This is a genomic window from Enterobacter sp. AC1, assembly GCF_050434705.1.
Taxonomy (GTDB): domain Bacteria; phylum Pseudomonadota; class Gammaproteobacteria; order Enterobacterales; family Enterobacteriaceae; genus Enterobacter; species Enterobacter cloacae_L.
Genome location: NZ_JBNDIZ010000001.1, coordinates 747,714 through 861,411 on the forward strand (window position 1 = coordinate 747,714; position 113,698 = coordinate 861,411).

General features: G+C 55.7%; 109 protein-coding genes and 7 pseudogenes (2 of these 116 only partly in view). 61 read left to right on the forward strand and 55 right to left on the reverse strand.

Features of this window, described 5'->3' with window-relative positions; translation table 11 throughout:
* A protein-coding gene (gene feaR, locus M2433_RS03510; RefSeq protein WP_429053107.1) for a transcriptional regulator FeaR crosses the window boundary here: on the forward strand, nt 1–559 show its 3' portion. It extends 350 nt beyond the left edge of the window; the window shows 559 of its 909 coding nt (coding positions 351–909); the start codon falls outside the window, past its left edge; it ends in the stop codon at nt 557–559.
* Here feaR and M2433_RS03515 read toward each other — a convergent pair whose 3' ends face one another.
* From M2433_RS03515 to M2433_RS03525, 3 genes are read right to left on the reverse strand one after another with little or no spacing between them, the layout of a single operon-like run.
* Complete coding sequence (locus M2433_RS03515) at nt 560–877, reverse strand: YdbL family protein (protein ID WP_429052891.1); 318 nt, start codon at nt 875–877, stop codon at nt 560–562.
* Between the two features lie 7 nt (nt 878–884).
* Nucleotides 885–1,076, reverse strand: coding sequence for a YnbE family lipoprotein (locus tag M2433_RS03520; RefSeq protein WP_014169918.1), 192 nt, complete (start codon nt 1,074–1,076; stop codon nt 885–887).
* Nucleotides 1,073–3,712: a YdbH family protein gene (locus M2433_RS03525; protein WP_429052893.1), complete on the reverse strand. Its 2,640-nt coding sequence runs from the start codon at nt 3,710–3,712 to the stop codon at nt 1,073–1,075. The genes M2433_RS03520 and M2433_RS03525 overlap by 4 nt, the downstream gene beginning before the upstream one ends.
* A gap of 210 nt (nt 3,713–3,922) precedes the next feature.
* On the opposite strand from M2433_RS03525, the gene M2433_RS03530 reads away from it, so the two are divergent.
* Entirely contained in the window at nt 3,923–4,912 is a 990-nt protein-coding gene (locus M2433_RS03530; protein ID WP_429052895.1) for a 2-hydroxyacid dehydrogenase, read from the forward strand.
* A 19-nt stretch (nt 4,913–4,931) separates the two neighbouring features.
* On the opposite strand, the gene M2433_RS03535 is transcribed toward M2433_RS03530, so the two are convergent.
* The 3 genes from M2433_RS03535 to dcp all read right to left on the reverse strand — a co-directional run bounded on the left by M2433_RS03535 (nt 4,932) and on the right by dcp (nt 10,555).
* Complete coding sequence (locus M2433_RS03535; protein WP_429052897.1) at nt 4,932–6,137, reverse strand: MFS transporter; 1,206 nt, start codon at nt 6,135–6,137, stop codon at nt 4,932–4,934.
* A 425-nt stretch (nt 6,138–6,562) separates the two neighbouring features.
* The gene (locus tag M2433_RS03540) at nt 6,563–8,110 is read right to left on the reverse strand and encodes a methyl-accepting chemotaxis protein (RefSeq protein ID WP_429052899.1); all 1,548 of its coding nucleotides are present in this window, start codon (nt 8,108–8,110) and stop codon (nt 6,563–6,565) included.
* Between the two features lie 411 nt (nt 8,111–8,521).
* Nucleotides 8,522–10,555: a peptidyl-dipeptidase Dcp gene (gene dcp, locus M2433_RS03545; RefSeq protein WP_429052901.1), complete on the reverse strand. Its 2,034-nt coding sequence runs from the start codon at nt 10,553–10,555 to the stop codon at nt 8,522–8,524.
* 142 nt (nt 10,556–10,697) lie between these two features.
* Here dcp and ydfG point away from each other — a divergent pair, with 142 nt between their 5' ends.
* Nucleotides 10,698–11,444 carry a bifunctional NADP-dependent 3-hydroxy acid dehydrogenase/3-hydroxypropionate dehydrogenase YdfG gene (ydfG, locus tag M2433_RS03550; RefSeq protein ID WP_429052902.1) on the forward strand — a complete coding sequence of 249 codons (747 nt, stop codon included), beginning with the start codon at nt 10,698–10,700 and terminating at the stop codon, nt 11,442–11,444.
* A gap of 91 nt (nt 11,445–11,535) precedes the next feature.
* Nucleotides 11,536–12,222: a GntR family transcriptional regulator gene (locus M2433_RS03555; protein WP_047348670.1), complete on the forward strand. Its 687-nt coding sequence runs from the start codon at nt 11,536–11,538 to the stop codon at nt 12,220–12,222.
* Between the two features lie 35 nt (nt 12,223–12,257).
* Here the strand turns inward: M2433_RS03555 and M2433_RS03560 are convergent, their stop codons facing one another.
* Nucleotides 12,258–12,689: a universal stress protein gene (locus M2433_RS03560; RefSeq protein WP_059311321.1), complete on the reverse strand. Its 432-nt coding sequence runs from the start codon at nt 12,687–12,689 to the stop codon at nt 12,258–12,260.
* Nucleotides 12,690–12,975: 286 nt separating this feature from the next.
* On the opposite strand from M2433_RS03560, the gene ydfZ reads away from it, so the two are divergent.
* Nucleotides 12,976–13,179 carry a putative selenium delivery protein YdfZ gene (ydfZ, locus tag M2433_RS03565; protein ID WP_025757991.1) on the forward strand — a complete coding sequence of 68 codons (204 nt, stop codon included), beginning with the start codon at nt 12,976–12,978 and terminating at the stop codon, nt 13,177–13,179.
* 42 nt (nt 13,180–13,221) lie between these two features.
* Here ydfZ and M2433_RS03570 read toward each other — a convergent pair whose 3' ends face one another.
* The 6 genes from M2433_RS03570 to M2433_RS03595 all read right to left on the reverse strand — a co-directional run bounded on the left by M2433_RS03570 (nt 13,222) and on the right by M2433_RS03595 (nt 20,405).
* Nucleotides 13,222–14,685 (reverse strand): mannitol dehydrogenase family protein, encoded by a 1,464-nt coding sequence (locus tag M2433_RS03570; RefSeq protein ID WP_429052903.1) that lies wholly within the window; start codon nt 14,683–14,685, stop codon nt 13,222–13,224.
* 236 nt (nt 14,686–14,921) lie between these two features.
* Entirely contained in the window at nt 14,922–16,256 is a 1,335-nt protein-coding gene (locus M2433_RS03575; RefSeq protein WP_059311319.1) for an MFS transporter, read from the reverse strand.
* 24 nt (nt 16,257–16,280) lie between these two features.
* Nucleotides 16,281–17,645: an MFS transporter gene (locus M2433_RS03580; protein ID WP_429052904.1), complete on the reverse strand. Its 1,365-nt coding sequence runs from the start codon at nt 17,643–17,645 to the stop codon at nt 16,281–16,283.
* Between the two features lie 73 nt (nt 17,646–17,718).
* Complete coding sequence (locus M2433_RS03585; protein ID WP_429052905.1) at nt 17,719–18,738, reverse strand: Zn-dependent oxidoreductase; 1,020 nt, start codon at nt 18,736–18,738, stop codon at nt 17,719–17,721.
* A 14-nt stretch (nt 18,739–18,752) separates the two neighbouring features.
* Nucleotides 18,753–19,967: a D-mannonate dehydratase ManD gene (gene manD / locus M2433_RS03590; protein ID WP_429052906.1), complete on the reverse strand. Its 1,215-nt coding sequence runs from the start codon at nt 19,965–19,967 to the stop codon at nt 18,753–18,755.
* A 111-nt stretch (nt 19,968–20,078) separates the two neighbouring features.
* Nucleotides 20,079–20,405 (reverse strand): YnfA family protein, encoded by a 327-nt coding sequence (locus M2433_RS03595; protein WP_429052907.1) that lies wholly within the window; start codon nt 20,403–20,405, stop codon nt 20,079–20,081.
* Between the two features lie 152 nt (nt 20,406–20,557).
* On the opposite strand from M2433_RS03595, the gene M2433_RS03600 reads away from it, so the two are divergent.
* Nucleotides 20,558–20,896, forward strand: a complete 339-nt coding sequence (locus tag M2433_RS03600) for a DUF1283 family protein (protein WP_047348677.1) — start codon at nt 20,558–20,560, stop codon at nt 20,894–20,896.
* The gene (gene speG, locus M2433_RS03605; RefSeq protein WP_047348678.1) at nt 20,896–21,456 is read left to right on the forward strand and encodes a spermidine N1-acetyltransferase; all 561 of its coding nucleotides are present in this window, start codon (nt 20,896–20,898) and stop codon (nt 21,454–21,456) included. The genes M2433_RS03600 and speG overlap by 1 nt, the downstream gene beginning before the upstream one ends.
* A gap of 17 nt (nt 21,457–21,473) precedes the next feature.
* On the opposite strand, the gene M2433_RS03610 is transcribed toward speG, so the two are convergent.
* Nucleotides 21,474–22,190 carry a YnfC family lipoprotein gene (locus tag M2433_RS03610; RefSeq protein ID WP_429052908.1) on the reverse strand — a complete coding sequence of 239 codons (717 nt, stop codon included), beginning with the start codon at nt 22,188–22,190 and terminating at the stop codon, nt 21,474–21,476.
* A gap of 98 nt (nt 22,191–22,288) precedes the next feature.
* On the opposite strand from M2433_RS03610, the gene M2433_RS03615 reads away from it, so the two are divergent.
* The 3 genes from M2433_RS03615 to dmsD all read left to right on the forward strand — a co-directional run bounded on the left by M2433_RS03615 (nt 22,289) and on the right by dmsD (nt 25,958).
* Nucleotides 22,289–22,555: a DUF1161 domain-containing protein gene (locus M2433_RS03615; RefSeq protein ID WP_059311314.1), complete on the forward strand. Its 267-nt coding sequence runs from the start codon at nt 22,289–22,291 to the stop codon at nt 22,553–22,555.
* 256 nt (nt 22,556–22,811) lie between these two features.
* Complete coding sequence (gene ynfE, locus M2433_RS03620; protein ID WP_429052909.1) at nt 22,812–25,250, forward strand: selenate/tellurate reductase subunit YnfE; 2,439 nt, start codon at nt 22,812–22,814, stop codon at nt 25,248–25,250.
* A 93-nt stretch (nt 25,251–25,343) separates the two neighbouring features.
* Complete coding sequence (gene dmsD / locus M2433_RS03625) at nt 25,344–25,958, forward strand: Tat proofreading chaperone DmsD (RefSeq protein WP_429052910.1); 615 nt, start codon at nt 25,344–25,346, stop codon at nt 25,956–25,958.
* Nucleotides 25,959–26,009: 51 nt separating this feature from the next.
* Here dmsD and M2433_RS03630 read toward each other — a convergent pair whose 3' ends face one another.
* On the reverse strand, nt 26,010–27,725 hold the full coding sequence (locus tag M2433_RS03630; RefSeq protein WP_429052911.1) for a SulP family inorganic anion transporter: 1,716 nt from the start codon (nt 27,723–27,725) through the stop codon (nt 26,010–26,012).
* A gap of 284 nt (nt 27,726–28,009) precedes the next feature.
* Here M2433_RS03630 and M2433_RS03635 point away from each other — a divergent pair, with 284 nt between their 5' ends.
* The gene (locus M2433_RS03635) at nt 28,010–28,417 is read left to right on the forward strand and encodes a cell envelope integrity TolA C-terminal domain-containing protein (RefSeq protein ID WP_429052912.1); all 408 of its coding nucleotides are present in this window, start codon (nt 28,010–28,012) and stop codon (nt 28,415–28,417) included.
* A gap of 126 nt (nt 28,418–28,543) precedes the next feature.
* Nucleotides 28,544–29,029: a GNAT family N-acetyltransferase gene (locus M2433_RS03640; protein ID WP_429052913.1), complete on the forward strand. Its 486-nt coding sequence runs from the start codon at nt 28,544–28,546 to the stop codon at nt 29,027–29,029.
* Nucleotides 29,030–29,045: 16 nt separating this feature from the next.
* Here M2433_RS03640 and M2433_RS03645 read toward each other — a convergent pair whose 3' ends face one another.
* The gene (locus tag M2433_RS03645) at nt 29,046–29,456 is read right to left on the reverse strand and encodes a VOC family protein (RefSeq protein WP_429052914.1); all 411 of its coding nucleotides are present in this window, start codon (nt 29,454–29,456) and stop codon (nt 29,046–29,048) included.
* Between the two features lie 246 nt (nt 29,457–29,702).
* Between M2433_RS03645 and M2433_RS03650 the strand changes: the two genes are divergently transcribed.
* Complete coding sequence (locus M2433_RS03650; RefSeq protein ID WP_429052915.1) at nt 29,703–30,251, forward strand: hypothetical protein; 549 nt, start codon at nt 29,703–29,705, stop codon at nt 30,249–30,251.
* Between the two features lie 167 nt (nt 30,252–30,418).
* On the opposite strand, the gene M2433_RS03655 is transcribed toward M2433_RS03650, so the two are convergent.
* Nucleotides 30,419–31,255, reverse strand: a complete 837-nt coding sequence (locus M2433_RS03655; protein ID WP_429052916.1) for a MipA/OmpV family protein — start codon at nt 31,253–31,255, stop codon at nt 30,419–30,421.
* Nucleotides 31,256–31,458: 203 nt separating this feature from the next.
* On the opposite strand from M2433_RS03655, the gene M2433_RS03660 reads away from it, so the two are divergent.
* The 3 genes from M2433_RS03660 to M2433_RS03670 all read left to right on the forward strand — a co-directional run bounded on the left by M2433_RS03660 (nt 31,459) and on the right by M2433_RS03670 (nt 34,141).
* Nucleotides 31,459–32,136, forward strand: a complete 678-nt coding sequence (locus tag M2433_RS03660) for a response regulator (protein WP_429052917.1) — start codon at nt 31,459–31,461, stop codon at nt 32,134–32,136.
* Nucleotides 32,136–33,524, forward strand: coding sequence for a sensor histidine kinase (locus tag M2433_RS03665; RefSeq protein WP_429052918.1), 1,389 nt, complete (start codon nt 32,136–32,138; stop codon nt 33,522–33,524). Before M2433_RS03660 ends, M2433_RS03665 begins: the two co-directional genes overlap by 1 nt.
* A 137-nt stretch (nt 33,525–33,661) precedes the next feature.
* Nucleotides 33,662–34,141 (forward strand): RrF2 family transcriptional regulator, encoded by a 480-nt coding sequence (locus tag M2433_RS03670; RefSeq protein ID WP_047348690.1) that lies wholly within the window; start codon nt 33,662–33,664, stop codon nt 34,139–34,141.
* A gap of 64 nt (nt 34,142–34,205) precedes the next feature.
* On the opposite strand, the gene oqxB is transcribed toward M2433_RS03670, so the two are convergent.
* Nucleotides 34,206–37,361: a multidrug efflux RND transporter permease subunit OqxB gene (oqxB, locus tag M2433_RS03675; protein WP_429052919.1), complete on the reverse strand. Its 3,156-nt coding sequence runs from the start codon at nt 37,359–37,361 to the stop codon at nt 34,206–34,208.
* 24 nt (nt 37,362–37,385) lie between these two features.
* A complete protein-coding gene (locus M2433_RS03680; protein WP_429052920.1) occupies nt 37,386–38,561 on the reverse strand; it encodes an efflux RND transporter periplasmic adaptor subunit in 1,176 nt (391 codons plus the stop codon).
* A gap of 336 nt (nt 38,562–38,897) precedes the next feature.
* Here M2433_RS03680 and M2433_RS03685 point away from each other — a divergent pair, with 336 nt between their 5' ends.
* From M2433_RS03685 to M2433_RS03705, 5 genes are all read left to right on the forward strand, one after another.
* The gene (locus tag M2433_RS03685) at nt 38,898–39,251 is read left to right on the forward strand and encodes a helix-turn-helix domain-containing protein (protein WP_047348693.1); all 354 of its coding nucleotides are present in this window, start codon (nt 38,898–38,900) and stop codon (nt 39,249–39,251) included.
* A gap of 70 nt (nt 39,252–39,321) precedes the next feature.
* On the forward strand, nt 39,322–39,639 hold the full coding sequence (locus M2433_RS03690; protein ID WP_429052921.1) for a YebG family protein: 318 nt from the start codon (nt 39,322–39,324) through the stop codon (nt 39,637–39,639).
* 208 nt (nt 39,640–39,847) lie between these two features.
* Entirely contained in the window at nt 39,848–40,672 is an 825-nt protein-coding gene (locus tag M2433_RS03695) for an aminoglycoside phosphotransferase family protein (RefSeq protein ID WP_429052922.1), read from the forward strand.
* A gap of 174 nt (nt 40,673–40,846) precedes the next feature.
* A complete protein-coding gene (locus M2433_RS03700) occupies nt 40,847–41,233 on the forward strand; it encodes a VOC family protein (RefSeq protein ID WP_429052923.1) in 387 nt (128 codons plus the stop codon).
* Between the two features lie 174 nt (nt 41,234–41,407).
* Complete coding sequence (locus M2433_RS03705; protein ID WP_429052924.1) at nt 41,408–41,818, forward strand: YybH family protein; 411 nt, start codon at nt 41,408–41,410, stop codon at nt 41,816–41,818.
* A gap of 44 nt (nt 41,819–41,862) precedes the next feature.
* On the opposite strand, the pseudogene M2433_RS03710 reads toward M2433_RS03705, so the two are convergent.
* A pseudogene (locus M2433_RS03710) lies at nt 41,863–42,099 on the reverse strand (hypothetical protein); the annotation flags it as partial.
* Nucleotides 42,100–42,482: 383 nt separating this feature from the next.
* Here M2433_RS03710 and asd point away from each other — a divergent pair.
* Nucleotides 42,483–43,601: an aspartate-semialdehyde dehydrogenase gene (gene asd / locus M2433_RS03715; protein WP_429052925.1), complete on the forward strand. Its 1,119-nt coding sequence runs from the start codon at nt 42,483–42,485 to the stop codon at nt 43,599–43,601.
* Nucleotides 43,602–43,654: 53 nt separating this feature from the next.
* Here asd and M2433_RS03720 read toward each other — a convergent pair whose 3' ends face one another.
* Nucleotides 43,655–44,215 (reverse strand): TetR/AcrR family transcriptional regulator, encoded by a 561-nt coding sequence (locus M2433_RS03720; RefSeq protein ID WP_429052926.1) that lies wholly within the window; start codon nt 44,213–44,215, stop codon nt 43,655–43,657.
* Nucleotides 44,216–44,332: 117 nt separating this feature from the next.
* On the opposite strand from M2433_RS03720, the gene M2433_RS03725 reads away from it, so the two are divergent.
* From M2433_RS03725 to M2433_RS03735, 3 genes are all read left to right on the forward strand, one after another.
* The gene (locus M2433_RS03725) at nt 44,333–44,779 is read left to right on the forward strand and encodes a VOC family protein (protein WP_429052927.1); all 447 of its coding nucleotides are present in this window, start codon (nt 44,333–44,335) and stop codon (nt 44,777–44,779) included.
* Nucleotides 44,780–44,923: 144 nt separating this feature from the next.
* On the forward strand, nt 44,924–45,547 hold the full coding sequence (locus tag M2433_RS03730) for a glutathione S-transferase family protein (protein WP_429052929.1): 624 nt from the start codon (nt 44,924–44,926) through the stop codon (nt 45,545–45,547).
* Between the two features lie 152 nt (nt 45,548–45,699).
* Entirely contained in the window at nt 45,700–46,437 is a 738-nt protein-coding gene (locus tag M2433_RS03735) for a YoaK family protein (RefSeq protein ID WP_429052930.1), read from the forward strand.
* Here the strand turns inward: M2433_RS03735 and M2433_RS03740 are convergent.
* Nucleotides 46,387–46,836 carry a MerR family transcriptional regulator gene (locus M2433_RS03740; RefSeq protein ID WP_047748309.1) on the reverse strand — a complete coding sequence of 150 codons (450 nt, stop codon included), beginning with the start codon at nt 46,834–46,836 and terminating at the stop codon, nt 46,387–46,389. The two genes, M2433_RS03735 and M2433_RS03740, sit on opposite strands and share 51 nt — an antisense overlap.
* Nucleotides 46,837–46,928: 92 nt before the next feature.
* Between M2433_RS03740 and M2433_RS03745 the strand changes: the two genes are divergently transcribed.
* From M2433_RS03745 to clcB, 6 genes are all read left to right on the forward strand, one after another.
* A complete protein-coding gene (locus M2433_RS03745; protein WP_429052931.1) occupies nt 46,929–47,876 on the forward strand; it encodes an NAD-dependent epimerase/dehydratase family protein in 948 nt (315 codons plus the stop codon).
* Between the two features lie 275 nt (nt 47,877–48,151).
* Nucleotides 48,152–48,862, forward strand: coding sequence for an osmoprotectant ABC transporter permease OsmY (osmY, locus tag M2433_RS03750; protein ID WP_429052932.1), 711 nt, complete (start codon nt 48,152–48,154; stop codon nt 48,860–48,862).
* Nucleotides 48,863–48,880: 18 nt separating this feature from the next.
* On the forward strand, nt 48,881–49,780 hold the full coding sequence (gene osmX / locus M2433_RS03755) for an osmoprotectant ABC transporter substrate-binding protein OsmX (RefSeq protein WP_429052933.1): 900 nt from the start codon (nt 48,881–48,883) through the stop codon (nt 49,778–49,780).
* Nucleotides 49,781–49,788: 8 nt separating this feature from the next.
* A complete protein-coding gene (osmW, locus tag M2433_RS03760) occupies nt 49,789–50,436 on the forward strand; it encodes an osmoprotectant ABC transporter permease OsmW (protein WP_014169860.1) in 648 nt (215 codons plus the stop codon).
* Entirely contained in the window at nt 50,436–51,584 is a 1,149-nt protein-coding gene (gene osmV / locus M2433_RS03765) for an osmoprotectant ABC transporter ATP-binding protein OsmV (RefSeq protein WP_429052934.1), read from the forward strand. Before osmW ends, osmV begins: the two co-directional genes overlap by 1 nt.
* A gap of 102 nt (nt 51,585–51,686) precedes the next feature.
* Nucleotides 51,687–52,997 carry a voltage-gated ClC-type chloride channel ClcB gene (clcB, locus tag M2433_RS03770; protein ID WP_429052935.1) on the forward strand — a complete coding sequence of 437 codons (1,311 nt, stop codon included), beginning with the start codon at nt 51,687–51,689 and terminating at the stop codon, nt 52,995–52,997.
* Here the strand turns inward: clcB and bioD are convergent.
* The 3 genes from bioD to M2433_RS03785 all read right to left on the reverse strand — a co-directional run bounded on the left by bioD (nt 52,932) and on the right by M2433_RS03785 (nt 56,004).
* Complete coding sequence (gene bioD, locus M2433_RS03775; RefSeq protein ID WP_429052936.1) at nt 52,932–53,627, reverse strand: dethiobiotin synthase; 696 nt, start codon at nt 53,625–53,627, stop codon at nt 52,932–52,934. The genes clcB and bioD overlap by 66 nt on opposite strands.
* A 129-nt stretch (nt 53,628–53,756) precedes the next feature.
* Entirely contained in the window at nt 53,757–54,977 is a 1,221-nt protein-coding gene (gene mlc, locus M2433_RS03780; RefSeq protein ID WP_429052937.1) for a sugar metabolism global transcriptional regulator Mlc, read from the reverse strand.
* 130 nt (nt 54,978–55,107) lie between these two features.
* Nucleotides 55,108–56,004, reverse strand: coding sequence for a LysR family transcriptional regulator (locus tag M2433_RS03785; protein ID WP_429052938.1), 897 nt, complete (start codon nt 56,002–56,004; stop codon nt 55,108–55,110).
* Nucleotides 56,005–56,125: 121 nt separating this feature from the next.
* Here M2433_RS03785 and M2433_RS03790 point away from each other — a divergent pair, with 121 nt between their 5' ends.
* Complete coding sequence (locus M2433_RS03790) at nt 56,126–57,379, forward strand: MFS transporter (protein WP_429052939.1); 1,254 nt, start codon at nt 56,126–56,128, stop codon at nt 57,377–57,379.
* A gap of 62 nt (nt 57,380–57,441) precedes the next feature.
* Here the strand turns inward: M2433_RS03790 and M2433_RS03795 are convergent, their stop codons facing one another.
* The 3 genes from M2433_RS03795 to M2433_RS03805 form a co-directional block, all read right to left on the reverse strand.
* Nucleotides 57,442–58,833 carry an APC family permease gene (locus M2433_RS03795; RefSeq protein ID WP_429052940.1) on the reverse strand — a complete coding sequence of 464 codons (1,392 nt, stop codon included), beginning with the start codon at nt 58,831–58,833 and terminating at the stop codon, nt 57,442–57,444.
* Entirely contained in the window at nt 58,823–59,017 is a 195-nt protein-coding gene (locus M2433_RS03800) for a hypothetical protein (RefSeq protein ID WP_059311275.1), read from the reverse strand. The genes M2433_RS03795 and M2433_RS03800 overlap by 11 nt, the downstream gene beginning before the upstream one ends.
* Nucleotides 59,018–59,189: 172 nt before the next feature.
* Nucleotides 59,190–60,608, reverse strand: coding sequence for a glutamine synthetase family protein (locus M2433_RS03805; protein ID WP_047348720.1), 1,419 nt, complete (start codon nt 60,606–60,608; stop codon nt 59,190–59,192).
* A gap of 213 nt (nt 60,609–60,821) precedes the next feature.
* Here M2433_RS03805 and puuD point away from each other — a divergent pair, with 213 nt between their 5' ends.
* From puuD to M2433_RS03845, 8 genes are all read left to right on the forward strand, one after another.
* A complete protein-coding gene (gene puuD, locus M2433_RS03810; RefSeq protein ID WP_429052941.1) occupies nt 60,822–61,586 on the forward strand; it encodes a gamma-glutamyl-gamma-aminobutyrate hydrolase in 765 nt (254 codons plus the stop codon).
* Nucleotides 61,587–61,611: 25 nt separating this feature from the next.
* Entirely contained in the window at nt 61,612–62,169 is a 558-nt protein-coding gene (puuR, locus tag M2433_RS03815; protein ID WP_047348722.1) for an HTH-type transcriptional regulator PuuR, read from the forward strand.
* A 157-nt stretch (nt 62,170–62,326) separates the two neighbouring features.
* A complete protein-coding gene (puuC, locus tag M2433_RS03820; protein ID WP_429052942.1) occupies nt 62,327–63,820 on the forward strand; it encodes an aldehyde dehydrogenase PuuC in 1,494 nt (497 codons plus the stop codon).
* On the forward strand, nt 63,817–65,097 hold the full coding sequence (locus M2433_RS03825; RefSeq protein ID WP_429052943.1) for an NAD(P)/FAD-dependent oxidoreductase: 1,281 nt from the start codon (nt 63,817–63,819) through the stop codon (nt 65,095–65,097). The genes puuC and M2433_RS03825 overlap by 4 nt, the downstream gene beginning before the upstream one ends.
* Nucleotides 65,098–65,122: 25 nt before the next feature.
* On the forward strand, nt 65,123–66,394 hold the full coding sequence (puuE, locus tag M2433_RS03830) for a 4-aminobutyrate transaminase (protein WP_429052944.1): 1,272 nt from the start codon (nt 65,123–65,125) through the stop codon (nt 66,392–66,394).
* A gap of 150 nt (nt 66,395–66,544) precedes the next feature.
* Nucleotides 66,545–68,032 carry a carboxypeptidase M32 gene (locus M2433_RS03835; RefSeq protein ID WP_429052945.1) on the forward strand — a complete coding sequence of 496 codons (1,488 nt, stop codon included), beginning with the start codon at nt 66,545–66,547 and terminating at the stop codon, nt 68,030–68,032.
* 227 nt (nt 68,033–68,259) lie between these two features.
* Entirely contained in the window at nt 68,260–68,673 is a 414-nt protein-coding gene (gene asr, locus M2433_RS03840) for an acid resistance repetitive basic protein Asr (protein WP_059311270.1), read from the forward strand.
* A 279-nt stretch (nt 68,674–68,952) separates the two neighbouring features.
* Nucleotides 68,953–69,774 (forward strand): trypsin-like serine peptidase, encoded by an 822-nt coding sequence (locus M2433_RS03845; RefSeq protein WP_429052946.1) that lies wholly within the window; start codon nt 68,953–68,955, stop codon nt 69,772–69,774.
* Between the two features lies 1 nt (nt 69,775).
* On the opposite strand, the gene M2433_RS03850 is transcribed toward M2433_RS03845, so the two are convergent.
* From M2433_RS03850 to M2433_RS03865, 4 genes are all read right to left on the reverse strand, one after another.
* Nucleotides 69,776–71,938 carry a bifunctional diguanylate cyclase/phosphodiesterase gene (locus M2433_RS03850; RefSeq protein WP_429052947.1) on the reverse strand — a complete coding sequence of 721 codons (2,163 nt, stop codon included), beginning with the start codon at nt 71,936–71,938 and terminating at the stop codon, nt 69,776–69,778.
* Between the two features lie 84 nt (nt 71,939–72,022).
* Complete coding sequence (mdtI, locus tag M2433_RS03855) at nt 72,023–72,352, reverse strand: multidrug/spermidine efflux SMR transporter subunit MdtI (protein WP_025758607.1); 330 nt, start codon at nt 72,350–72,352, stop codon at nt 72,023–72,025.
* On the reverse strand, nt 72,339–72,701 hold the full coding sequence (gene mdtJ, locus M2433_RS03860; protein WP_429052948.1) for a multidrug/spermidine efflux SMR transporter subunit MdtJ: 363 nt from the start codon (nt 72,699–72,701) through the stop codon (nt 72,339–72,341). The genes mdtI and mdtJ overlap by 14 nt, the downstream gene beginning before the upstream one ends.
* A 117-nt stretch (nt 72,702–72,818) precedes the next feature.
* Nucleotides 72,819–72,989 (reverse strand): hypothetical protein, encoded by a 171-nt coding sequence (locus M2433_RS03865; protein ID WP_429052949.1) that lies wholly within the window; start codon nt 72,987–72,989, stop codon nt 72,819–72,821.
* A 133-nt stretch (nt 72,990–73,122) separates the two neighbouring features.
* Here M2433_RS03865 and M2433_RS03870 point away from each other — a divergent pair, with 133 nt between their 5' ends.
* A complete protein-coding gene (locus M2433_RS03870) occupies nt 73,123–74,157 on the forward strand; it encodes an AI-2E family transporter (RefSeq protein ID WP_429052950.1) in 1,035 nt (344 codons plus the stop codon).
* A 3-nt stretch (nt 74,158–74,160) separates the two neighbouring features.
* Here M2433_RS03870 and M2433_RS03875 read toward each other — a convergent pair whose 3' ends face one another.
* Nucleotides 74,161–75,108 (reverse strand): zinc-dependent alcohol dehydrogenase family protein, encoded by a 948-nt coding sequence (locus tag M2433_RS03875; protein WP_429052951.1) that lies wholly within the window; start codon nt 75,106–75,108, stop codon nt 74,161–74,163.
* 28 nt (nt 75,109–75,136) lie between these two features.
* A complete protein-coding gene (locus tag M2433_RS03880) occupies nt 75,137–76,162 on the reverse strand; it encodes an LLM class flavin-dependent oxidoreductase (RefSeq protein WP_047349067.1) in 1,026 nt (341 codons plus the stop codon).
* A 178-nt stretch (nt 76,163–76,340) separates the two neighbouring features.
* Between M2433_RS03880 and yajD the strand changes: the two genes are divergently transcribed.
* Together yajD and M2433_RS03890 are read left to right on the forward strand one after the other, a co-directional pair.
* Complete coding sequence (gene yajD, locus M2433_RS03885; RefSeq protein ID WP_006808895.1) at nt 76,341–76,688, forward strand: HNH nuclease YajD; 348 nt, start codon at nt 76,341–76,343, stop codon at nt 76,686–76,688.
* A 52-nt stretch (nt 76,689–76,740) separates the two neighbouring features.
* On the forward strand, nt 76,741–77,019 hold the full coding sequence (locus tag M2433_RS03890; protein ID WP_429052952.1) for a hypothetical protein: 279 nt from the start codon (nt 76,741–76,743) through the stop codon (nt 77,017–77,019).
* Nucleotides 77,020–77,031: 12 nt separating this feature from the next.
* On the opposite strand, the gene M2433_RS03895 is transcribed toward M2433_RS03890, so the two are convergent.
* On the reverse strand, nt 77,032–77,817 hold the full coding sequence (locus M2433_RS03895) for a MipA/OmpV family protein (RefSeq protein ID WP_429052953.1): 786 nt from the start codon (nt 77,815–77,817) through the stop codon (nt 77,032–77,034).
* A 124-nt stretch (nt 77,818–77,941) separates the two neighbouring features.
* Between M2433_RS03895 and M2433_RS03900 the strand changes: the two genes are divergently transcribed.
* The 4 genes and pseudogenes from M2433_RS03900 (at nt 77,942) to M2433_RS03915 (ending at nt 84,131) form a co-directional block, all read left to right on the forward strand.
* Nucleotides 77,942–78,637 carry a response regulator gene (locus M2433_RS03900; RefSeq protein WP_429052954.1) on the forward strand — a complete coding sequence of 232 codons (696 nt, stop codon included), beginning with the start codon at nt 77,942–77,944 and terminating at the stop codon, nt 78,635–78,637.
* On the forward strand, nt 78,634–79,830 hold the full coding sequence (locus M2433_RS03905; RefSeq protein ID WP_429052955.1) for a sensor histidine kinase: 1,197 nt from the start codon (nt 78,634–78,636) through the stop codon (nt 79,828–79,830). The genes M2433_RS03900 and M2433_RS03905 overlap by 4 nt, the downstream gene beginning before the upstream one ends.
* A 78-nt stretch (nt 79,831–79,908) precedes the next feature.
* A complete protein-coding gene (locus tag M2433_RS03910; protein ID WP_429052956.1) occupies nt 79,909–81,057 on the forward strand; it encodes an efflux RND transporter periplasmic adaptor subunit in 1,149 nt (382 codons plus the stop codon).
* Nucleotides 81,054–84,131: pseudogene (locus M2433_RS03915) on the forward strand (efflux RND transporter permease subunit). Before M2433_RS03910 ends, M2433_RS03915 begins: the two are co-directional and overlap by 4 nt.
* Nucleotides 84,132–84,197: 66 nt before the next feature.
* Here M2433_RS03915 and M2433_RS03920 read toward each other — a convergent pair.
* On the reverse strand, nt 84,198–85,082 hold the full coding sequence (locus M2433_RS03920; protein ID WP_429052957.1) for a LysR family transcriptional regulator: 885 nt from the start codon (nt 85,080–85,082) through the stop codon (nt 84,198–84,200).
* A gap of 135 nt (nt 85,083–85,217) precedes the next feature.
* On the opposite strand from M2433_RS03920, the gene M2433_RS03925 reads away from it, so the two are divergent.
* Nucleotides 85,218–86,198, forward strand: a complete 981-nt coding sequence (locus M2433_RS03925) for an NAD(P)H-dependent flavin oxidoreductase (protein ID WP_429052958.1) — start codon at nt 85,218–85,220, stop codon at nt 86,196–86,198.
* Between the two features lie 66 nt (nt 86,199–86,264).
* Here M2433_RS03925 and M2433_RS03930 read toward each other — a convergent pair whose 3' ends face one another.
* Together M2433_RS03930 and M2433_RS03935 are read right to left on the reverse strand one after the other, a co-directional pair.
* Nucleotides 86,265–86,711 carry a hypothetical protein gene (locus M2433_RS03930; protein WP_429052959.1) on the reverse strand — a complete coding sequence of 149 codons (447 nt, stop codon included), beginning with the start codon at nt 86,709–86,711 and terminating at the stop codon, nt 86,265–86,267.
* Nucleotides 86,712–86,785: 74 nt separating this feature from the next.
* Nucleotides 86,786–87,841, reverse strand: a complete 1,056-nt coding sequence (locus M2433_RS03935) for an SDR family oxidoreductase (protein ID WP_429052960.1) — start codon at nt 87,839–87,841, stop codon at nt 86,786–86,788.
* A 97-nt stretch (nt 87,842–87,938) separates the two neighbouring features.
* Here M2433_RS03935 and M2433_RS03940 point away from each other — a divergent pair, with 97 nt between their 5' ends.
* Nucleotides 87,939–88,826, forward strand: coding sequence for a LysR family transcriptional regulator (locus M2433_RS03940; RefSeq protein ID WP_429052961.1), 888 nt, complete (start codon nt 87,939–87,941; stop codon nt 88,824–88,826).
* Between the two features lie 83 nt (nt 88,827–88,909).
* On the forward strand, nt 88,910–89,179 hold the full coding sequence (locus M2433_RS03945; protein WP_429052962.1) for a hypothetical protein: 270 nt from the start codon (nt 88,910–88,912) through the stop codon (nt 89,177–89,179).
* A 12-nt stretch (nt 89,180–89,191) separates the two neighbouring features.
* On the opposite strand, the gene umuC is transcribed toward M2433_RS03945, so the two are convergent.
* Both umuC and umuD read right to left on the reverse strand, forming a co-directional pair.
* Nucleotides 89,192–90,454: a translesion error-prone DNA polymerase V subunit UmuC gene (umuC, locus tag M2433_RS03950; RefSeq protein WP_429052963.1), complete on the reverse strand. Its 1,263-nt coding sequence runs from the start codon at nt 90,452–90,454 to the stop codon at nt 89,192–89,194.
* The gene (umuD, locus tag M2433_RS03955) at nt 90,438–90,872 is read right to left on the reverse strand and encodes a translesion error-prone DNA polymerase V autoproteolytic subunit (RefSeq protein ID WP_429052964.1); all 435 of its coding nucleotides are present in this window, start codon (nt 90,870–90,872) and stop codon (nt 90,438–90,440) included. Before umuD ends, umuC begins: the two co-directional genes overlap by 17 nt.
* A 344-nt stretch (nt 90,873–91,216) precedes the next feature.
* Here umuD and M2433_RS03960 point away from each other — a divergent pair, with 344 nt between their 5' ends.
* Nucleotides 91,217–91,417 carry a hypothetical protein gene (locus tag M2433_RS03960; RefSeq protein WP_429052965.1) on the forward strand — a complete coding sequence of 67 codons (201 nt, stop codon included), beginning with the start codon at nt 91,217–91,219 and terminating at the stop codon, nt 91,415–91,417.
* Nucleotides 91,418–91,453: 36 nt separating this feature from the next.
* On the opposite strand, the gene M2433_RS03965 is transcribed toward M2433_RS03960, so the two are convergent.
* On the reverse strand, nt 91,454–92,320 hold the full coding sequence (locus tag M2433_RS03965; protein WP_429052966.1) for an aldo/keto reductase family oxidoreductase: 867 nt from the start codon (nt 92,318–92,320) through the stop codon (nt 91,454–91,456).
* A gap of 143 nt (nt 92,321–92,463) precedes the next feature.
* Between M2433_RS03965 and tcp the strand changes: the two genes are divergently transcribed.
* Nucleotides 92,464–94,125 (forward strand): methyl-accepting chemotaxis citrate transducer, encoded by a 1,662-nt coding sequence (tcp, locus tag M2433_RS03970; protein WP_429052967.1) that lies wholly within the window; start codon nt 92,464–92,466, stop codon nt 94,123–94,125.
* Nucleotides 94,126–94,152: 27 nt separating this feature from the next.
* Here the strand turns inward: tcp and smrA are convergent, their stop codons facing one another.
* Nucleotides 94,153–94,716: a DNA endonuclease SmrA gene (gene smrA / locus M2433_RS03975; RefSeq protein WP_429052968.1), complete on the reverse strand. Its 564-nt coding sequence runs from the start codon at nt 94,714–94,716 to the stop codon at nt 94,153–94,155.
* Between the two features lie 356 nt (nt 94,717–95,072).
* Nucleotides 95,073–95,984: a LysR family transcriptional regulator gene (locus M2433_RS03980; RefSeq protein WP_429052969.1), complete on the reverse strand. Its 912-nt coding sequence runs from the start codon at nt 95,982–95,984 to the stop codon at nt 95,073–95,075.
* 175 nt (nt 95,985–96,159) lie between these two features.
* Here M2433_RS03980 and M2433_RS03985 point away from each other — a divergent pair, with 175 nt between their 5' ends.
* The 7 genes and pseudogenes from M2433_RS03985 to M2433_RS04015 all read left to right on the forward strand — a co-directional run bounded on the left by M2433_RS03985 (nt 96,160) and on the right by M2433_RS04015 (nt 103,260).
* Nucleotides 96,160–97,470, forward strand: a complete 1,311-nt coding sequence (locus tag M2433_RS03985; protein WP_429052970.1) for a M20 family metallo-hydrolase — start codon at nt 96,160–96,162, stop codon at nt 97,468–97,470.
* Nucleotides 97,470–98,915, forward strand: a complete 1,446-nt coding sequence (locus tag M2433_RS03990) for a M20 family metallopeptidase (RefSeq protein ID WP_429052971.1) — start codon at nt 97,470–97,472, stop codon at nt 98,913–98,915. The genes M2433_RS03985 and M2433_RS03990 overlap by 1 nt, the downstream gene beginning before the upstream one ends.
* Before the next feature lie 41 nt (nt 98,916–98,956).
* Complete coding sequence (gene abgT, locus M2433_RS03995; RefSeq protein WP_429052972.1) at nt 98,957–100,483, forward strand: p-aminobenzoyl-glutamate transporter; 1,527 nt, start codon at nt 98,957–98,959, stop codon at nt 100,481–100,483.
* A 10-nt stretch (nt 100,484–100,493) separates the two neighbouring features.
* Nucleotides 100,494–101,009 carry a methylated-DNA--[protein]-cysteine S-methyltransferase gene (gene ogt, locus M2433_RS04000; protein WP_429052973.1) on the forward strand — a complete coding sequence of 172 codons (516 nt, stop codon included), beginning with the start codon at nt 100,494–100,496 and terminating at the stop codon, nt 101,007–101,009.
* A 183-nt stretch (nt 101,010–101,192) separates the two neighbouring features.
* Nucleotides 101,193–101,945, forward strand: a complete 753-nt coding sequence (gene fnr, locus M2433_RS04005; protein WP_006174991.1) for a fumarate/nitrate reduction transcriptional regulator Fnr — start codon at nt 101,193–101,195, stop codon at nt 101,943–101,945.
* A 136-nt stretch (nt 101,946–102,081) separates the two neighbouring features.
* Nucleotides 102,082–102,276 (forward strand): hypothetical protein, encoded by a 195-nt coding sequence (locus tag M2433_RS04010; protein WP_429052974.1) that lies wholly within the window; start codon nt 102,082–102,084, stop codon nt 102,274–102,276.
* Between the two features lie 324 nt (nt 102,277–102,600).
* Nucleotides 102,601–103,260, forward strand: a pseudogene (locus M2433_RS04015) (SOS response-associated peptidase).
* A gap of 14 nt (nt 103,261–103,274) precedes the next feature.
* Here M2433_RS04015 and M2433_RS04020 read toward each other — a convergent pair.
* From M2433_RS04020 to M2433_RS04030, 3 genes and pseudogenes are all read right to left on the reverse strand, one after another.
* On the reverse strand, nt 103,275–103,682 hold the full coding sequence (locus M2433_RS04020; RefSeq protein WP_429052975.1) for a hypothetical protein: 408 nt from the start codon (nt 103,680–103,682) through the stop codon (nt 103,275–103,277).
* A gap of 68 nt (nt 103,683–103,750) precedes the next feature.
* Nucleotides 103,751–105,018: pseudogene (locus M2433_RS04025) on the reverse strand (Y-family DNA polymerase).
* Between the two features lie 2 nt (nt 105,019–105,020).
* Nucleotides 105,021–105,439 (reverse strand): annotated as a pseudogene (locus M2433_RS04030) (translesion error-prone DNA polymerase V autoproteolytic subunit).
* Between the two features lie 135 nt (nt 105,440–105,574).
* Between M2433_RS04030 and M2433_RS04035 the strand changes: the two are divergent.
* Entirely contained in the window at nt 105,575–106,588 is a 1,014-nt protein-coding gene (locus M2433_RS04035; protein ID WP_429052976.1) for an acyltransferase, read from the forward strand.
* A gap of 29 nt (nt 106,589–106,617) precedes the next feature.
* On the opposite strand, the gene M2433_RS04040 is transcribed toward M2433_RS04035, so the two are convergent.
* The 7 genes and pseudogenes from M2433_RS04040 to M2433_RS04070 all read right to left on the reverse strand — a co-directional run bounded on the left by M2433_RS04040 (nt 106,618) and on the right by M2433_RS04070 (nt 109,981).
* On the reverse strand, nt 106,618–107,313 hold the full coding sequence (locus M2433_RS04040; RefSeq protein WP_429052977.1) for a hypothetical protein: 696 nt from the start codon (nt 107,311–107,313) through the stop codon (nt 106,618–106,620).
* 434 nt (nt 107,314–107,747) lie between these two features.
* On the reverse strand, nt 107,748–107,972 hold the full coding sequence (locus M2433_RS04045; RefSeq protein ID WP_429052978.1) for a phage tail termination protein: 225 nt from the start codon (nt 107,970–107,972) through the stop codon (nt 107,748–107,750).
* Entirely contained in the window at nt 107,896–108,069 is a 174-nt protein-coding gene (locus M2433_RS04050; protein ID WP_429052979.1) for a phage tail termination protein, read from the reverse strand. Before M2433_RS04050 ends, M2433_RS04045 begins: the two co-directional genes overlap by 77 nt.
* A 38-nt stretch (nt 108,070–108,107) precedes the next feature.
* Nucleotides 108,108–108,326: pseudogene (locus M2433_RS04055) on the reverse strand (HK97 gp10 family phage protein); the annotation flags it as partial.
* A gap of 7 nt (nt 108,327–108,333) precedes the next feature.
* A pseudogene (locus M2433_RS04060) lies at nt 108,334–108,447 on the reverse strand (DNA polymerase III subunit theta); the annotation flags it as partial.
* Between the two features lie 437 nt (nt 108,448–108,884).
* Nucleotides 108,885–109,586 carry an acyltransferase family protein gene (locus tag M2433_RS04065; protein WP_429052980.1) on the reverse strand — a complete coding sequence of 234 codons (702 nt, stop codon included), beginning with the start codon at nt 109,584–109,586 and terminating at the stop codon, nt 108,885–108,887.
* Nucleotides 109,487–109,981 carry an acyltransferase family protein gene (locus tag M2433_RS04070; protein WP_429052981.1) on the reverse strand — a complete coding sequence of 165 codons (495 nt, stop codon included), beginning with the start codon at nt 109,979–109,981 and terminating at the stop codon, nt 109,487–109,489. The genes M2433_RS04065 and M2433_RS04070 overlap by 100 nt, the downstream gene beginning before the upstream one ends.
* A gap of 920 nt (nt 109,982–110,901) precedes the next feature.
* Here M2433_RS04070 and uspE point away from each other — a divergent pair.
* On the forward strand, nt 110,902–111,852 hold the full coding sequence (gene uspE / locus M2433_RS04075; protein WP_047348757.1) for a universal stress protein UspE: 951 nt from the start codon (nt 110,902–110,904) through the stop codon (nt 111,850–111,852).
* A 119-nt stretch (nt 111,853–111,971) separates the two neighbouring features.
* On the opposite strand, the gene pntB is transcribed toward uspE, so the two are convergent.
* Both pntB and pntA read right to left on the reverse strand, forming a co-directional pair.
* On the reverse strand, nt 111,972–113,360 hold the full coding sequence (pntB, locus tag M2433_RS04080; protein WP_429052982.1) for a Re/Si-specific NAD(P)(+) transhydrogenase subunit beta: 1,389 nt from the start codon (nt 113,358–113,360) through the stop codon (nt 111,972–111,974).
* A gap of 10 nt (nt 113,361–113,370) precedes the next feature.
* Nucleotides 113,371–113,698, reverse strand: the 3' end of a protein-coding gene (pntA, locus tag M2433_RS04085) for a Re/Si-specific NAD(P)(+) transhydrogenase subunit alpha (RefSeq protein WP_429052983.1). The gene runs 1,202 nt beyond the window's last position; only the last 328 of its 1,530 coding nucleotides appear in the window; its start codon lies off the right edge, out of view; its stop codon occupies nt 113,371–113,373.

Consider the following 113,698-nt stretch of genomic DNA (forward strand, 5'->3'; position numbering starts at 1 on the left):
GATTTCTCTGCTGGTCCCCCGCCAGATTATTGAGCAGCAGTGTCGGTTTCAGGAGATAAGCTGCGCGCTCCCCCTTTCCCGCTCGTTGCCGACGGTCCAGCTGAGCCATCGCCTGTTGATGGACAGCATGAGCAACGCCGACCTGAGTGACCGGGAGAGTGAAGCGGCGCTCGAGGCGATGGTCTGCCTGCTGCGCCCCGCTTTCCAGCAGCGCGAGCTGATTCAGCCGCGTAAGGAACGCCAGTTCCAGCACGTGGTGGCGATGATTGACGACCATATTCAGTCTGAATCTCTGCGCCCGGAATGGATTGCCGCCGAGAGCGGAATGTCCGTGCGCAGCCTCTACCGCATGTTTGCCGAGAAGGGGCTGGTGGTGGCGCAGTACATCAAAAACCGTCGTCTGGATCTCTGCGCGCAGGTGCTGCGCTCGGCCGGGGATGATGAAAAGCTGGCGGGGATTGGCTACAGCTGGGGGTTCACCGACCATAGCCATTTTTCAACGGCGTTTAAGCAGCGTTTTGGCGTCTCGCCGGGCGAATACCGCAGGCGCTACCGCTAGCTACTTCCTGAGCCATTTTCCGTTAATGCCCTTCACGTACTCGCCCGGCTGCGCGCGAGCAACCAGTTTTTGACCCGCCATTTTCGCCACTTCATCGACAGGCAAATTATTGCTGTCGGCCAGCTTCTGGTAGTTTTCCGCGCGCGCCGCGTTAATACGGCTGACCAGCGCCAGCGTTTCCGCGTCCTGTTGAATCGGGGCAATATACCCGCTGAGGGTTTCCCCCACGCGCCCCTGCGACCGCGCATCGTTTAAGGTCAGCGCAGCCGCCTGCACGTTCATCCCTAATGCCAGTAAAATCAGAGCTAATCGTTTCATGACGTCCTCAGAACAGATCGCTGCGCGATTTCAGCAGGGTTTCAACGTCTTTATCGACCTTAATATGGATCTCATGTTCGATTTTGACATTCATATTGATGGTAATCGGCTCCTTCGGTGCAGCGACTTCTATGCGCGGCGTACAGCCCGTCAGTAGCGCGGCAACGGCAACGGTGAGCACACCAGCCATCTTTTTCATTGTTGTTCCTCACTTTCCTTGCCAGTCGAACTGCGGGGAGCAGGTATCGCCGCATGTTGCTCAAACCAGGTTTGCAGGTTGTCTCCAAAACGCAGGCTGCGCCAGAGGGTAAAGACATTCTCGTCGTGGGTATAGTTCAGGTTGACGGAGCTGCTTTTGCCATCCACGCGGCTGGTACCCTTGATGGTTGCCTGCATGGTTAATTCACCCAGGTTATCTAAATTGATTCTCGTCCACGAGCGCGAAATTTCCATATAGCGGAGCCAGTTAATCGCGGCACCCGCCACCATATTATCCTTCACGATGGCGTCTGCCGTGTCTTTGTCGATACGCAGCGTCATGGGGCCCGGGTTGGTCAGCCAGCCATCTTTAACGATCCATTTTTCATTGTCCAGCCAGAACGGCAACGCCCCGCTGACCGGGCCCGACATGGCAAACTGTTTCGGATTCACGGCGCTGATCAGTTCGCTCGAGGAGATATTATCCACGCGCAGCAGGGCCGGATCGTGCTGCGGCATCCTCAGCTGCTGCATGGTGATCTTCCCGCCGAGGGTTTCTACCTTTACGTTGGTGAGCAGAAGCGGATTGTCCTCCGTCCAGGGATAATCCCCCTGTAAGTCGGCGGTGATGTTGCGCGCGGTCACCAGGTTTACCACTTCGCCAATGCGTAACGTGACCGGGCCACGCGTGCCCAGGGACCAGGTCCCCTCGCTAAAGCGGAACGGCAGCACAAAATCGACGCCGTTGATCTGGTTATCAGGCATCCAGGCGCTGCCGGACTTCAGCACCCCGTGCCCACCCGCTTCAAAGCCCTGGTCGGCCGCCGCCGAGAAGGCGACCTGCGCATAGAGTTCCCCGGCGCGCAGCGTCATTTTCCAGTCCGGCGGGATCAGCGGCTGGAAGACGGTGAGCGACTGTTTCGGCCACCAGGCCTGCCCGCGAAGACGTACGCCATCCCAGCGACCGTTGACCTGTACCGGGCCGATTTTGTCCGCATGCAGGTCGCCCTTAAACTGAAATATCGTCGGGTCGGTGCCGTCGACGCTGAAGGTCAGGACCGACGGCGGCAAAAAGCTGCCGCCGGAGAAACGGGTTTGCCCGGCGTTGAGCGACAGCGCGCCGCTGAAGCTCGGCTTTTCAGGGTCGCGGAACCAGCGCACCGGCCGATCCAGCACCAGACGCGGCTTGCTGACGTCCATCGTACCGTACTGAAGCTTGTCAAAGCCGGTGGAGAGCGCCGTCAGCTCGATAAGCTTGTCGCGCCACTCGCCTTTTCCGGCGACGTCCCAGCGGGCATTCATCGGCGTAAAGCCGCCTTTCCCCCAGTAGCGCCACTGCCACAGGCCGTTGTCGGGTAAAAAGTCGCTGGCCTGCCCGTCCAGGTGGAGCTCAAAATCGCCCATCTCGTTTTCATGGGCGCGCAGAATGGCCTGTAGACGTCCGTCCACGCCCTTCTGCGTGAGCTTCACGCCCGCCAGCGGCCAGCGGATTTCATCGATGTCGAGTGAGTTGATGATGCGCCCGCGCGAGCGGAGCAGCGCGCCCGGCTCAAAGTCGAGCTGCGGTTCATACAGGCTGCCGGTCAGTTTTGCCGGCAGCCGGGCGTAAAGAATGAGATCGTTTTGCTTCGCCTCGCCGCTCAGGTGCAGCGGCATGTCGCTGTTTTCCATGCTGAGCCTGCCGGGGCCAATATTCAGTACCGCGTTGCCTTTCCCGGCATCGCCGTGCGTCAGCACGTTCAGTCTGCCGGTCAGGGTGGTTTTCTCCAGCCCCTGCTGCCAGTTGTCGGCGCGAAGCGAAACGCGCCCGCTCAGCGGCATACCGGAAAGATCCCAGTTCCAGCGCCCGTCGCTGATGTTCAGCTGTTCTGCGGTAACCTGCCACGGCAGGTCGAGCAGCGGATCGGGGTTGTCTCGCGCCATCACCACCAGCTGCCCCTGATTATCTTCCCAGTCGAGATCGGCATCGACCAGGGACGTTAACTGTGGCACGTTAAAGGTCGCGACCGCGTGGCCCTTCACCGGCACGCCGTCCGGAACCAGCGGCAGGGTGAACTCGCCCACCAGCTTAATAGGCTGCGGTTGATCCGGAAGCTGAATATCGAACTGGCTGACGGAGAGCGTCTGGCCGCGAAGCGTTCCTTTAATGCTGACCTGCTCGCCTTTGTAGGCGATCTCCTGGCTTGAAGGGGTCAGCGACGCGTTCAGCTCACCCTGCCACTGCTGCCAGGGCGAAAGCGTCAGACGATGAACGGTGAGCCAGGTGTTGGGCAATACCGCCTGCCACTGGGCCAGCGTTTTGGGGGCAACCGTTGACGGCGCGGACTGGGGAATTTTGCTGAGGCAGACCGAGTTTAAATCCAGCGCGCCAATATCCAGCTTCCAGCGGCTGGGATGTGACAGCGTCACGTTATTGATACGGGCAATCTCGCAGTCTTCAACCAGATAGCGGAGATCGGGGATGACCAGCGCGTGACGAGTGAGCTTCGGGCTCTCTTCGAAAGCAATGCGCGTCCCGACGGGCAGCCAGATCCCGGCGAGCGTCGGTACCCACTGGGCGAGCGTCATCAGCAGCGTCAGCGGCACCAATATGAACAGCAGTAAAAGCGCAAGTGCGGCTTTGTATTTACCCTTCATGGGCAGTTAATATCCTGATTTAGCGAAAGAATTAAGCCGGCAGTGCCGATCATTGTCGCATGTTTAGCCAGTTAGTTGAAGGGAATGCCATTTTTAAGGATAGATGCTCTAGAATAATTGATAGAACTTATTGAATTCAATAATATTTTAGAAATTGTAAGATAATTTTAATCATGCTAACGTGAATGTAAAATCACTGGAGAAAGTCTTATGAAACTCGCGGTATATAGCACAAAGCAGTACGACAAAAAGTATCTGCAACATGTTAACGAGGCTTACGGGTTTGAGCTTGAATTTTTCGACTTTCTGCTGTCCGAAAAAACCGCCAAAACGGCGCACGGCTGTGAAGGCGTCTGCATCTTTGTTAACGATGACGGCAGTCGTCCGGTGCTGGAGGAGTTGAAAAAACACGGGGTGAAGTACATCGCCCTGCGCTGTGCGGGCTTTAATAACGTGGACCTCGACGCGGCGAAAGAGCTGGGTCTGAAGGTGGTTCGTGTCCCGGCCTACTCCCCGGAAGCGGTCGCGGAACATGCGATTGGCATGATGATGTCGCTCAACCGTCGTATTCACCGCGCTTACCAGCGTACCCGTGACGCCAACTTCTCGCTGGAAGGGTTAACCGGCTTTACCATGTACGGCAAAACCGCCGGCGTGATCGGGACCGGTAAAATCGGCGTGGCTGCCCTGCGCATTTTAAAAGGCTTCGGCATGCGTCTGCTGGCGTTCGATCCGTACCCAAGCGCGGCGGCGCTGGATCTGGGCGTGGAGTACGTCGACCTGCCGACCCTGTTCTCGCAGTCTGACGTGATCTCCCTGCACTGCCCGCTGACGCCGGAAAACTACCACCTGCTTAACCAGGCGGCGTTTGACCAGATGAAAGACGGCGTGATGATCATCAACACCAGCCGCGGCGGGCTGGTTGACTCCCAGGCCGCTATCGAAGCGCTGAAAACCCAGAAGATTGGCGCGCTGGGGATGGACGTGTATGAGAACGAACGCGATCTGTTCTTTGAAGACAAGTCTAATGATGTGATCCAGGACGACGTGTTCCGTCGCCTCTCTGCCTGCCATAACGTGCTCTTTACCGGGCACCAGGCGTTTCTGACCGCCGAAGCGCTGATCAGCATTTCAGAAACGACGCTGGGTAATTTACAGCAGCTGGAAAAGGGTGAAGCCTGCCCTAACGAACTGGCTTAAGCCCAACGCCGGGTGGCGTCTATACCTCACCCGGCACGTTTGTTTCCCAGTTACGGTGGGCAACGCGCCACCAGAGCAGGACGGCCAGCAGGGCAATCGCGCTCAGTACGCTGAATGCCGTCGCAAATGAGTAGTGCCCCGCGATCGTGCCGGTTAACGCCGGACTCATGGATGCCCCAACCCCCTGCATCAGCATCACCACGCTCTGCCCGGCATTGACGTGCCCGCTCCCGCGCAACAGCACCACAATAAACGACGGAACCACGACCCCCAGGATCCCGGCGGCCAGCCCGTCGAGAATTTGTACCGGAATCATCATTACGGGCGCGTCCGTGGACGCCGCCAGCGCCGCGCGCAGAGGCATCACCAGCAGCGCCAGCATAATTAAGCGCCAGTAGCCGTATCGCTCTATGCGATGTGCCACCCAGATGGCGACGGGGATCATCACGGCCTGAGAGATGATGACGGTGCCCGCCGCATACAGGCCGGGGTTAATCGAGGCAGGTGCCGCTGCAACCCTCATGCTCAGCATCGGCAGCAGCGCGGCGTTTGCCAGGTGGAACAGCATCAGCGTCAGGCCGGTCACAAACAGCGCGCGGTTTTTCATCAGCACCGCAAAGCCGGGAACCGGCAGGCTCTCTGAGGATGACAGCCCTCGCGCGGCATTGTTATCGATATCGTCGCTGCGAATGGCCAGCAGCGCGCACAGCGTTAGCAGCGTCGTGCAGGTCATCAGCAGGAATATCCCGCCGACGCCCCAGTACCAGGCAATGCCGCCCGCAATCAGCGCGGTAGCAAAGTTGCCGCCGTGATTGAACGCCTCATTTCTGCCCATCTGCGCGCTGAACCCGCTCTGGCCGGTCAGCCCCAGCGTAATCCCGGCGATTAGCGGCCCGACAAATGCCGCACTGATACCGGTGACAATTTGCGAGACGGCGACAACAGCGCTCTGCTGGCTAAACCAGAGCAGAAGCGTACTGAGGGTAATGAGCAAGCACACCAGCGCCAGCACGGTCCGCTTGCTGCGTGAGGTGTCGGTGATGAATCCCGCCGGAAGCGTGGCCAGCAATCCCGCCAGCCCTCCTGCCGTCATCAGTATGCCGATATCATCGGGGGTCCAGTGACGTTCGGTCAGAAAAATACCGAGAAAAGGACCGAGGCCATCGCGAACATCCGCAATGAAAAAACTGGTCAGGCATAACGCCCGCAGCGAACGAAGAGACATACTTCCTGCCTGTAAGGTATCCGGCTCGCGTTCTGCGATGACCCGCAGCGAGACGATCGCACAATAAAATTAAAGAGGTAGTGTAGCGGTGCTTTTTGAAAAACATATGACGACCCGAAGAGGGGACTCACGTTGGAAGCTACGTGTCACACCAGCCTTCCATAAGCTGCAGCAAAATGTGAATAGCCGCCGGAATCATCAGCAGAACGAGTAAAACCGTTATTGCGGCAATCGCCATTGGAAACTCCTTTTTAAATTTTTCATCCTACGAAATCGTAGACCGTATTTTTTAATTGTCACTGGCGTTTGGCTACTTTTCTCAATATTCACGGGGACCTCCTTTTAATAAGGCGTCCCCGGTAAGGTTTGATTAACAGACGCGTTTAAAACGCTGGAGTTTTACCGTTACGCTGTGCTTTTGCTGATCAAATCGCAAAGTTTTCCGTCATCTGCTTCAGGGTCCTTGACTGCTCGGTCAGAGCCTGTGATGCCGCAGCGGACTGCTCGACAAGCGCCGCATTCCCCTGCGTCACTCCATCCATCTGGGTGACGGCCGTGCTGATTTGCATGATGCCCTGCATTTGCTCAACCGAGGCCATTGAAAGGCTATCCATCGTTTCTGCAAGCGTAGCCACGTTGCTGGCGGCGCGTAAAATCGTCTCTGCGGTTCTGGATGCGACCGACACACCGTTGTCGACATCCTCAACGGCATGCTCAATCAGGGCCCCAATTTCCTTTGACGCCGTTGCGCTGCGCTGAGCCAGATTCCTGACTTCTGTCGCCACCACGGCGAAGCCGCGGCCATGCTCACCGGCACGAGCAGCCTCGACTGCTGCGTTAAGCGCCAGGATATTCGTCTGGAAAGCAATCCCTTCAATAACGCTGGTGATTTCCTTAATCTTCAGGGCATTAGCCGAGATATTTTGCATCGTTTCGCTCATCTCGCCCACGGCAGACTCACCTTCGCGTGCCAGAGCCTCCGTCTTTCTCGCGGACGTGGCCGTGTGCTCTGCAACCTCGGTGTTATTGCGAACGGTCATCGTCAGCTGTTCCATGCTGGCGGCGGTCTGTTGCAACGCTGCCGCCTGTTCCTCGGTACGAGACGATAGCTCCATATTTCCCTGCTCAATCTCCCCGGCAGCGAGATCGACCGAGGCCGCAGCCTCTTTGATTTCAGCGACAAGCGTTTTCAACTGGGTCTGCATGTTGTCCAGAGCGGCAAGCAGCGTGCCGGTTTCGTCCATACGGGTAATACGTATGGTTGAGGTGAGATTGCCCGCAGCGATAGTATTCGCCATATTTACGGCCTGCTTGAGCGGTCGGAGAATACTGCGCGACAGCAGTATGCCCGTCAGCAGCGCGGTGATAACCGCAGCAATCATTCCCAGGACAATCATCATTCGCGTCCGGAAGCGTTCTTCAGCCAGTCGGGTCTGGCGTTCAGCCATAATGCCGTACTCATCACTCAGCGCTTGCTGAATAACGCCCCGCATGGCGTCCATTTGGGCTTTTCCGGTATTCCGCTCAACGTTATTGATAAACGAATCCATATTTTCGCCTCCGCGGGATACGCTCTCCCTGCGCTGGATTAACGGCAGTGCAAATGACCTTTTCCATTCCTCTTCAAGTCTGGAAAGTGATGTTAATTTCTGCTGCTGCGACGGATTATCACGCGTAAGCCCCGCAATCTCTTCTACTTTACTTTTAAACCTCTCATCACCCTGCGTGAAAGGCTCAAGAACATCCTGGCTTCCGGTGAGCGCAAAACCACGAATACCTGTTTCCATGTTGATCAGGCTTTCGGTCAGGGAGCGAAGATTATCGACCACTTTGTAGCTATGAACGTTGAGCTTGCTTACGGCCGTCACTCTGTCAAAACTCAAATAGAGCAATCCGCAGACGACGGACATTAAAACCACAATTGCGCCAAATGCTATGGTAAGCCGGGTGCCGATGTTGAGATTTTTAAACATTACTCTTCCTTAATAATTAGCATAGGTTCATCTTCTGGAGATGAATTTTAATAACGGCTTATTTTTGTGGTTAATGGAATCAGGAATCCATCATGCCCACACCCATGCTAATCGGCAGAGAAAATTAATACTTTAGGTTGTGTTAAAATTATATTTACCCACTAATTAGGAGGATTCTTATATGTTATCAGCGGGTGTATTTACGGAAAAATAAATAATTAAATAAACTTGCAGGAATATGAAATTTGAGATTCGAGAAAAAGGGCGAAATTGGACATATTTAATTTAAAAATATTGCGAAATATTAACAAATGTAAGTTATAGTGTTTTTTTTCGACCGTTTTCGGCGTTAACGGTCTTTGTAAATAACCGGGCCGCGCGGCCCGGTTGTACTTCCTGCCTGAACGCTTGCTATTCGCTCAACCCGCGATTCTCCAGCATCGGTTCAATCTTCGGATCGTGCCCGCGCCAGTTCCGGTAGAGTTCAGCTAAATCCGTGCTGTTTCCGCGCGACAAAATCGCCTCGCGGAATTTCTGTCCATTTTCGCGAGTCAAACCACCCTGCTCCACAAACCACTGATAGCCATCGTCCGCCAGCATTTGCGTCCACAGGTAGGCGTAATACCCTGCCGCGTAGCCCCCGCCGAAAATATGGGCAAAATAGCTGCTGCGGTAGCGCGGCGGCACGGCGGGCAGATCCAGCCCCTCTTTTTTCAACGCTGCCGCTTCAAAATCCTCTACGCTCGACACGGCCTCACCGATGCCGTGCCAGTTCATATCCAGCAGCGCGGCCCCCAGCAGCTCCGTCATATCATAGCCCTTGTTGAAATGCGTCGCGTTGAGCATGCTTTCCCGAAGCGCGTCCGGCATCGGTTCGCCGGTTTCGTAATGGCGGGCATAGTGGGTAAACACCAGCGGGTGGCTGGCCCAGTGCTCGTTGATTTGCGACGGGAATTCAACGAAGTCACGCGGGGTATTGGTACCGGACAGCGTGGCGAAACGCTGGCTGGCAAACAGGCCGTGCAGCGTATGGCCAAACTCGTGGAAAAGGGTTATCACATCGTCCCAGGAGAGAAGCGCGACGCCGCCGTTAGCCGGTTTTTGGTAATTACAGACGTTGTAGATCACCGGACGGGCAGCAAACTCGAAGGATTGCTCGACGAAATTCCCCATCCACGCCCCGCCCTGCTTGGAATCGCGTGCAAAGAAGTCGCCGTAAAACAGCGCCATGCCTTCTCCCGTATGGTCGAAAATCTCCCATACGCGGACGTCCGGGTGATAAACCGGAATATCGAAGCGCTCGACGAAGCGGATGCCAAACAGCTGGCTGGCCGCCCAGAATACGCCATCCTGCAGCACGGTGTTGAGCGCAAAATAGGGCCGGATTTGCGACTCATCGAGGGCATATTTTGCCTGGCGCACGCGCTCCGCGTAAAAAGCCCAGTCCCAGGCCTGCACGGTGAAACCACCCTGCTCGTCATTAATGACCTTCTGAATATCGGCCTGCTCGCGTTCCGCACGGGTGCGGGCGGCAGGCACAATGCCGCGCATAAATTCCAGCGCGGCCTCCGGGGTTTTCGCCATCTGGTCGGCGGTACTCCAGCTGGCGTAATCCGCAAAGCCCAGCAGGCGGGCCTGTCGCGCGCGCAGCGCCGTCAGACGAAGGATCAGCGCGCGGGTGTCGTTTTCATCCCCTTTCTGGGTACGCGTCCAGCCTGCGTTGAACAGGTTTTCGCGCGTCTGACGATTGCGCAGCGCTGAAAGCGCGGGCTGCTGGGTGGTGTTCAGAAGCGGGATAAGCCAGCGATCCTTTAGCCCTCGCTCCGCGGCAGCCTGCGCCGCGTCAGCGATCTCAGCGGCGCTCAGCCCATCAAGCTGGTGCGCATAATCCACCACCAGCCCGCCCGTCTTATCGGCAGCCAGCAGACGCTGATTAAACTGGCTGGTCAGGGAGGCCGCCTCGGTATTCAGCGCCTTCAGCTCGGCTTTTTCTGCCTCATTCAGACGCGCGCCGGCCAGAATAAACCGCTGATACATCTCCTCAACCAGCCGGTGTGATTCGGCATCCAGCGCGGCGCGGTCCTGCCAGACGCTCTCCACGCGGGCGAAAAGCACGTCATTCAGCCAGATATCGTTCGCCAGTTCGGCAAGCTCGGTAGAGAACTGTTCCTCCAGCTCCTGCAGGTACGCATTGGTGTGCGCGGAGGTCATGGCGAAGAAAACGCTGCTGACGCGCGAGAGCAAAGCGCCGCTTTTCTCCAGCGCCAGCACGGTATTATTGAAATCTGGGGCAGCCGTTTGAGAGGTAATGGCGTCAACGTCCGCCCGCTTCTGGCGCAGGGCTTCATCGAAAGCCGGACGATAGTGGCTGTCATTGATTTCATCAAAATGGGGAGCCTGGTATGGCAACAGGCTGATTTCAAAAAAGGGATTGGTGGCCGTCATCTTTCACTCCTGGGTACGGGTATCCTCCCAGAGTAGGCCAGGCCGCTATCCCCTGCAACGCTGTCATACAAATGTTGCCTTAACGCACCCTCTGCGGCCGTGCTATGTTAGTACAACACAAAAAGCGTTGAGGAACAGTGAGATGATTATTTTAGTTACCGGGGCAACGGCAGGTTTTGGTGAAAGCATCACGCGTCGCTTCGTCGCCAACGGGCATAAGGTTATTGCGACCGGTCGCCGTCAGGAGCGACTGCAGGAGCTGAAAGACGAATTAGGCGACAGCATCCTGACCGCGCAGCTGGACGTACGCAACCGCGCGGCCATTGAAGAGATGATTGCCAACCTGCCCGCCGAGTGGCGCGCCATCGACGTGCTGGTCAACAATGCCGGTCTGGCGCTGGGCATGGAGCCCGCCCATAAAGCCAGAGTGGAAGACTGGGAAAACATGATCGACACCAACAATAAAGGGCTGGTCTATATGACCCGCGCGGTTCTGCCGGGCATGGTCGAGCGCAACCGCGGCCACATTATCAATATTGGCTCCACCGCCGGGAGCTGGCCTTATGCGGGCGGCAACGTCTATGGCGCGACGAAAGCGTTTGTGCGCCAGTTCAGCCTTAACCTGCGTACCGATCTGCACGGCACCGCCATTCGCGTCACCGATATCGAACCGGGTCTGGTAGGTGGCACCGAGTTTTCCAACGTCCGATTCAAAGGCGATGACGCGAAAGCGGGCAAGACCTACGAAAATGCTAACGCGCTCACGCCGGAAGATGTCACCGAAACGGTCTGGTGGGTGGCGACGCTGCCAAAACACGTCAACATCAATACCGTAGAAATGATGCCAGTCAGCCAGAGTTTTGGCGGACTTAGCGTCCATCGAGGCTAAATGTGCCCTTCCCGGCCTGCGGGCCGGGTCTGTTTCGGGTTATAAAAGAATGGTAGTATGTTCAGGCTAACTCTCTGAGAAATGACAACTCATGGCCGCTGAATCGCAACTTAATCCCACCCAGCCTGTAAACCAGCAAATCTATCGCATTTTGCGACGTGATATTGTCCACTGCCTGATCCCGCCGGGAACGCCGCTTTCTGAAAAAGAGGTGTCCGTGCGTTTTGACGTATCCCGCCAGCCGGTGCGAGAAGCGTTTATTAAGCTTGCGGAAAACGGCCTGATTCAAATCCGCCCGCAGCGCGGCAGCTACGTGAATAAAATTTCACTTTCTCAGGTTCGTAACGGGTGTTTCGTTCGCCAGGCCATTGAATGCGCGGTGGCGCGCCGTGCCGCGGCGCTCATCAACGACAACCAGTGTTACCTGCTGGAGCAGAACCTGCATCAGCAGCGTATTGCCATTGACCGGAAGCAGCTCAATGACTTCTTCCAGCTTGATGATGAATTCCACCAGAAACTGGCGCAAATTGCGGATTGCCAGCTGGCCTGGGACACCATCGAGAACATCAAGGCCACCATTGACCGCGTGCGTTACATGAGTCTCGATCACGTCTCTCCGCCGGAAATGTTGCTCCGACAGCATCATGATATTTTCAGCGCGCTTGAAAAGCGCGACCAGGACGGCGTGGAAAAAGCGATGACGCTGCACCTGCAGGAAATTAGCGAGTCCGTGCAGCTTATTCGTCAGGAAAATAGCGAGTGGTTTAGCGAAGAGTAATATTACGCCGCCCCCTTTCGGGCGCGGCGACAGGGTTAGCGAACGACTAATACCGGAATAGTGGCGTAGCGCAGGATTGTTTCGGCATTCGAGCCCAGCAAATGCGTAGTGATGCTCGGATTTTTCGACCCGATGACGATGACGTCATATTCTCCCTCTTTGCTGAGCTTGATGATCTCATCGCGGACGTTGCCAAAGCGAACCATGCTGTGAATATTCTCAGGGGAGATATCGAACAGTCTTTTAAGCTCGTTCATTTTCTTCCCGGATTCTGCGGTCATATACTCTTCAAACTTTTTAATATCGGCATTGAATCCCCGCAGCAGAGACCGACTGCTGGCAGGCAGAATGTTGACCAGGGTAATCGAGGCACCCTCAGCCTTCGCAAGGTTAGCCGCGTGGCGCACCGCTTTGTCGCTCAAATCCATTTCAAACACATCAACAGGCATCAAAATCTTCTTATACATAAGCCTGACTCCTTATTCCGATGAAGGGTTATTTCCTGAACCCAGCATGACACCGGGAATATAAACCAACCCTCAACGCTTCCCTGTCGAAACTATCAGTAAAAGAAAATAACTGTCTGGTTTGTAAATTACCGTCTTGAACGGTCAGCACCCGGCACAATAAAGAAAAAAGTGTGAGTTTGATCAAAAACAAAAAAATGAAACGCGGACAGGCGTATTTATATGCCCCGTGAACGGCAAACCTGAAATAGCGCCGTAACGAACAGGTTAGAGAGGAGAAAATACCATGATGACATACGACCGTAACCGTAATGCAATCACCACTGGCAGCCGCGTCATGATTAGCGGCACAAACCAGTTCGGCGTGATTAAAGCGATCCACAGCGACGGCCTCAATGCCGAGCAGGTGCGTCGTAGTAAAACGGTGGAAGTGGAAGGATGCGAAGGTAAGTTCGAACCGATCGAGCTGATTCGCCTGGGCATGCACTAACCGCGTGCAGACATGCCGCCGCGCACGGCGGCATGTGCTGAATTACCGTTGGGACACGTACTGGGCCACGGTCGCTTTCGCGCCCTTTTGCAGTAACGTCTGGTATGCCTTCATCACCGCATCAACAAAGACTGATTCCTGCGGTAACTCTTTCCCGAAGATGGCCTCAATGCCGAGCAGCGCGTTGACCCGACTCTCCCCATCCGTACTTCCCTTCACTGCCGCCTGAATCACCGCCAGCTGCGGGTCGCTCACGTCGATGGCGTTACCCTGCTCATCCACGCCGCCGACATAGCGCATCCAGCCGGCCACGCCCAGCGCCAGCAGCGGGAAAGGTTTCTGGTGCACAAGGTGCCAGCGCACCGAATCCAGCATACGCTGCGGGAGCTTCTGGCTGCCGTCCATCGCGATTTGCCAGGTGCGGTGGCGCAGGGCTGGGTTGCTGTAGCGGGCAATCAGCAGATCGGCATAGCGCGCTAAATCAACGCCTTGCACTTTTAAGGTTGGTGCCTGCTCGTTAAGCATCAGCGCGTGGGCGGCGACGCGGTAGTTCTCATCTTCCATACACTCGTTGATATGCTGATAACCCGCCAGATAGCCCAGGTACGCCAGGAACGAGTGGCTGCCGTTGAGCATGCGCAGCTTCATCTCTTCAAACGGAATGACGTCTGACACCAGCTCGGCTCCGGCCTTTTCCCATTCGGGACGGCCTGCGACAAAGTTATCTTCAATCACCCACTGGCGGAACGGTTCACAGGCCACCGCGGCGGGATCGCGGACGCCGGTCAGCCGTTCGATTTTATCCAGCGTATCGGGCGTAACCGCGGGCACGATGCGATCCACCATGGTGGACGGGAAGGTAACGTGGGCTTCGATCCAGTCCGCCAGCTCGCCGTCTACCGCACGGGCGTAAGCGCACGTGACGTTGCGCATCACGTGGCCGTTCTCCGGCATGTTGTCGCAGGACATCACGCTGAACGCAGGCAGGCCCGCCGCCTTGCGCCGCGCCAGCGCTTCCACGACCACGCCCGGTGCGGATTTTGGCTGGTGCGGGTTTTGCAGGTCGGCAACAATAAACGGGTGATCGAGCATCAGTTGCCCGGTCGCCGGGGAATGGCAGTACCCTTTCTCGGTGATGGTTAGCGAGACAATCGCCACCTGCGGTTCGCACATCGCGGCCAGCACGGTCTCAAGCCCGTCAACCTGCGCATGCAGCGCCTTTTTGACGACGCCAACCACGCGGGATGTCCACGCATCGGCGGACATTTCCGCCACGGTATAGAGCTTATCCTGCGCGTTCAGATCGGCAATCTGCTGCTCGCCGCCAATCAGGTTAACCTCACAGTAGCCCCAGTCGCTTCTGTGCTCAGCCGCGAGAATATCGGCATACACCGCCTGATGCGCGCGGTGAAAAGCGCCAAACCCTAAATGAACAATGCGTGCTTTAAGGCTGTTGCGATCGTACTGAGGCAGCGTCGCCCTGGCCTGTAATAACGTGTTTTCCATGATTAAGACTCGTTAATTAGAAAGCTGTGGATCGCTGCCGCTTTTTGTGAAGCGGCAGCGCCTGCTGACTACACCAACTAGAATGGCAGTCGGGGTAAAAGATTACTGCCATCCACCATACTGATACTGCCGTTTGTGATTTTGATTTATATTAACTTTTGGTCAGGTGGTGTGACATAAACATCAAGCTGTGTGATAGATTTCAAAAGATATAAACCATCACCTCTCTTATGAACTTAATGTTTTCCCCACTCCTGATACTCGCTCTCGCGCCGACGAGGCGCAGTTTCAGGCAGGGTCAACAGGCCCACCACCGAGATCGCGCCAAGGACAATCACGTAGGCCGCCATGCCATAGTAGTGGCCGTGCGTCATTTGCAATATTTTAACCGCCACCAGGCCGAGAACGCCGCTGCCAATCAGCGAGCCCACCTGCCAGATCAGCGCAATGCCGCTACAGCGGATATGGGTCGGGAACAGTTCCGGAAAATAGGATGCCTGTGGGGCATAGCACATGCTGTGGCCGAAGGTAATCACGGCAATCATCGCTATTTGCGTCAGCCAGTAGCTGTCCTGATTGATAGCCATAAAGAACGGCACGATAGCCACTACCTGCAGAAGTGCCCCCATAATGTAAACCGGCTTGCGGCCAATCCTGTCGCTGAGCGCACCCATGAGCGGGATCGCAAAAATCTCCAGCAGAACAGCGACGATCATCGTTTCCATCAGGATCGTGGCGCTGAGACCGTTGGCTTTCCCGTAGGCCAGCACGATAACCGTAAACATCGCGAACGTGCAGGCTTCGATTAGCTTGGCACAAACGCCTTTTGCCACAATGCCCGGATAATCTCGTACCACTTCTATCACCGGGCGAGACTCTACGGCTTTGGTCTCACGGATTTTGGCAAACACCGGTGACTCATCGATGCGCAGACGAATAAACAAACCAACCAGCACCAGCACCGCGCTGAGCAGGAAAGGAATGCGCCAGCCGTAGCTCATCATCTCTTCAGGCGTCAGGACGATGTTGAGCAAGGCAAACAAGGCCATCGGCAGCAGAAAACCCGCCGGCGCCCCCACCTGTACCCAGCTGGCAAAGAATCCGCGTCGTTTGGGCGTGGAGTATTCTGCCGTCATCAGGACCGCGCCCGCCTGTTCGCCGCCCACGCCAAACCCCTGCAGTATGCGGATCAAAATCAGTAACACCGGCGCCCAGATGCCAATTTTTTCATACGTAGGCAGAAGGCCGATACAAAATGTCCCTAGCCCGACGATCAGGATAGTCATTACCAGCGCTTTTTTACGTCCGACTTTGTCGCCGATATGACCGAACACAATGCCGCCGACAGGACGAGCCAGGAAGCCCACCGCATAGGTTGCGAAGGCGGCAAGCGTGCTAATCAGCGGGTCGCTGCTCGGGAAAAAAAGATGACCGAAAAACAGCACCGCGGCCGTGCCATAGGCAAAGAAGTCGTAATACTCGGCCGCGGTACCAATCGCCGAAGCGGTCGCCACGCGCTTGATAACAGGGGTGTTATCCACTTCATTGTTTACATCAACTGAACTCACCATGTGTTTGTTCCTGCTAAAAAGATGTTAAATGAATCGCGTGCTGCGTTGGGATACCCCCTGCTGCGCCGTGTGTTCCGCAGCGTCTTCTGCAAGACTCAAATCACGGTCCCGCACCTCTGGCATCAGGAGCGCCGAGATTAGCCCAATCACGGAATAGGCCACCAGCATGGCAACAATTGGCCACCAGGAGCCGGTCATATTGCAGAAGATCCCCGCCAGAACCGGACCAAAGCCCACTGCCACCAGACCGCCCGCCTCTTTTGAGATAGCCATGCGGGTAAAGCGATTCCGTGAACCAAACATCTCCGCCATGGTGATATTTTCCAGCGCAAACAGCCCCAGTACGGCGAAGTTATGGATAACGATGATAGAGAGCATGATCGTTCCCGGTGCATAGCTCTTATCAACGATAATCGACAGCATCGGGTAGGCCAGGATAATGGCCGAGATATTGAGGATAATGTACGGCAGACGGCGACCCACTTTATCGGAAAGCCAGCCCAGCAGCGGGATGGAGATGAACCCGAGAATGGAGCTGATCATCAGCGCGTCGGTAGGGATGGCTTTATCGAACAGCAGCGTCTGGACCAGATACCCGGCGAGGAAAGTCTGGATCAGCCCCGAGTTACCGGCCTGACCAAACCGCAGGCCGGTTGCCAGCCAGAAGGATTTACTTTTCACCATGGCGCCCAGCGAGGTGTCCTGCACCGCGCGTTCTTCGTCGTTCACTTTCTCAAAGACCGGGCTCTCCTTGAGGTTCATTCGCAGCCAGATGGCAAAAATCATCACCACGACGCTTGCCAGGAACGGCACGCGCCAGCCCCAGGCGAGCAGCTGTTCGCGGTCGAGGACAAAGAACATAATGGCCCAGATAGCCGTTGCGCTCAGCGTCCCGCAGTTGGTGCCCATCGCCACCAGCGAGGAGATGATGCCGCGTTTTCCTTTTGGCGCATACTCCGCCAGCATGGTCCCGGCCCCGGAGATCTCGGCCCCGGCACCCAGCCCCTGAATAATACGCAGCGTAACCAGCAGTACCGGAGCGAAAATACCGATCTGCGCGTAGGTCGGCAGGACGCCAATCAGCGTGGTGCAGATCCCCATCATGGTGATGGTGATAAATAGCACCTTCTTACGGCCGATGCTGTCGCCCATTCGGCCGAAAATAAAGGCCCCGACGATACGCGCAATATAGCCTGCGCCGTAGGTTCCCATTGCCAGGATCAGCGCCATCGCGGCAGACTGTTCCGGGAAGAAGATCTCATGGAAGACCAGGGCCGCCCCCAGCGAGTAAAGCTGAAAGTCCATAAACTCCAGGGCGGTGCCCAGCCAGCCGGAAACGGCGGCTTTCACCAGATCGGAAGTGGTTCTTTGAGGTTGTGCTTGCGTCATAATGGCTATCTCTGAAAGGTAAGATGCGTACCACTTAGAGCCTGTCTGCGCAGGCTCTTAACCGCTTACAGGATTATTGGCCGAACGTGAGTAACACTTTGCAGCACTGCCGCTGGTCTTTCTCAAACAGTTCGATGGCGTCCGTAACGTGTTGGTAGTCAAAGGTATGGGTAACCAGTTTTTCAGGGTCGATCAGCCCCTTTTCCAGCCAGTCGATGACGACCGGGAATTTGTTGGCATTCAGGCGCGAGGAGAATATCGCCAGCTCTTTGCCGGTGATGCCCTGCTGAACGACCTGGCTCGGCTCGCTGGAGAAGCCCATCAGCACGATGCGCGCCGCCGGAGAAGCCAGGGTTACCGCCTCCTGCAAAATCGTCGGATGGCAGGCGGCATCAATGATTAGCGTCGGTTTAATGCCTTTTTCGTCCAGCGCGGCCTGCAGCGACTGCTCGCCGTTATTCAAGACCCAGTCTGCGCCGCTGCGCTGTGCCATCGCCAGCCGTTCGCCTATGCGGTCAACCACGATAACCTGCTTCACCCTGTAGACGCCCTTCAGCGCCTGCACGGTGACCAGCCCCATTGGGCCCGCACCATAAATCAGCGCAACGTCCTGTTCAGTGGGACTGGCCTGCCCCGTCACGTTGGCGGCAATGGTGAAAGGCTCAACCATGACGGCGTGTTTATCCGGGATCGCATCCGGGATGGGCCAGGCATTTTTAGCGGGCACTGCCGCATATTCGCTGAACCCGCCGTCGCGGTGAACGCCCAGCACCACCAGCGAGGTGCAGACGTTAGGCTTACCCACGGAGCACGGGTAGCAGTGCCCGCAGCTGATCACCGGATCGACCGAGACGCGCTGGCCCAGGCGCGCGCTGTCAACGCCCTCGCCCACGGCGTCAATCACGCCAAAAAACTCATGGCCGATGACGCGCGGATACTTCGCAAACGGATTATGCCCGCGGTAGATGTGGCTGTCTGAACCGCAAATCCCGGCCAGTTTAACCTTAACGCGCACTTCACCTGCGCCCGGCAGCGGGAGTGGACGCTCTTCAATGACCAGCTGGTCCGGCTGTTGAATTACTACGCTTTTCATCGTTCGCTCCTCGTTTACCAGTTCCACAGCGTGCCGTCTTCAAGGCGGGCGACCGGCAGATAGGCAGGATCGTACGGATACTTCGCTGCCAGTTTTTCATCAAATTCGATGCCCAGGCCCGGCTTATCGCCCGGATGCATATAGCCGTTATCAAACCGCCAGCTGTGCGGGAAGACCTCCAGCATCTGTTCGGAATAGCCCATATATTCCTGCACGCCAAAGTTCGGCACCCACAGGTCGAAATGCAGCGCGGCCGCGTGGCACACGGGCGACAGATCCGACGGGCCGTGTGAACCGGTACGCACCTGGTAGAGCGAAGCGAAGTCCGCGATGCGACGCATCCCGGTGATCCCGCCCGCGTGGGTAATGGTGGTGCGGATATAGTCGATAAGCTGCTCTTCTATCAGCTGCTTGCAGTCCCAGATGCTGTTGAACACTTCGCCCACCGCAATCGGCGTGACGGTGTGCTGGCGGATTAGACGGAAGCAGGCCTGGTTTTCCGCAGGGGTCGGGTCTTCCATCCAGAACATGCGGAACGCTTCGATGCTCTTGCCGAAGCGCGCCGCTTCGATCGGCGTCAGGCGGTGGTGCATGTCGTGCAAAAGATGCTCATTGAAGCCGAATTGGCTGCGCACCGCGTCGAACAGCTTCGGTGTGAAATCGAGGTATTTTTCGGTAGACCAGAGCTGCTCTTCCGGCCAGTCGCCTTTGGTCGCAGGCTCGTAGGCCAGCCCTTTTCCTTTGGCCATGCCGTAGGTGGTTTTCATGCCCGGCACGCCGCACTGAACGCGGATCGCCTTAAAGCCCATTTCTTTATGGCGGGCGTAATCTTCCAGCACGTCGTCAATGGTGTGACCGGTAGTGTGGCAATACACCATCACCCCTTCCCGGGAGGCGCCGCCCAGCAGCTGGTAAAGCGGCATGTTGGCGGCTTTGGCTTTGATGTCCCACAGCGCCATATCCACGGCGGAGATAGCCGACATGGTGACCGGGCCGCGGCGCCAGTAGGCGCCTTTATAGAAAAACTGCCAGATATCTTCAATGCGGTGCGCATCGCGGCCAATCAGCTGGGGGCAAAGGTGATCCTTCAGATAAGAGGCCACGGAGAGCTCGCGCCCGTTCAGCGTAGCGTCACCGAGGCCGACAATCCCCTCATCGGTGGTGATTTTTAGGGTGACAAAGTTCCGCCCCGGGCAGGTAACAAACACGTCAGCCGCGACAATCTTCATAATTCCTTTCCTTACATCGTTCGTTGTGATGCCGGAAATTTACCCACCAACCCTACTACCATACAAGTATAATGATCATAAAATCAGCTGACGATCACAAAATCCGGAGGCTCAGGCCCGCCCCCATCCCGCCACAATAATCAGCATACCGCACAGGGCAATCAGCGCGCCGGCCCAGTCGTACGCGCTGAGCTTGACGCCGTCCACCACGCGTAACCAGAGCAGCGCCGTGCAGACATAGACGCCGCCGTAAGCCGCGTAAACGCGGCCGCCGGCCGCCGGATGCAGCGTTAACAGCCAGACGAACAGGGCCAGCGCAACGCCCGCCGGGATCAGTAAAAATGCGCTTCCTCCCTTTTTCAGCCAGAGCCAGGGCAGAAAACAGCCGACGATTTCACAGAGCGCGGTGGCAAAAAAAAGCAGCGTCGTTTTAAGCATATTTCATATCAGGTGAGGATTTATTTAGACATCATACCTGATGATGTCCTTTACTTTTCCATACCCGCTCCGCGGGTATGCCGTGATTTCGCTTTGGTGTAGAATCTGTACGGGGTAACTTGATTATCTGCACCCATTTAAAAGGAAACGCTATGACCACATTAAGCAAACGCCTTTGTCTGACAGCCGTGCTGGCGCTGTCATCGTTCGCCTTTGCCGCCTCTGCGACGGCGGAAACCAGCAAGCTCATTATTGAGTCTGGTGACAGCGCGCAGAGCCGTCAGAACGCCGCCATGGACAAAGAACAATGGAATGACACCCGTAACCTTCGTCAGAAGGTTAACAAACGTGCTGAAAAAGAGTGGGACAAAGAAGATGTCGCTTTTGACGCGCGCGATAAGTGTCAGCAAAGCGCTAACGTCAACGCTTACTGGGAGCCTAACACTCTGCGCTGCCTGGATCGCCGCACTGGCCGTACGGTAGCTCCATAATGTCGGCTCCCTGCGACATTAAGCTCCGCCCGCTGGAGCGTGAAGACCTGCGCTTTGTCCACCAGCTCGACAACAATGCCAGCGTGATGCGCTACTGGTTCGAAGAGCCTTACGAGGCCTTTGTCGAGCTGTCCGATCTCTACGATAAGCACATTCACGATCAGAGCGAACGTCGTTTTGTGGTGGAGTGCGAAGGTGAAAAAGCCGGTCTTGTGGAGCTGGTTGAAATCAACCACGTTCACCGCCGGGCGGAGTTCCAGATCATCATCTCCCCTGAGCATCAGGGAAAGGGCCTTGCCTCACGGGCGGCGAAGCTGGCAATGGATTACGGATTCAACGTTCTGAATCTCTACAAGCTTTACCTGATTGTGGACAAAGAGAACGAGAAAGCGATCCATATCTACCGCAAGCTGGGCTTTATGGTGGAAGGTGAGCTGATACACGAGTTCTTTATCAACGGTGAATACCGCAATACCATTCGCATGTGCATCTTCCAGCATCAGCACCTGGCCGGACACAAACCGTCAGGCGCCAGCCTGCTGAAACCTACCGCGCAGTAACCTGCGCGGCTTTACTCTCAGTAGTATTCAATCGTGTTTTTGATGGTGTACTTGCGCTCAACGGCGGGTTTGACGCTATCGTCCGTGATGGTCAGGTCGCAGCTCACCGGATTATTGTGGCGATCGTAGTCGCAGCTCTGCGTTACGTTGCCCAGCGGCTTATCGTTCAGCATACTCACGGCAGAGTAATCCATTCTTTTGCGCACGTCTTTTGACGGCGTGGCCTGGACGGACAGATGCTGATCCCCGGAGACGGTGGTTTTGCCCAGCGGGTAGCCGTCCGAATCGTAGCGATACTTCACTTCCATCTCTTTGCCGTGCGCCGCCACCACAAAACCGTTGTCGTCGGTATCCCACGTCACCCCGGCTGATGGCAGTTCGGCCAGCTGGCATTTCCCCTGCAGCTTCACTTTTCGCTGCTGGGTTTCCGCATCAAGGTAGTAATTGGCATCCAGCACCAGCGCCACGCCGGTGTTGGCCTCAAGGTCGTGCAGCTCCAGCGTATCAAAACACCCTTCCGCCGACACGGTGCCGGCGATCCGTTTGGACACTTCACCCTTCTCGTTGAACAGCGTCTGGGTAAAGTCTTTGACCGGGCCGCGCAGAGGATCAAAATCAAATTCGTTCGAAAAGCTCGCCATCTCGGGCGTAAACGACAGCGGCGCGGAGCTGTTGTCGCACCCCACCAGTGCTGCTGCCAGTAGCGTTATCGCTGCGTATTTCTTCACATTCATTACCGTACAGGGAGATTATTCCCAATCATATTAGCAAATACAGTTGTTTACACGAAGCCTGCTAAAATTAATCTACACACAGAGAAAAGGAGCTACAAATGAAACGGTTACCCTGGATTACCGCCCTGCTGTTAATGAGTGCCTCAACGGCCGCGCTGGCGGCGCCGGATTCCTGCGAGCGCGTGAAAAGCGACATTCAGCAGAAAATCATCAACAACGGCGTGCCGGAATCAGGCTTCACGCTGAGCATTGTGCCGAACGACCAGGCCGACCAGCCGGGCACGCAGGTGGTGGGCCATTGTGCTAACGACACCTTTAAAATTTTGTACACCCGAACCGGCAGCGGGGCTGCGGACGCTCAGTAATTTACCCACAATCCCCGTTGATTTGATGAGGATTAAGATCTCATACCCCCAAATAAGTAACACTCACCCCATCATTAGCCCGGTTGTAATTACGGGAAAAATAATACGCAACTTTCTACCCTAAATAATTCGAGTTGCAGGAAGGCGGCAAGGGAACGAATCCCCAGGAGCGTACATAAGTACGTGACTGGGGTGAGTGAGTGCAGCCAACGCACCTGCAACTTGAAGTATGACGGGTATAATGATGGGGTGAGCCATGTCCGATATTGAACATCACGGCGGAATTAGTCGTCGAACACTCGTGAAATCTACAGCCATAGGTTCTCTGGCGCTTGCCGCCGGCGGTTTATCATTACCCTTTGGCGTGAAACGCGCTGCCGCCGCGGTGCAAAACGCCATGAACGTAGCCGATGATAAAGTGGTCTGGGGCGCCTGCTCGGTCAACTGCGGCAGCCGCTGCGCATTGCGTCTGCACGTTCGGGACGACGAAGTATACTGGGTCGAAACGGACAACACCGGCGAGGATATTTACGGTAACCATCAGGTGCGCGCCTGCCTGCGCGGACGCTCTATTCGCCGTCGCATTAACCATCCTGACCGTCTGAACTACCCGATGAAACGCGTGGGCAAACGCGGTGAAGGCAAGTTCGAGCGCATCACATGGGATGAAGCGCTGAACATTATCACCGCCAGCCTGAAAGACGTGGTGGCCAAATACGGCAACGAAGCGGTTTACATCAACTACTCCTCCGGCATTGTCGGCGGCAATATCACCCGCTCCTCTCCTTATGCTTCACTGGTGGCGCGCCTGATGAACTGCTACGGCGGTTTCCTGAGCCACTACGGCACCTACAGCACGGCGCAAATCGCCTGCGCGATGCCCTACACCTACGGCAGCAACGACGGCAACAGTACGTCCGACATCGAAAACACCAAACTGGTGGTCATGTTCGGCAATAACCCGGCGGAAACGCGCATGAGCGGCGGCGGGATTACGTACTATCTGGAGCAGGCCCGCGAGCGCTCTAACGCCCGCATGATCGTTATCGACCCGCGCTACACCGACACCGCCGCCGGACGCGAAGATGAATGGATCCCGATCCGCCCGGGCACCGATGCTGCGCTGGTGGCGGGTATCGCCTGGGTCTTGATCGACGAAAACCTGGTTGACCAGCCGTTCCTGGATAAATACTGCGTTGGCTACGACGAAAAAACGCTGCCGGAAGGTGCGCCCGCTAACGGTCACTACAAAGCGTATATTCTCGGTCAGGGCGAGGACAATACGGCGAAAACCCCTGAGTGGGCCTCCCGCATTACGGGCATCCCCGCCGATCGCATCATTAAGCTTGCGCGCGAAATTGGCTCCGCAAAACCGGCCTATATCTGCCAGGGCTGGGGGCCACAGCGTCAGGCAAACGGGGAGCTGACCTCCCGCGCGATCGCGATGCTGCCAATCCTGACCGGAAACGTAGGCATCAACGGCGGTAACAGCGGCGCGCGTGAGTCGACGTACACCATTACCATCGAGCGTATGCCGCTACCGGATAACCCGGTCAAAACGCAAATTTCCTGCTTTAGCTGGACGGACGCCATCGCTCGCGGGCCGGAGATGACCGCCCTGCGCGACGGCGTGCGCGGCAAGGATAAGCTGGATGTGCCAATTAAGTTCATCTGGAACTACGCGGGCAACACCATCATCAACCAGCACTCCGATATCAATAAAACCCACGATATTCTGCAGGATGAAAGCAAGTGCGAAACCATCGTGGTGATCGACAACTTTATGACCTCATCGGCAAAATATGCCGATATCCTGCTGCCGGATTTAATGACCGTCGAGCAGGAAGACATCATTCCTAACGATTACGCCGGGAACATGGGCTACCTGATTTTCCTCCAGCCCGTGACCGCGCCGAAGTTTGAGCGCAAGCCCATCTACTGGATCATGAGCGAAGTGGCGAAACGCCTCGGCCCGGATGTCCATCAGAAATTCACCGAAGGACGCACGCAGGAGCAGTGGCTGCAGTACCTGTATGCCAAAATGCTCGAAAAAGACCCTAAGCTGCCGTCCTATGACGAACTGAAAAAAATGGGCATTTATAAGCGCAAAGATCCGAACGGACACTTTGTGGCCTATAAAAAATTCCGCGAGAACCCGGAAGCCAATCCGCTGAAAACGCCGTCGGGCAAGATTGAAATTTACTCCAGCAAGCTGGCGGAGATTGCGGCCACCTGGGAGCTGGCAAAGGATGAAACCATCAGCCCGCTGCCCGTCTACGCCTCGACCTTTGACGGCTGGGATGCGCCCGAACGCGCGCAGTTCCCGCTGCAGCTGTTTGGCTTCCACTTCAAAGCCCGTACCCACTCAAGCTACGGCAACGTCGACGTGCTGAAAGCGGCCTGCCGTCAGGAGGTCTGGCTTAATCCTGTGGATGCCGAAAAACGCGGCATTAAGAACGGCGATCCGGTGCGCGTCTTTAACGACCGCGGTGAGGTGCGAATTGCAGCGAAAGTCACGCCGCGCATCATGCCCGGCGTGAGCGCCATGGGCCAGGGTGCCTGGCACGACGCCAATATGAACGGTGACCGCATCGACCACGGGTCATGCATCAATACCCTGACCACGCACCGCCCGTCGCCGCTGGCAAAAGGCAACTCGCAGCACACCAATCTGGTGCAGATCGAGAAGATCTAGAAAGAGAAGCGAGTGACCGTGGTTTATTCTATGGTCTATCAATTGGTTTAACACCGTCGCGCGGGCGAAATCCGCGCGAACAAGGAAGATGTAATGAAAGACGTCTCACAGCGTGAATCGTTCGCGTTTAGCGCCCGCGTACTGGGCGCGCTGTTTTATTTCTCACCCGACAGCGAACAGGCAGCGCCGCTGGTGCAGGCTCTCACCGCTGGCGACTGGGTTCAGGACTGGCCCCTACCGCCGGAAATGCTGCAGTCCGTTGCCGAATCCTTTACCGCGCCTGCCGATGAGCCGCTGACGGACGCCTGGCAACGGCTGTTTATCGGTCCTTATGCCCTGCCCGCTCCGCCGTGGGGCTCCGTCTGGCTCGACCGCGAATCCGTGCTGTTTGGCGACTCGACCCTCGCGCTGCGCCAGTGGATGCGGGAAAACAGCATTGCTTTTGAGATGCAGCAGAATGAGCCGGAAGATCATTTCGGTACCCTGCTGCTGCTGGCGGCATGGCTGGCCGAGAATGGCCGCGACGCGGAGTGCGCTCAGCTTCTTGCGTGGCATCTGCTGCCGTGGAGCACCCGCTTCCTCTCGGTGTTTGTCGATAAGGCCGGGCACCCGTTTTATACCGCGCTGGGCAGGCTGGCGCAGCTGACGCTGGCGGACTGGCGATCCGGGTTGGTTATTCCGGTTACGGAAAAGACGCTGTATCGCTAGGGGGTGTGGCTTGCGTGCGGGTGGCGAGCAAGCCTTTTACCCGGGTTTGGTTTACACCTCAGCACCCGATTCGCTCGCGCTCTCTTTGCTTTGAATGAACCGGAGTGCCAGATAAAGGTCTGGCGCCAGAATCATGTCATCATCATTCATTGTTGGCCGACTATCTTTAAACCAGCGCGTTAATTCCGTTTTCCTGCCCGCCAGGATTAACGTAACCTGCCGAGCTTTCAGGTCGCGCTTTAACTCATTTATGGTTGCCAGAACGCTGATGTCTGAATAAGTGAAGCAAGCCACGGCATCAATAATCACCCATTTAGGCTGTAACGCTGCACCATCAACCAGGTTCAACACCCGGCGCTTAAAATAAGCCACATTGAAATAGGTCAACGGCGAGTTAAATCGATACATCAGCACGCCGGGGACCATTTTTATATCGGTTGTATTGCCTAATGAGTGAATCATTCCATTTTCGTCAGTGCCCAGTAAGTGCTCAGAGGGACGAAAGACTGTACGCAGGAACTGTAACAGCCCAAGCAACACCGCAAGGCCGATCCCCTGGATAACGCCGATAATTAAAACACAGCCAAACGTGAAGAAGGCCAGGCGAAATGCCTGTTTATTTCTTCGCCTCAGGTTCCATATCCCACGTAAATCAATTAATGACCACGATGCGTACATCAGAACGATACCCAATGCAGATACCGGAATAAACTGCAGTGGCTGAGTGAAAAATACCACCACGATACCGATGAGTAATGCTGCGACTACGGAAACCAGCTGGCTTTTCCCACCGGAGGAATCATTAACCGCGGTCCGGGAATCGGCGCCACTGATAGCAAACCCCTGAGATAACCCAGACATCAGGTTCGCAATACCCAGCGCTCTGAACTCAGCATCGGCATCAATTTCATAGCCATTTTTCGCGGCGAAGCTGCGCGCGGTCAGCATCAGGCTGACAAAGCTGACCAAAGCCAGGTTCAGCGCCGGGATCACTAAATCACGCATGGGACCGGGCTGGAACGCCCCCCAGTGAACGACGGGTAAACCAGACTGGAAGCCGTCTCCCCCAATGGTGGCAATACCGTACTGTTGCGCAGAGGTTCCCCATACCAGTGCCGTTGTTATCACTATGGCAATCAAAGGTGCCGGCCAGTGGCGACGATACGTTTTGATAACCATTAAAATAATTAACGTTAAAAGCGATATCCCTATCGTTAATAAATGGCTGTCTGAAATTCGGCCTGGCAAAGCCATTATTTTCTCAATAACCTGCGCTTCATCTAGCTTTATCCCCAAAACCTTGCCTAATTGCCCGACAATAATCGTCACGGCTACGCCATTAAGTAAACCAGTTAGAATGGGATGAGAAAGCAGATCGGCAAGCGCGCCCAGGCGAAATTTACTGGCAAGCAGGCACCATCCGCCCATCATCAATGTCATGACGATCGTCAGCTGCCAGTGCAGTTCGGGATTTCCCGCAGAAAGAGGAAACACGACGGCCGCAATCACCGCGCAGGTTGTGGCATCAGGGCCCACAATAAGCTGACGTGAAGAGCCAAACAGTGCGTAAGCTATCATCGGTAAAACGCAGGAATACAGCCCGACTATCGCCCCAACCCCCGCCAGCTCAGCATAAGCAATCGCAACGGGTAGCGCGACAGCCGCAACGGATAACCCGGCTTTAACATCATCTTTTAGCCAGCTTTTATCGTAGGCCAACAAATTTTGTAACCCTGGCATGTAGTTCAACAATAGCTTTCCGAACACGTTATTCTCCGGACATGAATATTACCCGCGAAATGTTGGCACACTTTTAAGTGAGGTTCTGGCTTTCAAATGCTCCGGACGGAGGCCCCGCCGCTAGGGTCCTGTAAATACTTAACTACTTTGATTGGTGTTAAACATAGTTCAAAAACGACCGGTTAGCCGGAGGTGGAACCGGCGGCCAGGACGCCGACGCTGTGAACCGTTATTGGTAGTTGAAAAGAGGTCAGGAATTACGGAACAATATTTAAACGTTACTGAAGCTTAAATGGATTGCAGGGTAAGAAATGGAAATGTCTCAGGCAGTAAAGAAAATCGCTATGGTGGCTCTACTGGTGAACCTGGCCGCGGGATGCACACCGCTACACCCTTCCGGTTGCCATAAGACCACGGCAACGGGTAATTGCGGTTCAGGACGCTGGGACGATCGGGATGAATGGGGCGCTCAGGCGCGGGCAATCAGGGCGGCAATCAATGCCGAAATTCAAGAGCCGCAAAACTGGAAAGGGAAAAAATGCAGGTTGCATATTGAATTTGCTCCGGATGGCACGCCTTTAAATATCTCAACCAGCAACGGCAATAGAGCCTATTGCGAAGCGTTAACATCGGCCGCCCAAAAAGCCAAATTCCCGGCCTTCAGCAATTCGGAAGTTTATAGAGATTTTCAAAAATCCCGCTTCGACATGCGCGGATAGCTTCATGTCAGAAGCGGCCATCGGCTGAATTGAAAGTAGCCATGATCTGTTTTCATTATTGCCGGTCACGTTAGAATGACCTCGTTTCGCAGGATGGAAATCCGGTCTTCGCTCATAGAGGTATACATGCACATCACCATCTGTAAACCATACGAATATGATGATTTAACGGATATTTTTATTGAGATGGAAACTTACTATAACCCGAAGCTTTGCTTGACCAGGCGTGAAATGTCCTTATATCTGAAGGAAAAGGTCTTTGCTGCCGACTCCAGTACAGAGGTTCACAAAGTGGTTTGTGATGGAGTCATCGCTGCGTTTTCATGTATATCTGTGCTGTACCCCTCACCGCGTTTCAGTGGGCAAATGTTTATCAAAGAGCTTTTTGTTTCTGCTCCTTTCAGAAGAAAAGGAATGGGGAGAAAGCTTATGGGGTTTATAGCCAGCCGCGCCAAGGAGCGCGGCTGTTTGCAACTCGACTGGTTATCGGTGGCGGCAGATCCGTTGGCACAGAAGTTTTATGAATCTCTCGGTGCGCAGATTATCAAGAGCGTTAACTATCACAGGGTTTATGATCAAACATTAAATGAGCTTGCCCGCAGCGCCGACTAAAGTATTATTGAGATGATTACGTCTCTGCTTCAGGAGAATAATGCTGACAAACGCATGCCAGCTTATTCCCATCGGGATCGCGCAGATAGGCAACATAAAAATCGGGTCCGTACGCGGTTCGTGTACCCGGCGCGCCTTCATTCTTCCCACCCGCAAGAAGGCCTGCCGCATGGAACCGTCTGACAAGGTCCGCGTTATCTGCTCTGAATGCGATCATTGTCCCGTTTCCCGCCGTTGCGGGATGCCCGTCAAAAGGAGGACAAATACAGAAGCTGAACCCCTCATCCGGATTATTTTCATCTCCCCATATTGCCCACTCCTCTGTCCAGGCGGGCAGACGTGAGTAGCCAAGCACGTTAAAAACAGCGTCATAAAACGCCACGGCGCGCTGAAGGTCATTTGTACCTATAGTGATATAGGTCAGCATCTTTTCACATCCTCTTTGCCGTTTATCTGAGCGGACATTATACCAGGAGGTGATGAATCAAGTGGCATAGAACAGGCAAATTTTAAGCATGACGAAATGGTTTGTAGAACATGCTCTGTAAGAGTATCTCAGCCCCCTAACCCGTGACGTGAGTATCTCAAGCTTCCTTATGTGTGCTAAAATTTGTACAACTTCAGGCTGGAAATCCCTCCCATAATTTCAGTACGTTAGCTAAAGTGAGTGAATATGGATCATATTCCGAATAAGCAGATGCATCGGAAAAGATACCCCGCATGGCTGTGGTGTGGAGGTTTTTATCTGGTTACATTGCATTGCTCTGCAGATGAAATAGATCTGTACTCAATTAACACTGGCTCATACGTTTATCATCTGACACATAATCGCGGACAATACACGGAGAACTTTGAAAATAAGTTTATATCCGTAGAGAGGAAATTCTCGGACACGTCGAAATACAGCGTTTTGCTGGGCACAATGAAAAACAGCTTTAATGACAGATGCCTGGCTGCCGGCGTCAGAAGAGATTGGGCCGGATGGGATAACGGTTGGGTTTTTAAGGGAATCTATGGATATGTAGGTGAATTTTTCTTTGATACTTTCGATGATTGTGGCGACCATGGCTCATACCATGATTTTAAAAAAGCGACAGGAATAGGATTTTCACCCTACATTTATCATGGATTTCAGTATAATTTTACGTCTTATTTTGGAATGGATGTGGGTATTATCATACCCTCCGTATTTGTCATTACAGCGCAATGGAGTTTTAGATAAATCTTTCATCCGCGAGTGCAGTGCTGTTACTGCATAATTAAAGCACAAGGTTTGAGATGGTCCATGATGGCCGCTGCCAGCAATGCGGACCGCCCCGTTCTCGATACCGGAGCGGCTCAGATTAACGTACGTGCGCGCTCAAAATGTTAAGCAGCCGCAACCAAGAATCAAAAACTGTACGTCACCTTCAAACTTCCCGTAGGCGACGTCTTGCGTTGCACAATGGGGCTATCGGCAGCATCCCCCGCCAGCTGCGTCACGCCCGCTGCGGCAAGCACGCTCCAGCGCGTGGTGAGCCTGTGGGTCCAGTCAAGATTCAGCGAATACGCATAAATTCCGGCACCGGCGTCATGTCGGGCAAACCCCGATGCGGCCGACTGGGCGGCGCTGACCCCGTAGTACGTTTGCATATACTTGTCGGAGCCCCAGCTGCCGGTCAGCGCCAGCGTGACCGCATTTTTCGGTGAAGTATAGAGCGGACTGGAAATGCCGAAGTGTACCGCCTCGCCGTTGTCTCTCTCAGAAACTGGAACCTCAGCCTGCAGTTGAAGATTAAGCCAGTCGGTCACCCTGTATCCCAGCCCCGGCACCACGATAGCCGAGCCTTTTATTTCACCCATGCCTCGCAGCTCGTCGCTGCCGGAGCTGATCGAATCGCTGCTCACGTCTTTGTCTTTACGGCCTATGCGATAGCTCAGCGCCGCGCTGTAATCCAGGTTGCCGATGCTGTTGCCGTAACCGATCCCCCGCGTGGTGCCGATAAAAAAACCATTGGCCATGGAGTAATCCACCACCTGCGCCGCGCTGACGCGGGTTTTATCTGAACCCGAGTAGCGTGGCGCGACGTCCACGCCGCCCCCCAGGGTTAACACATTGCCCTGGCCCTGCTCTGCCGCCAGCGTTGGGGAGGCCATTAGGGCCAGCACGATGCCCGGTACGATGTTTTTCAGGCGGCGGCCCGGGAATAAATGGGGGAACGTATGACGCAGTTCGATGTTTCTCATTAAGGACGTCCTTATGGATTCAAATGATGACGATGCAGGCGGTTAAACGCCAGAACGCCCATTTTGAATACTGACCCTAAGGTTCTTATGAGCCGAAAATGAAGAAAGACTGAAGCGCGCGCGGGTGCTGTATCCCGGACAGATTACCTGATACCGTTTTTTTCTTAAGATGTTCTTCATTCACTGCCGATACAGTAACTAATGTGAAAATTCTACTTATTGAAGACGACCTGGATCTCGGCAACGGCGTACGTATCGCCCTCTCAGATCAGGGATTTGACGTTATATGGGTTCGCCGGAAGGAGGATGCGCTGCATCAGCTTGACGTCTGCGTGCCCGAACTTATTTTGCTCGACCTGGGGCTTCCTGATGGCGATGGCATGAGCCTGATGACGCGCTTGCGCCATCAGCTTAAGGGGATCCCCGTTATCATCCTGACGGCGCGAGGTACGCTGCAGGATCGCCTGTGCGGGCTGGATGCGGGCGCAGACGACTATCTCGTCAAACCCTTTGTTCTTGCCGAGCTGCTCGCGAGAGTGAGAGCCCTTGCGCGACGCAGCTACGGTTTTGAAAATGAGGCAATTGAAATTCGCGGACTGTCTCTGCACGTGCCGACGCGTCGCGTGACGGTGAGCGCACGCCACGTTGACCTGACGGCCAGCGAATACGCCCTGCTTGAAACGCTGATGCTGCGCGCTGACCGCGTGCTTACGCGACGGTTCCTGGAAGAGAGGATATTCGGCAACAAAGAAAACCTCAGCAACGCGCTCGACGTGCATATGGGTAATTTGCGGCGAAAAATCGGCGACGGCTATGTGCGAACGGTACGTGGGGTTGGCTATGTCATTGATACCGTCTCTGTCCAGAAGGTGACCGGTTAATGCGAAGCTTTTGGTATCACCTGAGCCGCCCGACGCTGGTGCGGCGAATTATCATCGCCCAGATGCTGCTGCTTACCCTGCTGTGGTGTCTTTTTTTAACCTTTATTCTGTGGGAGGACCTGCGCAGTCCTCCCATTCTCACGGGCAGCAAGACGTACGAAACCCTTTTTACCCTCGTTGAGCGGATGGACGAACGCCCGCAGGATCGTACCGCCGTGCTGGCAGCGTTCAGCAAAGCGTTGCGGGAGGGCTATGGCGGCGGTGAAGATCCCGCGCTGTCAATCAACTTCATCGTGCGCAAAAATAACGCGATTGTTTTTTCATCGCCTGGTGCCCCAACGGGGGTAACCAATACCCGGCTGGGGGAAATGCAGCGGGTTCAGAGCGACGGTCGTACCTGGACCAGCCGAACCCTTAAATCCGCTCATTCCGACGTTGAGGTCACCCTTTTCACCCCGGCCGGCGGCTGGAACTTCTTCATCTATCTGAACTCGCGTGGCTACTACATCATGCCGCTGCTGGTCTGTATTCCTTTTCTTCTGTTCCCCGCGTGGATGTCGATCCGCATTGCGATGCGCCCCTGGAACAGGGTGGTCAATGAAATTACGTTACGCACGCCAGACGATCTCTCCCCCTTAAAAGCTGTACCAAAACACAGGGAGCTTCGCCAGATGGTGGACGCAACCAATGACTTCCTTGCCAGAGTGCGTGAAAGCGCTGAAAGGGAGCGGGTTTTCATTGGTGATGCCGCGCACGAGCTGCGGACTCCCCTCGCGGCAATGCGCATCAACGTGGAGGCGCTGCAGTCCTGGGTCATCAGCGAGAGCCAGCAGGAGCTGCTGGCGGGGGTTATTCGCAGCAACAGCCGCGCGGCGCGCCTCGTCAATCAGCTGCTGCTGATGATGCACAGCGAAGCGCGCATTGACACGGACATGGTGCCCGTGCCCCTGACGACGCTCATCCAGGAGCGAATGGCCGAGCTGGAACCGTTAGCCTCTGCACGCAGGATCGAGCTGGAATTCTTCGCTGAGGATGAAATCTGGATCGCAGGCGTCAGGGAACGCCTGATGTCGCTGGTTGATAACCTCATTGAGAACGCCGTGAAGTACAGCCCCGAGGGCGGTCGGGTTCAGGTCGACGTGCGTGCGCTCGATCGCTGCACGCAGCTGCGCGTTTCCGACGCGGGCCCCGGTATTCCGGTTGACCTGCGGGAGCGCGTGTTCGACAGGTTTTTCCGCGACCCGAATCAGATCCAAAGCGGAAGCGGCCTGGGACTTGCCATCGTCAAAGCGGTGGCGCAGCAGCACAACAGCAGCGTAAACCTGAGCACTTCAGCAGAAGGCGGTCTCATGGTGACGGTCGACTTCCCAAACCGCACGTTTAGCTAAACCGAAACGGGGTGTTCGATCGCAAATGCCGCAGATTGCTTCAAAATAATTACCGTATTTGTTATATTGTTGTTTATTGCTTATTCACCTCTGCGGTGCCAAAAAGAACAAGATTCACCGCAACCCAGGATACAAAAATGCTAGATTACCGCTTCCCGACAGCTTTGCAGATGGTTCTCAGCGTAGCGATGGCGGAGCAATTGGGTGAACGTTCGACGAGTGCGATTCTGGCCTACGGCCTGGAAGCGAACCCGAGCTTCATCCGCAAACTGATGGTTCCGCTCACGCGCGACGGCATTATCGTCTCGACGCTTGGCCGCAATGGTTCTATTCATCTTGGCCGCCCGCCGGAAGAGATCACCCTGCGCGATATCTACCTTTCGGTCATCGAAGATAAAAAGCTGTGGGCGTCGCGCCCTGACGTGCCGGCCCGCTGCGTGGTCAGCGCTAACGCGTGCTGGTACTTCAAGTCGATTTCCGAAGAGGCCGAGGAGGCTTCGCTGGCGGTACTGGCCCGCCATACCGTGGCAAGCGCCCTGGAAGAGGTCAAAAAGGCCGATACCAGCGGCTGCGATCCGGTGCCTGAACTTATCGCCAAGTATAAAGAAGCGCTTTAATTTTTCTTGAATGCAAAAAAACCGCCTTCACTGTGAAGGCGGTTTTTTATTATCTGCAACGTCCTTACGCTGGCAGAACGTCCCTTTCCTCTTTTTTCCCGCGCGTCACGAATTTACGCAGCGTCACGTAAAACACCGGCGTCAGGAATAGACCAAACAGCGTCACGCCCAGCATCCCGGAGAACACCGTGATCCCGGTGACGCCGCGCACTTCGGCACCCGCGCCGTGGCCGAGGATCAGCGGAATGGTTCCGGCAATAAAGGCGATGGAGGTCATCACAATCGGGCGTAAACGCAGGCGGCACGCCTCCAGCGCGGCCTCCATGATCCCTTTGCCCTGAATTTCCAGCTCGCGGGCAAACTCCACGATAAGAATGGCGTTTTTACAGGCCAGCCCCATCAGGACCACCAGCCCCACCTGCACGAACACGTTGTTATCACCGCCGGTCAGCCAGACGCCAAACAGCGCGGAGAGCATCGTCATCGGCACGATGAGGATCACCGCCAGCGGCAGCGTCCAGCTTTCGTACAGCGCTGCCAGCACCAGGAACGCCAGCAGCACCGCGACCGGGAAGACGATCAGCGCCGTGTTGCCCTGCGTGGCCTGCTGGAAGCTCAGGTCCGTCCATTCAATGTTCATCCCGTTCGGCAGGATCTGCTTAGACATGCCTTCCAGCTGCGTCATCGCCTGCGTGGACGAGAGCACGCGCGGGTCGGCATCGCCAATCAGATCCGCCGCCGGGTAGCCATTATAGCGAATCACCGGATCCGGCCCGTAGGTGGTGCTGATTTTCACCATACTGCCAATCGGCACCATTTCGCCCTGATTATTGCGGGTGCGCAGATTCGCAATATCCTCCACGCTGTCGCGGAACTGCCCGTCGGCCTGGGCCATCACGCGCCAGGTACGCCCGAACTGGTTGAAGTCATTCACGTACGACGAGCCCAGATAGGTTTGCAGCGTACCGAAGAGATCGGTCAGCGACACGCCCTGCGCTTTCGCCTTATCGCGGTCAACCTGCACGTCCAGCTGCGGAACGTTAGCCTGGTAGGTCGAGATCGGGAAATGCATCCCCGGCGTCTGCATAATCGCACCGGACATGGTGTTCACCGCGTTTTGCAGCGCGCCATAGCCCAGACCGGCGCGATCCTGGATGTACAGGGAATAGCCCGACCCCTGGCCCAGCCCTAAAATCGGCGGCGGCAGGATGGAGAAGCCAAAGCCCTCCTGGATTTGCGCGATTTTCGCGTTGATCTCCGCGTTAATTTCCGCAGCAGAGTGTTTACGCTGGTCGAACGGCTTCAGGCCAAAGAAGACCGTCCCGGTATTCGGCGTGTTGGTGAACTGCAGCGCATTCAGCCCCGGAAACGCGACCGCATAGTCCACGCCTTCGGTATTCATCCCGATTTCGCTCATTTTGCGGATCACCGCGTCGGTGCGCGCCAGCGAGGAGCCTTCCGGCATCTTCACGCCACCAATCAGGTACAGCTTGTCCTGCGTCGGAATAAACCCGCCGGGCACCGCTTTGAACATCACGCCCGCCGCGCAGAGCAGCAGCAGATAAACGACAAACACCGAGCCGCGACGTCCGAGCGTTTTGCCCACCAGCCCCTGATAGCCGTTCGAGCTGCGGTGGAAAAAGCGGTTAAACGGACGGAAAAGCCAGCCAAACAGGCGGTCGATAAGCCGGGTCGGAAAATCTTTCGGCGCGCCGTGCGGCTTTAACAGCAGAGCCGCCAGCGCCGGCGAAAGCGTCAGCGAGTTGATGGCGGAGATCACCGTGGATATAGCGATTGTCACCGCAAACTGCTTGTAGAACTGACCGGTAACCCCCGAGAGAAACGCCATCGGGACAAATACCGCACACAGCACCAGCGCAATCGCGATAATCGGGCCGGACACCTCACGCATCGCCTGATGTGCCGCCGCGAGCGGCGCCAGCCCCTCTTCGATATTTCGCTCGACGTTTTCCACCACCACGATGGCGTCATCCACCACGATCCCGATGGCCAACACCAGCCCGAAGAGGCTCAGGGTATTCAGCGAGAAGCCCAGCAGGTAGAGAATGCTGAAGGTACCCACCACCGAAACCGGCACCGCGATCAGCGGAATAATCGACGCGCGCCAGGTTTGCAGGAACAGAATCACCACCAGCACGACCAGCACTACCGCTTCCAGCAGCGTTTGCACCACCGCACGGATAGAGTCGCGAACAAATACCGTCGGATCGTAAGGTGCCGCCCACTTCATATCCGCCGGGAAACGCGTGGACAGTTCGTCCATTTTGGCGCGCACCGCGTTAGACAGGTCGATGGCGTTCGCCCCCGGCGACTGGAAGATACCAATCCCGACCGCGTCTTTATTGTTGAGCTGGGAACGCAGCGCGTAGCTGCCGGAGCCCATTTCGATACGCGCCACGTCGCGCAGGCGAACGACCGAACCGTCCTGCGCCGTTTTCAGCACAATATTGCCAAACTCTTCTTCGGTGTGCAGACGGCCCTGAGCGTTAATGGAGATCAGGAAATCGCTCTCTTTCGGCAGCGGCTCGGCGCCAAGCTGTCCGGCAGAAACCTGTACGTTCTGCTCCTGCATCGCCGTCACCACGTCCGAAGCGGTCAACCCGCGGGACGCCACCTTGTTGGGGTCCAGCCAGACGCGCATCGCGTATTCGCCGGAGCCGAAGATTTGAATCTGGCCGACGCCGGGCAGGCGCGCCAGCTCGTCCTTCACCTTCAGCGTGGCGTAGTTACGCATGTACAGGGAGTCGTACTTACCGTTTGGTGAAAACAGATGCACCACCAGCGTCAGCGTCGGCGACTGTTTCTGGGTGGTTATACCCAGACGCCGCACGTCTTCCGGCAGACGCGCCTCGGCCTGCGCAACGCGGTTTTGCACCTGAACCTGCGCCTGATCGGGGTCAGTCCCCGGACGGAAGGTCACGGTGGTCACCAGCACGCCGTCCGAGCCCGCGACGGATTTCATGTACATCATGTTTTCAACGCCGTTGATGGCTTCTTCCAGCGGCGTCGCCACGGTCTCGGCAATCACTTTCGGGTTGGCGCCCGGGTACTCCGCGCGCACCTGCACGCTTGGCGGCACGACGTCAGGATATTCGCTTACCGGCAGCAGCGGGATGGCGATTAACCCTGTGATAAAAATCAGAATCGACAGGACGGCGGCAAAAATCGGCCTGTCGATGAAAAAGCGGGAAAAGTCCATGGGTTGGATTCTCAGGTCAAAGGATCAGTTGAGGGCGGTGCTGGCGGTCATGGCGACGGTTTTGGCGTTCACCGGCATACCCGGCATAAACACTTTTTGTAAACCCTCGATGATGACTTTATCGCCAGGGTTCAGCCCCTGCCGCACGATGCGTAAACCGTCAGCCAGACGTCCCGGCGTAATGTCGCGACGCTGCGCTTTCCCCTCTTTATCCACGATATAGACGTATTTGCGATCCTGATCGGTCAGCACCGCTTTGTCGTCGACAAGCGTGGCTTTGAATTCCGCGCTGCCCGGCAGGCGTACGCGGGCAAACAGTCCCGGCGTGAACTGACGCTGCGCGTTATCCAGCAGCGCGCGCATGCGGATGGTGCCGGTGCTCGGCGTCAGCTGATTATCCAGGAAGTCGACTTTGCCCTGATGGGGATACCCCTCCTCGCCCGTCAGGCCAATCTCCACCGGCAGCGCCATGTGGTTGCTGGACGCCCCCTGCCCGCTGCGGGCCAGGTTTTGATAGTGAAGGTAGGTTGACTCGTCCACGTCAAAATAGACGTAAACCGTCTTCTGCGAGACCAGCGTGGTGAGGACGCTGGCGGTGTCGCCCGCGGTGACCAGGTTACCGCTGGTGATCAACGCCCGGCTGGCGCGGCCGTCGATAGGCGCGGTCACTTTGGTGAAGTCCAGGTTGAGCTGCGCCGCGTCAACCGCCGCCTGCGCGGCGCGAATGTCGGCCTGCGCCTGAACGGCGGCCGAGCGTCGTTGCTCCCACTCCTCCCGAGAGACCAGGTGAGTATTGATCAGCTTATCGGTACGGTTAGCCTCGCTTTGCGCCAGGCTGGCCTGCGTTTTGGCTCTCGCCAGGTTCGCCTGCGCCTGCTCCAGCGCGGCGCGATAGGTTCTGTCATCAATGGTGAACAGCACCTCGCCCTTCTTCACTTCCTGGCCGTCGGTGTAATTCACCTTATCAATGTAGCCGGAGACGCGCGGGCGCAGCTGAACGCTCTCCACCGCTTCTATCCGGCCGTTAAAACTATCCCACTGGCTAATGGATTTCACGACCACGTCAGCGGCGCTGACGGCGGGCGCGGGTGGCGCGGCGTTTTGCGCGACGCTGTTATCACACCCGACGAGCAGCACGGAGAGGAACATCACCCCCAGCGCGCTCGGATAAACGTTACCCCAGGTTTTTTGCAGGCTCATTATTTTTATTCCGGTATTGGTAGCCGCCGGGCAAGACGCTGCGGGAGACGCCGCGCCACTTCCTTTGTCCGGTAGCTGGCTTAAGGCCATTTGTGTCGTTCATCGCCACAAAACTGTAACAGTTGCGAATACACTATCGCGGCGATTGTAGGAAGGCGCTTAATTAAGTGCAAGAATAATTGTTGCACTTTATGTGCTATTTGAGCCGATGTGAAAAGACCCGTTTCGGTCAGGGATTTAAATGCAACAATAAAACTTGCAATTAATACAAAAACGCGCCACCTTTAAATGCAACAGACAAAGTTACTTTTAGATATTCTGCGTGGGGGTACCCAGATGAACACTGGCGCATTTATGCATGATTTACTCGACTGGATCGACAATAACCTCGACAGCCGTCTGGACATTGAGTCCGTCGCCAGGCGATCCGGCTATTCCAAATGGCACCTCCAGCGCCTGTTTAAAGAACATACGGGCTATCCCCTCGCCGGGTACATTCGCGCGCAAAAGCTGAAAAAATCGGTTGAGCGGTTATCCCACAGCGACGAACCGATTCTGAACGTGGCGATCGCGCTGGGCTTTGACTCCCAGCAGTCCTTCAACCGTAGCTTTAAGCGTCAGTATGGTCAGGCGCCTGGGGCATGGCGACGGAGCATGGGTGGCCCGGAAACGCAGCAGCTACGCCAGTAATGCATATTTTGCTGCAACTTCGATCTGCAGCTGCTATACTGTATGTAATTACAGTATAGCGAGGTGCACGATGGCTGTTGAAACAAAATTTGTTGTCGTAAGAAAAGGTGAAGAGAAAATGACATTTGCCAGTAAGAAAGAGGCTGACGCTCACGACAAGCTGCTCGATATGGCAGACGCGTTCACCGACTGGCTGTTGCAAAGCGGAATGCAGATGGACGAAACGCAGGCTGAAAATCTTGGCCTGTATCTCGCCGAGCAGAAAGAGACCGTGCAGCATATTCTGCGTACCAGCAAGCTTCCCGATGTCACTGCCCCAGCTGCAACCGATAAAACAGAATCTGATGCGGCTGAAACGAAAAAAATCAGGGCCGTGAAAGCGGCCTGATTGTCGGAAAATCATCACCGATCCGAAAGCCGTAAGCTGATAATTGCTTACGGCTTTTTTAGTCAGAAAATGAAAAGAGTCAAGGAGATGGGGTGCGACAAGGAATGAAGGAAAAAATCATCAGGAACTGTGATGCAAAAATCGCCTCTAAGGTAAGAATGCATGCCTGTTTTCCGCTTTGATTATAAGGATATTAAAAGTAATCTATATGGATACGTTCAAGTTTAAACCCTGGCTAAATCGCTGGAACCTCATTCCTGACGGCACTCCATTTATAACTCATACGTCACAGTTATATCCCGTCAAAACAGTACATGGCATTAAAGCCATGTTAAAAGTTACGGATGATCCTGATGAACAAGCCGGCAATACCCTCATGGCATGGTGGGAAGGGAATGGTGCCGCACAGGTGATTGCACAGGAAAATGAAGCCATCCTTCTCTCAAGAGCCACAGGTTCCGGGTCTTTATCAGCAATGTCCCGTGGAGATAAGGATGATGTTGCCTGTCGTATTTTGTGTATGACTGCGAACCGACTTCATTCATTCGCAAAAAAACCATTACCCCAGCTTACGCCTTTACATGAATGGTTTAGTCCTCTAAAACCAGCAGCCTTGAAATATGGCGGTATCCTGAAACGTTGCGCAGAAATTTCAGACGAATTGCTTTCTTCGCCTCGAGATGTGATTGTATTGCATGGTGATTTGCATCACGGAAATGTGCTTGATTTTGAAACGTCTGGCTGGTTGGCCATTGACCCCAAAGGGCTAATAGGTGAACGGGGATTCGACTTTGCTAATATCTTTACTAATCCTGATCTTGGTAATCCAGGGCATCCTGTTGCGACTGCACCAGAAACATTTAAACAGCGTCTTAGTATCGTCACCAGAATAGCTTACCTGGAAAGAGAACGCCTGCTCAAATGGATAATTGCATGGTGTGGTCTTTCAACCGCCTGGTCCCACTCAAGTAACGAAACTTCTTCAACAACACAAAAAGTTGCCGAATTGGCGATGACTGAACTGGATCAGTGAGCGGGATACCAACAATGGGTGTAATTGTTATCAAATCTTAGCAGGAAATTGCAGGGGCTCTTATGGACAAAAGAAAAGCGTAATCACATGTATGGACAAAAGAAAAGCGTAATCACATGTAGACTCAGCCAGGATTTCAACGTTAAAGCAGTATTTACCCCTGGAGAATCTCAGATGTTTACCCATATGCGTATTGCCAAACCCGTTACAAATCTCGAACGGTCTTTTCAGATGTACAGCCAGGGACTGGGCCTGCATAAAATTGCTGAATTCAACGATCATGACGGTTTCAATGGAATAATGTTAGGACGGGGAGACTTACAATGGCATATAGAGTTCACCTTTTGCCATAACCATCCCGTTCAACCCTTGCACACTAAAGAGGATTTACTCGTTCTTTATTATTCGGATGAAAATGAATGGATGCGTGCCTGCAAAAGAATGCTCGAGGCTGGTTTCAGAGTATCAACGTCGTTCAACCCCTATTGGGATGTTAACGGAAAGACATTTGTTGACCGCGACGGATATAGAGTGGTCATGCAAAACAAGGCATGGGCATAGCCTCAATAAATATTTCTTTGTTGCCATCACTTGCTACAAGCTTAACGTCCGCTCCTCGCTCACAGCGGACCTAACATTACCTCTACCGCCACCACCCGCCATAAAACCTGGTAGCTTTACAAACGCGCCACGTTATTTCGTTAATACATGTTTATCTTTAAAGAGGAAACGAGCATGACCCCACATCCGCTACGCCAAATAATCGAATCCTGTGACCACGCCATCACCACTAAAAACTATGACGCCCTGATGGAACACTACGCTGAAGACGCGGCCCTGGTCGTTAAACCCGGCATGACGGTTAAAGGCAAAGAAAACATCCGCAGCGCGTTTATTGCCATCTCTGATTATTTTCAGGACCAGCTGATTGTCGAACAAAGGGAGATGCAGGTGATCGAAGGCGGCGGCAATGCCCTCGTTATCATGGAAACCGTTCTGCGTTTTCCTGATGGTCAGGGTGGGATAACGGAAATGTCCCGCCGCGCAACCTATGTTTTTCGACAGGAAAACGACGGTCGCTGGCTTTGTACCATCGACAACTCCTACGGAACGTCGCTTCTGGATACGGGGAACGCATCACGTTAATCACGATTTCAAAGGGGCGCTACCGCCCCTCCACGCCAGCGTACTTAATGCGCAGTAATGCGCGACTCCTTCACAAACTCAGCCAGCAGCCACACCATATCGTGCAGCAAGCCCGTCAGCTCTTTCGCTACGTGAGCGGGTAGCGTTCCCCCCATCACCGCTTGCGTCAGCGCCAGTGCATAATGCACCTGAGTCAGGGTGTCCTGCCAGCAGTCCGGCACGCAGGAGTTCATTTTCTCCCCCATGATCAACTGCGCGATCAGGTCCGGCGGTAGATCGACATTTCCCGATGTCACTGCCCCGGCGGCAGCGGACAAAACAGAATCCGATGCGGCTGACACGAAAAAAATCAGGGCCATGAAAGCGGCCTGATTGTCTGAACAATCATCACCAATCTTGAATCATTCCCCAGGCCCGGTAGCCAAGTCCGGGCCCCCTTTACCTAAGATTTGCGTCTTAATAATTGCTCTTTCATTCTTCAATGACAGTCATGCCTGCAATGGTTTTTAAACTGATGCTTCATCAGGTATAAATATCGCTGATGTCTTATGAAACATTTTAATAATGAAGGAATTAGCTACACTCCTTAGTGACCTTCCTGTTGGGATGCGATATAACCTGCTGCGAAAATTAACATTCTTGTAACGTTGATAAGGCTAAACAAATGAAGCAGGTTGGTATTGTTGGTTGGCGAGGAATGGTCGGTTCTGTGTTGTTACAGAGAATGGTCGAAGAGAATGACTTCGACGATATCTCAGCGCATTTTTACAGTACTTCAAATGCAGGGGCCTCCGGTCCTGTCATTGGTGGCGTCAGCTACACACTCAAAGATGCTAATTCCATTCGTGCTCTGGCCGACATGGATATCATCATTACCTGTCAGGGCGGTGATTATACTAAAGCAATCTATCCTGATTTGATTAATTATGGCTGGCAAGGCTACTGGATTGACGCGGCCTCAGCGCTACGGATGGATGAAAAATCCTGCATTATTCTTGACCCCGTCAATCGCCCCACTATTGATCGTGCCGTTAAAGAGGGAATTAAACTTTTTGTCGGTGGCAACTGTTCCATCACGCTGAGTCTAATGGGGCTTGCTGGACTGATTCAGTCTGACCTGATCGAATGGATGAGCGTAATGACCTATCAGTCTGCATCTGGTGCGGGGGCGCAATATGTCAGGGAGTTAATTCTTCAAAGTGCCTGGATCAGTAAGCATTTATCCACGGATGAACTGGCATCATCAGGTTCAGTGCTGCCTTTAGTCAATAAAGTCAGTGCGTTAATTAACAGTGCTGACATGCCGATACAGAATTTCGGCGCGCCTTTAATGGGCAGCATTATACCGTGGATTGATAGCGATTTGGGGGATGGTAATAGCCGTGAAGAGTGGAAAGGTGAAGCCGAAACAAACAAAATTCTTGGTCTGGCTCCTGGTACGATCCCGGTCAATGGAATATGTATTCGAGTTGGCGTGATACGGTGCCATAGCGCCGCAATCACCCTGAAGCTCAGGCGTGACGTTAGCGAAGAAGAATTTGCAGCGTTAGTGACGCATTCTCACCCATGGGTTAACTATGTTCCCAATAACAAGGTTGAAAGCGTAAGTAAACTCACCCCGGCTTATATCAGCGGTTCGCTTCAGGTGGGTATTGGCCGTTACAAGAAAATGTCGCTCAACAACGATCCAATATATTCGGTTCTGACGGTTGGCGATCAGCTGTTGTGGGGAGCGGCGGAACCCTTGCGCCGCATGTTGAATATTCTGCTGGGCAAAATCTAAGTCATGGTTCTGGATAAAAGCATCTACTCAGCAGGTGCTTTTATTGTCTTGCCTCAGCAGGTTCGCACCAGCGACGCCAAAATCATTTCACGCGCGTGACGCAATACCGATTTTATTTCGCTTGCCGGGATATCAGCGAGCCCCAGTCCGCGTAGCAGGAATATGCCTTCTACAGCGTAAAACGCGTGTCTGACATCAGTCATCTCCTCTCCAGCCTCGCGAAGCGGTTCGAGGAATGTGCAATACAGGTTGCGAACGGGTTCCAGCATACCTGGTGCATGCACGAGAGCCGTGATAAGAAACGCCGCCTTCTGTGTTACAGCATCCTCCTCCTCCAGCGCTTCATCGATGTGCGCAAGAATCATTTCTCGTGGCCCTGCTGTGGTATCTGTAAGACGCTGGCTGACTGCCTGCTGGAAACGCGTCACTTCGCGCTCAAGCACGGCGTATATCAGGCCATCCTTTGATGAAAAGGTGTACACAAGGCCGCCTTTACTGATGCCGGCACGTTCTGCGACGGCATCCAGCGTGAATATGCGCCCTCCAGAGTCAAGGATAATGCTTTCAGCAGCATCTAAAACCTGCTCCCTATCGATTTCTTTTTTACGCGTCACAATTTTCCCTTGCCTTATCCGACTGAGTAGTCGGATAATATTTTCGACTGAATAGTCACATTAGCATTGCACATCTTGCCCGACAAGATTGCAATGCATTCATTCCCGGATAAACCTATGAAAGGCAAGAAAATGAATGAATTATTACCCTCTGCGGCACTCGCACATTTTGTGATGAAAGTTAAAAACGTCGATGCCAGCTATGCATTTTACCAGGGGCTGGGCCTGCGTGCGCTCGACAAATTTCCGGGCATGGCGATTATTGAGTTACGCGGCGGCACCCATCTGTTGTTGACCGAAAAAGATGCACCTGAAACGCAGAGACTGCATAGCAGCCGCGTTGGTCAGCGACCGGATTTTTCGGCAGAAAAAATTGATCTCATGATCGCCGACCATTCCAGATCGGAACTTGAAACGTATCGAACTGGCCTCATCGCAAAGGGATATTCCCCTCAGGAAATTGCGCAGGAAACGCTGTTTGGACATCATTATTTTTCACTGCAGGATCCGGATGGAAACGGTATAAGTTTCTACACCAGCCACTGTAGCCAACAGCCTGTTTAAATCGATTTTAGACTGCGAAGCGCTCTCCGAAAGTGCTTCGCTCTACCCCCTTCAGGTGCACCCCACCCAATTTTGCCCCAACCTCATCGGTGCATCTGGTGTATTGTTTTTAAACAATGACATCCAGTAAAGGAGACCTGCGCAATGATCAGCATCCTCGGTATAACCACCTCCATCAACGTTCGTAAAGTGCTCTGGACCTGCGAAGAAGCGGGCATCGCTTACCGGCAGGAAGATTACGGCAGCGGTTTTGCCTCGACGGAAACGGAGGCCTTCCGCGCCCTGAACCCCAACGCCATGGTGCCGGTACTGATTGATGGTGATTTCGTGCTATGGGAGTCTAATTCCATCTGCCGCTATCTGGCGCGCAAGGCTGAACGTCACGATCTGCTGCCCGCAGAACCGCAGGCCTGCGCCAGCGTTGAGCGCTGGATGGACTGGCAGGTATCAGAATTTAACACCGCCTGGCGCTATGTTTTCCCGGCGCTGGGGCGTAAAAACCCGGACTTTAACGATCCCGAGCGCATTGCGGCGGGTATAAAAGAGTGGAACCACTGCGTCAGCATTCTGGAGAACCAGCTCCAGCGCACCGGAGCCTTTGCGGCGGGCGAGACGTTTACCCTTGCGGATGTGGTACTTGGGCTGTCGGTGAATCGCTGGAAGAAGACGCCATTTGATAAGCCTGACGTGCCCGCGATTGAGGCCTGGTTTGAACGCCTCAACCAGCGCCCGGCATTTTTGCGCCACGGCAATAACGGCATGATTTAACGTATTCCCCCAACCTTGAGCAAGGATATTTTATTTAATTACTAAACCCGTGAAGTCGTCAGAGGGAATAATAATTAAGCCATATCCTGGACAGCCCGTTACGCCGCTTTGCTAGCCTGAATATTCAGGCAAAGCCCAACCCGGAGGTATTCTTGCTGATAAGACTCAAGAAAGAACGAACGCACAAGGAGGATCGCCGGCTTGCTCTCTGGCTGGCGACCTCGGCAGGGTTGCTGAACGCCATCGCTCTCGGGGCTTTCGGCTTTTTTCCCTCGCACATGACCGGCAACACCTCACAGTTATCCAGCGAAGTCTCTTCCACCGACCTGAGCGATATTATTTTTTTCGGCTCGATTATTCTCTCTTTTGTGGCAGGCGCAATCATTGCGCGCACGATCGTGATATGGGGCATTATCCATAACGTCAGGCTGGTTTTTTGCCAGATCCTTTTTGTTGAGGGGTTATTACTGAGCGGCGTCTCTTTTTACGAAATGTACTTTCATGCCCTCACCAGCAACCGCGAGATTATTCTGTTTCTCTGCGGCCTGATGGGTATTCATAATTCCACCTCCACGCAGCTTTCCGGCGGACGGGTGAGATCGACGCATATTACCGGCACGCTGACGGACGCGGGAATATCCCTGGCCTCCGTTATGGTGGCGATGCTGCGCAGGGATTACTCCAAAGATACGGCGGCGCAAAAAAGCCAGCTTAAAACCCACTTAACCACCCTGTTCTCGTTTATTACCGGCGGTATCGCAGGGCTGCTGCTGTTCAGGTGGGTCGGGTTTAACGCCATGCTGGCGCTCGGGCTGATGCTCACGGTGGTTGCCACCGTCTCAATTATCACCGTCTCTACGCGGGTGCGACGAGTCCGTGCTGCCGTCTGAGCGCTGCAACTGCCCCAGCAGGCGCTGCATGTTGTCGTCACAGGAGATCCCATCCGGCCTGCTGGTGATGCTTGCGACCAGCGTCAGCAGCTCTTTTCGGTTTTCCTCGAGCTGCTTCTGCATCGCCTCTATTTCAGCAATGCGCGTCTTAAGGGACTGGACCAGTCCCTCATGATCCCAGCGCTGTTGCGGCTGCGGCAGGAAGCGGCGTATTTGCTCGAGGGTGAATCCGGCACGCTGCGCATTGTCGATGATGTTCAGCAGCGCTGCCGCATCGGTGGAATACGAACGGTATCCGTTCCCCTGCCTGACCGGTCGCGGCAGTAAACCTTCCGCCTCATAAAACCGAATGCGCGACGGGGTAATTCCCGTCATTTTCGACAGCTCGCCAATTTTCATTTCGTCAGCTCTGACATATTGACCTTAACGTTAACTTTAAGCTTAAACTTTTGATACGGTCAACCGGATCGTCATCTCATCAGGGAGCTACCATGCAAACTATTCTGGGCGCCAGCGGGCAAATTGCCCGTGAACTGACCCGCGAGCTTAAACGCCAATACACCGACGATATCAGGCTGGTCAGCCGCCATCCGCAGAAAGTCAACGCCAGCGATATCACGGTGGCGGCCGATCTCCTGGATGCGCAGCAGACGCAGAAGGCGGTTAGCGGCAGCGACACGGTCTACTTTACCGCCGGTCTGCCGCCTGACTCCGCCCTGTGGGAGCGTCAGTTCCCCACCATGCTGGACAATGCGCTGGAGGCCACGCGAAAGGCTGGCGCAAGATTCGTCTATTTTGATAATACCTACATGTACCCTCAGAGCGACGTGCCGCAGACCGAAGAGACGCGCTTCGCGCCCCGGGGACGAAAAGGAAAAGTCCGTGCAGCAATGGCCAACCGGGTGCTTGACGAAATGCAACGGGGCGACATTCCCGTCATCATCGGTCGGGCACCTGAGTTTTACGGGCCTGACAAAACGCAGAGCTTCACGAATACGCTCATTATCGACAGGCTGAAGCAGCACAAACGCCCGCGCGTTCCGGTCCGTGACGATACGCTTCGTACGCTCATCTGGACGCCGGATGCCAGCCGCGCGCTCGCCCTGCTGGGCAATACGCCTGAGGCCTACGGGCAGACGTGGCATTTGCCGTGCTGGGACGAAAGGCTAACGTATCAACAATTTGTGACCCTCGCCTGTGACATCTTCGGCCAAAAGGCGGGTTACGCCGTACTCGGCAGGCTGGCATTCGCCGCGACGGCGCTGTTTTCACAGGGGGCCCGTGAAATGCGGGAGCTGTTGCCCAGGTACGACGTTGACAACCTGTTTGATTCAACGAAATTTAAGCGCCGCTTCCCTGATTTTGCCGTCACCTCCTACCGGCAAGGGCTGGAGGAAATCAGGCAGGAATGGAGAGCAAGAGACGCTAAAACCGCATAGTTCCCATGCCGCACGAGCGCATGGGAGACACCAAAATTGTGACAGCGTCACATTTAAATCTTCTCTTTAGGACTATTCTGCCCGCCCCATATCAGGCCTTACGCCATAAGGCCTGACCTTATGTTGTCACTATTTTCATAGGGTTACTGATTTCACCCCTTCGCTGGAACCCTTCCCAAACGCTTGCTATAGGTCATCTACCCCTGCCGAAACATGGCATAACAACAGGCAACCGGCAGTTGCTATAACGCATGCGCACAGGGAGACACACCGCAATGCACCCATTACTCAAACGTTCGCTGCTGTTTGTCGGCGCCATTATCGCGGTCCTCGCCCTCCTGGTTTGGGGCGTCGGGCTGGAGACGATTAAGGCGCGCCAGGTTGACCTGGTTTATCTCGGGCAACAGCACATGATTCTGGTTTTCTCGTCGATGTTCTTTGCCCTGCTGGTCGGTATTCCTGCCGGTATCCTGCTGAGCCGCCCGGCCGCGCGGGGTATCGCCGAATACGTGATGCAAATCTTCAACGTCGGCAACACGCTGCCGCCGCTGGCCGTGCTGGCGCTGGCGATGGTGGTGATTGGCATCGGCGATACGCCCGCCATCATCGCCCTGTTCCTCGCCTCGCTGCTGCCGATCGTGCGTAATACCTACGCCGGGCTGTGCTCTGTTCCGGCGTCGCTGCTGGAAGCGGCAAACGGGATTGGGATGACCAAATGGCAGCGTCTGCGCCAGGTCGAGCTGCCGAATGCCTGGCCGGTCATGCTCTCGGGGATCCGCATCGCCACCGCCATTAACGTCGGTACCGCGCCGCTGGCGTTCCTGATTGGCGCCAGCAGCTACGGCGAGCTGATTTTCCCCGGCATCTACCTGAACGATTTCCCGACCCTGATCCTCGGCGCGGCGGCCACCGCCCTGTTCGCCCTGATCCTCGACACCCTGCTGGCGGCGCTGGGTCGCGTGATGAGTCCCCATCTCGCTCGATAACAATAACAAGGAGCTTTTATGAGACTGTTTTCCGGCCTGACGGCGCTGTGTGCCGCGGCGCTGTTCACCAGCCAGGCGATGGCGGCCCCGCTGATTCTGGCAACCAAGAGCTTTACCGAGCAGCACATTCTCTCGGCGATGACCGTGCAGTACCTGCAAAAGAAAGGCTTTCAGGTGCAGCCGCAAACCAATATCGCCACGGTGATTTCCCGTAACGCGATGATCAACAAACAGATTGATATGACGTGGGAATACACCGGCACGTCATTAATCATCTTCAACCATATCAACAAGCGCATGTCGCCCCAGGAGTCTTACGAGACGGTGAAACGTCTGGACGCGAAGCACGGTCTGGTCTGGCTAAAGCCCGCCGACATGAACAACACCTATGCCTTCGCCATGCAGCGCAAGCGCGCCGAGGCGGAACATATCAACACCATGTCAGAGATGGTGGCGAAGATTGAGCAGGTTCGTAAAACCAACCCGGACAAAAACTGGCTGCTGGGCTTAGACCTGGAGTTTGCCGGGCGCAGCGACGGCATGAAGCCGCTGCAGGCGGCCTATAACCTGACGCTGGATCGCCCGCAGATCCGCCAGATGGACCCCGGTCTGGTCTACAACGCGGTGCGCGACGGTTTCGTCGACGCCGGTCTGATTTACACCACCGACGGTCGCGTGAAGGGCTTCGACCTGAAGGTGCTGGAGGATGACAAAGGCTTCTTCCCGAGCTACGCCGTCACCCCGGTGGTGCGTAAGGACACGCTGGAGGCTAACCCGGGTCTGGAAGAGGCGCTCAACACCCTCTCGGCCGAGCTCAACAACGACGTTATCACCGAACTGAACAAGAAGGTGGATATCGACCATCAGTCACCGCAGCAGGTCGCCCGAGATTTCCTGCGTAGCAAACAGCTGCTGTAGGAGGCGCTATGGAGACGATTCACTACATCCTCGATAACTGGGACTACCTGCTGACCCTGACGCTGCAGCATCTGTGGCTGGTGGCGCTGGCCGTGGGCTTAGCCATTCTCATCGGCGTCCCGCTGGGCATTTTGATTGTCCGCCACAAGTGGCTGGCGACGCCGGTGCTGGGAATAGCCACCATCGTGCTGACCATTCCGTCCATTGCTCTGTTTGGCCTGATGATCCCGCTGTTTTCGCTGATCGGTCAGGGTATTGGCGCCCTGCCCGCGATTACGGCGGTGTTTCTCTACTCGCTGCTGCCGATTGTGCGCAACACCCACACCGCGCTCGACAGCCTGCCGCCGGGCCTGCGTGAAGCCGGGCGCGGCATCGGCATGACCTTCTGGCAGCGTCTGCGCTGGGTTGAAATCCCGATGGCGCTGCCGGTGATTTTCGGCGGCATCCGCACCGCCGTGGTAATGAACATCGGCGTGATGGCGATTGCCGCGGTGATCGGCGCGGGCGGCCTGGGGCTGCTGCTGCTCAACGGCATCGGCGGAAGCGATATTCGCATGTTGATTGCGGGCGCGCTGATGATTTGTCTTTTAGCGATTGTGCTCGACTGGCTGCTGCACCGTCTGCAGGTGGTACTGACTCCGAAGGGGATTCGATAATGATAAAACTGGAAAACCTCACCAAACAATTTTCACAGAAGCACGGCCAGACCTTTAAGGCCGTCGATAACGTCAACCTGAACGTGCCCGAAGGGGAAATGTGCGTCCTGCTTGGCCCTTCCGGCTGCGGGAAAACCACCACCCTCAAGATGATTAACCGCCTCATTACCCCGAGCAGCGGGACAATCCTGATCAACGGCGAAGACACCAGCGGCATGGACACCGTGACCCTGCGCCGCAACATTGGCTACGTGATCCAGCAGATTGGCCTGTTTCCGAACATGACCATTGAAGAGAACATCACCGTCGTACCGCGCATGCTGGGCTGGGATAAAGCGCGCTGTAAAACTCGCGCCGAAGAGCTGATGGATATGGTAGCGATGGATCCTCACAAGTTCCTCAACCGCTACCCGCGCGAGATGTCCGGCGGGCAGCAGCAGCGTATCGGCGTCATCCGCGCCCTGGCGGCGGATCCGCCGGTGCTGCTGATGGATGAACCCTTCGGCGCGGTGGACCCGATCAACCGCGAGGTGATCCAGAACCAGTTCCTGGAGATGCAGCGCAAGTTGAAAAAAACCGTCATGCTGGTCAGCCACGATATCGACGAAGCCCTGAAGCTCGGCGACCGTATTGCGGTATTCCGTCAGGGGAAAATCGTGCAGTGCGCCAGCCCGGATGAACTGCTGGCGAAACCGGCGAATGAGTTTGTCGGCTCATTTGTCGGTCAGGACCGAACGCTGAAGCGCCTGCTGCTGGTCTCCGCGGGCGACGTGACCGACCAGCAGCCGACCATCACGGTGCGGGGTTCTACCCCTCTTCCCGAAGCCTTTTCAACCATGGATGATAATGACATTCGCGCGATTACCGTGGTCGATGAGCACGGCAAACCGCTGGGCTTTGTGAAGCGCCGCGAAGCGCGCAACGCCAGCGGTATTTGCGCCGACATCCTGCATCCGTTCCGCATGACCGGCAAAGCGGAAGACAACCTGCGCGTGGTGCTTTCACGTCTGTATGAGAGCAATACCAGCTGGATGCCGATCGTGGATGAGGACGGGCGCTACAACGGCGAGATTTCGCAGGACTATATCGCCGAGTACCTGAGTTCCGGGCGTACGCGCCGGGCGCTCAATATTCACAGCGACAGTTAATCTTTACGGCCGGGCATCGCCCGGCCTTTTCGCACGCAGACCTTTTGCTAACCCCGCGATTTCCCGCCACAATATCGTATCGTCCTCGTTAAAACGCGACCCATGCAACGTCTTCATACCTACCCCGACATCCGCGCGATGTTTCGTCGCCTGCTGATTGCCACCGTTACCGGCGTGCTGGCCGCGCTGGCCGTTGCGGCGTTCCGCCACAGCATGTACCTGCTGGAGTGGCTGCTTCTCAGCAACGACAGCGGCAGCCTGGTGAATGCCGCCGCGTCGCTCTCTCCCTGGCGGCGCGCGCTGACGCCAGCCCTGGGTGGCCTGGCCGCCGGGCTGCTGCTCTGGGGATGGCAGAGGCTGAACGCGCAGCAGCCTCACGCCCCTACCGATTATATGGAAGCGCTGGAGACCGGGGACGGCCAGTTTGATTACGGCGCCAGCCTTGTGAAATCCCTTGCCTCGCTGCTGGTCGTTGCCAGCGGAAGCGCCATCGGGCGTGAAGGGGCTATGATCCTGCTCGCCGCCCTCGCCGCCGCCTTTTTCGCCCGGCGCTTTACGCCGAAATCAGAATGGAAGCTCTGGATTGCCTGCGGTGCCGCGGCCGGGATGGCCAGCGCTTACCATGCCCCCTTAGCCGGAAGCCTGTTCATTGCAGAGATTCTGTTCGGTACGCTGATGTTGGCCTCGCTCGGCCCCGTGGTTATTGCGGCGGTGGTGGCGCTTATCACCACGCAGCTCCTGGCACCCGGTGCCGGCACGCTCTATGAGGTGCATCTGAGCGGCATCTTCAGCGCGGCAGACTATGCCCTGCTGGTCGCCATGGGCCTGCTGGCGGGTCTCTGCGGGCCACTGCTGATGTGGCTGATGGCGTGCAGTCATTCTTTATTTTTGCGCCTCAAACTTTCCCCGCCGTGGCAGCTGGCGCTGGGCGGTTTGATCGTCGGGCTCCTTTCTCTCCTCACGCCAAAGGTGTGGGGGAATGGCTACAGCGTGGTTCAGGCTTTTCTGCTCGCCCCGCCGCTGCTGACGGTGATTGCCGGGGTGTTTGTCTGTAAACTGCTGGCGGTGCTGGCTAGCAGCGGCTCGGGTGCGCCGGGCGGGGTGTTTACGCCCACGCTGTTTGTCGGCATGGCGACGGGGATGCTGTTTGCACAACTTTTTGCGCTGTGGTTACCGGGGTCTGAAACGGCGATTTTGCTGGGTCTGGCGGGGATGGCAACGCTGCTCGCCGCGACCACGCATGCGCCTATTATGTCGGCGCTGATGGTTTGTGAAATGACCGGGCAGTATTTTTTACTGCCCGGCTTGCTGGTTGCCTGCGTGGTGGCGTCCGTGCTGTCGCGGACGTTACGCCACGACTCGGTCTACGGTCAGCACGCCACCGAGGGAAGAGAGATCGATGTACTGCGCTAGCTCGCGCTGCTCGGCGCGGGGCAGATAAGGCAGCTCTCCTACCAGCGGCCCCGGCAGCTTAGTACTCAGCACGTCGATGATCTCGGCGTAGTGCGCCAGGCCCGGGTTGATGCGGTTTGCTACCCAGCCAATCAGCGGCAGGCCGTCATTGGCAATCGCCTGCGCCGTCAGCAGCGCGTGGTTGATGCACCCTTCCTGGATACCCACAACCATCACCACCGGAAGCTGTTCCTGCACCACCCATTCAGACAGCGGGCGCAGGTCATTCATCAGGCTGCGCCAGCCGCCCGTGCCTTCAACCACCACGTGATCGACCTTCTCGCTCAGGTTCGCCAGGCCGTCGGACAGCAGAGGGTAATTAATCAGGCCGCTGTGCGCCACGCTGCTCTCCTCTTCGCTTAACGCAATGGGGTTGACCGCGTGATAAGGCAGTTCCAGCGACGAGACGCTTTGCAGCACCAGGGCGTCTTTATTACGCAATCCCTCTGGCGTCTCTTTACTCCCTTTTGCGACCGGTTTGTACCCTGCCACGCGTTTACCGCTTGCTGCAAGAGCCTGCAGCAATGCGCGGGATACAACGGTCTTGCCGACAGAGGTATCTGTACCAGTAACAAAGAAACGCTTAAGCATGACTCACTCCACCTCTTGGGTATGCTTCAAAATATAAACCAGGTAAATAATTCAGTGGAGGAAGTCTACGGGATGCGTGCGCTACCCGGCTTGAGATAGCGCAATTTTTCTTACATCTGCGGAAAAGAGTTAACCCTGTAACAGGCGGATCAGCAGCGATCCGTTATACATGGCGTCTTTGACCAGCGCCGCCCCGGCCATCGTGCCCTGGTTGGAAAACTGGGTGCTTTCTACCGCAATATTTTTGCTGTACGCGGGAAGCGACTGCTGGTGAATGCAGGCCGAGATCGCCGGGAACAGGATCTCCGCCGCCTGGCTGAGCGGCGAGCCAATGAGGATTTTTTGCGGGTTAAAGAGGTTCACCATAATCGCCAGAATGCGGCCAACGTTATTCCCCACGCCGGTAATAATGTCCTTCGCCAGCAGATCGCCCTGGCGCGCGGCGGCGCAGAGTGAATCTACCGTGAGGGGTTGGCCGTGCAGCGACGAGCTCATGGACTGGCCGAGGCGCACCTGCGCCAGCTCCAGCACGCTTTCCACGCTGGCAATGGTCTCCAGACAGCCGTGGTTGCCGCAGTAGCAGCGCTTGCCGTACGGGTCAACCTGAGTGTGGCCAATTTCCACCAGGCTGCTGCTTCCGGCGTGAAGAAGACGTCCGTCGGTGATCACGCCCGCCCCGACGTTATGGTCGATGACCACCTGAATCACATCCCGCGCGCCGCGGGAGGCACCAAAGAGCGCCTCCGCCATGGTCCAGGCGCTGATGTCGTGCTGAATATAGACCGGCACGCCGGTGTGGTTTTTCAGTGCTTCGCCCAGCGGCATCTCTTTGACGTCGTCGTAAAACGGCATGCGGTGAACAATGCCATTTTCGGTATCAATAATGCCCGGCATGGTGATGGCAATCGCGGTTAAGCGCTCAAGCCGCTGCTGGTGGCGGATAAAGAAGCGATCGATGTGCGTGACAATCGCATCGAGAAGCGGTTCTTCCGCGTTGAGGGGCAGCTCAAGCCGGTCTTCCACCACCAGCTTGCTGCTGAGATCGCGCAGCGCGAGGAAGATCTCCCCCCGGCTGATGCGCAGAGAAAGATAGTGCCAGGCTTCCGTCTCGACCACCAGCCCGACGGCCGGACGGCCGCGGCTGCCCGGCTCCTGAATTTCCGTTTCCTGAACCAGGTGCGCTTCCAGCATTTCGCGGACAATCTTGGTGATACTGGCGGGTGCCAGCTGTGCCAGGCGCGAAAGATCGATACGCGAAACCGGACCAAGCTGATCAATCAGGCGATACACCGCGCCGGCGTTGGTCTGCTTAATCTGATCGATATGCCCTGGCTGACTATCAGCAACCACCTCGTACTCCCTTATTTTCGAGCTTCGAAATAAACTGTGGGCTATGGTGAAGCACTTGCATGGCTGTCGTCAAATATTTACTTAGCCATGTGATTTACCGCACATTTTCGCCCACTTTTCCCTGGAAATATCACCCTAAAGAGGCGGTAATGAGCTGCTGTTTGAAGCGCTGTGCGGCATGGCTCTGTTCACGATGTTTTGACCAGACCAGCCACATCTCTGAAACGGCGTCCTCTTCGGCGATGGTCACCCAGCGCATTTCGCGCAATTGTACCCGTTTAAAGGAGGCCGGGAGAATAGACACCCCCAGCCCGGCGGCGACCAGGCCAATAATGGTCATCGCTTCCCCGACCTCCTGAGTGATGACCGGCGCAAGATCGTAGCGGCGCATCAGCCCCAGAATATCGTCATACAGCCCCGTCCCGACCTGCGGGTCAAAAAAGACGAACGGCTCTCTTGCCAGCTCTGCCAGCGACACCGACGGACGCGACGCCAGCGGATGATCGCGCGGGATCATGGCCATCAGCGGCTCGCGCAGAATAACCTGCCACGCCAGCGTGTCCGGCAGCTGGGTATTACGCATCAGCCCCAGATCCAGCGACCCCTCATTGAGCGGCGCGATCTGCTCGCGGGTATTGATTTCGCGCGTCTGAATGTGAACATCCGGAAAATGGCGGCGGAATGACGAAAGGGTCTCCGAGACGGCGCTGATAAACGGCGCTGACGAGGTAAACCCGATTCGCAGCTCTCCCGCTTCACCGAGATACAGCCGTTCTGCCCGGGCGGCGGCATCCTGGACCATGCTAAGGATTTGTCGGCTGTCGACGAGAAACTGCTTTCCCGCCGCCGTCAGGCTCACGCTACGGTTGGTGCGGGCCAGAAGACGCGCCCCGACCTGCTGCTCCAGGATCTGAATCTGCTGGCTTAACGGTGGCTGAGAGATGTTCAGCCGTGCCGCCGCGCGGCCAAAATGCAGCTCTTCGGCGACGGCGACAAAGTAGCGGAGATGACGCAGCTCGATATTCATATTTTTAAAGTATCATTTGAGATTATTAATATATTAGACAGAATATTTACATTTTCCTACCCTGAAGAGGTGGTCATACCCGTCACCAGAAATCACGGGGATGTTTAAGCAAGGAAACTGTGTGAGTCGTACAACTTCCATTGATATCGATCCGGCCAGCGACATCAATGATTTACCCATCGCATCGCAGCCGGTTCAGTTTATTAAACGTGGTACCCCCCAATTTATGCGCGTCACGCTGGCGCTCTTTTCCGCCGGTCTGGCGACCTTCGCCCTGCTCTATTGCGTTCAGCCGATCCTGCCCGTGCTTTCACATGAATTTGGCGTATCGCCTGCCAGCAGCAGCATTTCACTCTCGATTTCTACCGGTATGCTGGCGGTTGGCCTGCTCTTTACCGGCCCGCTTTCCGACGCCATCGGCCGCAAGCAGGTGATGGTGACGGCCCTGATGCTGGCCTCGGTCTGTACGCTACTCTCGACCATGATGACCAGCTGGCACACCATTCTGGTGATGCGCGCGCTGATTGGGCTATCGCTCAGCGGCGTGGCGGCGGTCGGGATGACCTACCTCAGCGAGGAGATCCACCCGAGCTTTGTTGCCTTCTCGATGGGGCTTTACATCAGCGGGAACTCGATCGGCGGGATGAGCGGACGCCTGCTGAGCGGGGTGTTCACGGACTTCTTTAACTGGCGTATCGCGCTGGCCGCGATCGGGTGTTTTGCGCTGGCATCAGCCCTGATGTTCTGGAAAATTCTGCCGGAGTCGCGCCATTTCCGTCCTACCTCCCTGCGCCCGAAAACGCTGTTTATCAACTTCCGGCTGCACTGGCGCGACAAGGGGCTGCCGCGCCTGTTCCTGGCAGGCTTCCTGCTGATGGGCTCCTTCGTTACGCTGTTTAACTATATTGGCTATCGCCTGATGCTCTCTCCGTGGCACCTGAGCCAGGCGGTGGTCGGCCTGCTTTCCGTAGCGTACCTGACCGGTACCTGGAGTTCGCCGAAGGCCGGGGCGATGACCGCGCGCTATGGGCGCGGTCCGGTGATGCTGTTCTTCACGGCGATGATGCTGCTCGGCCTGCTGCTGACGCTCTTCTCCTCCCTGTGGCTGATTTTTGCCGGCATGCTGCTCTTCTCCGCGGGGTTCTTCGCCGCCCACTCGGTCGCCAGCAGCTGGATTGGCCCGCGCGCGCGTCGCGCCAAAGGCCAGGCGTCATCGCTGTATCTGTTTAGCTATTATCTGGGTTCCAGCATCGCCGGGACGCTCGGCGGCGTGTTCTGGCATAGCTACGGCTGGAACGGCGTGGGCGGGTTTATCGCGCTGATGCTCTGTGCCGCACTGCTGGTGGGAGCAAGTCTTCATAAGCGTCTGAGATAAGAAGCCTGCGGGCTGATGTCCGATCCAGATAAACGGCACCAGCGTACTGGTGCCGTTTCACGTTAGGAATCCCAGGCCTGCTCTATCTTAGCGGCTTCAAACTGCGGAGGCGGTTTGCGGAAACGGCGCGTCAGCCATGTCAGGTAAAGGACCCCCAGTGCCGCCCAGATGAGGCCAAGCGTCAGGGACGTCGCTTCAAGGTTTATCCACAGCACGCCGACCGTTACGGCACCAATCAGCGGCAACAGGAGATAGTGGAACCGATCTTTCCACGTTTTGTTCAGCCCCTTACGCCGCCAGAAATGGTTGTACACCGAGAGATTAACAAACGTAAACGCCACCAGCGCGCCGAAGTTGATCAGCGCCGTCGCGGTCACGAGATCGAAGTACAGGGCCGACAGCGCCACTATCCCTACCATAATGACGTTCAGGGCTGGAGTACGCCATTTCGGATGCACGTAGCCAAACACTCGCTCCGGAAAGACGTTGTCACGCCCCATCACATACAACAAGCGTGAGACGCTGGCGTGCGAAGCCAGGCCTGAAGCGAGCGTATTCACAAACGTGGTACACAGAAACACCGACTGGAAGAGCTTGCCGCCCACGTACAGCGCAATTTCCGGCAGCGCGGCGTCAGGGTTCTTGAAGCGCGCGATCGTCGGGAAAAAGAGCTGCATGAAAAACGAGGCAATAATGAATATCAGCCCGCCGTACAGTGCGGTCAGGAAAATGGCTTTGGGAATCACCCGCGCCGCGTTTGGCGTCTCTTCCGACAGCGTAGTAACCGCGTCAAAGCCGAGGAAAGAGAAGCAGACGATAGTCGCGCCGGTAATAATAGGGATCAGGTGTGCGTTCTCGCTGATAAACGGCTGGAGCGACCAGACGGTACCGACGCCCTCTCCCTTGTGCAGGCCATGCACCACGAGTACGACAAACACCACCATGATGGCGACCTGCACCAGCACAAACAGGGTGTTAAAGTTGGCGACCAAATTAACGCTCTTCAGGTTCGCCAGCGTCAGGATCGTCACAAACCCCACCACCCAGACCCACGGCGGCACTTCAGGGAACAGCGCGGAAAGGTAGATCTTCGCCAGCAGCACGTTGATCATCGGCAGGAAGAGATAGTCCAGCAGCGATGACCAGCCGACCATAAAACCCAGGTGAGGTCCGATCGATTTCTGCGTGTAGGTGTACGCAGAGCCCGCTTCCGGGAACTGTCGTACTAATTTTCCGTAGCTGATGGCGGTAAACATGACGCCAGCCAGCGCCAGGAGATACGAGGCGGGCACGTGGCCATTGCTGATACCGGACACAATGCCGAAGGTATCAAACACGGTCATGGGGGTGAGGTAAGCCAGCCCCATCATGACTACCTGCCAGAGCTTAAGGGAGCTGCGCAGCCGGGTTCTTCCGGCCATGCCCGGCGAATCAAGAGAGGTGTTAGTCGCCATATACCGTCCCCCCCATGCTTACCGTGGTTTGCAATCGCGTTGACCTTAACGCAAACCTGCTTAGCAAAGGGGGAAGTTGTAAAGAACACACGCCATCGTACCAGCGCACCGTCTCTGGCTCACACTCACAGCAGGAGCCTGACTGGCCCCCTTCGCCCTGCGGATAGTTGAACATCTGCATCATTTCCTACCTCGTCACACAGTGTCGTTAAGAAAATCCCTGTGCCGCCTGCGCTCCATAACGCGACTCCCGGGAGATAGCTGGCGTGCCAGCGAACAGTTAGGCCAGGCTCCGCGCAGGCCGTTTGGTGATACGTATGCGATGAAACAGAGCGGCCCCTTACCGGGGCACGTCATCAGGCGTTTTTCAGCATCCACTCAATTTCAGTTTCGGTAATCAGGCGTTCAAACTGCAGCAGTTCATCATTCTTGCAGGCGTGATAGACGTGGCAGAAACGTTCGCCCAGCCGCTCTCGGAGGCTATCGTTTTGCATAAATTCCCACAGCGCATCGCTCTGACGAATCGGGAACGGCAGCCCGTCCTGCTCCAGACCATTGCCTTCCACTTCTTCCTGCAGGGGTAAATCGTTATCCAGCCCATGTAGGATGCCGGCAAAAATCGCCGCCATCACCAGATACGGGTTCGCGTCTGCTCCCGCCACCCGGTACTCGACCCGGTGGTTATGGCGATCGCCGCACGGGATACGCAGGGCAACCGTGCGATTGTTGTGTCCCCATGACGCCTGCGTCGGCACGTACATTCCCGGCTGGAAACGGCGGTAGGAGTTGACGTTCGGTGCCAGCAGCGCCATGGACGCCGGCATCAGGTCAATCATCCCGGCCAGCGCGCGCTTCAGCAGCGCGGAATCCTCGCCGCTGGCGTCTGCGAGCACGTTTTCACCTCTGTTGTTCTGCATGCTGATGTGGATATGCATCCCGCTGCCCGCATGCTCTTCATACGGCTTTGCCATAAACGTGGCGTGCATCTTATGTTTTTCCGCCATCTGCCTGACGAGTCGTTTCAGCGCCAGCGCATCATCGCAGGCATCGAGCACGTTTTCCGTATGGTGCAGGTTAATCTCAAACTGGCCCGGAGAGGCCTCAGCCACTGCCCCGTCGGCGGGGATCAGCTGCAGCTGCGCCAGTTCGTCAATGTCATTCAGCACGTCAGCAAAGTGGTTCAGGTTATCAACCGAGTAAACCTGACTCTGCGTGTTACGCACGTCGGTGCCCGGCGCGCAGGGAGGCTGCAGATAGCCCTCGGCATCGCGTTTACGGTCAAGCAAATAAAACTCCAGCTCTACCGCTACCACGGGGAACAGACCGCGCTGGCGCAGCTGCTGCCAGAGTCGGTTGAGTACGTTCCGCGGCTCAACGTCAAAGGGAGCGCCATCTTCATCGACCATGGTGAGCTGCACCTGACCAATGTACTCAGGGTCGGCGGCGGACGGCGTCAGGGTGCCCGGCACCGGCACGCAGATACAGTCCGGCTCGCCGAGCTCCTGCCCCAGGCCCGCCTCTTCCACGACGTTACCCAAAATGTCCATGGCGAAAACCGAAGCCGGGAAATAGCAGCCTTTTTCAAGCTTGCTCAGTCCGGCAACCGGGATGCGTTTGCCGCGAAAACAGCCGTTCAGGTCGGTCAGGAGGACATCAATAAACTGGGTGTCAGGATACTTTTCTAAATAGCGCTTCACCTCCTGCGTAAAGGCGCTGCCCCGCCTCTCATCCGTGTGCTGCACAAAGTTCTCAACTTCTACGATATTGGTTTCCATGATTTACCACCGTTTTTGGATTTGCGTTCGCTGCTCTGGACTGTCAAATATAATGTCCACTCTATCGAATCTGTATGCAAACAAATTGTTTGTCAAATGTTAAATTAAGTTTGCAAAAGGCAGATCCCGTTGCTAGATTGAGAAAATATTGAACGAAAAGGCTGTCTAACAGGCAATAATGGCCTAAATTTAGTCCACTTTGTGAGGGCGATCATGGAAAATATAATGAACAAGCCAGTTATTGGCGTGGTGATGTGTAGAAACAGGCTTAAGGGTCATGAGACCCAGACCCTGCAAGAAAAGTACCTGAACGCCATTGTTCACGCGGGGGGGTTACCTATTGCCTTACCGCATGCGCTGGCAGAGCCAGAGCTCATTACCGCTCTGCTGCCAACCCTGGACGGGATTTACCTGCCGGGCAGCCCAAGTAACGTGCAGCCGCACCTGTATGGTGAAAACGGCGATGAGCCTAACGCCGATCCCGGGCGAGATCTTCTGAGCATGGCGCTGATTGCCGCCGCGCTCGAAAGGCGCATCCCCATTTTCGCCATCTGCCGGGGGCTGCAGGAACTGGTTGTTGCGACGGGAGGGACGCTGTATCGTCGCCTGTTCGAGCAAAACGACCTGCTTGAGCACCGGGAAGATCCTGAACTGCCGGTTGAGCTACAATACGCCCCGTCTCATGAGGTTCAGGTTCAGGAGGGAGGACTGCTGTCTCAATTAATACCAGGCTGTAACACATTTTGGGTAAACTCGTTACACGGGCAAGGTGCACGAACGTTAGGACCACGGCTCCGCGTGGAGGCCCGCTCAACGGACGGGCTGGTCGAAGCGGTCAGCGTTCATGACCACCCTTTCGCCCTCGGCGTGCAATGGCACCCCGAATGGAACAGCAGCGAGTACGCCCTGTCACGTATGTTGTTTGAAGGTTTTATCACCGCCTGTCAAAGCCACATTGCCGAGAAGCAGCGGCTTTGACCACTACCGTAAAGGAAATGCAACTATGAGCGATGACGGACTGGCGCCAGGGAAACGTCTGTCTGAGATCCGCCAGCAGCTGGGTCTCTCGCAGCGGCGTGCCGCCGAACTGTCTGGGTTAACACACAGTGCCATCAGCACCATTGAACAGGACAAAGTCAGTCCTGCCATCAGTACGCTGCAAAAGCTGCTGAAAGTCTATGGGCTGTCGCTCTCGGAATTCTTTTCGGAACCGGAAAAACCTGATGAACCGCAGGTGGTTATTAATCAGGACGACCTTATCGAAATAGGCAGTCAGGGGGTTTCGATGAAGCTGGTTCATAACGGAAATCCGAACCGTACGCTGGCGATGATTTTTGAAACTTACCAGCCTGGAACCACGACCGGAGAGAGGATCAAACACCAGGGTGAGGAGATCGGTACGATACTGGAAGGTGAAATAGTGCTGACCATTAATGGCCAGCCTTATCACCTGGTTGCGGGGCAGAGCTATGCCATCAATACCGGCATACCGCACAGCTTCAGCAACACCTCGGCAGGCATCTGCCGCATTATCAGTGCCCACACCCCCACCACGTTCTAATTACCACTCGGTCCCGGCGTAAGCGCGCTTACGCCGGGACAAATAAAAACGATCAATGTCGGCATTTTACGGGTTAATTCCCGGGATGCCCCACGGCTTCGTATTGCCTGAAACGGCCATGCCTTTATTTATCTGATTGCGAAAGAAAGGAGTGAATATGCATTTTCAGCACCTGACTTACTGGCAGGATAAAGCAAAAAACAGCGCCATTGAGACCCGGTTATTTATTAACGGCGCCTATTGTGACGCCGCCGATAATGCCACGTTTGAAACCGTCAACCCCGCTACCCAACAGCCGCTGGCGAACGTGGCCCGGGGCAAGCAGGCGGACGTGGACCGCGCGGTTCAGGCCGCGCGTGAGGTATTTGAGCGCGGTGACTGGTCGCAGGCGTCTCCGGCGCAGCGCAAGGCCGTGCTAAATAAGCTCGCCGACTTAATGGAACGCCACGTCGAAGAGCTGGCCCTACTGGAAACGCTGGACACCGGTAAACCCATCCGCCACAGCCTGCGCGACGATATTCCCGGCGCGGCGCGCGCCATTCGCTGGTATGCCGAAGCGGCGGATAAAGTCTACGGCGAAGTGGCGCCTACGGGGCCGGGCGAGCTGGCGATGATCGTGCGCGAGCCGATCGGAGTCGTCGCGGCCATCGTCCCCTGGAACTTCCCGCTGCTGCTGGCCTGCTGGAAGCTGGGCCCGGCGCTGATCGCGGGCAATAGCGTGGTACTGAAACCGTCGGAGAAATCGCCCCTCACCGCCCTGCGGCTGCCCGGGCTGGCAAAAGAGGCGGGCCTGCCGGACGGCGTGCTGAATGTGATAAGCGGTTACGGCCACGAAGCGGGCCAGGCGCTGGCGCTGCATCCGGAGGTCGAGGTACTGACGTTTACCGGCTCTACCCGTACCGGCAAGCAGCTGCTGAAGGACGCGGGAGAAAGCAACATGAAGCGCGTCTGGCTGGAGGCAGGCGGCAAGAGCGCCAACATTATCCTTGCCGACTGTCCGGACCTGGACAAGGCCGTGAGCGCGACCGCCGCCGGGATTTTTTATAACCAGGGGCAAGTCTGTATCGCCGGCACCCGCCTGCTGCTCGAAGACAGCATCGCCGACGACTTCCTGGCAAGGCTGAAGGCGCAGGCCCGTCACTGGCAGCCGGGCGATCCGCTCGACCCCGACAGCACGATGGGAATGCTCATCGACGCCGCGCACGCCGATACCGTCCACACGTTTATTCGCGAAGGAACCCGGCAAGGTACGCTGCTGCTGGACGGACGGGAACAATCATGGCCTTCCGCAGTCGGTCCAACCGTTTTTGTCGACATCGACCCTGCCTCCCCGCTGTGCCGGGAAGAGATTTTCGGGCCGGTGCTGGTCGTCACCCGCTTTAAAACCGAAGAGGAAGCCTTAACGCTGGCCAACGACAGCGAATATGGGCTTGGCGCGGCGGTATGGACCCGCGATCTCTCCCGCGCGCACCGCATGAGCCGCCGCCTGAAGGCAGGCTCGGTCTTCGTCAATAACTATAACGACGGTGATATGACCGTACCCTTTGGCGGCTATAAGCAGAGCGGCAACGGTCGCGATAAGTCCCTGCACGCGCTGGAAAAATTTACCGAACTCAAAACCATCTGGATTGCTATGGAGCCTCAATCATGACCGAACATACCACCAGCTACTACGCGGCCAGCGCGAACGCTTATGAACCTTTCCCGACGCTTAACGAGTCGATCAGCTGCGACGTGTGCGTGGTGGGCGGCGGCTATACCGGCCTCTCCTCCGCGCTGCATCTCGCTGAAATGGGCTACGACGTGGTGCTCCTTGAAGGGGCGCGCATCGGCTTCGGCGCCAGCGGACGCAACGGCGGCCAGCTGGTTAACTCCTACAGCCGCGATATCGACGTGATTGAGAAGAACTACGGGCCCGATGCCGCCAGAGTCCTCGGGAGCATGATGTTTGAAGGCGGGGAAATCATCCGGGAGCGTATCCAGCGCTATCAGATCCAGTGCGACTATCGTCCCGGCGGGCTGTTTGTGGCGCTAAACCATAAGCAAATGGAGACGCTGGAGGAGCAAAAAGCCAACTGGGAACGCTACGGCAACACGCAGCTGGAGCTGCTGGACGCCAGCGCCATCCGCCGGGAAGTCGACAGCGAACGCTATACCGGCGCGCTGCTGGACCGCAGCGGGGGGCACATTCACCCGCTGAACCTGGCGATCGGCGAAGCGGACGCCATTCGCCTGAACGGCGGGCGGGTGTATGAACAGTCCCCGGTGACCGCCATTCAGCACACCAGCCCGGCCGTGGTGAGCACGCAGCATGGTCAGGTGACGGCCCGCTACGTAATCGTCGCCGGGAATGCCTATCTGGGCGACAAGATAGAGCCGGATCTGGCAAAACGCAGCATGCCCTGCGGCACACAGGTGGTGACCACCGCCCCGCTGCCGGAAGAGGTAGCCCGCACCCTGCTCCCCAACAACTACTGCGTGGAAGATTGTAACTATCTGCTGGATTACTACCGTCTCACCGCCGACAACCGCCTGCTGTACGGCGGTGGCGTAGTCTACGGCGCGCGCGATCCGGACGACGTCGAACGCATGGTGATGCCAAAGCTGTTGAAAACCTTCCCACAGCTGGCAGGCGTCAAAATCGACTACCGCTGGACGGGCAACTTCCTGCTGACCCTGTCACGGATGCCGCAGTTTGGTCGTCTGGATAAAAACATCTATTACATGCAGGGCTACAGCGGCCACGGCGTGACCTGCACCCACCTGGCCGGACGGCTGATCTCTGAACTGTTGCGCGGTGACGCTGAGCGCTTTGATGCGTTTGCCAACCTCCCGCACTACCCCTTCCCGGGCGGTCGCAGCCTGCGGATTCCATTCACGGCGATGGGCGCGGCGTATTACAGCCTGCGCGATCGTCTTGGCGTATGATCGTTTCGACAAAAGGGTATCTGACATGAGTAACCAGGAATTTCATCAGCGCAGACTTTCTGCCACCCCGCGCGGCGTAGGCGTAATGTGTGATTTCTTTGCCCGCACGGCGGAGAATGCCACGCTTACCGACGTGGAAGGCAACGACTATATCGATTTCGCCGCCGGGATCGCGGTACTGAATACCGGCCATCGTCATCCTGAACTGGTGGCCGCAGTGGAAAAACAGCTTCACCAGTTCACCCACACGGCCTACCAGATTGTGCCGTATGAAAGCTACGTTTCATTAGCCGAAAAACTTAACGAGCTGGCCCCGGTGCAGAGCCCGGCCAAAACGGCGTTCTTCACCACGGGCGCGGAAGCGGTGGAAAATGCCGTTAAAATCGCCCGGGCCCACACCGGCAGACCGGGCGTGATTGCCTTCGGGGGAGGTTTTCACGGCCGAACCTACATGACCATGGCGTTAACCGGCAAGGTCGCGCCCTATAAGCTGGGATTTGGCCCCTTCCCGGGGTCGGTTTATCACGTGCCCTATCCTTCCGAGCTGCACGGCATCACGACGCAGGATGCCATCACGGCGATAGAACGCCTGTTCAAAGCGGATATTGAGGCGAAACAGGTGGCGGCGATTATTTTTGAACCCATTCAGGGTGAAGGCGGATTCAACGTCGCCCCGCCAGAGCTGGTGGCCGCCATCCGCCGCATCTGTGACGAGCACGGGATTGTGATGATTGCCGACGAAGTGCAGAGCGGCTTCGCCCGTACGGGCAAACTGTTTGCCATGGAACACTACGCGGACAAGCCTGACCTGATGACGATGGCTAAAAGCCTGGCAGGCGGAATGCCGCTGTCCGGCGTGGTGGGCCGCGCCGGGATCATGGACGCGCCGGCACCCGGCGGTCTGGGGGGGACCTATGCAGGCAACCCGCTGGCGGTTGCCGCCGCGCACGCGGTGCTGAATATTATCGACAACGAGTCACTGTGCGCGCGCGCCTGTCATCTGGGCGATCGACTGAAAGCCACGCTGGAAGAGATTCAGGGTACCTTCCCTGCGCTCGTGGCGATAAGGGGAAGAGGCTCGATGATTGCTGCGGAGTTTTTTGATCCCGAGAGCCGTGAACCTTCTGCCGCCATCGCGCAGGCGATCCAGCAAAAGGCGCTCGCCCAGGGCCTGCTGCTGTTGATCTGCGGCCAGTACGGCAACGTGATCCGCTTCCTTTATCCGCTGACCATTCCGGATGCCCAGTTCACCCAGGCGCTGGCGATCCTGCAGCAGGTTATGCGCGATAAGGCCTAAGCGTGCACCGAAAACCGTCTGTCGGAATGCCGGCGACGGTTTCAACGGAGGAGATCGGCATAGATTTCCTCCGCGTGGGAAATGTTGGGGAATTTGGTCTGTTTCATTGTATGCTCCCTGAAACACATCCCTGGCAAGAGGAAATAAGAATTGCAAAAAACATCCGCCTATCAGTCACTTGTGAAAACCTTCCAGCGTCTCTCCCGCTTCTCGCACCTCTCCTCCATCGCCAGCTGGGACATGTTCACCATGATGCCGCCCGGCGGCAGCGCCGCGCGCGGTGAGGCGCTGGCGGAGATGAGCGTCCTGCAGCACCAGATCCTGACCGATAGAAAAGTGGGCGACCTGCTGGCTGCGGCGGCAGGTGAAGAACTCAATGACGTTGAACAGGCCAACCTGCGCGAAATGACGCGTCACTATCAGCAGGCCTCGCTGCTGCCGGAATCGCTGGTGGAAGCCAAATCCCTGGCGGGCAGCAGGTGTGAACACGCCTGGCGCACGCAGCGCCCCGCTAACGACTGGCAGGATTTTTCTGCCAACCTGAAAGAGGTGGTCAAACTCAGCCGCGAAGAGGCTCGCCTGCGGGCCGAAGCCAAAGGCTGTACGCCGTACGACGCGCTGCTGGATATTTTTGAGCCCGACATGACCAGCGCCCGTCTGGACGTTCTGTTCGGGGATATGAAATCCTGGCTGCCGGACCTGCTGGCAAACGTGGTGGAAAAACAGGCTCAACGGTCGTTCGTTCCTCCTCAGGGCCCCTTCCCGACCGCGACGCAGCGCGAGCTGGGCCTGGAAGCCATGAAGACGCTCGGCTTCGATTTTAACGGCGGTCGACTCGACGTGAGTGCGCACCCGTTCTGCGGCGGCGTGCCGGAGGACGTGCGCATCACCACGCGCTATGACGAGGATGAACTGCTCAGCGCGCTGTTTGGCGTGATCCACGAAACCGGGCACGCGCGCTACGAACAAAACCTGCCGCGCGCGTGGGCAGGACAGCCGATTGCCCTGGCCCGCTCAACCGCGATCCACGAATCCCAGAGCCTGTTCTTTGAGATGCAGCTGGGACGCAGTGAAGCCTTTCTCAAGCATCTTCTCCCTGCGGTGCACGCCCGCTTTGGCAGCCAGGCGGCGTTCAGCGAAGAGAACTTTATTGCCTGGAACCAGCGCGTAAAACCGGGCTATATCCGCGTCGATGCGGACGAAGTGAGCTACCCGGCACACGTGGTGCTGCGCTATGAGATTGAGCGGGCGCTGATCAACGGCGAGATTGAGGTGGACGACATCCCCGCCCTGTGGGATGAGAAAATGCAGGCGTGGCTCGGATTATCCACCAAAGACAACTATCGCAACGGCTGTATGCAGGATATCCACTGGACCGACGGCGGTTTTGGTTACTTCCCGTCTTATACGCTGGGCGCCATGTATGCCGCGCAGCTGTTCCACGCCGCCAGCACCGCGCTGCCGGGCCTACAGGCCTCCATCGCCGAGGGCGATTTTTCCGCCCTTTTTGAGTGGCTGCGTCAGAACATCTGGCAGCACGGCAGCCGCTTTACCACGTCGCAGTTAATTACCCAGGCCACAGGTGAAGATCTGAATATCCGCTACTTCCGCGAACATCTGACCTCCCGTTATTTGTAATCTGTTTGGCCGGGGTGGGGGAACTCCAGTAAAAGAGCCGTATGTTCCCCCTCACCCCAGCCCTCTCCCTCAAGGGAGAGAGGGCCGTCCGTGCAGGACCCCGGCAATGTACATATGGTTACACGCCGATACCAATCACTCACGGAAACCTCGAATTTACAGGGATATAGTTATTTCAACGGCCCCGCAGTGGGGTTAAATGAAAAACCAAATTCGAGGGTATGAGAATGAATAAAGTATTAGCTCTGGTTGTTGCCGCTGCTATGGGTCTGTCTTCTGCTGCATTTGCTGCTGACACTACCGCAACTGCTGCACCGGCTGCCGCACCTGCTGCAACCACCACCGCTGCGCCAGCAAAAGCGGTTCACCATAAGAAACACCACAAAGCTGCAGCGAAAAAAGAAGCCGCTGCACCAGCAACCGCAGCCCCAACCGAGCAAAAAGCGCAGGCTGCCAAAAAGCACCACAAGAAAGCCGCTAAACCGGCTGTAGAGCAGAAAGCGCAGGCTGCTAAAAAACACCACAAACACAAAAAAGCGACCAAACCGGCCGTAGAACAGAAAGCTCAGGCTGCTAAAAAGCATCACAAAAAAGCAGTAAAACACGAAGCTGCTAAACCAGCTGCACAGCCAGCTGCGTAAGAGTACAAGCTTAACCGTGCCCTTCGGGGCACGTTGGTAAACCGGCGCTGAACCGGAACAGGTTCCGCGCCGTTTTTTTTATCCGGAGGGCGTATGCTGCGACGCTATCGGTTTGAGCTGATTCTGATCCTGCTTATTTTATGCGCGCTCATCGCCAGCCATTTTTATCTTTCCTGATTGTAGCACGCTGATTTTACTCCCACTTTCGCGCTGTCCCGTCTATAGTATTTTCATAGGGTTCACTTTTAATAATCATAATTACCCCCACCAGAGTGTGATATGCGTAAATCTGTTGTGTTGTTACTGGGAACGTTTGGTCTTTTTTCTGGATTTTCACATGCGGATGATAGCGGTGATGACACCATTAACGCGAAAGAGCTAAAGACGCTTTTTTTCGGTCATGACGATCGTACGCGCGTCACCGATCCGACCCAGGCGCCCTGGGACGCTATAGGGCAACTGGAAACCGCCAGCGGTAACTTGTGTACTGCAACGTTGATCACCCCGCAGCTTGCCCTGACGGCAGGCCACTGTCTGTTAACGCCGCCAAACGGCAAGCCGGATAAAGCGGTTGCCTTGCGATTTGTGTCGCAAAAAGGCCTCTGGCGCTATGAAATCCACGGCATTGAAGGCCGGGTTGATCCGTCTCTTGGCAAACGCCTGAAACCGGACGGTGACGGCTGGATCGTGCCGCCGGGGGCCGCCTCATGGGATTTTGGCCTGATCGTTTTGCGCTACCCGCCTTCAGGCATTACGCCGCTGCCGTTATTTGACGGCGACAAAGCCGCGCTTACCGTCGCGCTGAAAGCCGCCGACCGCAAGGTGACGCAATCGGGCTATCCTGTCGATCATCTGGATACGCTTTACACCCACACTGACTGTATTGTGACGGGCTGGGCGCAAACCAGCGTGCTTTCGCATCAGTGCGATACGCTGCCGGGTGACAGTGGTTCACCGCTGATGCTGAAAACGGATAATGGCTGGCAGCTGATTGGCGTTCAGAGCTCTGCCCCGGCGGCAAAAGACCGATGGCGCGCAGATAACCGGGCCCTGTCCGTGACCGGTTTCCGCGACAAGCTTGAAGCGCTGGCTCAGCAGTAAATCAACACCTTCTGACCTGATGTAACGCCCTGATTGACTCAATCGGCATCGGCTGGCTGAACCAAAAACCCTGCAGTTGATCGCAGCCAGCCAGCCGCAGCAGCTTCATTTGCTTCTCGGTTTCGACCCCTTCTGCGACCACCGCCATGCCCAGCGCATTGGCGATCCGCACCGTGCCGCTCACCAGCGCCGCCGCCTGCTCGTCGTTGTCCACCAGCCCGGCCAGCGATTTATCGATCTTGATGGTGTCGAAGTTAAAACGCCGCAAATACCCAATGCTTGAATAGCCGGTACCAAAGTCATCCAGCGCCACCGCGGTGCCCAACGCTTTAAGATTGGCTATCGCCATGCGCGCACGCTCCGGGTTTTCCAGCACATAGGATTCCGTGACCTCAAGCTGCAGCCGGTTGGCCGGGAAACGGGTGGTCTCCAGCACGCTGGCCACTTTTTCTTCAAAGGCGGGATCGCGAAATTGAGCGGGAGAGATATTCACCGAGAGCTTTAAGTCACCGTACGGCTGCAGATCCTGACAGGCCCGCTGCAGAACAAACTGGCCCAGTTTGTAAATCAGACCGCTGGTCTCCGCAATGGCGATAAAGGCATCCGGGCCAAGCGGCCCGTCCGGGCGACGAGGCCAGCGCACCAGCGCTTCGACGCTGCTCATTTTCTGGCTGCGGGCGTCAATAATGGGCTGATACCAGACCTCAAACTCATCGCGATCCAGACCGAGGCGGATCTGGTTTTCAATCGCCAGCTTGCGCTCACGGGCGCTGTTCAGCTCCGCGTCGTAGTGGGTGATACGCCCTTTCCCGCTCATTTTTGAGTGATACATGGCAATATCGGCGCGGCGAAACAGCTCGGAGCTGGTGCACTCAATCAGGGTGCCGCTGGCGATTCCGATGCTGGCGCCAATATGGATGGTGCGCTCCCCCAGGTGAATGGGGGTGTTGAGATAATCCAGCACCGATGCGGCAAACGCGGTGGCCTGCGCCTCGGCCTTGTCACCGCCGATGGTCATGGCAAACTCGTCCCCGCCCATTCGCGCCAGCATTCCGCCCGGCGGCACGCGTTCATTCAGCGTTTTCGCAATCGCCACGATGAGATCGTCACCCACGCTGTGACCGTAGATGTCATTCACGTCCTTAAAGCCATCCAGATCGATAAACACCACGCTTTTGACGTCGATATCACCGCGTAAACTGACCCGGTCCAGCGCCTCGATGAGCGCACGCCGGTTCGGCAGATGGCTCAGCCAGTCCGTTCTGGCGACCAGACGCGCCTGGCTTTCACCGCGCGCAAGCTTGTAAAGCCCCACGCTGCTCACCAGAATGAAAAGCAGGATCAGCCCCGACGCCAGCACCACAATCTGCCGGATGTCAGAGGAGGCCGCCCGGGCGGCCTGCGCACCCGGAAGCCGCGCCTGCCAGTTCAGATAGCCGACTAACTCCCCCGCCGCACTGCGCAGCGGCATGCTGCGATCGTTGATTTTGCCTGGGGAATAGCTGAGGTTATCGATCTGAAAGGTCGCTCCGAGGTCGGATAATATTTTGGCGTTCAGATGTCGGGTAATCACCAGATAGCGGCGCGTTCCGTCGGTCACTTGTAACCTTCCGACCATCGGGCGAATCAGCCCTATTCCGACAAAGGCGACACCGTGGCGCGTCTTGCTGATCCCCGAATAGATATTTTTTTCACCAGAGAGCGCTCGCCTGTGCTGGTCAATAAGCGCTTCGAGACCCTTGCCAAAGAAGTCGAGGTTTTTCTCGTAGAAATGTTGGCTTTGAAACGAGCCCCAGATGACCCTGAAATGTTCATCAAGCACAAAGGTCCCGTCATAGAGATTGTTGATTTTAAAGCCGGCACCCCAGGTATTATACAACCAGTCGGTATCCAGCGCGGGACGGTAGGCCTCCCGCACCGCATCGTCCCAGACGGCGTTATCTAGCACCAGAGAGGAGACGCGGTTAACCGAGGTCTGAATGGCCCCCTGCACGGAAAGCGCCGAGCGGTGCTCATCAATTTCGTTGGTTTTGGTGCTGATAAGATGCAGAGAGAGATAAAGCAGTGCGACGATGGAAATAATTAAGCCGATCCCCGCCATGAAGACCATGGCAAACAACGTTCTCGCATTGGGAATATTGCGCCAGCTTAATGTGCGATACATCAGCCATCCTCTTCACTGTTTTGCTTTTCTAAGCGTAATACAGGCAGCGAATTTCGCTGCCTGTAAATGATGGCTTGAGGTCTGTCAGGCGAGTTTTATCATGATCATGCCGGCAAGCAGCAGTATGAGGCCGATCCAGCCCTTGTTATTTAAACGCTGACCGAAGAGAACCCAGCCTGCGGCCAGCGTGGCGGCGATACCAAAACCGCCCCACAGCGCATAGGCCACCGACAGGTCGATCCCTTTTACCGCCTGGGACAGGGCGCTGAACGCCCCCAGAACCGCGGCAATCGACAGCAGGCCGTATACTTTACGGCGAAAACCATCGGAGAATTTCAGCAGGACGTTCGCCAGGATTTCCAGCACGATGGCAAGCCCCAGCCAGGCCGCATGAACCCACTCAAACTGTTGCATGGTTATGCTCCTTCGGCTGTTTGACAGGCTTACGGGTACCCGATTTAATCAGCACAATACCCGCCACCAGCGTCGTTAAGCCAGCGATCTTCATCGTTGTTAATGTTTCGTCAAATATCAGCACGCTGAACAGCGTAATCAACAAAATACCGATCCCTTCCCACAGGGCATACGCAACGCCCAGCGCAATTTTCTTCACCGCAAACGAGAGGAAAATATAGGAAAGTGAAATCATCACCAGCATTAAAATAAAACCGGTGTTGCCATCGCTGACGCTGGCCCATTTCATCGACAGCGTGCCGGTAATTTCAGCGATAATCGCCAGGGCTAATAAAATCCAGTAAAACATGATTTTCTCCTGCTTGAGAATATAGTCCATCGTGGCCCGCTGCGAGCAGCAAACCAAAAAATACGAATTGAAATCAGATAGCTAAGCGCTTAGCGCCAGCTCAGGCAGAAGATATGACTATAGTGCGGTGCGCCAGTGTTGCTCACCAGAAAGCAGGAAGAAGGAGGTGGAAAATACAGCGGTGTTGTTTGAAGCGTACGTCCTGAACAGATTGTCCATAAAATTACAATTATCCGCGTTGTTGCTTCTCGTCTTTGCGGATGAAAATTGTCCTCGGTAGTTAAACACACCAGATTTGTACCATAAGCTAAGATTTTACTCAAAGTCTTTGCAATTCTTTACCCACCTCGTTTGATTTTGGTTAGTTTATTGCAACGCCTTTCACCTTTATTATAAATATAAAGAAAATCCCGGAGTCACCATGGCCAAACCCATCATTACCCTGAACGGGTTAAAAATTGTCATCATGCTGGGCATGCTGGTGATTATACTGACAGGCGTTCGCTTTGCCGCCGACATTATTGTGCCCTTTATTCTGGCGCTGTTTATTGCGGTGATCCTGAACCCGCTGGTACAGCGCATGACGCGCCTGCGCATTCCGCGCGTGCTGGCGATCACGCTGCTTATCAGCATCATCATTGTGGCGATGGTCTTGCTGGTGGCGTATCTCGGCACCTCGCTGAACGAGCTGGCGCGCACGCTGCCGAAATACCGCTCTTCGCTGGCGATACCGCTGCTGCAGCTTGAGCCCTGGCTGCAGCGTGCGGGTATCGAAGTCTCGGTTGAGGAGCTCCTGAAATATATCGACCCCAATGCGGCCATGACGATCGTCACCAGCCTGCTGGCGCAGCTGTCCAATGCCATGACGTCTATTTTCCTGCTGTTTTTAACGGTGGTGTTCATGCTGCTTGAGGTGCCTCAGCTGCCGGCAAAGCTTCAGCAGATAATGGTCCGTCCGGTTGAGGGAATGGGGGCGATCCAGCGCGCGCTGGACAGCGTCTCCCGCTATCTGGTGCTGAAAACCGCCATCAGCCTGGTCACGGGCGGAGTCGTCTGGGTCATGCTTCTGGCGCTGGACGTGCGCTTTGCGTTCGTCTGGGGATTGCTGGCGTTTGCGCTAAATTACATTCCCAACATCGGTTCCGTGCTGGCGGCGATCCCCCCTATCCTTCAGGTGCTGGTTTTCAGCGGGCTTTATGACGCGCTGATTCTGCTGGCCGGTTATCTGGTCATCAATCTGGTGTTCGGTAATATTCTTGAGCCACGAATGATGGGCCGGGGGCTGGGACTGTCCACGCTGGTGGTCTTTTTGTCCCTGATATTCTGGGGCTGGCTCCTCGGTCCCGTAGGGATGCTGCTCTCCGTCCCGCTGACCATCATCGTCAAGATTGCCCTGGAACAGACGGCGGGCGGGCAGAGTATCGCCGTGCTGCTGAGCGATATGACCCATCAATAGCGGTCAGTCCGCCATCGACAGGAGGGGCTTGCAGGTTCTTCCGCCCTGACGCCAGGTGCCGATCGCCCTTCGCCATTCCGCCAGTGGGTACACCGTAACGTCGCTGTACTGGCTGGCTTGCAAGCGAAGCCAGATGCGATCGAACTCCGCGCGCCACGCCTCCGCGCTGAGCGCATCCAGGCCGTTACGGATATGGAACCACGCCACGCGCGGCACGGGTCGTTGCTGTCTGAAGGGTTGACCGCTCAGCAGCCCGTAGCAGACAAACATGCCCTGCTCGGGCATCACGCTGAGGATCGCTTCCGCAAGCGGCCCGCCGGTGGCATCGTAGACGAGGTCGCTACGCGCGGCGACGGAGCCGATCCTCTGTGCGTCATGCTGCGCGACAGGAATAATACCCATCGCCTCAAGCCTTTGTGCATGAACGGCGGAGCGGTGAATCCCGTACACTGCTTCCGCCCCCGCCTGACGCGCCCACTGCCCCAGCAGGATGGCGCAGTCAGAACCGGCAGCCGTGAGCAGCACCCGCTTTCCCCGAGGCGGGTAGCGGGCGAGCATCATCTGCGCCGCCAGCGGGTTGATATAGGCCCGCGCGGCCAGACGTGCGTCAATAGCGTCCGGAACGGGAATGGCATACTCTGCCGGGCAATCAACATAGCGCTGCCAGGTGCCTTGTCCGCGCAGCGGCAGAACGCGTTTACCCAACAGATAATCAAACGGCGCGGGTGCCTGGATGACAACGCCGACACCTTCATACCCCGCAACCGCCGGTAGCGGGGTGCGGTGGCGATAGGCCCCGGTAATGGGGATAAGATCGGACGCGTTTACCGGAGAAAACAGCATCCGCACGCGGAGATGACCCGGCGCAAGCGCGCCCGGAGGCGCGGTTTCAGGCTGCAGAACTGATTCTGGCTCGCCAAAGCGACGATACCACAGGGCCAGGTTTTCCATCACAATCTCACGGCTGATAGCGAAACGACTACTCGCGCCAGCCCATTGCCGGTGCGACATGCTTGAGAATGGACTCAATCACGTGCGCATTATAATCCACGCCCAGCTGGTTCGGCACGGTCAGCAAGAGCGTATCAGCCTCGGCAATCGCCTCGTCCTTTTTCAGTTGCTCAACAAGCTTGTCCGGCTCCGCCGCATAGCTGCGCCCGAAGATGGCGCGCGTTTTCTCATCCAGGTAACCCACGCTATCGCTGTCGTTGCGGCTGGCGCCGAAGTACATCCGGTCGCGGTCGTCCATCAGCGCAAAAATGCTGCGGCTAACCGACACCCGCGGCTCGCGCGCGTGCCCCGCGTCTTTCCAGGCCTGCCGGTACGCGCGAATCTGTTTTGCCTGCTGAATATGGAACGGCTCGCCGGTTTCATCGTCTTTCAGCGTTGAGCTTTGCAGGTTCATTCCAAGCTTTGCCGCCCATACCGCCGTCGCGTTTGAACCGGCGCCCCACCAGATGCGCTCTCGCAGCCCTTCTGAATAAGGCTCCAGGCGCAGCAGCCCCGGTGGATTCGGAAACATCGGCTGTGGATTCGGTTTGGCAAACCCTTCACCGCGCAGCACCTCAAGCAGCACCTCGGTATGACGGCGCGCCATATCCGACTCGTTTTCCCCTTCCTGCGGCACGTAGCCGAAATGACGCCAGCCATCAATAACCTGCTCCGGAGAGCCCCGGCTGATGCCAAGCTGCAAACGCCCGCCGGAAATCAGGTCCGCCGCGCCCGCATCCTCGGCCATGTACATCGGATTTTCATAGCGCATATCAATCACGCCCGTACCGATTTCGATGGTTTTCGTTTTTGCGCCAATGGCGGCCAGCAGAGGAAACGGCGAGCTAAGCTGTCGGGCGAAGTGGTGCACGCGGAAATACGCGCCGTCTGCCCCCAGCTCTTCAGCCGCCACGGCTAAATCGATGGACTGCAGCAGCGTGTCGGCCGCCGAGCGCGTACCGGACTGCGGCGAGGGCGTCCAGTGACCAAAGGATAAAAAACCGATCTTTTTCATAACCATGTGTCCCGATAATGCTTTGCGTACTCGTTACTTTACGCATTACCTGCGGAGAATAAATGCCGTTTATTTAACGGAATGATTCAAATAAATTGATTGAATGGAGGGGTTCGTCATTACCATTCATAATGGGATATAATATTCCCCACTCTTTTTATGGCAGGTAAAACCGGCAATGGCTTTGATCCCCAAAAACTACGCGCGGCTGGAAAGCGGCTATCGCGAAAAAGCATTAAAAATCTATCCATGGGTGTGTGGACGCTGCTCGCGCGAGTTTGTCTATTCCAACCTGCGTGAACTCACGGTTCACCATATCGATCACGACCATACCAACAACCCGGAAGATGGCAGCAACTGGGAGCTGCTGTGCCTGTTTTGCCACGATCACGAACATTCGAAATACACCGAAGCGGATCAGTACGGTACCACCGTGGTTGCCGGGGAAGACGCGCAAAAAGACGTGGGCGTCGCCACGTTTAATCCCTTTGCTGATTTAAAAGCGATGATGAATAAGAAGAAATAATCGTTCACCGCCCCTACCTGCCGTAGGGGCGGCTCAGGAAAGGATAAAGGCCATGGATACCCTCCGCTGCTACTGGGATACGTTTTATACCGCTTACGGTTTACTTTTCACGAGAATAATTAGCCTCATACTCCTGGTCTGGCTGTGTCATGATTTTCTGCGCCGCATAAGGAAAAACGCCGCTGATGCCGCCGACGCCGCTGGCCCGATCGCAGAAGCCGATGCCCGGGAGCGGTATCAATGGCGTTTTCAGCTGTGGTCATTGCGAACGGTACAAATCCTCTGCCTGCTCTCTCTTTTCTGGATGCTTATTCAGGGACTCTTTGCCTGACCCTTTCCCGGGTTAAAATGTCCAGGTGATTGCGGCGGTTGCAGACCCCTCATTGCGCCGCATCACGATCGGGCTGTCATTCTCATGGTCGCCATGCCAGGTATAGTCCGCGATCAGAACCGTTCCCCAGTGGGCATCGAACTGATGGCTCCAGGTCAGACTGGTGTCGACGCCATAGAATCCACCCGGCGCAGCATAGCGGCGATAGCCGGTGCGGCGGCTCTGCTGCTCGCTCACCCCGTACCAGGTATTCAGATAACGGCTGTCACCAAACAGGGCTGCAGTCTGAAGGGCGACCGTGTCCTGGCTATTTTGTACCGGGATCAGCGTCACAGAGGCCTGATAGCGTCCCCCCTGGCTGTCCGTTAACGGCAGCGTGGCTTTGCCCTCAACGCTGACCCAGGGCGCGGCCTGCCAGCCAACGGCAAGGCCGGTATTCAGGGTGGCGTCAATGTCCCCCATCCCTTTCAGGTTGTTTGCCCCCTCACGCCAGCCGGAGTTTTTATCTGCCCTTCCGAAGTCGTAGCCCAGCGAGTGTTCAAAATACCAACCGCTGTCGTTTTGCAGGTCATATCCCACCCCTTTTTGCGCATCAATAAAGAAAGCGCCTTTACGTCCCTGCAGCACAGGAACCACCTGCCACACCTGCTTGTCTGAGCCCGAGTAACGCGGGGCGTATTGTCCTCCCAGCCCGACGGTTAAGGAGTCGGACGCGTTGTCAGCATCCGCCTGCGCGCCGGATGCCGCGACCATCAGAAGTGGGACGGACATATACAGGACTTTTTTTATCGCTATCATACTGCTCTCCATACAGACGCTGGCGTCTCCTGAGAAAGGAACAGCCACACAATGTTGGCGCAGTATGATTTGCCAGAATCAATGAATCGTCGGGATAGTGTTAAGAAACGGTCAAGGTGAACGGATGTTGTCCAGAAGAGTGCTGATTATTGAAGATGACGCCGACGCGGCTGGCGTGCTCGAAGCCTATTTACGGCGTGAAAATTATGACGTGACCATAACCGGAGACGGTCTTTCCGGGCTGGATATGGCGCAGCGGTGGAAACCCGACCTCATCCTGCTGGATGTGATGCTGCCGGGGCTCAACGGCACCGAAGTGCTGGCGGGCCTGCGTCGTAAAAGCGACGTGCCGGTGATCATGGTTACGGCCATGGGGGATACTCCCGATCGCATTGGCGCCCTGCGGTACGGCGCCGATGATTACGTTGTTAAACCTTATCATCCGGGCGAAGTGGTGGCGCGGGTGCAGGCGGTGCTGCGACGCAGCAGTAAAAAAGAGACAGAGGAAAAAATACTTCGCTGGCAAACGCTGGCGGTGGATGTCGCCGCCATTGTGGCGAGCGTGGATAACGGCGACGACGCGCCTGTGATGCTCGATCTTACGCCAACGGAATTCTCTCTTCTGGCAACGCTGCTGCGCTCTCCTGCGCACCCGTTTTCCCGCCAGTATTTACTGGAGCACTGCTTGCCGGAAAGCGAGGCGCTGGAGCGCGTAGTCGACACCCATGTTTATAACCTGCGTAAAAAACTCGAAGCGGTGGGTATTTCCGGCGTGCTGATCAACGTTCGCGGTGTGGGTTACAGGTTCAGACAACCATGATAAAACGTCGGCACTCCTCTCTGTGGCGCTGGATTTGCGCGCGCATCTTAGCGCTGGCCATCGGCAGCGTGATTGTCATTGCGACCTGCATGTGGCTGCGCTATGCGGTCCAGAACTACTGGATAATGGGCCGGATGCCGGCGGCGGTCCGACAAGAGTTTCTGACCCTCAGCCAGAACCCGCAGGCCAACCCGGCCCGCTTCCACTCGATTGTGGACACCTGGTGGGGCCTGAGCTACTCCACGCCGTCCATCGCGTCGGCGGACTGGGTTACGGTGGCGCTGCTGGTGCTGGTGATGATTCCGTTTATTGTGGTGATGGGGTTAAAACACGCCCGACCGCTGGCGCTGCAGTTCAGCCGTCTTCGCGACGCGGCAAAGGATGTCGCCGAAGGGCAGTTTGGTCGCCAGGCAGAGCTCATCAAGGATGCACCGGCGGAAATGGTCAGCTTCGCGGCGGACTTTAACTCCATGACGGGGCAACTGGCCCGCTATGAGAAAGAGCTCCGCGCCTCACACGTGGCAATGGCGCACGAGCTGCGCTCGCCCCTGACGGCCGCCATCGGGCGTCTGCAGGGCATGTTAGATGGCGTGTTTGATGCCAGCCCCGCGCAGCTGGAAATGGTCATGAAGCAGCTCCAGCACCTCAATCGCCTCACCGATGAGCTCCACCTTCTCTCTTTGGCCGACGCGGGTAACCTTGTGCTGGAGGACCAGCCGTTCTGTCTGGATGAGCTGATTCAGGAGCGGGCTGCCTGGATCGTGCCCCAGGCCGATGCGCATCAATTCAGCATAACGCTGCGTAACCCGCGTACCTGTCTCTTCCGGGGCGATGCGTTCCGGATGGGACAGGTCGTTACCATCCTTATGGAAAATGCGCTTCGTTACGGACGCGAAGGCGGCCACCTTGAGGTGGCGCTGCACTACGCCAGTGGGCATTACACCCTCGAGTTTACCGATGACGGACCGGGCGTCTCGCCCCAGTTCTTGCCGGAAATGTTTAAACGCTTTAGCCGCGAGGAGCAGTCCCGCGCGCGGCATTCCGGCGGCAGCGGCCTCGGTTTGTCCATCGCCCGGGCGATTTGTCAGGCGCATGGGGGAGGAATTAGCGCGTCATTGCCGGAAACAGGCGGCCTCACGGTGCGCATTGTATTGCCCTGGCATCCGTTCGATGATAAAAATCTCCACTCTTGATAAAGCCTTGACACAACATCGAATCTTTCTCGACGTAGCGCGCATTTAATAACGCCATCACCTTTATGGAGCGGCGTTATGTCAGACGAATTTATTCTCTCCCTCCGCCACTGCCTGCATCATTTGTACGGCGTGGCGCGCACCCTTTCCTGGCTGCATTTTCTTCCCCTGGCGCTGCTCGCGCTGGCGATTTTTCCGCTGCTCGGCTGCGGTGATAAACGCGAAAACAAGCCTGACCCAGTGCGTACGGTGCGCTACGCCGTGGTGGGCACCGCCCAATCCCTGCCCGCGCTGGAAAGAACCGGTGAGATCCATGCCCACGATGAGACAACGCTGAGCTTTCGCACCGGGGGCCGGATACTGACGCGCAGCGTCGATATTGGTGACAGTGTCACCACCGGGCAGCTGCTGGCCACGCTTGATAATACGACCGGGCAAAACCAGCTCGACAGCGCCGCGGCCGACTATGAAGGCGCCAAAGCCTCTGCGCAGGTCGCCGCGCTTAACGTCAGTCGAATGCAAAAGCTCATGCCAACAGGGGCGATAGCCCGCACGCAGCTCGACAGCGCCCGGGCTGACTGGCTTGTCGCCAGCGCGCGCGTAAGAAGCAGCGAGGCCGCATGGCGTAACGCGCGGGAAAGCCTGGGCTGGACGCGCCTGATCGCCCCGCAGGCGGGCACGATCACGGCCGTGAGCGCCTCTGCGGGACAGGTTGTCAGCGCCGGTCAGTCCGTGCTGACGCTGGCGACCGGTGAAGCCCGCGACGTGGCGTTTGATATTGCCACGCCCGATGCGCTCCCTTCTCTGGATAAGGTGGATTTGCGGGTTTCCCTCCTCAGCGACCCGTCGGTGCAGGCGTCTGCCGCGCTGCGGGATATCACCCCGCAGGCCGATCCTCAGACCCGCACGTGGCGCGTCAGGGCCACCCTGAAAAACCCGCCGGAGGCCATGGCGCTCGGTGCCAGCGTCACCGTGACGTTGCCCTCCGCCGCCCCGCACGGGTACGCCCTTCCCGCGTCGGCGCTGACCCGAGCCGGCGACAAACCGGCGGTTTTTGTGATTACCCCTCAGTCGCAGGCGCAGCTGCGCGTGGTGGTGCCCGCGAGCTATACGGCCAGCTCCGTCATAATTGCCTCAGGTCTTAAGCCCGGCGACAGGGTCATTACGGCTGGCGTGAGCACATTACGTTCCGGCGAGCCGGTGGTGCCCGGGGAGGTTCAGCCATGAACGCAGGCGCGGAAGCGAAATTTAACCTCTCCGCCTGGGCGCTTAAGAACCAGCAGATGGTCAGCTTTTTCATGCTGCTGGTGATTGCGGTGGGCGTGTTCTGCTATGAAAAGCTGCCGCGTAACGAAGATCCGGCATTCACCATTAAAACGGCCGTCGTCTCCGCGCAGTGGCCTGGAGCATCCGTGGCGGATACCACCCGCCTGCTGACCGATGCCCTTGAGAAAAAGCTGCAGGAAACGCCCTGGCTGGATTACCTCGAAAGTGAAACCCGGGCCGGACGCACCGTTATCCACGTCAACCTCCGTGACGATACGCCCCCGCAGGACGTGCCGGACATCTGGTATCAGATCCGCAAAAAAATGCAGGACATCGCCCCCTCCCTCCCTGAAGGGGTTCAGGGCCCTGCCGTAGACGACGAGTTTGACGATACGTTCGGCACAATTTATGCCTTTATTCCCGAGGGCTTCACCCTGCAGGAGGTGCGGGATCGCGCAGAGACACTACGTCGGGAGCTTATGTCCCTGCCGGATATAGGCAAAACCACCCTGCTTGGCGAACAGCAGGAGCAGTGGGTCCTCGCCTTTTCTCCGGCGCGTCTGGCCGGTATGGGGCTCGATATTCAGGAGGTTGCCGACGCCCTCCGGGCGCAAAACGCGGTTGTCCCGGCAGGGATTATGCGCACCGGGCAGGAAAACATCGCGATAAAGGTCAGCGGGGCGCTCACCACCGAAGAGAGCCTGCGCGCCGTCACGCTGCACGTTAACAATCGCTATATTCCGCTGACCGACATTGCCACCGTCACGCGGGAAATCGCCGAGCCGCCGGCCCCGGCTTACCGGGTGAACGGCAAACCGGCGATCGGGCTGGCGGTGTCGATGGCGCCGACAGGCAACATGCTGCGTTTCGGCGCGGCGCTTAACGCAAAAATGGCGGCGCTCAGCGCCGGGCTGCCGCACGGTATAGAGATGGTGAAAGTCGCCGATCAGTCCGCGGTGGTCAGTGACGCGGTAAGCGGGTTTATCCGGGTGCTTATCGAAGCCGTTGTTATCGTGCTGGCGGTCTCTTTTGTCTCGCTGGGTTTACGGGCAGGGCTGGTGGTGGCAACGGCCATCCCGCTGGTGCTCGCCATGACGTTTGCCGGCATGATGCTCGCCGGCATCGGCCTTCAGCGCATCTCGCTCGGAGCGCTGATCATTGCGCTGGGGCTGCTGGTGGATGACGCCATGATCGCCGTCGAAACGATGGTCTCCCGGCTGGAAGCGGGTGATTCCCGCCTGAACGCGGCCACCTGGGCCTTCCGGACAACGGCATTTCCGATGCTCACCGGAACCCTGGTGATGATTGCCGGCTTTATTCCCGTCGGTTTTGCGGCCTCCAGCGCTGGTGAGTACTGCTTCTCCCTGTTTGCAGTGGTGCTCATCGCCCTCCTCTGCTCCTGGACCGTCGCGATCCTGTTTTCGCCGCTGACGGGCACGTGGCTGCTGCCGGAAAAAATCAGGCATCGCGCATCGGGCCCCGGCAGGATCGCGCGCGGGTACGGACGCCTTTTGCGCCTGGCACTGCGTCACCGGCTCGCCACCGTGCTGCTTGCGCTTGCCGCGCTGGGGCTGTCGGCGTTCGGCACGACGTTTATGCAGGGCGAGTTTTTCCCGGCCTCCGACCGGCCTGAACTGCTGGTCAGCCTGACGCTTCCGGCCAACGCCTCGCAGCCGGAAACGCTCAGACAGGTGGAAAGGCTGGAAAAGGCGCTGGCCGGCAACGGTAACATCGAGCACTACTCGACCTACGTCGGGTCAGGCGCCATCCGTTTTTAGCTGGCGATGGACGTGCTGCTGGAAAATGAAAATATCGCCCAGATGGTTGTGGTGGCGAAGGATCTTGCGGCGCGGGATCGCCTGAATGCGCAGCTGAACAATATCCTGGCGACGCAATTTAGCGACATCATCACGCGCGTGTCGCCCCTTGAGCTGGGGCCGCCCGTCGGCTGGCCAATCAAATACCGGGTGAGCGGGCCGGATTATCTGCAGGTTCGGGCGTTTGCGAACCGTCTCACGGACGCGATTGGCCGTTCGCCGTTCTCCCGCGACGTTAACCAGACGTCCGGAGAGCCGGAGAGGGTCATTACCCTTGAGGTGAATCAGACGGCGGCCAGGGCGGCGGGGATCTCATCAGAAAGTCTGGCCCGCACGCTGAATACCGTCTGGTCCGGCAGCGTTGTCACCTCGGTCAGGGATAACGACCGCCTCGTTGACGTGGTGCTCCGGGCCGCGGACAGCGCGCGCCGCAGCACCGCCACCCTCTCCTCGCTCACGATTCAGAGCAGTGACGGTAAAAAAATTCCGCTCAGCGCCGTCGCGACGCCGGTCTGGGGCGTGGACGATCCGGTCATCTGGCGTCGTCAGCGCGTGCCCTTTATCACGGTGCAAACCGACCTCGCCCCGGGGCTGAGAGCTGAAGCGGTATCCGCAGCGCTGCGTCCGGCGGTTGATAAAATGCGCGCGAGCCTGCCGGCCGGTTACAGCATCGACGAAGGCGGCGCGGTTGCCGAATCGGATAAGGGGAATAGCTCCGTCTTTAGCGTTCTTCCGGTGACGCTGGTCATCATGCTGTTGCTGCTGATGCTTCAGCTGCGGCGATACTCCCGTATGCTGCTGGCGCTCCTGATGGCCCCGTTTGGTTTACCGGGGATCGTGCTGGCTATGCTCCCTGGCGGAACGCCAATGGGGTTTGTCGCGCTGCTGGGCGTCATCGCCCTGGCGGGGATGATCGTGCGTAACGCGGTGATATTGATTAGCGAGGTTGACAGCAATCTTGACCAGGGGATGGCCAACGATGCCGCGATTATGGCGGCCGCAGAGCACCGGGCCAGACCCATCTGTCTGACCGCCTGCGCCGCCATTCTGGGGATGATCCCCATTTCTCACCAGGTTTTCTGGGGCCCAATGGCCTATGCCATTATTGGAGGACTGCTGGCTGCGACACTGGTGACGCTGACCGTATTGCCCGCGTCGTTTAGCCTGCTGCTGCAGTGGGGAACTCAGCGCAAAGCCGCAGCCGACGGGCCGGGCTGAGTCCCCATCGCTTCCCGGCAGATTACGCGGTGGTCAGCGCAAAACGAACCCACGCGCTGGCTGCTTTCACACCAGACTCTCCAGCCACTCGGTAAAGACCCGCACCTTGCGGGAGAGATGGCGGTGTGGGTAGAGCAGTGACAGCCTGCGGTCCGGAGAGCGATAGTCCGGCAGGACTTCAACCAGAAGGCCGCGGTCAAGGTAAGGCTGGAGAAAGAGATTCATCCCCTGCATTAACCCCAGCCCGGCCAGGCCTGCCGCGATGTAGGCCTCGGAGTTATCCACGACAAGCTTACCGGGTAGCGCAATCTCCGCCGTGCCTTCTGGCGTGCTAAACGTCCACGGATGAATCTGTCTGCTGCTGTTGTTAATCCAGTTGATGGCCTGATGCTTTCGCAAATCATCCAGCGTTTCTGGCGTACCGTGTTGTGCCAGCCAGGCCGGGCTGGCGCAGGTCGTAATTTTAATGTTCCCGATTCTACGCGCGATATAGTCGCCGTCGTCCAGTTCACCCACCCGCAGCACGCAGTCCAGACCGTCCCGCAGCATATCCCGGCGGCGGTCTGAGCTGCTCAGAATGATGTCGATCTCAGGATGCTGCCGATAAAAATCAGGCAGGTTGGGTATCACCCTCAGCGCCGCAAAAGAGATGGGCATATCCACCCGCAGCTGCCCGTGTATTGCCCGGTCAGCGCCAAACGACTCCAGCAATTCGTCCGCCTGTGCCAGCAGGGGTTTGCTCCGGCGATAAAACGCTTCCCCATCCGGGGTCAGGCTAATCCGACGCGTGGTGCGTTGCAGTAGCCGCGTGCCGCTGTGCTGCTCCAGTAGCTGCAACGCTTTGGTGACGGCCGGGCGATGGACCTGCAGATTCTCCGCCGCCTGGGTAAGGCTCCCGGATTCGACAATCTCAATAAAAATTCTTATGGATTCAAAGAGGTTTATTTGCATAAGGGACGCTTTTACCGCGAGCAGGATAAGATTATTGTTATTAATTTTATAACAGTGATGAATATATTTGGCTATTTTTCCTAACAATCTTGCGCCCTACACTCTCCTTCATTCAAACGTAAGGGAGAGTCTGCTGTGAAAAATAACCGTATCTGTCAGATCCTGGGTATCGAAAAGCCTGTTATTCAGGGACCGCTGTCCTGGCTCACAGACGCCCGTTTAGTCGCCGCGGTCAGCAATGCCGGCGGGCTTGGCGTGCTGGGACCCAACGCGGGCTTAACCGCCGCCACCGCGGTCTCCACGCCGGAAGAGACCGCCGAAAAAATGCGGGAAGAAATTCGTAAAACCAAGCTGCTGACCGAGAAACCCTTTGGCGTGAATCTGATCCCCACGGCCGTTAATGACGTCTGGACAGGGCCGATCCTTCAGGTTGTGAAAGAGGAAGGCGTCAGGGCCGTGGTGTATACGGGCTATGGGGAAGGCAGCATTATTCCGGCGCTGTTCAGCGAGCTAAAAGAGGCGGGCATCGCCATTATCTACCGCGACATCAACCCCACCCCGGAAAACACCCGCCTCGCGGAAGAACTGGGCGCAGACATTATCGTTGCGACCGGTTTTGACGAGGGCGGAACGCTACCCGCCACGGCGCTTGGCACCTTTTCCATCGTGCCGCTGATTGCCGATGCCGTGAAGCACATTCCGGTGATGGCGGCGGGCGGCATTACCGATAATCGCACCGCCAGAGCGGCGCACGCCTTAGGCGCTGAAGGCGTGTTTGCCGGTTCGGTCTTTATCAGTACGGAAGAAAGCCGCGTGCCGCAGAGCGTCAAAGAGAAAATTGTTGCCGCCAACGGTCTCGATTTGCTGCTTTTCCGCACCGTGCCCCATTACTACCGCGCTCTTCCCGGCAGGCTGGCGGAAAAACTGGCGGCGATGGATAAAGCTGGCGCAAGCAACGACGCGCTGGGCAAGGCGATGGGAGGATTGCGGGGCCTGCGCCTGGGCATGCTGGAAGATAACACCGATGAGGGCTATATCGCGCTCGGCACGGGAATTGGGAATATTCACGGCGTGAAAAGCGTGGCTGAGGTGGTTAATGCGTTAACGGTTGAGTAAACCCTTAACCCTGATGCTCCGGACGCTGCCCTCGGGCGGCGTCCGTAAACCGTCTGCGGTTGTTTTTCACACATTGAGGATTAAACGTTCTTTAACGACAGCGTCAGGATTGGCTCTTTTTACCGCTGCCAGAAAAGCCGTGAAGTTATGATTCCAGAGGGTAAGATTGTTATAAAACTGCACCTGCTTTTCATTAGCACCGTCACGGTAAATAACAATCCAGACCCGTCTGCTATTTATCTCGGTATTCCCCGGCCCGACCTTAATGATATTAGCCAGCGCAATTTTACGGGTGGCGTTGTTTTTAACTTCATATAAAACCTGGTCATCATAAAACCAGGTTTTACCTGCATTCCCGCCAAATATCGAGGGGTTGGCAGATATCTTTTTCATCCCGTTGCGGTCGGTAATGATGCGTTTTGCCTGGCGAATGCGCCTGACAAAAAATCCTGACAGGATGAAAAGCGCAATCAGGGGCAGCGCGACTGATATTATTTTTAGACTCTCGTGCATATCCCTGCCCCCCATCGATTATTCTCAACGCGTGAGTATAACGCGCCGCTCGTTGATGACAACAACCCTCACGGTCAGGGAATAATCCGCGCAGCTCTCAGCTGCGCGAACAGGCTGAAGAACATCTCATCGGTCGCCTGCATTCGCGCGAAGCCCGACCGCCGGAGCTTGCTCCCGTCACCGAACATGTCGTAATCCCAGCTAAAGACGAAATCGGCAAAATGCCCGTCGCTCAGCTGCAGAATATCCGCTTCCACCAGCCGCTCCCCGGCAAGCTCGCGCCATACGCCGCGATAGTCCGTAAACAGATGATGAAATGACAGCCTCACCGGCGGCGCAGTGTCCAGCTCAAACCAGCGTGCGATGCGTGGCCACAGCTCGCTCCAGCGCCAGATATCGCCATTGTTCACGTTGAACGCCTGATTCTGTGCCGCGGGTGACGCGGCGGCCCACAGCGTTGCTTCGGCCAGCAGCCCGGCGTCAGTATGATCGACGATGCTGTGCCAGGCCTGTTCCGAACCGGGAAAACGCAGCGGTAATCCCTGAGCCTTACACAGTGAGGCGTACAGGGCGATGCTCAGAGCAAGGTTCATGGTATTGCCCGGCACCGGGCTTCCCACCACGCCCGGCCTGATGGCGTTCCAGTGCCAGCGTTTCCCCCGCTGAAACTGGCTGAGCCACGTGAGCTGCGCGGCGTTAAATTCGGCCCCCGGTACGCCGGGATCGCTCTCCCGCGCCGGAGTTTTAAACGGCCCCAGATGCGCGCCATAGACTTTGTACCCCTGCATCAGGCTTACCGTCTGCAACGGTGCCGTTGTTTCAAGCGTGCTGACCAGATTACGCAGCATGGTGACGTTTGGCTCAACCATATCCGTCCAGTTCGCCGCGTTCGCCCAGGCGCTGTAAAAGAGATGGGTGATGCCGTTCAGGGAGCGCAGCGCCCGGGCGCTGTCCTGCGCGTCCAGCAAATCGACGTTCACCATCGCAATGCCGTCCGGATGGGTTACCGCGCGGCGGCTGAGGCCGATGACCTCCCACTGATGATGGAGGAGCGCGTTGACAAGCTGTCTGCCGACAATGCCGCTGGCCCCCGCGACCAGAGCGACGTTGTGTTGCTGCCTTTTATCCATGGTATTTCTCCTGAATGGGTGACAGACGCAGTGTCATATATTATTTTTTTAGCGGATATCCCTTTCATCCGATGGCACTTATCAGAAAAATCATTAAATGAATAATAAGCTCAACGCCATTTCCACGTTTCTCTGCGTTGCCGAAGCGGGTTCCTTTTCGGCAGCCGCCCGCCAGAGCGGGATGAAGCAGTCCGCCGTTAGCCAGCAGATCGCCGCCCTTGAGCAGGAGCTCGGCGTGGTGTTGCTGCATCGTACAACGCGCACAATGAAGCTGACCGAGCAGGGAGAACGTTACCGCCGCGACATGCAGCTGCTGCTGGACGCCATGCGGGAAGCGGAAAGGCGGCTGAATCCCGTTGACCACAAATTTCAGGGAAGCGTGCATATCCAGCTGCCAAGCGGGCTGGGCCAGATCGTTTTGCCCCATCTACTGGCGCTGCAACGCCTGCATCCAGAACTGCATCTGATGATTTCCCTTGATGACCGCATTGCCGATCTGGTGACGGAGGGCGTGGATGTCGCAATACGGCTGAGCAGCGAGCCCCCGCAGGCGCATGCGGCTCGCGTGCTGGCGCGTATTGAAACCGCGCTGTTTGCCGCCCCCGGCTTTCCGGCGGTGCACGACGTCAGCGAGCTCGCTACGCTGCCGCACGTGCGATTTAGCGGCATCCCGCCGGATGCTCCGCTGAGGCTGATTGCTGCTGAGGAAACGCTTGAGGTGAAGGTGAATACCGTTTTCCGGGCCAATACCAGCGACGCGCTGCTGCAGGCGCTGGAGGCAGGCATTGGGATCGGCGGCATGCAGCGACCTCTTGCGGCCCGCGCGCTGCAGGCCGGCACGCTGGTGCCGGTTTTGCCCGGCTGGCGGTTACCCGATCGCGTTCTTTATGCCGTCTACCCTGACGCCCGCTTTATTCCGCACCGCGTCCGAAGCGTCGTGGGCGTGATTGAGCAATTACTGCCTGAAATCATAAAGAAAAGCTGAACGCTGCCGCCGCAAATTACGTGCATTTTTTAACCGCAAGGAATAGAGTGTTTTCACCGACTTCTTCTCTGTCTGGAGCACGTATGCCGGATTACCGTTTTTTCCAAAAAGGCCCAAACCTTGTTGCGATCGAGAGCGCAAACCTCGACGCGGCCGCTCAGCTCATCGCTCAGGGGTTTGAAAAACAATTTGAGGAGATCGGCGCCGCGGATGAAAAAGAGGCGCTTACCCGCCTTGCGGATATCCGTAAAAATAATGAAATCGATCGCCATAACTTCCTGGCCGGTGCAGGCCAAATGCCGTGGATCGGCGTGCTGACGGCTGCGGCAACCTGGCTGACGCAAAAGAAATAGCGCTACGATTATCTACCTCGCCACCGGCAAATCGGCGTATCGCGTCGTATAGGCCGGTGACAGCATCTCACGCTTCATCGCCCAGGACTTCTCAATACCCTGCCCGGCAAACCATATCTTCCCTTTACCGGAATGATTTACGCTGTCGATTATCTCCATCAGCGCCGCGCTGTTGGCGCGCAGTCGATTATCGTCAAACAAATTAAGCTGGGCGACGCCGCTACTGAAAAAGTCTGCCAGCATTACCCCGGCCTTCATATAGCGATACCCGTCGAGCCATATCCGCCCCAGCGCCTCCGTAGCGGCACGGATGATATCCCGCGAGTCATTGGTGGGCGTCATCAGGGTGACGGAGGCCTGATTGCCGTAATAAATTTCGTTGTCCGCATGCGGGCTGGTACGCACAAACACGCTGATAAAACGGCAATATTGATGCTCGCCGCGCAGTTTTTCTGCTGCCCGCTCCGCGTAGGCGCAAATCGCCTGATGCATCTCTTCATATTGGGTAATGCGGTGTCCAAACGAACGGCTACAGATAATTTGCTGCTTCGTGGGGGTGAACTCTTCCAGGTCAAGACAGGGCTCGCCGCGAAGCTCGCGCGCCGTGCGTTCCAGCACCACGTTAAAATGTTTGCGAATGACCCAGGAGGACGCTTCCGCCAGATCCAGCGCCGTGGTAATCCCCATCGCATTAAGCTTTTTCGTGATGCGCCGCCCTACGCCCCACACCTCCTCTACCGGAACCTTTGCCAGCAGCTTACGCTGCCGCTCGCGACCCGACAGATCGACCACGCCGCCGGTGCTGGCCCACTTTTTTGCCGCATAGTTGGCCAGCTTCGCCAGCGTTTTTGTCGGAGCAATACCGACGCCAACGGTTAAGCCCGTATTTTTAAAGACCTGCGTGCGCATCTGGTGACCAAACGCTTCCAGCGACATGCAGTGACTGACCCCTGACACGTTCACGAACGCCTCGTCAATCGAGTAAATCTCTATTGCCGGGGCGAGATCGGTCAGCGTCTGCATCACCCGACTGCTGAGATCGGCATACAGCGCATAGTTCGAGCTAAAGACGTAAACCCGCGACGGATAGCCTTTCTCTTTGAACTTAAAATACGGCTCACCCATTTTTATGCCGAACTGCCTTGCCTCCCGCGACAGGGAAATAATGCACCCGTCGTTATTGGAAACCACCACGATGGGCTTCCCCTCCAGATCGGGGCGGAACACCTTCTCGCAGGAGGCATAGAAGCTGTTTACATCAACCAGCGCGAACATGTTTATGCGTTTTGAGGGTGTGGGTGACGACACCGAAGATTTGCAGCTCCTCTTCGGACTGAAAGGTAATCGGCTGATAGCGGACATTATGTGGCAGAAGTCTCAGCACCGGACGGGTCTGCAGCTCTTTCACCGTAAACTCACCGGCGACCGACGCGACGACGATATCCCCATGTTCGGCATTTAACGAACGGTCAACCACCAGCAGATCGCCGTCGCCGATCCCCGCCCCAACCATTGAATCTCCGCTCACCTTGATAAAATAGGTCGCACTGGGGTGCCTCACTGCCAGCCGGTTAAGATCGAGACGATCTTCCACATAATCCTGCGCCGGGCTGGGGAAACCACAGGCAACTCGCTCTAAAAATAAAGGTAATTCAATATATTGGTTTGGATGATAAGAAAAGAGAGTGTCCATAATGTCTTTCTCGCCAGATACTGTATATAGATACAGTATTACGGATTATGGCCAGGGATCAAGGTCATTTCCGGAGGCGAACCCAAACGCGTTGAAGTTTGAGCGGTTTTAATTTAGCAGCGTCCTCTGCCCGGAACGCGTCTCATGGTTCTTCCCGGTTAGCGTTAACAGGACCTGTCAAACAAGTAATGCATAAGTCTTAAATTAATGACTTATTTATTACTTTTTAAAATAAGAAAATAGCAAAACAAAATCACTATTGAATCACTGATGGTTGACTTTAAAGTCAGATAGAAGCATATTTTAGAACACGAATTAACAAGACTTATTGGAGACCGTTTCCTATGCCAGCCCGTGATTATCCAGACAAGCGCGTTGCACGCGGTATGGCGAAGGAGGCCGATCTCAGGATGTTGAGCGCCCGCATCGATCCCGACCTGATGGAGTACATCAGAATCACCGCCTTTGAGACGCGCAAGAGCAAGCAGGAGATCGTGGCGGAAGCGTTAGCGCTTCACAGACACAAAAGTCAGACAGGATCATAAGCACGCAAAGCCCTTCGGGCCTTGCGTATGTCACGATCAGTCCTTCAGCGAATTCAGCGTTTCCAGGGCTTCAGGCGGTAAACGCAGCTCGCCCGCCGCAAGGTTTTGCCGCAGATGCGCCACGGAAGAGGTCCCCGGGATCAGCAGGATATTCGGGGAGCGTTGCAGCAGCCATGCCAGCGCAACCTGCATTGCCGTTGCGCCCAGCGCGTCGGCGACAGCTTGCAACCCGGAAGACTGCAGCGGCGTAAAGCCCCCCAGCGGGAAGAATGGCACATAAGCAATCCCCTGCTGCGCCAGCAGATCCACCAGCGCGTCGTCACCCCGGTTCACGATGTTGTACATGTTCTGCACGCACACCACCGGCACCATCTTTTGCGCTTCCGCAACCTGGGTAGCCGTGACGTTGCTCAGGCCAATATGCCGCACCAGCCCCTGCTGCTGTAATTCTGCCAGGGCAGAAAGCGGTTCAGCAATCGACCCTTCCGCCGGCCCGTGCGCGCTAAACATGATCCGCAGATTCACCACGTCCAGCGCGTCAAGCTGCAGATTACGCAGGTTGTCATGCACCGCCTGCGTCAGTTCCTGCGCGGAGAATGCCGGTAGCCAGGCGCCTTTGTTATCGCGACGGGCACCGATTTTGGTGACGAGCGTCAGATCGTCCCGGTAAGGATGAAGCGCCTCGCGGATCAATTGGTTAGTCACGTGAGGGCCATAAAAATCACTGGTATCGATGTGGTTCACCCCCGCCGCCACGGCTTCGCGTAACACATCCAGCGCGGCCTGCTTATCCTTCGGAGGCCCGAAGACGCCCGGCCCCGCCAGCTGCATCGCGCCATAGCCCAGTCGTTTAACCGTCCGCGTTCCGAGCGCGTACGTCCCGCTTTTATCAATGCTGCTCATGCTGACCTTCCTCATAAAAATGATCCGGATTTACAACGGGTTCCTTAAAGGACCCCGTAGTTAAGCGCAAGTTAATTAAAGTTTAAATTCTCTACGACGATAGTAATGAAGTACCCCTGCATTTTCCCTAACGGACGACCGCTATGCTGAAAAATCTGCACGTGATTACCGGTATTATCTTTGCCTTCACCATATTCTGTCTGTTGCAAGTTGTCACGGGAGGGTTGTTCTACTCTGCCGTCAGTAACGATCGCCACAACTTCCAGAACTCCGGCGTACTCAATGCCCAGCAGGAGAGCCTGAGCGACAGCGTGAACACGCTGGTGAAAACGCGCGTCACCGTGACCCGCGTGGCGATCCGCTACCTGAAAAACCAGCGCGATCCGGCTTCCCTTGCGGCGATCAATAAATTGCTTGGCACCGCAGCCGACTCGCTGGCAAAAGCCGAAGCCTATAACAAAGAGTGGCAGAAGCTGCCGCAGGTTAAGGGCCAGGAGGCGACCTTGACCAACGACATGCAGAAGTCCTGGAACCAGATGCACGAAGTGATGCGTTTGTCGATTGAGTATCTGCGCGCCGACAACTATCAGGCCTATGGCGATCTGGACGCGCAGCAGGCGCAGGACGACATGGAAGCGGTCTATAACCGCTGGCGCGCCGAAAACAACACCCTGCTGAAGGCAGCAACCGAAGAGAACCAGAGCAGCTTCACGCAGATGCAGTGGACCCTGGCGGCTATTCTGCTGGCCGTTATCGCGGTGCTGGTGGTCATCTGGCAGGGTTTACAACACCTGCTGTTGAAACCACTCCACACCATTATGAACCATATTCGCGCCATTGCAGGGGGAGACCTGACGCAGGATATCGCGCTTTCCGGCCGTAATGAGATGGGTCAGCTGGCCGCCGGCCTGCATGAGATGCAGCAGTCGCTGGTGACCACCGTCAGCGCCGTACGCGGAAGCACCGATTCCATCTACACCGGCGCAGGCGAAATTGCCGCAGGGAGCAACGATCTTTCCGCCCGCACCGAGCAGCAGGCGGCCTCGCTCGAAGAGACCGCCGCGAGTATGGAAGAGCTGACGGCGACGGTTAAGCAGAACTCCGATAACGCCCGTCAGGCTACGCTGCTGGCGAAAAATGCCTCTGAAACGGCCGCGCGCGGCGGTCAGGTGGTGGATAACGTGGTTCGTACCATGACCGAAATTGCCGACAGTTCGCAGCAAATTGCGCACATTACCGGCGTGATTGACAGCATCGCGTTCCAGACGAACATCCTGGCGCTTAACGCGGCGGTAGAAGCCGCACGCGCCGGGGAACAGGGTCGTGGCTTTGCGGTGGTCGCGGGCGAAGTCCGTACGCTGGCGAGCCGCAGCGCGCAGGCGGCGAAAGAGATCAAAGGGCTTATCGAGAACTCCGTCAGCCGGGTGAATACCGGCTCTGAGCAGGTTAGCGAGGCCGGCACCACCATGAAGGAGATTGTCGCCGCCGTGACCCGCGTGACCGATATTATGGGTGAGATTTCATCGGCCTCTGACGAGCAGAGCCGGGGGATTGAGCAGGTGAGCCTGGCCGTTTCGCAGATGGACAGCGTGACCCAGCAAAACGCCGCGCTGGTGCAGGAGTCCGCCACGGCGGCGGCGGCGCTGGAAGATCAGTCCGAACAGCTGCGCCAGGCCGTAGCCGCGTTTCGCCTGAACGGAAAAGAAAAAGCGGTAGCTCCACGCCCGGCCAATGTGAAAACGCCACAGCTGTTGCGCCCGGCAACGACAACCGCCTCTACCGACAGCAACTGGGAAACCTTCTGAGTCACCGGCGGGCGAGGAAATCGCCCGCTAGCGGCTGCGCTTGGCGTGCCGCTCCCAGTTCTCCTGTTTCGCTTCATCGGATTTGCGCAGCGAGACATAGCATGCCCCGCTGCCGCCGTGATGCGGCAGCGCCACGCAAAAAGCCTGCACTTCCTCGAACTCGGTTAACCAGCGCGCCAGATAGCTGCGCACCACGTTCGGATGTGAGTTCTGCTCGCGCCCTTTCCCGTGAATGATAATCAGGTTGCGTAACCCGTCACGCCCGGCCTGGCGAATAAACGAAAACAGCATCTGGCGGCAGCGTTCCGCGGGCTGGCGTAAGAGGTTTAAGCTCGCCTGGCGGGCGTATTTACCCGAGCGCAGCTTATCGATAACGCCCTGCTGTACCCCTTCGCGCCGGAACGCCAGCGGCTCTTCAAGGGGCAGAACGTCAAGAAAGTCCAGCGTCAGGAAGTTATCCAGCTGTTCATTATCCACCTCTTCGCGCGCCCGGGTATTGCGGCTGGGCTGCCAGTGGATATCCGCGCAGCGCTTCAGGGGCTGGACATCTTCCATGGCGTCAAGAAAAAAGGATTTGTCGTCAGGGTTCATGGGCATCCTCCGGCTACAGCTGAGGACGGTACTATACCTGCGCCTGAGGCAGGCCTCAATCACCGCTGTACGCCGTCGCGCGCCATAAATATTAACCCGATGAATATATATAGTATTTATAAAATGGACTTAAACATGACTTAACTAAAATTTCAGCAAAGGTAAAATAAGTGATTTGTGTTAAATTTTCGTAAAATCAAATACTCAACCCCCTTCCCTTTTTCGGGAAAGGTGTTATACCTAAATAAACCTGCTTCATGGAAATAATACTCAGGATTGGCGAAAGGACGCACTGCTGTGTGTACTGGAGGATCTGTCTGATGTCGGGCAGATCCTGTTTTTTTATGTTCTCATTTTCATGCTACGACTATTTTTCTTGCTTCCCTTCTGAATTGCGTAATTAAAGATTCAGCAAGAGGCGTCTGACGTGAATCACGGCGCTGAATTAAATAATATGCCGCTTTTGGAAGCGATTCGACCACAGGCAGCATGACCAGCCGGTGCGCCAGCAGCGGGTCGCAGCCCAGCTCCTGCGGTAAAATGCTTAAAAAATCGCTTTGCGCGACCAGGCTAATACAGGAGGAGAACGTTTCGCAGACAACGCCGATTCGCGGTATTTGCGAGCGATGATTAAATACCTCTTCCAGCTGCTTATAATAACTTCCCCGCGGCGTTGGCATTGTCCAGTTATAATGCAGCAGTTCATTAATAGTGGTTGCTCCCGTCGCCGGATGCCCTTCCCGGCAAAATACCGCAAACGGCTTTTCGAAGAGCTTTTCAAACGTAAACTCGTGGTCGTAAGGCCCCTGATAATAGGTGTTGATGGTGAAATCCAGCTCTCCCTGGCGTAATTCATTGATCATCGACACCAGCTGCCCTTCCATAATCCTCACCTTAACCTGCGGATGTTGCGCGTGAAAGCGGGTGATCACGGCGGGCATCAGGCTGCGTGAAACGCTGGCCCCCATCCCGATATTGATCTGCCCGGCCAGCTCGCCCTGCCGCTGACGGATATCATCCTGCGCCGCGCGCAGCTCTTCCAGAATCAACCTTGCACGCTGGTAAAAGCCCTCACCGCATTCGGTCAGCGCGACGCCCTTACTCCTGCGCACGAAAAGCTGCGCCGCCATGCCTTCCTCCAGCTCTTTGATGGATTTGGTCAGCGCCGGCTGCGAAAGATTCAGCGTCCTGCTGGCACCGCGAATGCTGCCCTGACGCGCGACTTCAACAAACGCCCGGATTTGATGAAATTTAATCTGAAATGACATAGCCCGACCGATAACCGTTGTTTATCAGAGTAAAGAAACTGTCATCTACTTTAATGGAAAGGGATGTGCGAGGGTAATTCCTGAACGGTTAAAACTGTGAAAAATCGGTTAGTGATAAGTAAAAACTATCACAGCGTGAAGCAGTTCACATATTTTAATGATGACGGGAACAGATATGCACACACTGGCGCACTACATCCAGACCTTAACGCCGCAGCTGAGCGCATGGCGGCGCGATTTTCACCATTTTGCGGAATCCGGCTGGGTAGAGTTTCGTACCGCGGCGAAAGTCGCGGAAATCCTGGGCTCGCTGGGTTACGCGCTGGCGATGGGCCGCGACGTCGTGGATGCCGAAAGCCGGATGGGGTTGCCCGACGATGCCACCCTGGCGCGCGAGTTCGCCCGCGCCCGCGCGCAAGGCGCACCTGAGAAATGGCTGCCGCCGTTTGAAGGCGGGTTTACCGGTATTGTGGCGACTCTCAATACCGGCCGCCCTGGCCCGACCCTGGCGTTTCGCGTGGATATGGATGCCCTTGATTTAAGCGAAGCGTGCGATGAAAGCCATCGCCCGTTCCGCGACGGGTTTGCCTCCTGCAATCCGGGAATGATGCACGCCTGCGCGCACGACGGCCACACCGCGATCGGGCTGGGTCTGGCGCAGGTGCTAAAGCAGTATGAAGCGCAGCTCAACGGGATCGTCAAGCTGATCTTCCAGCCTGCCGAAGAAGGGACGCGAGGCGCGCGCGCCATGGTTGCCGCCGGGGCGCTGGACGACGTGGACTATTTCACCGCCATCCATATTGGTACCGGCGTGCCTGCCGGGACGACGGTCTGCGGCAGCGATAACTTTATGGCCACCACCAAGTTCGACGTGAGCTTTACCGGCGTTGCCGCACACGCGGGCGGTAAACCGGAGGACGGGCGTAACGCCCTGCTCGCCGCCGCGCAGGCCGCCCTCGCCCTGCACAGCATCGCCCCGCATAGCGAAGGCGCGTCGCGGGTGAACGTCGGCGTGCTGCAGGCGGGCAGCGGACGCAACGTGGTGCCCGCCAATGCCCTGATGAAGGTTGAAACCCGCGGCGAAACCGAAGCCATTAACCAGTATGTCTTTGAACGCGCGCAGGCGGTTATTAACGGCGCGGCCGCACTCTACGGCGTTAAGGCAGAGATGCGCCTGATGGGGGCTGCCACCGCCAGCGCGCCGACACCGGCGTGGGTGGATTATCTGCGCGAACAGGCCAGCCAGGTTTCCGGGGTAATGCACGCAATCGATAAGGTCAAAGCGCCGGCCGGTTCCGAAGACGCCACGCTGATGATGGCCCGCGTGCAGCAGAACGGCGGCATGGCGTCCTATATGGTGTTTGGCACAGATTTGAGCGCCGGACATCACAACGAAAAATTCGACTTCGATGAGCAGGTCATGACTATTGCCATCGAAACCCTGGCGCGGACTGCGCTCAATTTCCCGTGGACGCGAGGTGTGTAATGCAGGACAGCTACGCTTTTATTGCCGATGCGATCGACACGCGATGTCGCACGTTAACCGACATTGCCGACGAGATCTGGGATCATCCTGAAACCCGCTTTGAAGAGTTCTGGTCAGCCGAACGGCTTGCCAGCGCGCTGGAAGCCGAAGGTTTCACGCTCGCGCGCGAAGCCGGCGGCATCCCCAACGCCTTTATCGCCAGCTTCGGCAGCGGGAAACCGGTTATCGCCCTGCTCGGCGAATACGATGCGCTGGCAGGGTTAAGCCAGCAGGCGCACTGTGCGACCGCGCAATCCGCCACGCCGGGGGCCAACGGCCACGGCTGCGGGCATAATCTCTTAGGCACCGCGGCGCTGGCGGGCGCGGTGGCAGTAAAAAGCTGGCTGGAGCAGCACGGCGGCAGCGGGACGGTACGTTTTTACGGCTGCCCCGGCGAAGAAGGCGGCTCCGGGAAAACCTTTATGGTGCGCGAAGGCCTGTTTGACGACGTCGACGCCGCCGTCACCTGGCATCCGGAAGCCTTTGCCGGCATGTTTAACGTCAGCACGCTGGCAAACATTCAGGCCGCGTGGCGCTTTCACGGCGTGGCGGCGCATGCGGCCAACTCTCCCCATCTGGGGCGCAGCGCGCTGGACGCCGTAACGCTGATGACCACCGGCACCAACTTCCTCAACGAACACATCATTGAAAAAGCGCGCGTCCATTATGCCATTACCGATACCGGCGGGATTTCGCCCAACGTGGTGCAGGCGCAGGCTGAGGTGCTGTACCTGATCCGCGCCCCGGAGATGGCCGATGCGCAGCAAATCTACGAACGTATCGAGAAAATCGCCCAGGGCGCGGCAATGATGACCGAAACCACCGTCGAGTGCCGCTTTGACAAAGCCTGCTCCAGCTACCTGCCGAACCGCACGCTTGAGGCGGCGATGTATCGCGCCCTGCAGCACTACGGCACGCCTGCCTGGACGGAGGAAGAACGCGGCTTTGCCCGCGAGATCCGCGCCACGCTGACGCCGGACGATCTGCAGAACAGCCTCAAAAATATTGCCGCAACGGGTGGCGACGCCGGGAAAGCCTTTGCTCGTCGCCACCAGCAGACGCTGCTGGTGGATGAAGTCGCGCCGTACGCCATCACCGACAACGTGCTGGCGGGCTCCACGGACGTGGGTGACGTCAGCTGGAAAATGCCGGTTGCCCAGTGCTTCAGCCCCTGCTTTACCGTCGGCACGCCGCTGCACACCTGGCAGCTGGTGGCGCAGGGGCGAACCTCCATTGCCCACAAAGGGATGCTGCTGGCCGGGAAAGTGATGGGTGCGACCGCGCTCAACCTGCTGCAGGACGCATTGCTGCTGAAAAAATGCCGTGAAGAGTTTGAACAACACATACAAGAAAAACCGTACGCGTGTCCGATCCCACACGGCGTGACACCGTCACCTTTAAAATAAAAAAACACAACACAACAACACAACACTCCCGAGGAACGCCCATGAGTATGTCATCCATACCTTCGCATTCCCCATCCGGTAAGCTCTATGGCTGGGTTGAAAGGATCGGCAATAAAGTGCCGCACCCTTTCCTGCTTTTTATCTATCTGATTGTGATTTTGATGGTCGCCACCGCCGTACTCTCCGCCTTTGACGTGAGCGTGCGCAGCCCGGCCGACGGCAGCCTGGTGGCGGTGAAAAACCTGCTCAGCGTTGACGGGCTGCACTGGTTTTTACCCAACGTGATTAAGAACTTCAGCGGTTTCGCCCCGCTGGGTGCCATTCTGGCGCTGGTGCTCGGGGCCGGGCTCGCGGAGCGCGTGGGCCTGTTACCGGCCCTGATGGTGAAAATGGCCTCTCACGTCAGCGCGCGTTACGCGAGCTACATGGTGCTATTTATCGCCTTCTTCAGCCATATCTCCTCCGACGCCGCGCTGGTGATTATGCCGCCGATGGGGGCGCTGATCTTCCTCGCCGTCGGGCGTCATCCCGTGGCGGGCCTGCTGTCGGCGATTGCCGGCGTGGGCTGTGGATTCACCGCCAATCTGCTGATCGTTACCACCGACGTGCTGCTCTCTGGCATCAGCACGGAGGCGGCGAAAACCATCGATGCGGCCATGCACGTCAGCGTGATCGACAACTGGTACTTTATGGCCAGCTCGGTCATTGTTCTGACGATTGTCGGCGGGCTGATTACCGATAAAATCATCGAGCCGCGCCTGGGTAAATGGGAAGGCCGTAGCGATGAAAAGCTGGAAACCCTGAGCAAAGAGCAGCGCTTCGGCCTGCGCGTGGCCGGCGCCGTTTCGCTGGCCTTTATCGCGCTGATCGCGCTGATGGTGGTGCCGGAAAACGGGATATTGCGCGATCCGGTAAAACATACCGTCCTGCCCTCGCCGTTTATCCAGGGCATTGTGCCGCTGATTATCCTCTTCTTCTTTGTCGTCTCTCTTGCTTATGGCATTGCCACCGGCAAAATCCGCCGCCAGGGCGATCTGCCGCAGCTGATGATCGAGCCGATGAAGGAGATGGCGGGCTTTATCGTGATGGTATTCCCGCTGGCGCAGTTTGTGGCCATGTTTAACTGGAGCAACATGGGCAAGTTTATGGCCGTTGGTCTGACCGACGCGCTGGAGGCGGCCGGGCTAAGCGGCGTACCGGCATTTGTCGGCCTGGCGCTGCTCTCATCGCTGCTGTGCATGTTTATCGCCAGCGGCTCCGCCATCTGGTCGATTCTGGCCCCGATCTTCGTGCCGATGTTTATGATGCTGGGGTTCCACCCGGCTTTCGCGCAGATCCTGTTCCGTATCGCGGACTCTTCGGTCATTCCACTGGCGCCGGTTTCGCCGTTTGTTCCGCTGTTCTTAGGATTCCTCCAGCGCTATAAACCGGAAGCCAAACTGGGTACTTACTATTCGCTGGTCTTGCCATATCCGCTTATCTTTTTAGGGGTATGGCTGGTCATGTTGGTGGCGTGGTATCTTGTCGGCCTGCCGATTGGACCGGGTATTTACCCAAGGCTGAACTAAAGGAAAGAGGATGCTGAGATTACTCGAAGATAAGATTGCGACGCCGCTTGGGCCGCTGTGGGTGATCGCCGACGAGCAGTTTTGCCTGCGCGCCGTTGAGTGGGAAGAGCACAGCGACCGCATGGAAGAACTGCTCGCTATTCACTACCGCTCCCAGGGGTATGAACGTATCCGCGCCACCAACCCGGGCGGACTGAGCGACAAGCTGGCGGCGTACTTCGAAGGCGATCTCAGCATCATTGACACCCTGCCAACCGCCACGGCAGGCACGTCTTTTCAGCGCGAAGTGTGGCAGGCGCTGCGGGCCATTCCCTGCGGACAGGTCATGCATTATGGGCAGCTTGCAGAGCAGTTAGGTCGCGCAGGCGCTGCACGTGCAGTGGGTGCCGCGAACGGCTCTAACCCGGTCAGCATCGTGGTGCCCTGCCATCGCGTGATTGGCCGCAACGGCACCCTGACCGGCTATGCCGGTGGGGTACAGCGAAAAGAATGGTTACTGCGTCACGAAGGGTATCTCTTGCTCTAGATCCCAGGCTTTTTGTGCTTAATTTTCTTCCGGTTAGGCTAAAAATCCATGATCAAGCTGTGGAATTTCAAGAAGATGGCGACACGTTGCCGTCTCTTGTCCTTATTGAGGGTTTGTCAGGCTTACGTACTTACCAAAAAGATGTTAAAATTGACCAATATCAATTAAGGCTTGAGCAAACCTATGATCCCGGAAAAGCGAATTATACGACGCATTCAGTCTGGCGGTTGTGCTATCCATTGCCAGGATTGCAGCATCAGCCAGCTCTGTATCCCGTTTACCCTGAATGAGCATGAACTCGATCAGCTTGATAATATCATCGAGCGCAAAAAGCCTATTCAGAAAGGGCAGACGCTGTTTAAAGCGGGAGACGAACTGAAATCGCTCTATGCTATCCGCTCTGGCACCATCAAGAGCTATACCATTACCGAACAGGGCGACGAGCAGATCACCGGCTTCCATCTGGCGGGTGACCTGGTAGGCTTTGATGCTATCGGCACGGGCCACCACCCGAGCTTTGCTCAGGCACTCGAAACCTCGATGGTTTGCGAAATCCCGTTTGAAACTCTGGACGATCTGTCCGGCAAGATGCCTAACCTGCGTCAGCAGATGATGCGTCTGATGAGCGGTGAGATCAAAGGCGATCAGGACATGATTCTGCTGCTTTCCAAGAAGAATGCAGAAGAGCGCCTGGCTGCGTTTATCTACAACCTCTCCCGCCGCTTCGCCGAGCGTGGCTTCTCGCCGCGTGAGTTCCGTCTGACCATGACGCGTGGCGATATCGGTAACTACCTGGGCCTGACCGTGGAAACCATCAGCCGTCTGCTGGGCCGTTTTCAGAAAAGCGGAATGCTGGCCGTTAAGGGTAAATACATCACTATCGAAAACGGTGAAGCGCTGGCCGTTCTTGCCGGGCATGCCCGCAACGTGGCATAACGCCCCACAGGTGTCCTGTCAGACCGATAAGTTTTCATGATTTATTGGTCTGGCATATATACACCTTCGTTATTCTACATTTTCACCGCAGCACGTCCCCGCACAGCACCCGAAAGGTTCTCGTTGAGGTTATGAATTGAGAGAAAGTTTGTTTTTCGTTTCAGTCGTGATTGCCTCAGTGACCTTTATCTTCATCTGGATCATGCTTGTTGGCCCAATGAAGGGGGAGGAAAAAACCTACGTTCAGGATTCCACGACCTTTGCGATAGCGGTGATGGTGCTGCTGTTTATTGCGTTTATCGCCGTGACGGTGACCGTTCTGCTTCTTTGATAAATTTGCATGATTTATTGTTTTGGTTTTTAGATCCTCCCACATTCAATAAATTATCGAAAAAAACGATAACATATTCAGTCCGTTACCAGACGATAACGGAGTATGTAGGATATTAAACGGCCCAAAATTCACCCCCAGCAGCTCATTTCAGCCCCAAAATCGCCCCCCCTTTGCTTAGTTCCTTCCAGTTCGCAACCCGCCACTTTACGCATTCCTTCCTCATCAGCATAATCGCCGCAAATCCTTTTGTAAGACTTAACCAGCGCGTGCTACTTTCTCCCTGCCCTATACTTTCAGTCTGACATCTGGCTGGAGGTTTCTATGTGTGGACGTTTTGCATAAGCCCTAACCGTGAAGAATATCTGGCTTACCTGGCCGATAAAGCCGATCGCGACATTGCCTATGACCCGGAACCTATTGGCCGGTACAACGTCGCGCCAGGTACAAAAGTTCTGCTGCTGAGCGGACGAGACGAGCTGTTGTACCTCGATCCTGTTTTCTGGGGTTACGCTCCCGGGTGGTGGGATAACAGCCACTGATAAACGCGCGTGTCGAAACCGCTGCCACCAGCCGCATGTTTAAACCTCTCTGGCAGCATGGCCGGGCAATCTGCTTTGCTGATGGATGGTTCGAGTGGAAGAAGGAGGGCGACAAGAAGCAGCCATATTTCATTCACCGGGCAGACGGTGAGCCGATATTTACGGCAGTACGCCATTCGAACGCGGCGATGGAGCAGAAGATTTCCTGATAGTGACGTCTGCAGCTGATAAAGGTTTGGTCGACATTCACGACCGCCGGCCACTTGTTCTGTCACCGGAAGCTGCAAGGGAGTGGATGCGTCAGGATATAGGCGGGAAAGAAGCGGAAGAGATAGTTGCCGACGGCACAATGGACGCCGACAAGTTTATCTGGCACGCAGTGTCGCGTGCCGTTGGTAATCCAAAAAATCAGGGTGCTGAATTGATCGATAATATAATGTGATATCCTGACAGATATTACCAGAGTTTTACGCTTCCATCTGGCTGTTTACCACCCACTGGAGACATGTCGTACACCTTATTTACACATTTTTGGATGCCGTCTTTAAGATGCTTTACCATTTTCTTGTCTGAATTATTCTGATCAAAATAATTTACAGTGGTAACGTTATTTTTCTTGTAAATTTCAGCTTCGCCATATGGCCCGGCGGAATAATTAATCTTATAACCCCAGAATTCTTCTTTATAGCCAGCTAAAATGTAAGGGTCGTAATCTGCAAAGACATCAGCAATGCATAATGCAACGCTTTTTGTATCACTCTTAGTCGTATATACAGCGTCAGGAGTACCATGTATTGGAGGCTCCTGGATAATTGCACATCCAGATAAGGTAAGAACTGCTAATGCGAGAATAGGTTTTAACATATCAATTCCATTTAAGTATTTATAAGTGCCTGAATAAGATACTTTATTTTGACAATAATGTCCTGCATTTATTTAACAGTTAATAAATTTTGGAAGCAGGTCGTATACCACGGCGAAAGCATTTCTCGCTTCATCTGCCATTGCTGCTGAATGCCCGCCCGGCAAAGAAGAGCGTACCTTTACCATATTTGGCGTTCAGATGATCGAGCACCTCCATCAATCTTTCGCTAGCTGCCCTCGGGGCGTTTTCATCGAATAGGTTGAGCTGAGCCACACCCTGGCTGAAAAAGTCTCCCAGCATGATCCCAGCCTTTTGGTAACGGTGACCATCCTTCCAGATTCTGTCTAGGCACTTTACCGCGGCGTTGATAATGTCTCGTGAATCCTGTGTAGGAGTGAGAAGCTTCATTGACGCACTATTACCGTAATAAGGCTCGTTAAGCGACAAGGGAGAGGTTTTCACGAAAGCAGAAATAAAGCGGCAATACTGATGCTCGCCTCGTAGCTTTTCAGCGCCTCGGGCCGCATAACTTCAGATAACCTGGCGCATCTGTTCATACTCAGTAACTCGTTCGCCGAATTACAGACTGCAGACGATTTCCTGCTTTACCGGCGCAAACTCCTCAAGATCAAGACAAGGCTCGCCGCGCAACTCCCGGACCGTTCGCTCGAGTATCACGTTAAAGTGTTTACGGATAATCCATGTGCTTTGCTCTGAAAGGTCCAGAGTCGTTTTTATGCCCATAGCGTTCAGCTTCTTGCTGATGCGCCTGCCGACGCCCCACACGTCCTCTACTGGTACCAGAGCCAACAATCGACGCTGACGGTCGATATTGGACAAATCAACCACGCCGCCAGTCTGGCGCTGCCATTTTTTTGCAGCGTGATTTGCCAGTTTGGCGAGTGTTTTTGTCTGCGCAATGCCAACCCCGACCGTCAGGTGAGTACGCTTCAGAACTGTCGCGCGGATCTCTTTGCCGAAGTCCGACAGGTCCCGGCAGTTCCTAACGCCTGTCAGATCACAAAAAGCCTCATCGATACTATAAAATTCAACGCGGAGGCTCATTTCCTCAAGCGTCGTCATTACCCGGTTCGATATGTCAGCATAGAGTTCGTAGTTACTGCTGAAGCAAACAACCCCAGCACGCCGGAATAAATTCTTTTGCTTAAAGTACGGCTCACCCATGGTAATTCCAGCGGCCTTGGCCTCTGCGCTGCGTGCGATTACACAGCCATCGTTATTTGAGAGAACAACAACTGGCCACACTTTCAAATCGGGCCGAAACACCGTCTCGCATGATGCGTAAAACGAGTTCACATCACAGAGCGCAAACATTCTTAGCTCGCCGATTTTACGATGAAAGTAACAACACCGAACACATCGAGCGTATCCTGACTACCGACAATGATCGGTGGGTAAGCGCTATTCATCGGATTGAGCTGGACGGTCGGGCGCAACTGCAGGCGTTTAACAGTAAACTCCCCTTCTACCGCGGCAATGACGATATCTCCATGCTCAGCAGTTCGGGAACTATCAATCACCAGCAGATCGCCGTCGCTGATCCCGGCCTCAATCATCGAGTCACCGGCGGCTTTGACGAAATATGTTGAGCGGGGCGGGATACCAACAACTCATTGAGATCGATGCGCTGTTCTACGTAATCAGCAGCCGGGCTGAGGAATCCGCACTGCACCAAATGGCTGAACAGCGGGATAGCAATAATTTCGCGTAACTCTGCCGATCTGAAGAACGCCATAATGCTTACCTCTAATGCTGTATTTATATACAGCATCGCTAAATGTGAGGGTCGATAAAGTTGATGTCAGATGTTAAACTCTATGTACAAGAAAACATTGAAATTTTACTTACCGGATGATGAGCGACTTAAAAAATGGATAAAAACAGTCCAAATATAAATTTACTAAAAATAGTTGCAAGCTTTATGGTGATGCTTATCCATGTTTCTGCTGTCAATTTCCCAAAACTTGGAAAGGCAGAGTGGGATGTATCTAATTTTTATAATTCATTCTCACGTGTTTGCGTCCCAATTTTCTTTATGATCTCTGGTTATTTTCTTATCACAAGAGACGAATCCGTTACAACCTTCTACAAGAAGAGATTTTCAAAAATAATCCCTCCTCTTGTTTTCTGGAGTGGTGTTTTTTATTTATATAATTATCTATATGTAGGGATTCCGCTTTACAATGCAACAGAGCTATTTAGCCGCCCGGCATCTGCGCATCTTTGGTTCCTATATGCCATTTTTGGGCTTTATTTATTTACCCCTTTCATATCAAAAATATACAATAACAGTACCGCGAAAGAGAGATTGGTTTTTATTTGCATTTGGTTTATAACATCATCAGTAATTCCTGTAGTGAACTCAACCTTTGGAATGGCTATTAGCACAGGATTATTTCAGCTAACCACTATATATGGATATATAGGTTTGTTTTTCATTGGGGCGTGGATAAAGGACAATCAATCTGAAAGAGATAGTTTCGCAGCAGTTGCTTCACTGTTTTTATACATACTATTAAGCTTGCTGACCATGTATCTTACAAAACAATTTAGCTATAACTCTGGCAAACCTAACGTAACATTCTATAGTTATCTCTCACCTTTTGTAATTATAGGTGCGATAGCATTATTTTATTCCTTTATCTCCATTAAAATCGACAATGCTATTGTAGTTAAGATTGCCAATATATTTTCTTCTTTTGCGCTAGGGGTTTACTGCATACACACCTTGTTTATATGGCCTCTGGCAAAAGAATTTCATATAGGTGGTGATGTTAACCCTACGGAATACTACATACTGATAACCACATTAATAGTGTTTTTTATATCCTGCATATTTTCTTATTTCGGTTCAAAAATCCCATTTGTGAAAAGAATGTTCTAATAGGCGCCCCAATGGGGCGCTTTTCTTCATTAGAAATTACGGGACACTTTTCGCCAAAGTCCCTCAGATGTATACGAAAACATCATCACGCAGCCAGCTGCTGGGGTGACGTTGGCTGAACCTTTGAAACGTATTGTTCCTGATGTTGTACCATGCGCGACGGTAACACTCCCGTTAAACTGCACCGTAACAACCTTCCCAGGCAACGCCCGGCTCATTGTCGTCATTGTAAATGCAGATGCAGGAGAGAGCAGGAAGCTATCATAACTTATTACGTTAGGATTAGCCGCTGCTGTGAATGTTGGCACGCTTGGCGCATCGACTTTAACCGTTGCAACAGCACCTGCAAACACCCCAGCCGCCCCTGGCGGTATGTAATCATGTGAAGGGAAATTAATCACATGTCCATTTAATGAACTTGCATTATTAAAAGGATGGCGATGAGATATGCCGTACACAATAGCTTTTATAAAATGTGGTGATAAAGGAGCATTAATGTAGATAGCATCGTTAATACCTGTACCGGAAAGCCCCGCATTTGTTATGCGAGCATCGAATGCGAATCTTTTGCTGCTAAAAGGAACAAGCGCTGCGGAATGGATATTGAGTATTTGAGCACCACCAGACACTTCGCGGCATGACGTGAAAGAAACACCACAACCAACATTGTTATTTACTCTAACATCAGGTTCAATATAAATATTATCACATTGAGTAAATGTCATTACATCCTGATTGCACTGATCACACTGATATTTTTCAATATAACTTGGTCAGTATGTTCACTTTCAAAATCACCTGAACAATTAACATCATTTCTTTCGGCCGACTCTATGGTAATATCTTCAATGACAAAGTTTCCGGTTCTGTTCGCATGGTTGAGAGTGTCACCCTATATGGACACTGCGTCATGGTCGGTAGTGCCAATCCTGATGTTTTTAAACCTGCCATTGATTACGTTAACCTGCGCTGTAACTGCCTTTCTATCAGCATTAGGGGATATATATCTTCTGCGTAGAAGTCTTCACAGCCTGCGAACCCAATGGCATTGTCAAGATTACCAGAGCCATTAGCAGAAACGGAACCACCTCTAATTCCAACTACCTTTATTCTGCCACTCTTTGAAATTAATGAACCACTAAACCCAATACAGTATCCTTTATTTGGAGTAAGCTCCCAAGTTTTCGATCTTACCTACGCATTCATCTGCGTGAGGATTTGCCTGAACGTAATCAAGGATTGACTTGGCTGCCGTTGCCACCGCCTGGTTTTTATCCTTTGCACCGTTCACATTGACCAGGACATAGTTATCGATCCCGAGGTCGTTTCTGATGGAGGTTCCGACATTTGGCCTGAACCACCATAATCGATTTCGAAAGGTCATTCGGGTCATTGAAATTAAGAAGCTGAACCAGAAAACCGGTAGTAAGTCCGGCATCTCCAAACATGTTCCTGGCCCACTGATACATAAGAGGATTCATAGAGACATTTCCTTGGCGATCACAGCATCAATCTTTCGCTACGTGTCTTCAAACCCCTTGGTTAAAAATTTCTTCCTGGCCGTAGCCCGGCGGAAGTTCTGAGGTACGCTTCGGTGATGGATGTATGCAGCATAGTTAGCTGAATAACCCACCCGGCCCGTCACGCGATTGCCATTTAAAGTGATCTCGCTGAACTGGCTATTGATGAGGGTTGACGTATTGATCGGTGTATAGAGCGTCGCCTGCGAACCGCCAATACTTCAGCGATAAAACCGGCATGTTCAGGCGCTCTTTGTACGCGACTCCAGAAGTCGCTAAGCCAACGTTGACCTTGTCGCATTCATCTTGGCTCTTTGCAGCTATATTGGTGTCGTTCATAATCATCAATTCATTCGTTTTTGTAAGACGTATCATACGTCAGATAACTGCAGCAGAGATAAACTATGCGCGCAAAAATCCCTCGTTATTGTTCATGGATATTTTTTATCCTTCTTTTTCTTTTCCTTTTTGCTCTCTATCAAAAGGCGTACTTGGGTGTCGCTCTAAATCAAATCATCATTGCGATACTTGCAGTTACTGGTCTTCTCGGATGGATTACGAGAGAAAAGCATCCAAAAAATTAAATAAATGGCCACTAAAAAGTGGCCAGTTCGTTGCTTAAAGAATAATGTTCAATTGCCTTCGGCGCCCCGACGCGATAAATGTATCCATTTCCGAAAGATAAATGGCATCGCAGCTGCGTTTCAACCTGTGTAAAAAAATACATCCAGTGGACTTCGCGTATAAGAACATCGCAGCTGAAACTTGTTGTCGCCTCATGAACGGCTTCCATTCCCTTGGATCATGCCTTTGGCACTCCCGTTAATTTTCATATACTGGCTAAACCGTATTGCTGGTTTTTCTACACAGACATGACAAAACCACGACAGAAATAGCAGTATCATCAGAAGGACAGAAGCGTATGCGAAAAGAGTTGAATCTGACATTTCCCTATAAAAAATAAATTTTTGGAAATACGCAAAAGATACGCCGTGCAGAAGATACAAAGGGTAGGACACATCGCCTAAAAACTTCAGCACAGCATGAACATATCTCACGGACAGCAGATTGCCGATCAAGAAAAAAACGGCGCACAACAGTACCGTAAGCAAAACAAACACCAGCTTGTTAGTGCCAGTGACAATATTTATCTGGTTACCTGTTACAGGATAAAGCGTAAAGACAACTACCAATCCCACAGCGGCCACAAACAATAGCCCTTTTCGTCTCCCTACATAGGGGAGTAGGAGTTTAGCCATTATCACTCCTGCAATAAAAAAGTAAATTTGGTTCATTGGATTGATATAGTCTGCCCACTGCCTGGCGAGGGTTTGATGAGAATCCAGGAAAAAGAAGGTGCTATGGATGAGAGTTACTATTAATACCCCCCCATCAGTACAAGTGACGACACCCATTTTGTAGCAAGAATAAACACCGGAAACAGTAGGTAAAATACGACTTCGTTTCCTATAGACCATCCCCCCATGATTATGTATTCCGTTGGGTTCGTGATTCCAAAGATCAAAAGTACATTTTGTGCGTACTTCCAGACATCTATAGAGAAGCCGTTTACGAAGAACACACCGAATGCGGTAGCTAAAACAAGCGCAACCCAATAGGTTGGGGCCAATCTAAAAAATCGTCTGACGAGAAACTTCAGATACTGACCAGCACACCATTTGTCGCGCTGATGCGCGAGATAAAGAGCCATGCCGCTAATGATATAGAATGCAGACACGGCGTAAATTCCCAGGCGTCCCAACAGAGTGCCAGAATCTGTCACCCCCCAATCAGTAAACTGATAAAAAAAATGATAAAAAACAATGCTAAGTGACATAGCACCACGTAAATAGTCTATTGATTGGATACGCATGTCTTCCCCTCAGGTTTTATGCGCGAAAAGTAGCAAATTACGGTGTGACAGTAAATTTTAAACTTGTGGTTTTTCATGACAATTCACGCAGCGAGTTCACGACCCAGCCCCTTACCGCTGAATGCAATCACCGCGATGAGGTCAGCGCGCATAACAGCGCTGGTTGATTTCCATGTAATCAACAATGCGCTGTTTTAAGCTGTCCATCTCACACCTTCCCGTTCGACTTGTTGCGGTTGTACTTCGCCTGCAGCAGTTGAATCGACGTCGGGCCGTGCCCGGCAAGGCTTATTCGTACCGCCTAAGACGGATGCCGAGATCAGGACAATTACCCTGCTCCAGCCTGCTCTGGATGGACTGAAAAGACCATTCGAAATTACAGGCCATCTGCCGCAACACGAGATCATCTACCATCATCGTGAACATGGTAAAACTGAAATGCAGGTTATCAGGCCAGTATTCGTTCCATCGAGTCGATCAACAAGAAAGGTCGGATACTATTTAAAAAATTCTATATCCAATGGGTGGAAGAATGGCTTTCGCCGTGCTGGCATTCATACCAGTCCAGACACACTTACGCATGCTGGTCACTTTCTGTTGGGGCGAATCCTTCCTTTATTGCTACACAGATGGGCCATGAGGATTCAAGGATGGTTTATGAGGTCTATCCGAAGTGGATCGGTGATATGGACAAGGACCAGGTTGCCATCATAAACAAGAGAATTCTTGCCAACATGCACCCGTTACGCCCTCAAGGCGATTTGAAGGCCAAGAAACCCATTTGAATTCAGCATGCAACAACATTAAGTAATAAATTTTCATGAATTATTGATCTCGCAAAACCTCCCCTCTGTTTCATTCAGGATATATAGGTTACTCTTTTAATTACAGACTGTGGTGACAGTAGTAAGGAGACCTGTATGGCCAAGTATCAAAACATGCTGGTAGCTATCGATCCTAACCAGGACGATCAGCCGGCGTTACGACGTGCTGTGTATTTACATCAACGGATTGGTGGCAAAATCAAAGCGTTTTTGCCGATCTATGACTTCTCGTATGAGATGACCACCCTTCTGTCGCCTGACGAGCGCACCGCTATGCGTCAGGGCGTCATCAGCCAGCGTACCGCGTGGATCCGTGAACAGGCTAAATATTACCTGGAAGCGGGCGTACCCATCGATATTAAAGTGGTCTGGCACAACCGACCTTTCGAAGCCATCATCCAGGAAATCGTTGCCGGTGGGCACGACCTGCTGCTGAAGATGGCGCACCAGCACGACAAGCTGGAATCCGTGATCTTCACCCCGACCGACTGGCATCTGCTGCGTAAATGCCCTTGCCCGGTCTGGATGGTGAAAGACCAGCCGTGGCCTGAAGGCGGGAAAGCCGTTGTGGCGGTTAATCTCGCCAGCGAAGAGGACTATCACAATTCGCTGAACGAAAAGCTGGTGAAGGAGACAATCCAGCTTGCTGACCAGGTCAATCACACCGAAGTGCATCTGGTTGGCGCCTATCCGGTCACCCCGATCAATATCGCCATTGAGCTGCCTGAATTTGACCCGAGCGTGTACAACGACGCGATCCGCGGTCAGCACCTGCTGGCCATGAAAGCGCTGCGTCAGAAATTCAGTATTGATGAGAAAATGACCCACGTAGAAAAAGGGCTGCCTGAAGAGGTGATCCCGGATTTAGCCGAACATCTCCAGGCCGGGATTGTGGTGCTGGGTACCATAGGCCGGACCGGCATTTCTGCCGCGTTCCTCGGCAATACCGCTGAACAGGTGATCGACCATCTGCGCTGCGACCTGCTGGTTATCAAGCCGGATGATTACCAGACGCCGGTTGAGCTGGACGATCCGGAAGACGATTAACCCCTAATGCCCGGCGGCGCAGGCTTGCCGGGCCTACAAAACCGAAGGCCGGGTAAGCGTCAGCGCCACCCGGCAATAAAAAACCGCCGGATCCGGCGGTTTTTTCGTTTCAACGCAACTTACAGCGCTTTCAGAATCGCATCCACGCTGGCTTTAGCATCGCCAAACAGCATGTGGGTGTTCTCTTTGAAGAACAGCGGGTTCTGAACCCCGGCATAGCCGGTATTCATGGAGCGTTTAAACACAATCACGTTCTGCGCCTTCCACACTTCCAGAACCGGCATCCCGGCGATTGGGCTACCCGGATCGTCCTGTGCAGCAGGGTTAACGGTATCGTTGGCGCCAATGACCAGGACCGTGTCGGTATCAGAGAAATCATCGTTGATTTCATCCATTTCGAGCACGATGTCGTACGGCACTTTCGCTTCCGCCAGCAGCACGTTCATGTGGCCAGGCAGACGCCCCGCCACCGGGTGAATACCAAAGCGAACCTTGATCCCGCGCGCGCGCAGCTTCTCTGTGATCTCTGCGACCGGATACTGCGCCTGCGCCACAGCCATGCCGTAGCCCGGGGTGATAATGACCGTGTGCGAGTTTTTCAGCATGTCTGCGGTATCTTCCGCAGAAATTTCACGGTGCTCACCCACTTCTTCATCCGCGCTGGAAGAAGCCCCGTCGGTACCAAAGCCACCGGCGATTACGCTAATGAACGAACGGTTCATCGCCTTACACATAATGTAAGACAGAATCGCACCCGAAGAACCCACCAGCGCACCGGTAACGATCAGCAGGTCGTTGCTCAGCATAAAGCCCGCCGCCGCTGCCGCCCAACCGGAGTAGGAGTTCAGCATCGAGACGACCACTGGCATATCTGCACCACCGATGGACGCCACCAGGTGCCAGCCAAACGCCAGCGCAATGATGGTCATTACCAGCAACGCCAGCACCTGCAGGCCCACGCTTTCGGTACGCACGAAGACTATCAGCAGCACAAACGAAACCACCAGCGCCGCCAGGTTGAGCTTGTGACGGTTTGGCAGCATCAGCGGTTTAGAGGAGATCTTCCCGCGCAGTTTGCCGAACGCAACAATGGAGCCAGTGAAGGTGACCGCACCGATGAAGATACCGAGGAACACTTCCGTCAGGTGAATGTTCACCAGAATCGGTTCCAGACCCGGCGTGTGGTACAGGTAGCTGTTGAAGCCCACCAGCACCGCGGCCAGACCCACGAAGCTGTGCAGAATGGCAACCAGCTCCGGCATCTCGGTCATTTCAACGCGTTTCGCCAGGCGAATACCAATCGCGCCACCGATGATCATCGCCACCAGGATCCACGCCACGTTGCCGGTGTCCGGCCCGAAGATGGTGGCAATCAGCGCAATCGCCATCCCGGCGATACCAAAGTTATTTCCCTGCTGAGACGTTTCGTGTTTGGAAAGCCCCGCCAGACTGAAAATAAACAGGATTGCAGCAACAATGTATGCGGCTGTCACTAATCCTCCAGACATATGCTACCCCTTAGCCTTTACGAAACATTTTCAGCATGCGCTGAGTCACGGTGAAACCACCGAAAATATTGATACTGGCGATCAGCACCGCGATAAAGCTCAGGAAGCTGATCCAGCCGCCGTGACCAATCTGCAGTAACGCCCCCACGACGATGATCCCGGAGATGGCGTTGGTTACCGACATGAGTGGCGTATGCAGCGCATGGGAGACGTTCCACACCACGTAGTAGCCTACGACGCAGGAGAGCGCGAAGACGGTAAAGTGGCCGAGGAACTCTTTCGGCGCGACGTCAGCCAGCCAGCCGAACAGAATAATCACCAGCGCCATGATCGCGTAT

Bases quoted from the DNA above. Each gene is read 5' to 3' on its own strand.
- M2433_RS03515 (WP_429052891.1), bottom strand. From the start codon at position 877: ATGAAACGATTAGCTCTGATTTTACTGGCATTAGGGATGAACGTGCAG.
- M2433_RS03520 (WP_014169918.1), bottom strand. From the start codon at position 1,076: ATGAAAAAGATGGCTGGTGTGCTCACCGTTGCCGTTGCCGCGCTACTG.
- M2433_RS03525 (WP_429052893.1), bottom strand. From the start codon at position 3,712: ATGAAGGGTAAATACAAAGCCGCACTTGCGCTTTTACTGCTGTTCATA.
- M2433_RS03530 (WP_429052895.1), top strand. From the start codon at position 3,923: ATGAAACTCGCGGTATATAGCACAAAGCAGTACGACAAAAAGTATCTG.
- M2433_RS03535 (WP_429052897.1), bottom strand. From the start codon at position 6,137: ATGTCTCTTCGTTCGCTGCGGGCGTTATGCCTGACCAGTTTTTTCATT.
- M2433_RS03540 (WP_429052899.1), bottom strand. From the start codon at position 8,110: ATGTTTAAAAATCTCAACATCGGCACCCGGCTTACCATAGCATTTGGC.
- dcp (WP_429052901.1), bottom strand. From the start codon at position 10,555: ATGACGGCCACCAATCCCTTTTTTGAAATCAGCCTGTTGCCATACCAG.
- ydfG (WP_429052902.1), top strand. From the start codon at position 10,698: ATGATTATTTTAGTTACCGGGGCAACGGCAGGTTTTGGTGAAAGCATC.
- M2433_RS03555 (WP_047348670.1), top strand. From the start codon at position 11,536: ATGGCCGCTGAATCGCAACTTAATCCCACCCAGCCTGTAAACCAGCAA.
- M2433_RS03560 (WP_059311321.1), bottom strand. From the start codon at position 12,689: ATGTATAAGAAGATTTTGATGCCTGTTGATGTGTTTGAAATGGATTTG.
- ydfZ (WP_025757991.1), top strand. From the start codon at position 12,976: ATGATGACATACGACCGTAACCGTAATGCAATCACCACTGGCAGCCGC.
- M2433_RS03570 (WP_429052903.1), bottom strand. From the start codon at position 14,685: ATGGAAAACACGTTATTACAGGCCAGGGCGACGCTGCCTCAGTACGAT.
- M2433_RS03575 (WP_059311319.1), bottom strand. From the start codon at position 16,256: ATGGTGAGTTCAGTTGATGTAAACAATGAAGTGGATAACACCCCTGTT.
- M2433_RS03580 (WP_429052904.1), bottom strand. From the start codon at position 17,645: ATGACGCAAGCACAACCTCAAAGAACCACTTCCGATCTGGTGAAAGCC.
- M2433_RS03585 (WP_429052905.1), bottom strand. From the start codon at position 18,738: ATGAAAAGCGTAGTAATTCAACAGCCGGACCAGCTGGTCATTGAAGAG.
- manD (WP_429052906.1), bottom strand. From the start codon at position 19,967: ATGAAGATTGTCGCGGCTGACGTGTTTGTTACCTGCCCGGGGCGGAAC.
- M2433_RS03595 (WP_429052907.1), bottom strand. From the start codon at position 20,405: ATGCTTAAAACGACGCTGCTTTTTTTTGCCACCGCGCTCTGTGAAATC.
- M2433_RS03600 (WP_047348677.1), top strand. From the start codon at position 20,558: ATGACCACATTAAGCAAACGCCTTTGTCTGACAGCCGTGCTGGCGCTG.
- speG (WP_047348678.1), top strand. From the start codon at position 20,896: ATGTCGGCTCCCTGCGACATTAAGCTCCGCCCGCTGGAGCGTGAAGAC.
- M2433_RS03610 (WP_429052908.1), bottom strand. From the start codon at position 22,190: ATGAATGTGAAGAAATACGCAGCGATAACGCTACTGGCAGCAGCACTG.
- M2433_RS03615 (WP_059311314.1), top strand. From the start codon at position 22,289: ATGAAACGGTTACCCTGGATTACCGCCCTGCTGTTAATGAGTGCCTCA.
- ynfE (WP_429052909.1), top strand. From the start codon at position 22,812: ATGTCCGATATTGAACATCACGGCGGAATTAGTCGTCGAACACTCGTG.
- dmsD (WP_429052910.1), top strand. From the start codon at position 25,344: ATGAAAGACGTCTCACAGCGTGAATCGTTCGCGTTTAGCGCCCGCGTA.
- M2433_RS03635 (WP_429052912.1), top strand. From the start codon at position 28,010: ATGGAAATGTCTCAGGCAGTAAAGAAAATCGCTATGGTGGCTCTACTG.
- M2433_RS03640 (WP_429052913.1), top strand. From the start codon at position 28,544: ATGCACATCACCATCTGTAAACCATACGAATATGATGATTTAACGGAT.
- M2433_RS03645 (WP_429052914.1), bottom strand. From the start codon at position 29,456: ATGCTGACCTATATCACTATAGGTACAAATGACCTTCAGCGCGCCGTG.
- M2433_RS03650 (WP_429052915.1), top strand. From the start codon at position 29,703: ATGGATCATATTCCGAATAAGCAGATGCATCGGAAAAGATACCCCGCA.
- M2433_RS03655 (WP_429052916.1), bottom strand. From the start codon at position 31,255: ATGAGAAACATCGAACTGCGTCATACGTTCCCCCATTTATTCCCGGGC.
- M2433_RS03665 (WP_429052918.1), top strand. From the start codon at position 32,136: ATGCGAAGCTTTTGGTATCACCTGAGCCGCCCGACGCTGGTGCGGCGA.
- M2433_RS03670 (WP_047348690.1), top strand. From the start codon at position 33,662: ATGCTAGATTACCGCTTCCCGACAGCTTTGCAGATGGTTCTCAGCGTA.
- oqxB (WP_429052919.1), bottom strand. From the start codon at position 37,361: ATGGACTTTTCCCGCTTTTTCATCGACAGGCCGATTTTTGCCGCCGTC.
- M2433_RS03680 (WP_429052920.1), bottom strand. From the start codon at position 38,561: ATGAGCCTGCAAAAAACCTGGGGTAACGTTTATCCGAGCGCGCTGGGG.
- M2433_RS03685 (WP_047348693.1), top strand. From the start codon at position 38,898: ATGAACACTGGCGCATTTATGCATGATTTACTCGACTGGATCGACAAT.
- M2433_RS03690 (WP_429052921.1), top strand. From the start codon at position 39,322: ATGGCTGTTGAAACAAAATTTGTTGTCGTAAGAAAAGGTGAAGAGAAA.
- M2433_RS03695 (WP_429052922.1), top strand. From the start codon at position 39,848: ATGGATACGTTCAAGTTTAAACCCTGGCTAAATCGCTGGAACCTCATT.
- M2433_RS03700 (WP_429052923.1), top strand. From the start codon at position 40,847: ATGTTTACCCATATGCGTATTGCCAAACCCGTTACAAATCTCGAACGG.
- M2433_RS03705 (WP_429052924.1), top strand. From the start codon at position 41,408: ATGACCCCACATCCGCTACGCCAAATAATCGAATCCTGTGACCACGCC.
- asd (WP_429052925.1), top strand. From the start codon at position 42,483: ATGAAGCAGGTTGGTATTGTTGGTTGGCGAGGAATGGTCGGTTCTGTG.
- M2433_RS03725 (WP_429052927.1), top strand. From the start codon at position 44,333: ATGAAAGGCAAGAAAATGAATGAATTATTACCCTCTGCGGCACTCGCA.
- M2433_RS03730 (WP_429052929.1), top strand. From the start codon at position 44,924: ATGATCAGCATCCTCGGTATAACCACCTCCATCAACGTTCGTAAAGTG.
- M2433_RS03740 (WP_047748309.1), bottom strand. From the start codon at position 46,836: ATGAAAATTGGCGAGCTGTCGAAAATGACGGGAATTACCCCGTCGCGC.
- M2433_RS03745 (WP_429052931.1), top strand. From the start codon at position 46,929: ATGCAAACTATTCTGGGCGCCAGCGGGCAAATTGCCCGTGAACTGACC.
- osmY (WP_429052932.1), top strand. From the start codon at position 48,152: ATGCACCCATTACTCAAACGTTCGCTGCTGTTTGTCGGCGCCATTATC.
- osmX (WP_429052933.1), top strand. From the start codon at position 48,881: ATGAGACTGTTTTCCGGCCTGACGGCGCTGTGTGCCGCGGCGCTGTTC.
- osmW (WP_014169860.1), top strand. From the start codon at position 49,789: ATGGAGACGATTCACTACATCCTCGATAACTGGGACTACCTGCTGACC.
- osmV (WP_429052934.1), top strand. From the start codon at position 50,436: ATGATAAAACTGGAAAACCTCACCAAACAATTTTCACAGAAGCACGGC.
- clcB (WP_429052935.1), top strand. From the start codon at position 51,687: ATGCAACGTCTTCATACCTACCCCGACATCCGCGCGATGTTTCGTCGC.
- bioD (WP_429052936.1), bottom strand. From the start codon at position 53,627: ATGCTTAAGCGTTTCTTTGTTACTGGTACAGATACCTCTGTCGGCAAG.
- M2433_RS03785 (WP_429052938.1), bottom strand. From the start codon at position 56,004: ATGAATATCGAGCTGCGTCATCTCCGCTACTTTGTCGCCGTCGCCGAA.
- M2433_RS03795 (WP_429052940.1), bottom strand. From the start codon at position 58,833: ATGGCGACTAACACCTCTCTTGATTCGCCGGGCATGGCCGGAAGAACC.
- M2433_RS03800 (WP_059311275.1), bottom strand. From the start codon at position 59,017: ATGATGCAGATGTTCAACTATCCGCAGGGCGAAGGGGGCCAGTCAGGC.
- M2433_RS03805 (WP_047348720.1), bottom strand. From the start codon at position 60,608: ATGGAAACCAATATCGTAGAAGTTGAGAACTTTGTGCAGCACACGGAT.
- puuD (WP_429052941.1), top strand. From the start codon at position 60,822: ATGGAAAATATAATGAACAAGCCAGTTATTGGCGTGGTGATGTGTAGA.
- puuR (WP_047348722.1), top strand. From the start codon at position 61,612: ATGAGCGATGACGGACTGGCGCCAGGGAAACGTCTGTCTGAGATCCGC.
- puuC (WP_429052942.1), top strand. From the start codon at position 62,327: ATGCATTTTCAGCACCTGACTTACTGGCAGGATAAAGCAAAAAACAGC.
- M2433_RS03825 (WP_429052943.1), top strand. From the start codon at position 63,817: ATGACCGAACATACCACCAGCTACTACGCGGCCAGCGCGAACGCTTAT.
- puuE (WP_429052944.1), top strand. From the start codon at position 65,123: ATGAGTAACCAGGAATTTCATCAGCGCAGACTTTCTGCCACCCCGCGC.
- asr (WP_059311270.1), top strand. From the start codon at position 68,260: ATGAATAAAGTATTAGCTCTGGTTGTTGCCGCTGCTATGGGTCTGTCT.
- M2433_RS03845 (WP_429052946.1), top strand. From the start codon at position 68,953: ATGCGTAAATCTGTTGTGTTGTTACTGGGAACGTTTGGTCTTTTTTCT.
- M2433_RS03850 (WP_429052947.1), bottom strand. From the start codon at position 71,938: ATGTATCGCACATTAAGCTGGCGCAATATTCCCAATGCGAGAACGTTG.
- mdtI (WP_025758607.1), bottom strand. From the start codon at position 72,352: ATGCAACAGTTTGAGTGGGTTCATGCGGCCTGGCTGGGGCTTGCCATC.
- mdtJ (WP_429052948.1), bottom strand. From the start codon at position 72,701: ATGTTTTACTGGATTTTATTAGCCCTGGCGATTATCGCTGAAATTACC.
- M2433_RS03870 (WP_429052950.1), top strand. From the start codon at position 73,123: ATGGCCAAACCCATCATTACCCTGAACGGGTTAAAAATTGTCATCATG.
- M2433_RS03875 (WP_429052951.1), bottom strand. From the start codon at position 75,108: ATGGAAAACCTGGCCCTGTGGTATCGTCGCTTTGGCGAGCCAGAATCA.
- M2433_RS03880 (WP_047349067.1), bottom strand. From the start codon at position 76,162: ATGAAAAAGATCGGTTTTTTATCCTTTGGTCACTGGACGCCCTCGCCG.
- yajD (WP_006808895.1), top strand. From the start codon at position 76,341: ATGGCTTTGATCCCCAAAAACTACGCGCGGCTGGAAAGCGGCTATCGC.
- M2433_RS03890 (WP_429052952.1), top strand. From the start codon at position 76,741: ATGGATACCCTCCGCTGCTACTGGGATACGTTTTATACCGCTTACGGT.
- M2433_RS03895 (WP_429052953.1), bottom strand. From the start codon at position 77,817: ATGATAGCGATAAAAAAAGTCCTGTATATGTCCGTCCCACTTCTGATG.
- M2433_RS03900 (WP_429052954.1), top strand. From the start codon at position 77,942: ATGTTGTCCAGAAGAGTGCTGATTATTGAAGATGACGCCGACGCGGCT.
- M2433_RS03905 (WP_429052955.1), top strand. From the start codon at position 78,634: ATGATAAAACGTCGGCACTCCTCTCTGTGGCGCTGGATTTGCGCGCGC.
- M2433_RS03910 (WP_429052956.1), top strand. From the start codon at position 79,909: ATGTCAGACGAATTTATTCTCTCCCTCCGCCACTGCCTGCATCATTTG.
- M2433_RS03920 (WP_429052957.1), bottom strand. From the start codon at position 85,082: ATGCAAATAAACCTCTTTGAATCCATAAGAATTTTTATTGAGATTGTC.
- M2433_RS03930 (WP_429052959.1), bottom strand. From the start codon at position 86,711: ATGCACGAGAGTCTAAAAATAATATCAGTCGCGCTGCCCCTGATTGCG.
- M2433_RS03935 (WP_429052960.1), bottom strand. From the start codon at position 87,841: ATGGATAAAAGGCAGCAACACAACGTCGCTCTGGTCGCGGGGGCCAGC.
- M2433_RS03940 (WP_429052961.1), top strand. From the start codon at position 87,939: ATGAATAATAAGCTCAACGCCATTTCCACGTTTCTCTGCGTTGCCGAA.
- M2433_RS03945 (WP_429052962.1), top strand. From the start codon at position 88,910: ATGCCGGATTACCGTTTTTTCCAAAAAGGCCCAAACCTTGTTGCGATC.
- umuC (WP_429052963.1), bottom strand. From the start codon at position 90,454: ATGTTCGCGCTGGTTGATGTAAACAGCTTCTATGCCTCCTGCGAGAAG.
- umuD (WP_429052964.1), bottom strand. From the start codon at position 90,872: ATGGACACTCTCTTTTCTTATCATCCAAACCAATATATTGAATTACCT.
- M2433_RS03960 (WP_429052965.1), top strand. From the start codon at position 91,217: ATGCCAGCCCGTGATTATCCAGACAAGCGCGTTGCACGCGGTATGGCG.
- M2433_RS03965 (WP_429052966.1), bottom strand. From the start codon at position 92,320: ATGAGCAGCATTGATAAAAGCGGGACGTACGCGCTCGGAACGCGGACG.
- tcp (WP_429052967.1), top strand. From the start codon at position 92,464: ATGCTGAAAAATCTGCACGTGATTACCGGTATTATCTTTGCCTTCACC.
- smrA (WP_429052968.1), bottom strand. From the start codon at position 94,716: ATGAACCCTGACGACAAATCCTTTTTTCTTGACGCCATGGAAGATGTC.
- M2433_RS03980 (WP_429052969.1), bottom strand. From the start codon at position 95,984: ATGTCATTTCAGATTAAATTTCATCAAATCCGGGCGTTTGTTGAAGTC.
- M2433_RS03985 (WP_429052970.1), top strand. From the start codon at position 96,160: ATGCACACACTGGCGCACTACATCCAGACCTTAACGCCGCAGCTGAGC.
- M2433_RS03990 (WP_429052971.1), top strand. From the start codon at position 97,470: ATGCAGGACAGCTACGCTTTTATTGCCGATGCGATCGACACGCGATGT.
- abgT (WP_429052972.1), top strand. From the start codon at position 98,957: ATGAGTATGTCATCCATACCTTCGCATTCCCCATCCGGTAAGCTCTAT.
- ogt (WP_429052973.1), top strand. From the start codon at position 100,494: ATGCTGAGATTACTCGAAGATAAGATTGCGACGCCGCTTGGGCCGCTG.
- fnr (WP_006174991.1), top strand. From the start codon at position 101,193: ATGATCCCGGAAAAGCGAATTATACGACGCATTCAGTCTGGCGGTTGT.
- M2433_RS04020 (WP_429052975.1), bottom strand. From the start codon at position 103,682: ATGTTAAAACCTATTCTCGCATTAGCAGTTCTTACCTTATCTGGATGT.
- M2433_RS04035 (WP_429052976.1), top strand. From the start codon at position 105,575: ATGGATAAAAACAGTCCAAATATAAATTTACTAAAAATAGTTGCAAGC.
- M2433_RS04040 (WP_429052977.1), bottom strand. From the start codon at position 107,313: ATGACATTTACTCAATGTGATAATATTTATATTGAACCTGATGTTAGA.
- M2433_RS04045 (WP_429052978.1), bottom strand. From the start codon at position 107,972: ATGACCTTTCGAAATCGATTATGGTGGTTCAGGCCAAATGTCGGAACC.
- M2433_RS04050 (WP_429052979.1), bottom strand. From the start codon at position 108,069: ATGAATCCTCTTATGTATCAGTGGGCCAGGAACATGTTTGGAGATGCC.
- M2433_RS04065 (WP_429052980.1), bottom strand. From the start codon at position 109,586: ATGGTCTATAGGAAACGAAGTCGTATTTTACCTACTGTTTCCGGTGTT.
- M2433_RS04070 (WP_429052981.1), bottom strand. From the start codon at position 109,981: ATGCGTATCCAATCAATAGACTATTTACGTGGTGCTATGTCACTTAGC.
- uspE (WP_047348757.1), top strand. From the start codon at position 110,902: ATGGCCAAGTATCAAAACATGCTGGTAGCTATCGATCCTAACCAGGAC.
- pntB (WP_429052982.1), bottom strand. From the start codon at position 113,360: ATGTCTGGAGGATTAGTGACAGCCGCATACATTGTTGCTGCAATCCTG.